General features: G+C 62.4%; 126 protein-coding genes (2 of these 126 only partly in view). 58 read left to right on the plus strand and 68 right to left on the minus strand.

Features of this window, described 5'->3' with window-relative positions; all coding sequences use genetic code 11:
* From H0274_RS08610 to H0274_RS08630, 5 genes are all read right to left on the minus strand, one after another.
* Positions 1–643 carry the start of an efflux RND transporter permease subunit gene (locus H0274_RS08610; RefSeq protein WP_226794601.1) on the minus strand. The gene continues 2,759 nt to the left of window position 1, outside the view, so 643 of the gene's 3,402 nt are visible here — the first part of the coding sequence; its start codon is at positions 641–643; the stop codon falls past the left edge of the window.
* Between the two features lie 12 nt (positions 644–655).
* Entirely contained in the window at positions 656–1,846 is a 1,191-nt protein-coding gene (locus tag H0274_RS08615) for an efflux RND transporter periplasmic adaptor subunit (RefSeq protein ID WP_226794603.1), read from the minus strand.
* 287 nt (positions 1,847–2,133) lie between these two features.
* Complete coding sequence (locus H0274_RS08620) at positions 2,134–2,400, minus strand: GlsB/YeaQ/YmgE family stress response membrane protein (RefSeq protein WP_226794605.1); 267 nt, start codon at positions 2,398–2,400, stop codon at positions 2,134–2,136.
* 177 nt (positions 2,401–2,577) lie between these two features.
* Positions 2,578–2,877, minus strand: a complete 300-nt coding sequence (gene sciP, locus H0274_RS08625; RefSeq protein ID WP_054531292.1) for a CtrA inhibitor SciP — start codon at positions 2,875–2,877, stop codon at positions 2,578–2,580.
* Positions 2,877–3,209, minus strand: a complete 333-nt coding sequence (locus H0274_RS08630) for a hypothetical protein (RefSeq protein ID WP_226794607.1) — start codon at positions 3,207–3,209, stop codon at positions 2,877–2,879. The genes sciP and H0274_RS08630 overlap by 1 nt, the downstream gene beginning before the upstream one ends.
* Before the next feature lie 126 nt (positions 3,210–3,335).
* Between H0274_RS08630 and mnmA the strand changes: the two genes are divergently transcribed.
* Entirely contained in the window at positions 3,336–4,487 is a 1,152-nt protein-coding gene (gene mnmA / locus H0274_RS08635; protein WP_226794609.1) for a tRNA 2-thiouridine(34) synthase MnmA, read from the plus strand.
* A gap of 6 nt (positions 4,488–4,493) precedes the next feature.
* On the opposite strand, the gene H0274_RS08640 is transcribed toward mnmA, so the two are convergent.
* Positions 4,494–4,787: a hypothetical protein gene (locus tag H0274_RS08640; RefSeq protein WP_226794611.1), complete on the minus strand. Its 294-nt coding sequence runs from the start codon at positions 4,785–4,787 to the stop codon at positions 4,494–4,496.
* 98 nt (positions 4,788–4,885) lie between these two features.
* Between H0274_RS08640 and H0274_RS08645 the strand changes: the two genes are divergently transcribed.
* Complete coding sequence (locus H0274_RS08645) at positions 4,886–6,028, plus strand: serine hydrolase domain-containing protein (protein ID WP_226794613.1); 1,143 nt, start codon at positions 4,886–4,888, stop codon at positions 6,026–6,028.
* Positions 6,029–6,040: 12 nt separating this feature from the next.
* Here H0274_RS08645 and H0274_RS08650 read toward each other — a convergent pair whose 3' ends face one another.
* Entirely contained in the window at positions 6,041–6,985 is a 945-nt protein-coding gene (locus H0274_RS08650; protein WP_226794615.1) for a cation diffusion facilitator family transporter, read from the minus strand.
* Positions 6,982–7,596 carry a pyridoxamine 5'-phosphate oxidase gene (gene pdxH / locus H0274_RS08655; RefSeq protein ID WP_226794617.1) on the minus strand — a complete coding sequence of 205 codons (615 nt, stop codon included), beginning with the start codon at positions 7,594–7,596 and terminating at the stop codon, positions 6,982–6,984. Before pdxH ends, H0274_RS08650 begins: the two co-directional genes overlap by 4 nt.
* Positions 7,597–7,787: 191 nt before the next feature.
* On the opposite strand from pdxH, the gene H0274_RS08660 reads away from it, so the two are divergent.
* From H0274_RS08660 to H0274_RS08675, 4 genes are all read left to right on the plus strand, one after another.
* Positions 7,788–8,738, plus strand: coding sequence for a DnaJ C-terminal domain-containing protein (locus H0274_RS08660; RefSeq protein WP_226794619.1), 951 nt, complete (start codon positions 7,788–7,790; stop codon positions 8,736–8,738).
* Positions 8,738–9,685, plus strand: coding sequence for a YihY/virulence factor BrkB family protein (locus tag H0274_RS08665; RefSeq protein WP_226794620.1), 948 nt, complete (start codon positions 8,738–8,740; stop codon positions 9,683–9,685). Before H0274_RS08660 ends, H0274_RS08665 begins: the two co-directional genes overlap by 1 nt.
* 49 nt (positions 9,686–9,734) lie before the next feature.
* On the plus strand, positions 9,735–10,538 hold the full coding sequence (gene fabI, locus H0274_RS08670) for an enoyl-ACP reductase FabI (RefSeq protein WP_226794622.1): 804 nt from the start codon (positions 9,735–9,737) through the stop codon (positions 10,536–10,538).
* 115 nt (positions 10,539–10,653) lie between these two features.
* Complete coding sequence (locus H0274_RS08675; RefSeq protein ID WP_319018214.1) at positions 10,654–11,022, plus strand: GFA family protein; 369 nt, start codon at positions 10,654–10,656, stop codon at positions 11,020–11,022.
* Here the strand turns inward: H0274_RS08675 and wecC are convergent.
* The 11 genes from wecC to H0274_RS08730 form a co-directional block, all read right to left on the minus strand.
* Positions 11,019–12,329 (minus strand): UDP-N-acetyl-D-mannosamine dehydrogenase, encoded by a 1,311-nt coding sequence (wecC, locus tag H0274_RS08680; RefSeq protein ID WP_226794626.1) that lies wholly within the window; start codon positions 12,327–12,329, stop codon positions 11,019–11,021. The two genes, H0274_RS08675 and wecC, sit on opposite strands and share 4 nt — an antisense overlap.
* Before the next feature lie 75 nt (positions 12,330–12,404).
* Positions 12,405–13,532, minus strand: a complete 1,128-nt coding sequence (gene wecB, locus H0274_RS08685) for a non-hydrolyzing UDP-N-acetylglucosamine 2-epimerase (protein ID WP_226794631.1) — start codon at positions 13,530–13,532, stop codon at positions 12,405–12,407.
* 48 nt (positions 13,533–13,580) lie between these two features.
* Positions 13,581–14,162, minus strand: a complete 582-nt coding sequence (locus tag H0274_RS08690) for a hypothetical protein (protein ID WP_226794633.1) — start codon at positions 14,160–14,162, stop codon at positions 13,581–13,583.
* 120 nt (positions 14,163–14,282) lie between these two features.
* Positions 14,283–14,798 (minus strand): demethoxyubiquinone hydroxylase family protein, encoded by a 516-nt coding sequence (locus H0274_RS08695; RefSeq protein ID WP_226794635.1) that lies wholly within the window; start codon positions 14,796–14,798, stop codon positions 14,283–14,285.
* Positions 14,798–15,277 (minus strand): disulfide bond formation protein B, encoded by a 480-nt coding sequence (locus tag H0274_RS08700; RefSeq protein ID WP_226794637.1) that lies wholly within the window; start codon positions 15,275–15,277, stop codon positions 14,798–14,800. The genes H0274_RS08695 and H0274_RS08700 overlap by 1 nt, the downstream gene beginning before the upstream one ends.
* Before the next feature lie 20 nt (positions 15,278–15,297).
* The gene (locus H0274_RS08705; RefSeq protein ID WP_226794640.1) at positions 15,298–16,635 is read right to left on the minus strand and encodes a S41 family peptidase; all 1,338 of its coding nucleotides are present in this window, start codon (positions 16,633–16,635) and stop codon (positions 15,298–15,300) included.
* 120 nt (positions 16,636–16,755) lie between these two features.
* Positions 16,756–17,976 carry a murein hydrolase activator EnvC family protein gene (locus tag H0274_RS08710; protein ID WP_226794643.1) on the minus strand — a complete coding sequence of 407 codons (1,221 nt, stop codon included), beginning with the start codon at positions 17,974–17,976 and terminating at the stop codon, positions 16,756–16,758.
* Positions 17,977–17,980: 4 nt separating this feature from the next.
* The gene (locus H0274_RS08715) at positions 17,981–18,403 is read right to left on the minus strand and encodes a 23S rRNA (pseudouridine(1915)-N(3))-methyltransferase RlmH (protein WP_226794646.1); all 423 of its coding nucleotides are present in this window, start codon (positions 18,401–18,403) and stop codon (positions 17,981–17,983) included.
* Positions 18,404–18,431: 28 nt separating this feature from the next.
* Positions 18,432–18,878 (minus strand): ribosome silencing factor, encoded by a 447-nt coding sequence (gene rsfS, locus H0274_RS08720; RefSeq protein ID WP_226794652.1) that lies wholly within the window; start codon positions 18,876–18,878, stop codon positions 18,432–18,434.
* A 55-nt stretch (positions 18,879–18,933) separates the two neighbouring features.
* On the minus strand, positions 18,934–19,668 hold the full coding sequence (locus H0274_RS08725; RefSeq protein WP_226794655.1) for a nicotinate-nucleotide adenylyltransferase: 735 nt from the start codon (positions 19,666–19,668) through the stop codon (positions 18,934–18,936).
* Positions 19,632–20,906, minus strand: a complete 1,275-nt coding sequence (locus H0274_RS08730) for a glutamate-5-semialdehyde dehydrogenase (protein WP_226794658.1) — start codon at positions 20,904–20,906, stop codon at positions 19,632–19,634. Before H0274_RS08730 ends, H0274_RS08725 begins: the two co-directional genes overlap by 37 nt.
* Before the next feature lie 273 nt (positions 20,907–21,179).
* Between H0274_RS08730 and H0274_RS08735 the strand changes: the two genes are divergently transcribed.
* Complete coding sequence (locus H0274_RS08735) at positions 21,180–22,346, plus strand: peptidoglycan DD-metalloendopeptidase family protein (protein WP_226794661.1); 1,167 nt, start codon at positions 21,180–21,182, stop codon at positions 22,344–22,346.
* Positions 22,347–22,353: 7 nt separating this feature from the next.
* Positions 22,354–22,749, plus strand: a complete 396-nt coding sequence (locus H0274_RS08740; RefSeq protein WP_226794663.1) for a bactofilin family protein — start codon at positions 22,354–22,356, stop codon at positions 22,747–22,749.
* Between the two features lie 24 nt (positions 22,750–22,773).
* Here H0274_RS08740 and H0274_RS08745 read toward each other — a convergent pair whose 3' ends face one another.
* From H0274_RS08745 to H0274_RS08770, 6 genes are all read right to left on the minus strand, one after another.
* Positions 22,774–24,495: a long-chain-fatty-acid--CoA ligase gene (locus H0274_RS08745; RefSeq protein WP_226794666.1), complete on the minus strand. Its 1,722-nt coding sequence runs from the start codon at positions 24,493–24,495 to the stop codon at positions 22,774–22,776.
* A gap of 154 nt (positions 24,496–24,649) precedes the next feature.
* Entirely contained in the window at positions 24,650–25,354 is a 705-nt protein-coding gene (locus H0274_RS08750) for a DUF1013 domain-containing protein (protein WP_226794668.1), read from the minus strand.
* 114 nt (positions 25,355–25,468) lie between these two features.
* Complete coding sequence (locus H0274_RS08755) at positions 25,469–26,530, minus strand: glycosyltransferase family 4 protein (protein WP_226794671.1); 1,062 nt, start codon at positions 26,528–26,530, stop codon at positions 25,469–25,471.
* A 21-nt stretch (positions 26,531–26,551) separates the two neighbouring features.
* Positions 26,552–27,457: a UDP-2,3-diacylglucosamine diphosphatase gene (locus H0274_RS08760; protein ID WP_226794674.1), complete on the minus strand. Its 906-nt coding sequence runs from the start codon at positions 27,455–27,457 to the stop codon at positions 26,552–26,554.
* Between the two features lie 109 nt (positions 27,458–27,566).
* Positions 27,567–28,199: a glutathione S-transferase family protein gene (locus H0274_RS08765; protein ID WP_226794677.1), complete on the minus strand. Its 633-nt coding sequence runs from the start codon at positions 28,197–28,199 to the stop codon at positions 27,567–27,569.
* The gene (locus tag H0274_RS08770) at positions 28,192–29,202 is read right to left on the minus strand and encodes an NAD(P)H-quinone oxidoreductase (RefSeq protein ID WP_226794679.1); all 1,011 of its coding nucleotides are present in this window, start codon (positions 29,200–29,202) and stop codon (positions 28,192–28,194) included. The genes H0274_RS08765 and H0274_RS08770 overlap by 8 nt, the downstream gene beginning before the upstream one ends.
* Positions 29,203–29,298: 96 nt before the next feature.
* On the opposite strand from H0274_RS08770, the gene H0274_RS08775 reads away from it, so the two are divergent.
* The 3 genes from H0274_RS08775 to H0274_RS08785 all read left to right on the plus strand — a co-directional run bounded on the left by H0274_RS08775 (position 29,299) and on the right by H0274_RS08785 (position 32,542).
* Positions 29,299–29,505, plus strand: coding sequence for a DUF1192 domain-containing protein (locus H0274_RS08775; protein ID WP_226794682.1), 207 nt, complete (start codon positions 29,299–29,301; stop codon positions 29,503–29,505).
* 143 nt (positions 29,506–29,648) lie between these two features.
* A complete protein-coding gene (clpA, locus tag H0274_RS08780; protein ID WP_226794685.1) occupies positions 29,649–32,021 on the plus strand; it encodes an ATP-dependent Clp protease ATP-binding subunit ClpA in 2,373 nt (790 codons plus the stop codon).
* Between the two features lie 101 nt (positions 32,022–32,122).
* Positions 32,123–32,542, plus strand: coding sequence for a globin domain-containing protein (locus tag H0274_RS08785; protein WP_226794688.1), 420 nt, complete (start codon positions 32,123–32,125; stop codon positions 32,540–32,542).
* 9 nt (positions 32,543–32,551) lie between these two features.
* Here the strand turns inward: H0274_RS08785 and H0274_RS08790 are convergent, their stop codons facing one another.
* Genes H0274_RS08790 through H0274_RS08810 form a run of 5 tightly spaced genes read right to left on the minus strand, consistent with a single transcriptional unit; the run spans position 32,552 to position 36,598 of the window.
* A complete protein-coding gene (locus tag H0274_RS08790; protein ID WP_226794690.1) occupies positions 32,552–32,830 on the minus strand; it encodes a DUF167 domain-containing protein in 279 nt (92 codons plus the stop codon).
* Entirely contained in the window at positions 32,817–33,380 is a 564-nt protein-coding gene (locus tag H0274_RS08795) for a gamma carbonic anhydrase family protein (protein WP_226794691.1), read from the minus strand. The genes H0274_RS08790 and H0274_RS08795 overlap by 14 nt, the downstream gene beginning before the upstream one ends.
* On the minus strand, positions 33,377–33,937 hold the full coding sequence (locus H0274_RS08800) for a GNAT family N-acetyltransferase (protein WP_226794693.1): 561 nt from the start codon (positions 33,935–33,937) through the stop codon (positions 33,377–33,379). Before H0274_RS08800 ends, H0274_RS08795 begins: the two co-directional genes overlap by 4 nt.
* Positions 33,930–34,928 (minus strand): porphobilinogen synthase, encoded by a 999-nt coding sequence (gene hemB, locus H0274_RS08805; RefSeq protein ID WP_226794694.1) that lies wholly within the window; start codon positions 34,926–34,928, stop codon positions 33,930–33,932. The genes H0274_RS08800 and hemB overlap by 8 nt, the downstream gene beginning before the upstream one ends.
* 47 nt (positions 34,929–34,975) lie before the next feature.
* Positions 34,976–36,598, minus strand: a complete 1,623-nt coding sequence (locus H0274_RS08810; protein WP_226794696.1) for a M23 family metallopeptidase — start codon at positions 36,596–36,598, stop codon at positions 34,976–34,978.
* 170 nt (positions 36,599–36,768) lie between these two features.
* Between H0274_RS08810 and H0274_RS08815 the strand changes: the two genes are divergently transcribed.
* The 6 genes from H0274_RS08815 to H0274_RS08840 all read left to right on the plus strand — a co-directional run bounded on the left by H0274_RS08815 (position 36,769) and on the right by H0274_RS08840 (position 41,886).
* On the plus strand, positions 36,769–39,510 hold the full coding sequence (locus H0274_RS08815; protein WP_264295585.1) for a helicase-related protein: 2,742 nt from the start codon (positions 36,769–36,771) through the stop codon (positions 39,508–39,510).
* 14 nt (positions 39,511–39,524) lie between these two features.
* A complete protein-coding gene (locus tag H0274_RS08820; protein WP_226794701.1) occupies positions 39,525–39,836 on the plus strand; it encodes an RNA-binding S4 domain-containing protein in 312 nt (103 codons plus the stop codon).
* A complete protein-coding gene (gene fdxA / locus H0274_RS08825) occupies positions 39,833–40,171 on the plus strand; it encodes a ferredoxin FdxA (RefSeq protein ID WP_226794703.1) in 339 nt (112 codons plus the stop codon). Before H0274_RS08820 ends, fdxA begins: the two co-directional genes overlap by 4 nt.
* A gap of 174 nt (positions 40,172–40,345) precedes the next feature.
* Entirely contained in the window at positions 40,346–40,561 is a 216-nt protein-coding gene (locus H0274_RS08830; protein WP_226794705.1) for a hypothetical protein, read from the plus strand.
* A gap of 325 nt (positions 40,562–40,886) precedes the next feature.
* A complete protein-coding gene (locus H0274_RS08835; protein ID WP_226794707.1) occupies positions 40,887–41,420 on the plus strand; it encodes a CarD family transcriptional regulator in 534 nt (177 codons plus the stop codon).
* A gap of 136 nt (positions 41,421–41,556) precedes the next feature.
* On the plus strand, positions 41,557–41,886 hold the full coding sequence (locus tag H0274_RS08840) for a hypothetical protein (RefSeq protein ID WP_226794709.1): 330 nt from the start codon (positions 41,557–41,559) through the stop codon (positions 41,884–41,886).
* Positions 41,887–41,904: 18 nt separating this feature from the next.
* On the opposite strand, the gene H0274_RS08845 is transcribed toward H0274_RS08840, so the two are convergent.
* Positions 41,905–42,846 (minus strand): L-threonylcarbamoyladenylate synthase, encoded by a 942-nt coding sequence (locus tag H0274_RS08845; RefSeq protein WP_226794712.1) that lies wholly within the window; start codon positions 42,844–42,846, stop codon positions 41,905–41,907.
* 206 nt (positions 42,847–43,052) lie between these two features.
* Between H0274_RS08845 and H0274_RS08850 the strand changes: the two genes are divergently transcribed.
* Entirely contained in the window at positions 43,053–44,792 is a 1,740-nt protein-coding gene (locus H0274_RS08850) for an acyl-CoA dehydrogenase (protein ID WP_226794714.1), read from the plus strand.
* Between the two features lie 11 nt (positions 44,793–44,803).
* Complete coding sequence (locus H0274_RS08855; RefSeq protein WP_226794716.1) at positions 44,804–45,631, plus strand: DUF815 domain-containing protein; 828 nt, start codon at positions 44,804–44,806, stop codon at positions 45,629–45,631.
* On the opposite strand, the gene H0274_RS08860 is transcribed toward H0274_RS08855, so the two are convergent.
* Positions 45,628–47,076 (minus strand): PQQ-dependent sugar dehydrogenase, encoded by a 1,449-nt coding sequence (locus H0274_RS08860; RefSeq protein WP_226794718.1) that lies wholly within the window; start codon positions 47,074–47,076, stop codon positions 45,628–45,630. The genes H0274_RS08855 and H0274_RS08860 overlap by 4 nt on opposite strands.
* A gap of 64 nt (positions 47,077–47,140) precedes the next feature.
* Between H0274_RS08860 and H0274_RS08865 the strand changes: the two genes are divergently transcribed.
* Both H0274_RS08865 and H0274_RS08870 read left to right on the plus strand, forming a co-directional pair.
* The gene (locus tag H0274_RS08865; protein WP_226794720.1) at positions 47,141–47,623 is read left to right on the plus strand and encodes a GAF domain-containing protein; all 483 of its coding nucleotides are present in this window, start codon (positions 47,141–47,143) and stop codon (positions 47,621–47,623) included.
* 287 nt (positions 47,624–47,910) lie between these two features.
* Complete coding sequence (locus H0274_RS08870; RefSeq protein ID WP_226794723.1) at positions 47,911–48,483, plus strand: glycine zipper 2TM domain-containing protein; 573 nt, start codon at positions 47,911–47,913, stop codon at positions 48,481–48,483.
* A 58-nt stretch (positions 48,484–48,541) separates the two neighbouring features.
* Here the strand turns inward: H0274_RS08870 and H0274_RS08875 are convergent, their stop codons facing one another.
* From H0274_RS08875 to H0274_RS08900, 6 genes are all read right to left on the minus strand, one after another.
* Complete coding sequence (locus H0274_RS08875) at positions 48,542–49,552, minus strand: ParB/RepB/Spo0J family partition protein (RefSeq protein WP_226794725.1); 1,011 nt, start codon at positions 49,550–49,552, stop codon at positions 48,542–48,544.
* Positions 49,549–50,325, minus strand: coding sequence for a ParA family protein (locus H0274_RS08880; protein ID WP_319018215.1), 777 nt, complete (start codon positions 50,323–50,325; stop codon positions 49,549–49,551). The genes H0274_RS08875 and H0274_RS08880 overlap by 4 nt, the downstream gene beginning before the upstream one ends.
* Before the next feature lie 5 nt (positions 50,326–50,330).
* Positions 50,331–51,014 carry a 16S rRNA (guanine(527)-N(7))-methyltransferase RsmG gene (gene rsmG, locus H0274_RS08885; protein ID WP_226794730.1) on the minus strand — a complete coding sequence of 228 codons (684 nt, stop codon included), beginning with the start codon at positions 51,012–51,014 and terminating at the stop codon, positions 50,331–50,333.
* Positions 51,011–52,879 carry a tRNA uridine-5-carboxymethylaminomethyl(34) synthesis enzyme MnmG gene (gene mnmG, locus H0274_RS08890; protein ID WP_226794732.1) on the minus strand — a complete coding sequence of 623 codons (1,869 nt, stop codon included), beginning with the start codon at positions 52,877–52,879 and terminating at the stop codon, positions 51,011–51,013. The genes rsmG and mnmG overlap by 4 nt, the downstream gene beginning before the upstream one ends.
* Before the next feature lie 75 nt (positions 52,880–52,954).
* Positions 52,955–54,229 (minus strand): tRNA uridine-5-carboxymethylaminomethyl(34) synthesis GTPase MnmE, encoded by a 1,275-nt coding sequence (gene mnmE / locus H0274_RS08895; RefSeq protein ID WP_226794734.1) that lies wholly within the window; start codon positions 54,227–54,229, stop codon positions 52,955–52,957.
* Between the two features lie 32 nt (positions 54,230–54,261).
* Positions 54,262–54,528, minus strand: a complete 267-nt coding sequence (locus tag H0274_RS08900) for a DUF6489 family protein (RefSeq protein WP_226795688.1) — start codon at positions 54,526–54,528, stop codon at positions 54,262–54,264.
* Positions 54,529–54,664: 136 nt separating this feature from the next.
* Here H0274_RS08900 and H0274_RS08905 point away from each other — a divergent pair, with 136 nt between their 5' ends.
* Positions 54,665–55,363, plus strand: a complete 699-nt coding sequence (locus H0274_RS08905; protein ID WP_226794735.1) for a dienelactone hydrolase family protein — start codon at positions 54,665–54,667, stop codon at positions 55,361–55,363.
* Here H0274_RS08905 and H0274_RS08910 read toward each other — a convergent pair.
* The 4 genes from H0274_RS08910 to hemE all read right to left on the minus strand — a co-directional run bounded on the left by H0274_RS08910 (position 55,360) and on the right by hemE (position 58,957).
* A complete protein-coding gene (locus H0274_RS08910) occupies positions 55,360–55,902 on the minus strand; it encodes an AAA family ATPase (protein WP_226794737.1) in 543 nt (180 codons plus the stop codon). The genes H0274_RS08905 and H0274_RS08910 overlap by 4 nt on opposite strands.
* 7 nt (positions 55,903–55,909) lie before the next feature.
* Positions 55,910–57,166 (minus strand): transcription termination factor Rho, encoded by a 1,257-nt coding sequence (rho, locus tag H0274_RS08915; protein ID WP_226794738.1) that lies wholly within the window; start codon positions 57,164–57,166, stop codon positions 55,910–55,912.
* Positions 57,167–57,368: 202 nt separating this feature from the next.
* Positions 57,369–57,812: a CopD family protein gene (locus H0274_RS08920; protein WP_226795689.1), complete on the minus strand. Its 444-nt coding sequence runs from the start codon at positions 57,810–57,812 to the stop codon at positions 57,369–57,371.
* A 119-nt stretch (positions 57,813–57,931) separates the two neighbouring features.
* Positions 57,932–58,957, minus strand: coding sequence for a uroporphyrinogen decarboxylase (hemE, locus tag H0274_RS08925; RefSeq protein WP_226795690.1), 1,026 nt, complete (start codon positions 58,955–58,957; stop codon positions 57,932–57,934).
* A 351-nt stretch (positions 58,958–59,308) separates the two neighbouring features.
* Here hemE and H0274_RS08930 point away from each other — a divergent pair, with 351 nt between their 5' ends.
* The 10 genes from H0274_RS08930 (at position 59,309) to H0274_RS08975 (ending at position 65,857) form a co-directional block, all read left to right on the plus strand.
* Positions 59,309–60,148 carry a pyruvate, water dikinase regulatory protein gene (locus H0274_RS08930; RefSeq protein ID WP_226794740.1) on the plus strand — a complete coding sequence of 280 codons (840 nt, stop codon included), beginning with the start codon at positions 59,309–59,311 and terminating at the stop codon, positions 60,146–60,148.
* 10 nt (positions 60,149–60,158) lie between these two features.
* On the plus strand, positions 60,159–60,743 hold the full coding sequence (locus H0274_RS08935; RefSeq protein WP_226794748.1) for a Maf family protein: 585 nt from the start codon (positions 60,159–60,161) through the stop codon (positions 60,741–60,743).
* On the plus strand, positions 60,740–61,609 hold the full coding sequence (locus H0274_RS08940; RefSeq protein WP_226794750.1) for a shikimate dehydrogenase family protein: 870 nt from the start codon (positions 60,740–60,742) through the stop codon (positions 61,607–61,609). The genes H0274_RS08935 and H0274_RS08940 overlap by 4 nt, the downstream gene beginning before the upstream one ends.
* Positions 61,606–62,202: a dephospho-CoA kinase gene (gene coaE, locus H0274_RS08945; protein WP_226794752.1), complete on the plus strand. Its 597-nt coding sequence runs from the start codon at positions 61,606–61,608 to the stop codon at positions 62,200–62,202. Before H0274_RS08940 ends, coaE begins: the two co-directional genes overlap by 4 nt.
* A 42-nt stretch (positions 62,203–62,244) precedes the next feature.
* Entirely contained in the window at positions 62,245–62,931 is a 687-nt protein-coding gene (gene dnaQ / locus H0274_RS08950) for a DNA polymerase III subunit epsilon (protein WP_226794754.1), read from the plus strand.
* 41 nt (positions 62,932–62,972) lie between these two features.
* Positions 62,973–63,542, plus strand: a complete 570-nt coding sequence (gene hpf / locus H0274_RS08955) for a ribosome hibernation-promoting factor, HPF/YfiA family (protein ID WP_226794756.1) — start codon at positions 62,973–62,975, stop codon at positions 63,540–63,542.
* A gap of 145 nt (positions 63,543–63,687) precedes the next feature.
* Complete coding sequence (locus tag H0274_RS08960; RefSeq protein WP_226794758.1) at positions 63,688–64,149, plus strand: PTS sugar transporter subunit IIA; 462 nt, start codon at positions 63,688–63,690, stop codon at positions 64,147–64,149.
* Between the two features lie 10 nt (positions 64,150–64,159).
* Positions 64,160–64,621, plus strand: a complete 462-nt coding sequence (locus H0274_RS08965; RefSeq protein ID WP_226794759.1) for a PaaI family thioesterase — start codon at positions 64,160–64,162, stop codon at positions 64,619–64,621.
* Positions 64,622–64,642: 21 nt separating this feature from the next.
* A complete protein-coding gene (locus H0274_RS08970) occupies positions 64,643–64,984 on the plus strand; it encodes a DUF1491 family protein (protein ID WP_226794761.1) in 342 nt (113 codons plus the stop codon).
* A gap of 141 nt (positions 64,985–65,125) precedes the next feature.
* A complete protein-coding gene (locus H0274_RS08975; protein WP_226794766.1) occupies positions 65,126–65,857 on the plus strand; it encodes a cell wall hydrolase in 732 nt (243 codons plus the stop codon).
* A 67-nt stretch (positions 65,858–65,924) separates the two neighbouring features.
* Here H0274_RS08975 and xth read toward each other — a convergent pair whose 3' ends face one another.
* From xth to H0274_RS08990, 3 genes are read right to left on the minus strand one after another with little or no spacing between them, the layout of a single operon-like run.
* Positions 65,925–66,698 (minus strand): exodeoxyribonuclease III, encoded by a 774-nt coding sequence (xth, locus tag H0274_RS08980; protein WP_226794768.1) that lies wholly within the window; start codon positions 66,696–66,698, stop codon positions 65,925–65,927.
* A 5-nt stretch (positions 66,699–66,703) separates the two neighbouring features.
* Positions 66,704–67,033 carry an iron-sulfur cluster insertion protein ErpA gene (gene erpA, locus H0274_RS08985; RefSeq protein WP_226794771.1) on the minus strand — a complete coding sequence of 110 codons (330 nt, stop codon included), beginning with the start codon at positions 67,031–67,033 and terminating at the stop codon, positions 66,704–66,706.
* A gap of 31 nt (positions 67,034–67,064) precedes the next feature.
* Positions 67,065–67,493: a CBS domain-containing protein gene (locus tag H0274_RS08990; protein ID WP_226794776.1), complete on the minus strand. Its 429-nt coding sequence runs from the start codon at positions 67,491–67,493 to the stop codon at positions 67,065–67,067.
* A 182-nt stretch (positions 67,494–67,675) separates the two neighbouring features.
* Here H0274_RS08990 and H0274_RS08995 point away from each other — a divergent pair, with 182 nt between their 5' ends.
* Positions 67,676–67,975: a hypothetical protein gene (locus H0274_RS08995; protein ID WP_226794778.1), complete on the plus strand. Its 300-nt coding sequence runs from the start codon at positions 67,676–67,678 to the stop codon at positions 67,973–67,975.
* Here the strand turns inward: H0274_RS08995 and H0274_RS09000 are convergent.
* Genes H0274_RS09000 through H0274_RS09015 form a run of 4 tightly spaced genes read right to left on the minus strand, consistent with a single transcriptional unit; the run spans position 67,972 to position 70,879 of the window.
* Positions 67,972–68,340 (minus strand): (2Fe-2S) ferredoxin domain-containing protein, encoded by a 369-nt coding sequence (locus tag H0274_RS09000; RefSeq protein WP_226794780.1) that lies wholly within the window; start codon positions 68,338–68,340, stop codon positions 67,972–67,974. The genes H0274_RS08995 and H0274_RS09000 overlap by 4 nt on opposite strands.
* Before the next feature lie 12 nt (positions 68,341–68,352).
* Positions 68,353–68,793: a DUF2497 domain-containing protein gene (locus H0274_RS09005; protein ID WP_226794782.1), complete on the minus strand. Its 441-nt coding sequence runs from the start codon at positions 68,791–68,793 to the stop codon at positions 68,353–68,355.
* Positions 68,794–68,813: 20 nt separating this feature from the next.
* Positions 68,814–70,253, minus strand: a complete 1,440-nt coding sequence (locus H0274_RS09010; protein WP_226794784.1) for a TolC family outer membrane protein — start codon at positions 70,251–70,253, stop codon at positions 68,814–68,816.
* A gap of 2 nt (positions 70,254–70,255) precedes the next feature.
* Positions 70,256–70,879: a protein-L-isoaspartate O-methyltransferase family protein gene (locus H0274_RS09015; RefSeq protein ID WP_226794786.1), complete on the minus strand. Its 624-nt coding sequence runs from the start codon at positions 70,877–70,879 to the stop codon at positions 70,256–70,258.
* Positions 70,880–71,018: 139 nt separating this feature from the next.
* On the opposite strand from H0274_RS09015, the gene H0274_RS09020 reads away from it, so the two are divergent.
* The 3 genes from H0274_RS09020 to H0274_RS09030 all read left to right on the plus strand — a co-directional run bounded on the left by H0274_RS09020 (position 71,019) and on the right by H0274_RS09030 (position 74,673).
* A complete protein-coding gene (locus tag H0274_RS09020) occupies positions 71,019–72,539 on the plus strand; it encodes a fumarate hydratase (protein WP_226794788.1) in 1,521 nt (506 codons plus the stop codon).
* Positions 72,540–72,665: 126 nt separating this feature from the next.
* A complete protein-coding gene (locus H0274_RS09025; protein WP_226794792.1) occupies positions 72,666–73,943 on the plus strand; it encodes a sensor histidine kinase in 1,278 nt (425 codons plus the stop codon).
* A complete protein-coding gene (locus H0274_RS09030; protein WP_226794793.1) occupies positions 73,936–74,673 on the plus strand; it encodes a LytR/AlgR family response regulator transcription factor in 738 nt (245 codons plus the stop codon). The genes H0274_RS09025 and H0274_RS09030 overlap by 8 nt, the downstream gene beginning before the upstream one ends.
* Positions 74,674–74,778: 105 nt before the next feature.
* Here H0274_RS09030 and H0274_RS09035 read toward each other — a convergent pair whose 3' ends face one another.
* Entirely contained in the window at positions 74,779–75,072 is a 294-nt protein-coding gene (locus tag H0274_RS09035; RefSeq protein WP_226794795.1) for a UrcA family protein, read from the minus strand.
* Positions 75,073–75,274: 202 nt separating this feature from the next.
* On the opposite strand from H0274_RS09035, the gene H0274_RS09040 reads away from it, so the two are divergent.
* From H0274_RS09040 to H0274_RS09055, 4 genes are all read left to right on the plus strand, one after another.
* Positions 75,275–75,541: a hypothetical protein gene (locus tag H0274_RS09040; protein WP_226794797.1), complete on the plus strand. Its 267-nt coding sequence runs from the start codon at positions 75,275–75,277 to the stop codon at positions 75,539–75,541.
* Between the two features lie 13 nt (positions 75,542–75,554).
* Positions 75,555–76,406: a diacylglycerol kinase family protein gene (locus H0274_RS09045; protein ID WP_226794799.1), complete on the plus strand. Its 852-nt coding sequence runs from the start codon at positions 75,555–75,557 to the stop codon at positions 76,404–76,406.
* Positions 76,403–77,146, plus strand: coding sequence for a metallophosphoesterase family protein (locus H0274_RS09050; protein WP_226794801.1), 744 nt, complete (start codon positions 76,403–76,405; stop codon positions 77,144–77,146). Before H0274_RS09045 ends, H0274_RS09050 begins: the two co-directional genes overlap by 4 nt.
* Before the next feature lie 88 nt (positions 77,147–77,234).
* Positions 77,235–77,429, plus strand: a complete 195-nt coding sequence (locus tag H0274_RS09055) for a hypothetical protein (protein WP_226794803.1) — start codon at positions 77,235–77,237, stop codon at positions 77,427–77,429.
* A 64-nt stretch (positions 77,430–77,493) separates the two neighbouring features.
* Here the strand turns inward: H0274_RS09055 and rpsI are convergent, their stop codons facing one another.
* The 4 genes from rpsI to H0274_RS09075 form a co-directional block, all read right to left on the minus strand.
* A complete protein-coding gene (rpsI, locus tag H0274_RS09060) occupies positions 77,494–78,033 on the minus strand; it encodes a 30S ribosomal protein S9 (protein WP_226794805.1) in 540 nt (179 codons plus the stop codon).
* Positions 78,033–78,512: a 50S ribosomal protein L13 gene (gene rplM / locus H0274_RS09065; RefSeq protein WP_226794809.1), complete on the minus strand. Its 480-nt coding sequence runs from the start codon at positions 78,510–78,512 to the stop codon at positions 78,033–78,035. Before rplM ends, rpsI begins: the two co-directional genes overlap by 1 nt.
* A gap of 150 nt (positions 78,513–78,662) precedes the next feature.
* A complete protein-coding gene (gene cutA / locus H0274_RS09070; RefSeq protein ID WP_226794811.1) occupies positions 78,663–78,992 on the minus strand; it encodes a divalent-cation tolerance protein CutA in 330 nt (109 codons plus the stop codon).
* Positions 78,993–78,999: 7 nt separating this feature from the next.
* Positions 79,000–80,064 carry a COX15/CtaA family protein gene (locus H0274_RS09075; RefSeq protein WP_226794816.1) on the minus strand — a complete coding sequence of 355 codons (1,065 nt, stop codon included), beginning with the start codon at positions 80,062–80,064 and terminating at the stop codon, positions 79,000–79,002.
* 183 nt (positions 80,065–80,247) lie between these two features.
* On the opposite strand from H0274_RS09075, the gene H0274_RS09080 reads away from it, so the two are divergent.
* The 4 genes from H0274_RS09080 to H0274_RS09100 all read left to right on the plus strand — a co-directional run bounded on the left by H0274_RS09080 (position 80,248) and on the right by H0274_RS09100 (position 83,046).
* Positions 80,248–80,571 carry a MerC domain-containing protein gene (locus H0274_RS09080; protein ID WP_319018247.1) on the plus strand — a complete coding sequence of 108 codons (324 nt, stop codon included), beginning with the start codon at positions 80,248–80,250 and terminating at the stop codon, positions 80,569–80,571.
* A gap of 118 nt (positions 80,572–80,689) precedes the next feature.
* Positions 80,690–81,670 carry a sulfur carrier protein ThiS gene (gene thiS / locus H0274_RS09090; RefSeq protein ID WP_319018217.1) on the plus strand — a complete coding sequence of 327 codons (981 nt, stop codon included), beginning with the start codon at positions 80,690–80,692 and terminating at the stop codon, positions 81,668–81,670.
* Positions 81,671–81,899: 229 nt separating this feature from the next.
* The gene (locus tag H0274_RS09095) at positions 81,900–82,427 is read left to right on the plus strand and encodes a hypothetical protein (protein ID WP_226794820.1); all 528 of its coding nucleotides are present in this window, start codon (positions 81,900–81,902) and stop codon (positions 82,425–82,427) included.
* An 82-nt stretch (positions 82,428–82,509) separates the two neighbouring features.
* Complete coding sequence (locus H0274_RS09100; protein ID WP_226794822.1) at positions 82,510–83,046, plus strand: TIGR00645 family protein; 537 nt, start codon at positions 82,510–82,512, stop codon at positions 83,044–83,046.
* A gap of 54 nt (positions 83,047–83,100) precedes the next feature.
* Here H0274_RS09100 and H0274_RS09105 read toward each other — a convergent pair whose 3' ends face one another.
* From H0274_RS09105 to H0274_RS09115, 3 genes are all read right to left on the minus strand, one after another.
* Positions 83,101–84,927: an AMP-dependent synthetase/ligase gene (locus H0274_RS09105; protein WP_226794824.1), complete on the minus strand. Its 1,827-nt coding sequence runs from the start codon at positions 84,925–84,927 to the stop codon at positions 83,101–83,103.
* 93 nt (positions 84,928–85,020) lie between these two features.
* Positions 85,021–86,769 carry a gamma-glutamyltransferase gene (gene ggt / locus H0274_RS09110; protein ID WP_226794826.1) on the minus strand — a complete coding sequence of 583 codons (1,749 nt, stop codon included), beginning with the start codon at positions 86,767–86,769 and terminating at the stop codon, positions 85,021–85,023.
* A 10-nt stretch (positions 86,770–86,779) separates the two neighbouring features.
* Positions 86,780–87,823, minus strand: coding sequence for a quinone-dependent dihydroorotate dehydrogenase (locus H0274_RS09115; RefSeq protein WP_226794828.1), 1,044 nt, complete (start codon positions 87,821–87,823; stop codon positions 86,780–86,782).
* Between the two features lie 409 nt (positions 87,824–88,232).
* Here H0274_RS09115 and H0274_RS09120 point away from each other — a divergent pair, with 409 nt between their 5' ends.
* From H0274_RS09120 to H0274_RS09155, 8 genes are read left to right on the plus strand one after another with little or no spacing between them, the layout of a single operon-like run.
* On the plus strand, positions 88,233–88,691 hold the full coding sequence (locus H0274_RS09120; protein WP_226794830.1) for an RrF2 family transcriptional regulator: 459 nt from the start codon (positions 88,233–88,235) through the stop codon (positions 88,689–88,691).
* Entirely contained in the window at positions 88,688–90,169 is a 1,482-nt protein-coding gene (gene sufB / locus H0274_RS09125; RefSeq protein WP_226794832.1) for a Fe-S cluster assembly protein SufB, read from the plus strand. The genes H0274_RS09120 and sufB overlap by 4 nt, the downstream gene beginning before the upstream one ends.
* Positions 90,166–90,642 (plus strand): endonuclease domain-containing protein, encoded by a 477-nt coding sequence (locus H0274_RS09130; protein ID WP_226794833.1) that lies wholly within the window; start codon positions 90,166–90,168, stop codon positions 90,640–90,642. The genes sufB and H0274_RS09130 overlap by 4 nt, the downstream gene beginning before the upstream one ends.
* 7 nt (positions 90,643–90,649) lie before the next feature.
* The gene (gene sufC / locus H0274_RS09135) at positions 90,650–91,390 is read left to right on the plus strand and encodes a Fe-S cluster assembly ATPase SufC (RefSeq protein ID WP_226794835.1); all 741 of its coding nucleotides are present in this window, start codon (positions 90,650–90,652) and stop codon (positions 91,388–91,390) included.
* Entirely contained in the window at positions 91,390–92,130 is a 741-nt protein-coding gene (locus tag H0274_RS09140; RefSeq protein WP_226794837.1) for a SufD family Fe-S cluster assembly protein, read from the plus strand. Before sufC ends, H0274_RS09140 begins: the two co-directional genes overlap by 1 nt.
* On the plus strand, positions 92,127–93,353 hold the full coding sequence (locus H0274_RS09145) for an aminotransferase class V-fold PLP-dependent enzyme (protein ID WP_226794839.1): 1,227 nt from the start codon (positions 92,127–92,129) through the stop codon (positions 93,351–93,353). Before H0274_RS09140 ends, H0274_RS09145 begins: the two co-directional genes overlap by 4 nt.
* A 5-nt stretch (positions 93,354–93,358) precedes the next feature.
* Complete coding sequence (locus H0274_RS09150; protein WP_226795692.1) at positions 93,359–93,868, plus strand: SUF system Fe-S cluster assembly protein; 510 nt, start codon at positions 93,359–93,361, stop codon at positions 93,866–93,868.
* A complete protein-coding gene (locus H0274_RS09155) occupies positions 93,865–94,224 on the plus strand; it encodes a HesB/IscA family protein (RefSeq protein WP_226794841.1) in 360 nt (119 codons plus the stop codon). Before H0274_RS09150 ends, H0274_RS09155 begins: the two co-directional genes overlap by 4 nt.
* A 15-nt stretch (positions 94,225–94,239) precedes the next feature.
* Here H0274_RS09155 and H0274_RS09160 read toward each other — a convergent pair whose 3' ends face one another.
* Both H0274_RS09160 and H0274_RS09165 read right to left on the minus strand, forming a co-directional pair.
* Entirely contained in the window at positions 94,240–94,677 is a 438-nt protein-coding gene (locus H0274_RS09160; RefSeq protein ID WP_226794843.1) for a hypothetical protein, read from the minus strand.
* Between the two features lie 22 nt (positions 94,678–94,699).
* Positions 94,700–95,410 carry an EI24 domain-containing protein gene (locus tag H0274_RS09165; protein WP_226794845.1) on the minus strand — a complete coding sequence of 237 codons (711 nt, stop codon included), beginning with the start codon at positions 95,408–95,410 and terminating at the stop codon, positions 94,700–94,702.
* Positions 95,411–95,522: 112 nt separating this feature from the next.
* Between H0274_RS09165 and H0274_RS09170 the strand changes: the two genes are divergently transcribed.
* On the plus strand, positions 95,523–96,518 hold the full coding sequence (locus tag H0274_RS09170; RefSeq protein ID WP_226794846.1) for an adenosine kinase: 996 nt from the start codon (positions 95,523–95,525) through the stop codon (positions 96,516–96,518).
* An 80-nt stretch (positions 96,519–96,598) separates the two neighbouring features.
* Here H0274_RS09170 and purD read toward each other — a convergent pair whose 3' ends face one another.
* Positions 96,599–97,906 (minus strand): phosphoribosylamine--glycine ligase, encoded by a 1,308-nt coding sequence (purD, locus tag H0274_RS09175; protein WP_226794848.1) that lies wholly within the window; start codon positions 97,904–97,906, stop codon positions 96,599–96,601.
* Here purD and xseA point away from each other — a divergent pair.
* The 4 genes from xseA to H0274_RS09195 all read left to right on the plus strand — a co-directional run bounded on the left by xseA (position 97,905) and on the right by H0274_RS09195 (position 101,462).
* A complete protein-coding gene (gene xseA / locus H0274_RS09180) occupies positions 97,905–99,308 on the plus strand; it encodes an exodeoxyribonuclease VII large subunit (RefSeq protein WP_226794850.1) in 1,404 nt (467 codons plus the stop codon). The genes purD and xseA overlap by 2 nt on opposite strands.
* A 27-nt stretch (positions 99,309–99,335) precedes the next feature.
* Positions 99,336–99,539, plus strand: a complete 204-nt coding sequence (locus tag H0274_RS09185) for a DUF2093 domain-containing protein (protein ID WP_226794852.1) — start codon at positions 99,336–99,338, stop codon at positions 99,537–99,539.
* Between the two features lie 128 nt (positions 99,540–99,667).
* Positions 99,668–100,456, plus strand: coding sequence for a M23 family metallopeptidase (locus H0274_RS09190; protein WP_226794854.1), 789 nt, complete (start codon positions 99,668–99,670; stop codon positions 100,454–100,456).
* Between the two features lie 7 nt (positions 100,457–100,463).
* Entirely contained in the window at positions 100,464–101,462 is a 999-nt protein-coding gene (locus tag H0274_RS09195) for an esterase-like activity of phytase family protein (protein WP_226794856.1), read from the plus strand.
* Positions 101,463–101,565: 103 nt separating this feature from the next.
* On the opposite strand, the gene rpmB is transcribed toward H0274_RS09195, so the two are convergent.
* Positions 101,566–101,853, minus strand: coding sequence for a 50S ribosomal protein L28 (gene rpmB / locus H0274_RS09200; RefSeq protein WP_226794858.1), 288 nt, complete (start codon positions 101,851–101,853; stop codon positions 101,566–101,568).
* A 140-nt stretch (positions 101,854–101,993) separates the two neighbouring features.
* Between rpmB and H0274_RS09205 the strand changes: the two genes are divergently transcribed.
* Positions 101,994–102,449 carry a nucleoside deaminase gene (locus tag H0274_RS09205; protein WP_226794860.1) on the plus strand — a complete coding sequence of 152 codons (456 nt, stop codon included), beginning with the start codon at positions 101,994–101,996 and terminating at the stop codon, positions 102,447–102,449.
* 32 nt (positions 102,450–102,481) lie between these two features.
* On the opposite strand, the gene H0274_RS09210 is transcribed toward H0274_RS09205, so the two are convergent.
* The 7 genes from H0274_RS09210 to H0274_RS09240 form a co-directional block, all read right to left on the minus strand.
* On the minus strand, positions 102,482–103,237 hold the full coding sequence (locus tag H0274_RS09210) for a ribonuclease T2 (RefSeq protein ID WP_226794862.1): 756 nt from the start codon (positions 103,235–103,237) through the stop codon (positions 102,482–102,484).
* Complete coding sequence (locus H0274_RS09215) at positions 103,191–103,613, minus strand: hypothetical protein (RefSeq protein ID WP_226794864.1); 423 nt, start codon at positions 103,611–103,613, stop codon at positions 103,191–103,193. Before H0274_RS09215 ends, H0274_RS09210 begins: the two co-directional genes overlap by 47 nt.
* Complete coding sequence (gene nadC / locus H0274_RS09220; protein ID WP_226794866.1) at positions 103,610–104,473, minus strand: carboxylating nicotinate-nucleotide diphosphorylase; 864 nt, start codon at positions 104,471–104,473, stop codon at positions 103,610–103,612. Before nadC ends, H0274_RS09215 begins: the two co-directional genes overlap by 4 nt.
* A gap of 108 nt (positions 104,474–104,581) precedes the next feature.
* The gene (locus H0274_RS09225) at positions 104,582–105,379 is read right to left on the minus strand and encodes a LytR/AlgR family response regulator transcription factor (RefSeq protein WP_226794868.1); all 798 of its coding nucleotides are present in this window, start codon (positions 105,377–105,379) and stop codon (positions 104,582–104,584) included.
* Entirely contained in the window at positions 105,376–106,614 is a 1,239-nt protein-coding gene (locus tag H0274_RS09230) for a sensor histidine kinase (protein ID WP_226794870.1), read from the minus strand. Before H0274_RS09230 ends, H0274_RS09225 begins: the two co-directional genes overlap by 4 nt.
* 157 nt (positions 106,615–106,771) lie before the next feature.
* Complete coding sequence (locus tag H0274_RS09235) at positions 106,772–107,509, minus strand: DsbA family protein (protein WP_226794872.1); 738 nt, start codon at positions 107,507–107,509, stop codon at positions 106,772–106,774.
* Positions 107,510–107,520: 11 nt separating this feature from the next.
* Positions 107,521–107,925, minus strand: partial view of a M48 family metalloprotease gene (locus H0274_RS09240; protein WP_226794874.1) — the 3' portion only. It continues 963 nt past the right edge of the window; 405 of the gene's 1,368 nt are visible here — the last part of the coding sequence; its start codon lies off the right edge, out of view — the gene reads right to left on this strand; it ends in the stop codon at positions 107,521–107,523.

Genomic DNA, 107,925 nt, shown 5'->3' on the forward strand with positions numbered 1-107,925 from the left:
TCACCTGACGCAGCACCTGGTTGATCTGGCTGGCCGTAACACCCAGCGACTGCATTCGCGCCGGATCGAGCACCACGCGGATTTCGCGGTCCACGCCGCCTGCACGGCTGACAGCGGCCATGCCCGCGATCGACATCAGCTTGCGCGAAACCGTATCGTCGACGAACCAGCTGAGCTGCTCCATCGTCATATCGTCGGCGCTGACGGCATAATAGCCGATCGGGCCATTGCCGCCGACTTCGATCTTGGCAACGCGCGGTTCCAGAATGCCGTCGGGCAGATCGCTACGGATCTGGTCGACCGCGTTCTTGACCTCGTTCACCGCATCGTTCGCGTCGGTACCGATCACGAATTGGACGAAAGTGGAGCTACTGCCTTCCGAAGCAGTGGACTGAATCTCGTCCACGCCGTTGATCGAACGGACCGCAGCCTCCACCTTCTGGGTGATCTGGGTCTCGATTTCCGTAGGCGCGGCACCGGGCTGCGAGATCAGGACGTTGACGCCCGGGAAATCGATGTCCGGGCTGCCGTTGACGTCCATCCGGTTGAACGCCACCACACCCGCCAGAAGCAGGCCGATAAACAGAACGATCGGAACGATGGGGTTCCGGATCGACCAGGCTGACAGGTTGCGCAGGTTCACGGGAAGGCCGCCTTATTTCTTCACGACATGCGGCCTGACCTCGTCACCGGGGGCAAGGAAGCCACCGGCACGCAGGACGACCTTTTCGGAACCGTCGAGCCCTTCGACAATCGCCAGCCCGTTTTCGGTGACCAGGCCGGTCTTGACCGCCCGGCGCTCAACCTTGTTGCCCTTGCCCACGATGTAGACATAGCGGCCCTGACTATCGTTCAGGATCGCGGATTCAGGCAGCATCGGCGCCACTACCGTGCCGCTCTCGATCGTAGCCGTGGCAAAACCGCCGGGGCGCAGCTCGGGTGCGTAGCTGAGCGCGATGCGCGCCGTGCCCTGCCGCGTCTGCTGATCGATCACTGGCGAAACCTGCCAGACCTGGCCGGTGAATGCCTTGTCGGTCCCCACAGGAACTACCTGAGCGGTAACACCGTCAGAAAGCTTGGCCAGCTCCGTCTCGCCCACAAGAGCAAGCAGTTCGAGCTGGCCATCCTTAGCAATGCTGAACAGAGTGCCCGAACCGGGGCTCACGACCTGACCTGGTTCGACACTGCGCTTGAGCAACAGGCCTGCCGCAGGCGCGACGATATTGAGCTGGGCGTTGCGGGCGTTGCGTTCGCCATATTGGGCTTCCGCCACGCGCACGCGCGCCACGGCAGCATCCCGCGTCGCCGTCAGCCGATCAATGTCCGCCTTGGAGATGAAACCCCGCTCCACAAGTTGCAGCGCGCGGTCGAGATTGGCCTGCGCCAGCCGCGCGTCGGCCCGCGTCACTTCGATATTGGCTGCGCTGCTGGCGGCCTGCTGGACCTGCACCGAACGGTCGATCACCGCCAGAACCTGGCCCGCGCGAACCCACTGGCCCGCATCGACCGGCACCGATACGACACGGCCGCCCTCACCCACGACGCCCACGGGCAATTCCCGGCGTGCCGCGAGCGTGCCGGTAGCCTGGATAGTGCCCTGGATTGCCGCCCTGCCCGGTGCGATCACGGAAACGGCAGGGGTCTGGGTGCCCTGTTGCGCGGTCGAATCGCCCTTGCCGCCACGTGTCAGCAGGATCACCGCGATCAGCACGGCAATAATCGCGATTATTGCCAGAATGATCAGCTTCCTGCGGCGCGCGGCCTCCTCCTGCCCGACTGCCAGCAGATGCTCTTCGCCAGAAAGCGGCGCACTGCTGCTGGCATCGACAGTGGTTTCGTAATTCATCTTATCCGCCAAGAGCCCGAAATCCCTGCCTGCAAGGCTCGCGAAAAATCCGCAAACCGGCAAGGTGTGTTACACCCCTATACCACCCAGCACAAGGCGGGCAGTCTTCCCTGGTCGCCATAGACCGGTGCAGGTTCGGTGACAATCGGCCCTCTGCCGAACGCCATATCACGCCCGACGAAGAGCATTTCATGCGGATATGGTCAAAAACCGGGAAAAGGAGCGGCTTTGCTTCCGTCACCCGCTCTTTCAGGCACCCTATGTGCCCGAAAGAACAGGATCGAAATTTATCGCACCCGGCCGCGCTGGACCAGATTGACGATGGCCAGCAGAATCACCGCACCCAGTATGGCGATGAGAAGCCCGGTAAGGGAAAATGCCTGTACCGTGCCCTGCACGCCCAGCAAGGGCCCGGCCACGGCATTGCCGACAACAGAGCCGACACAACCCACAATGATATTCAAGACAACGCCCATCGAGGCATCGCGATTCATCAGCATGCTGGCCAGCCAACCGGCAATGCCACCTACGATCAAAGCAATGATCCAGCCCATAGGAACTCCTCCTGACGTTTTCACGGCCACCCATTGGCGGGCAGCCTGGATATGCAGGCTACACCATTCGTCGCACAAAGGGCATTCAACGGGCTCAGGCTGGCTTGCGTGGCGGGCGGGCGAACGAAAAAGGGCCGGAAAATCCGGCCCTTCCCAGGTTCTTGCTCATTGCAGGAATCAGTACTTCAGCTGACGCTCGTAAAGATCGCGATAGTGCTGGATACGGGTAACCCGCAGGCCCTGCATACCGGAACGGTCCACGGCCCGCTGCCAGGATGCAAATTCCTCCAGCGTCAGGCCATAGCGCTCAAGCACTTCGTCAATGGTCAGCAGGCCGCCATTGACCGCCGCCACGACTTCCGCCTTGCGGCGAACAACCCACCGTTTCGTATCGGGCGGTGGCAGGTCGGCAAGCGACAGCGGCTCTCCAAGTGGGCCGATCACCTGCGCAGGACGGATTTTCTGGTTTTCGATCATTATCTTCCCCGAACGCCGTGCGTCTCTTCGCTCGTAACGGCCAAGTCGATGCCATCGGCGATTTTGCCATTGGCTAAAACAATAGGGTTAACGGTGTGTTTACCTTCTCCCAGCGTTGCGAGGTGACGGGCGGATGTGTCGTTGAAACTGCCGCAAGCGAAATGGTGGCGGCGCGCGGCGAGACGACGGAAATCTTCCGCAGCCGCCAGACGAGAGGCGATTTCGCCCCAACTCAGTGGGCGCAGAGTGCGGCCGCGCTGTTCACCTTCGGGCGATGATGTCTCGCCCACCTCTGTTTGCCTGTCTGCTGGAATGATGCTTGCTTCGTACATGCCCACAATGTGCCGGAAGCTCGTCAAGATCGGGTAAAGCAGCAATTTACCGGGCGTTAGGCTTGTTAAGCGGCCGGTTAAACGCCGTGCTTTGCGTAGCGGCCCTGCGGGTGTATGGGCCCCGCCATGCCCGCAACCCCTGCCCTAGACTTCGGTTTCGACCCGGCCGGCCTGTTCGACCTGCCCCGCCCTGCGGCGCAGTGCCGCATCGTGGTCGCCATGTCCGGCGGCGTGGATTCCTCTGTCGTCGCCGCACTCGCTGCCGCCAGCGGGGCCGAGGTGATCGGGATCACCCTGCAGCTTTACGATTACGGGGCCGCCACGGGGCGCAAGGGCGCCTGCTGCGCCGGGGACGATATTCGCGATGCGCGCCAGGTGGCCGACCGTCTGGGCATCGCCCATTACGTGTTCGACCATGAAAGCTCGTTCCGCGAGGAAGTGGTGGAACGCTTTGCCGATGATTATCTGGCAGGCCGCACCCCCGTGCCGTGCATCCGCTGCAATATGGGGCCAAAATTCACGGATCTGCTGCGTATGGCGCGCGAACTGGGGGCGGATTGCCTGGCGACCGGCCATTACGTTCGGCGTGTGGAAGGCCCGGCAGGCCCGGAACTGCACCGCGCACTCGATCCCGCACGGGACCAGTCCTATTTCCTGTATGGCACCACTGAAGATCAGCTGGCCTTCCTGCGCTTCCCCCTGGGCGGCCTGCCCAAGCAGGATGTGCGCGCCATTGCCGCGCAGGCCGGACTGCTGGTGGCCGACAAGCCGGACAGTCAGGACATTTGCTTCGTCCCCGATGGCGATTACACCAGGATCGTCCGTTCCCTGCGCCCAGAAGGCGCGCGGCCGGGGATGATCGTACATGCCGAAACCGGCGAGGAACTGGGCAGCCACGCCGGGGTGATTCACTTCACCGTGGGCCAGCGCCGGGGGCTGGAGATTGGCGGCCAGCCCGAGCCGCTTTATGTCATCGCGCTGGATGCGGAAAATGCCCGCGTGCTGGTAGGCCCCAAGCGGATGCTGGCGATCGGTGCCGCACGGATCGTGGAAACCAACCGGATCGGCCCTCTCCCCGATTTGCCCCTGACGGCCAAGGTTCGCTCGCTGGCGAAGCCGGTTCCAGTAGTGCTGGAGGGCCCGCTCGGCGGCGGGGAGAGCACCGTGCTGCGCTTCATCCAGCCTGAATTTGGCGTTGCGCCCGGACAGGCGGCGGTGATCTATGCGGGTGACAGGGTGATCGGCGGGGGCTGGATCGACGGAACCGAACCGGCCTGAGGGCCCTTACTCGTCCCACTTTTCCAGAACGCAGCCATAACCTTCGCGATAGGTGGCTGTCTGGCTGGCAAGCAACGGTACACTGGCGGTGACGCTTTTTTCCCCCTCGTCCTCGCTCAGCGAAACGAGTGCCATGCCGGGCTCGAAATCCTTTTCGCAATCCTTCAGGTTCCTGCCGCCGACGAAGCGGCAGGAACAGGCCACACGGGCCCCGTAAGCCGTACCGGCAGTGGCCTGCGCCATCACCGTGTCGCGATAGAACCAAGCAGTAAGCGCCGCGATCAGACCGAGCAGAAGCACGATTCGCGACCAGCCGAATCGGCGGCCCTCGGCCTTGTTTCTGCGGGCTGGTTTTGCGGTTGCCATTGTTTCCCAACTGACCGAGAGAAGCACACGCCATGAAGCGGCCACTCCTCTCTATCGCCTCGCTCGCCCTGCTGCCAGCCCCGCTGCTGGCGCTGGCGGCCTGCGGCGATTCCGCGGCGGAGGAAAAGAGCCCGCCGCCCCTAAGCGAAATGGCACTGGATGCGGTGGTGGCCAAGCCGGGCGCCCCGCGCGAACAACTCGCCCGGCGAATCGATCGCCTCTTCACGGACGAGGAAATGGGCGAGACCCGCGCGGTGATCGTGATGCAGGGCGGGCGAATCGTGGCAGAGCGCTATGGCGAAGGCTATGGCGAGGAAACGCGCTTCGTCAGCTGGTCCATGGCAAAAACCATCACCGCCGTGATGATCGGCATGCTGGTGGCCGACGGCAAGCTGCAGCTGGATGAAACGCCGCCCATCCCCAACTGGCGCCGCCCCGGCGATCCGCGCGGGGACATTACCCTGCGTCAGCTCCTCCAGATGCGCAGCGGGTTGCGCCATACCGAGAGCACCGAGCCGGCCTATGATGCCGATACGGTGAAGATGCTGTTCCTGCAGGGGCGGGACGATATGGCGGCCTGGGCGGAGGCTCAACCGCTGGAAGCCAGGCCCGGCGCCAGGTTCGAATATTCCACCAACACCACGGTGATCCTGGCCGATATTGCCGCGCGGGTGCTGACCGACAGCAGCGATCCCGAAACGCGGCGCAAGGCGGTGGACGATTATCTGAAGGCGCGCATCTTCATGCCGCTGGGCATGTATTCGATGGTGCCGGAATATGACCGGGCGGGCACGCTGATCGGCGGTAGCCTGATCCACGGCACCGCGCGTGACTGGGGCCGCTTCGGCGAGTTCCTGCGCCATCAGGGGGCAGTGAAAGGCGCGCAACTGGTGCCCAAGGGGTGGATCACCTTCATGACCACGCCCAGCCCGCGTTCGCCCGATTACGGAGCGCAGATCTGGCTCAATCACCCCTCTGGGACGGATCGCAACGTATTGTTCGCCGATCGCGGCCCGGCGGATCTTTTCTCGCTGGTGGGCCATCTGGGCCAATACGTCATGGTCTCCCCCCGGCAGGGGCTGACCGTGGTACGTCTGGGCAAGAGCGACGATGCCGCGCGCGATCCCGTGGTGGCCGCGCTAGGCGATGTGGTAGCTCTGTTCCCCCGCAACTAGGCCACCAAGCCGTTACTCTTCCTTGCGCTCGCCCAGATCGGGCAGCAATTCCTGCGCCGCCGTGCCATCCTCGTTCACCAGCCCTTCCGGGTCCGGGTGGATCAGCACCTGGACGCCGGGAAAGGCGCGTTCCAGTTCTTCCTCGATCTCGTCCATGACCCGGTGAGCTTCGGCAACGGTCATCTGCGGATCGACCGAGGCGTGGAACTGGGCGAAATCATGGGCGCCACTGGTGCGGGTGCGCAGATCATGCACCCCTCGCAAGGATGGATGCCGCGCGACGACCGCGAGGAATTCATCGCGTCGCCATTCGGGCCATTCACGATCCATGATCTGGTCGATCGCTTCGGTGGATGCCCGCCAGGCCCCCCAGCCGAGCCATAGCGCGATGCCGATGCCGAACAGTGCGTCCGCCCCCTGCAACCGGGCAAAATGATCGAGCGCCAGCGCGGCGATCACCGCCAGGTTCAGTACCAGATCGGATTTGTAATGGAGGTGATCGGTCGAAATCGCGATACTGCCGGTCTTCCGGATCACATGGCGCTGCCAGGCCAGCAAGGCGAATGTCGCCGCCATGGCCACCAGCGAAACCGCGATCCCTTCTTCCGCCGCTTCGGTACGCGCACCGGCCAGCAGCTGCCCCACGGCGCGAAACAGGATGCCAGCCGCGGAAAGCGCGATCAGCACCACCTGCAGCATGGCCGCCAGCGCCTCTGCCTTGCCATGGCCGAAGCGGTGATCCTCGTCCGCCGGCATGGCCGCGATCCACACCCCGGCCAGCGTGGCGATGCTGGCGATCAGATCCAGCGCGGTATCCGCCAGACTTCCCAGCATGGCGGTGGACCCGGTCTTGGCCGTGGCCCATATCTTGATCACCATCAGCAGCAGCGCCACCGCAATGGAGGCATAGGCGGCGCTGCGGGTGAGTCGCGAATGTTCCTGGCTGTATCCGGTCATGGATAGAGCAGGCTGCTGCCCCAGCCCCCATCCTCGGCGCGGAAGAAGCGCCGGCGCTCGTGAAGGCGATTGGGCCGGTCAATCCAGAATTCGATCGCGCGCGGCTTCAGCAGGAAGCCGGTCCAATGCGGCGGACGCGGAATTTCCTGGCCTTCGGGGTAAACGGCGGAGATTTCCTCCACACGCTTCAGATAGGTTTCGCGCCTGTCGAGCGGGCGCGACTGGTCTGACGCAGCCGATCCGATCTGCGAAACACGCGGGCGGGAATGGAAATAATCGTCCGCCATCTGGCCGCTCACTTCGGTAAGCGGGCCTTCGATACGAATCTGGCGACGCAAGCTCTTCCAGTGGAACAACAGGGCAACCACCGGATTGGCAAGGATTTCCCCACCCTTCCGGCTCTGCGTATTGGTGTAGAACACGAAGCCGCCCAGATCGGCGCCCCAGCCTTTGAGCAGCACCATGCGCACCGAAGGAACGCCATCGGGCGTAGCCGTGGCAAGCGCCATGGCGTTCGAATCATTCAGCTCGCTTTCCCGGGCTTCGGCATACCAGACGTCGAAAAGCGCAAAGGGGTCCGTATCGGGGATGGCATCCTGTTCAGCTTTCACGCTTCATTCCTTGCAGATGTTGCACCTGTTACAGATCCACGGCGCGGCAAATCCACCCTTCCCGGCGCCTGCCGCAAAACTCTACCGCAACGCCCGGAACCTGTCTCCATTCTGCCTGCACTAGGCCGGTAACTCCTAGTAGGAAAGAGTCGCGCTTGCGCGTTCCTGTTGCATTACCTAGCTAATACACCATGGCTGACCCTTATACGACATTGGGCGTTGCGCGCGACGCAAGCGAGAAGGACATCAAGTCCGCCTATCGCAAGCTGGCCAAGGAGCTTCACCCTGACCGGAACAAGGACAATCCCAACGCTGCGGAGCGCTTTTCCGAAGTAACCCGCGCCTATGACCTGCTGTCCGACAAGGACAAGCGGGCCCAGTTCGACCGGGGCGAGATCGATGCCGACGGCAACCCCGCCATGCCCTTCGGGATGGGCGGTATGGGCGGCGGCTTCCGCCCCGGCGGTGGGCGTGGCTATTCAGCGCAGGATTTCCAGGGCTTCGGTGACGAGGGCGTGGATCTGGGCGATATTTTTGAAGGGCTGTTCGGCGGGCGTGGGGGCGGATCGCCCTTCGGCGCGCGCGGCCAGTCCGGCTTTGGCGGCACCCGCCGCCCGCCACCGCGTGGCGGCAATGTGCAATATCGCCTGAAAGTGCCCTTCGTGGATGCCGCTACGGGCAAGGACCAGCGCATCACCTTGGCCGATGGCAAGACGATCGACCTCAAGCTGCCTGCCGGCGTGGAAGACGGCACCCAGATGCGGCTGAAAGGCAAGGGCGAGCAGGGCCCGGGCGGCGCAGGCGATGCCTTGGTGACGATCAGCGTGGAGCCCCATCCCTTCTTCCGGCGGGAGGGCAATGATGTGCGCATTGACCTGCCGATCACGCTGGACGAGGCAGTGAACGGCGCCAAGGTGAAAGTGCCCACGGTGGACGGCGCGGTGATGCTCACGGTCGCGCCGGGCAGCAGCTCGGGCAAGGTGCTGCGCCTCAAGGGCAAGGGTTTCCAGATGAAAACCGGCGGGCGCGGGGACCAGTTGGTGACACTGGAAATCGACATACCCGATCATGATGCGGATCTGGTGAGCCGTCTGGAAGGCTGGCGCGACACGCGCGACGTGCGAGCCAGGCTGAAATCCTGATGACCGGGCACGGGAAGCGGAAGCGGCCGGAAGAACCCGGCCAGCCGGTTCCCGACCTTACGCCCGAGGCGCGCCGCGCGGCGCACAAGCCACTGCTGCAGGGCGAAAGGGGCCATTCGCGCCTCTACATCATCGCCCGCCGCGTGGCTTTGGGCACCTGGAACGACGGTTTCATCCATGCCGGGAATCTCGCTTACCTGACCGTTCTGGCGATCTTCCCCTTCTTCATCCTCGGCGCGGCCGTATTCACTGCCGTGGGCGAGACGGACGACCAGCTTGCCGCATTGCGCGCGCTGCAATCCGCCCTGCCGCCCAGCGTCGCCAATGTGATCGGCCCGGCGGCGAGCGACGCCATCGCCTCGCGCAGCGGGTGGCTGCTCTGGGCGGGCGGGCTGTTCGCCCTGTGGACCGTCGGCAGCCTGATCGAAACGATCCGCGATATTCTGCGCCGCTCCTACGGCACGCAGCACACCAAGGGCTTTTGGCACCACCGGCTGATTTCCACCGGCCTCATCATCGGCGCGGTGGTCCTGCTGCTGGTGGCACTGGTCGCACAGGTCGCGATCGGCACGGTTGAGGAAGCGATCGACGCATGGGCCCCGCAACTGGCCAGCGCGCTGGACGGGCTCGTCTATTCGCGCGCGGCCACCGGGCTGGCGATCTATTTCTCGATCTTCATGCTGTTCATCACGCTCACCCCGGCGTCCTATCGCGGGAAGCGTTACCCCAAATGGCCGGGCGCGCTGCTGGTCACAATATGGTGGGTGGGTGTCACCCTCGCCTTCCCGCCGCTCCTCCGGTCGCTTTTTTCCTACTCGCTCACCTATGGCGGGCTCGCGGGGATCATGATCGCGCTTTTCTTTTTCTGGCTGGTCGGCTTAGGAGTGGTCGCAGGTGCCGAACTCAACGCTGCGCTCGCGCGCACGCCGGAAGAGGAAGGCACATAAGGATTTACGGTGGCCGGCCCATTGGGTCGAGAAGGAAGGACAGGGCCCGATGAGCGGTCTGATGGCAGGAAAACGTGGTCTCATCATGGGGCTCGCCAATGACAAATCCCTGGCTTGGGGCATTGCGCAGAAGCTGCATGAACAGGGCGCTGAATTGGCGTTTTCCTATCAGGGTGAAGCCCTGGAAAAGCGTGTGCGCCCGCTGGCTGAAAGCCTGGGTTCGGATTTCCTGTTCGATTGCGACGTTTCCAGCATGGAAGCGCTCGACGCAGCGTTCGAGACGCTCAAGAACCGCTGGGAAACGATCGACTTCGTCGTCCACGCCATCGGCTTTTCCGACAAGAACGAACTGCGCGGGAAATTCGTCGATACCAGCCTCGACAACTTCCTGATGACAATGAACATCTCGGCCTACAGCCTCGTCGCCGTGTCGCAACGCGCCGCGCGGATGATGCCCCATGGCGGATCGATCCTCACCCTCACCTATTACGGCGCGGAAAAGGTCGTGCCGCATTACAACGTGATGGGCGTGGCCAAATCGGCGCTGGAAACCAGCGTGAAATATCTCGCCAACGATCTCGGGCCGGACAATATCCGGGTGAACGCCATTTCGGCCGGCCCGATCAAGACGCTGGCCGCCAGCGGCATCGGCGATTTCCGCTACATCCTGAAGTGGAATGAATATAACTCGCCGCTGCGCCGCAACGTCACCATCGAGGATGTCGGCGGTGCGGGCCTCTATATGCTGTCGGACCTGTCCTCGGGCGTGACCGGGGAAATCCACCATGTCGATTCGGGCTACAACGTCGTCGGCATGAAGCAGGTGGACGCGCCGGATATCTCGCTCGTCTGAACCTGCCCGCCCCGCCAGCCAGGGCGCAGTGGACTCAATCACTGTTCGTGATATGTTCCATATCGCGAATCGAGGGAGAGACGTCATGCGCCAGGGTGGTTGTCAGTGCGGCAGGGTGAGATACGAAATCGAAGGCGATCCACTGCATCATGCATTATGCCATTGCGCGGATTGCCGCGCATCGGCCGGTGCACCGACGGTGGCGTGGCTGGCCGTGCAGGAAAACCAGCTGCGCGTACTTTCGGGCGAGCTTTCGACCTATGAGGGGAAGAACGGCGCGGTGCGCCAGTTCTGCCCCCATTGCGGCACCGGCCTGTTCTATCGCAACGAAGCCATGCTGCCCGGTCTGGTAGATATCCAGTCCGCCACGCTGGACGATGCGGCGAGCCTGGTTCCGGGCGCCCATATCCAATGCGCCGAACGGCTGCCCTGGATGACGATACTAGGCGAATTGCCCGAGTTTGAACGTTTTCCCGGCGCTTAACCCGCCAGCCGTTCCGCCTCGTCTTTTGTCACTGCAAAGGGATCGGGCTGGTCAAGCCAGATGCCGCGCGTATCGTAGACGCGCTTGCCGATCCGCTTTTCGAGCGGGACGGATTTGAACGCATCGTGATCCACCAGCACGATCAGCACGCCGCAGGTGGCGAGCGCGGTTTCGAGATCGATCTTGCTGGCGCCGGTGCCCTGATACTCGATCGGCAGTTCCGGCGTGTGCGGTTCCACCACATGGATGCGCGAGCCATATTTGCGCGCCAGAGTAGCCGAGACGAGCCGGGCCGGGCTCTCGCGGAAATCGTCGATATTGGCCTTGAAGGCGAGGCCGAGGCAGGCGACCTTCTCACCCGGCGCTGCATCCACCAGCGCGGAAGCGCGGGCAATGACGTGACGGATCTTGCCGTCATTCACGCCGCGCGCCGTCTGGATCAGGGGCGTCTGTTCCGGCGCGCCATGGACAATGAACCAGGGATCGACCGCGATGCAATGCCCGCCCACACCGGGGCCGGGCTGCAGGATGTTCACGCGCGGGTGGCGGTTGGCCAGCCGGATCACTTCCCATACATCCAGTCCCATCGCATCGGCCACGATGGAAAGCTCATTGGCGAAGGCGATGTTCACGTCGCGATAGGCGTTTTCGACCAGCTTGGTCATTTCCGCGCTGCGCGCATCGGTGGTGATGCACTCGCCGCGCACGAAACGCTGGTAGAATCCGGCGGCCTTTTCGGCGCATTCCGGCGTCAGTCCGCCAATCGAACGGTCATTGTGGATCAGCTCGACCAGAATCTTGCCCGGCAGCACCCGCTCCGGACAATAGGCCATGGCGATATCGGCGGGCCCCTGCACAAGGCCGGGCAGTTTCAGATCGGGCCGTTCCGCCGCGATAACATCGCGCATCTGTTCGGTAGTGCCGACCGGCGAGGTGGATTCCAGAATCACCGTGTCGCCCGGCTTCAGCACTCGCGCCACTTCACGGGTGGCTGCCAGCACATAGGAGACATCCGGCGTGTGGTGCCCGTCCTTTTCGAAAGGAGTAGGCACGGCGATCACAAACACATCGGACGGCTCGACCGAAGTGGAAGCGCGCAACATGCCGCCACGCACCACGGCCTGCACCAGCGCGTCGAGATCGACTTCCTCGATATGAATTTCTCCGCGATTGATCGTTTCCACGACCTTCTCGGAAATATCCACGCCCAGCACCTTCATGCCCGACCGTGCAATCACGGCGGCCGTCGGCAGGCCGATATAGCCAAGGCCGACCATGCAGACCGCAGGAGCTTCACTCACACGCATGCAGATTCCCTCATTGATGCCAGATTCCTATGATCTGGAAGGGTAAAGATTGAGGTAATGATACCCGGCGCGGGTTCAGCCGCGCGCGGCCAGCAGATCAACGATCCGCTGTGCGCTGTGGCCATCGCCAAAGGGATTATGCGCGCGGGCCATGGCAGCATAGGCCGCTTCATCGTCCAGCAGGCGGAAGGTTTCCGCCACGATCCGGTCTGCATCGGTGCCTACCAGCCGGGCCGTACCAGCCTCCACCCCTTCGGGCCGTTCAGTCGTTTCGCGCATCACCAGCACGGGTTTGCCGAGCGCGGGCGCCTCTTCCTGGACCCCGCCGCTATCCGTCAGCATGAGATAGGAAAGCCCGATCAGCCGCGCGAAATGCGGGTAATCCAGCGGTTCGATCAGCGCGACATTGTCCAGCCCCGCCAGCTGTTCCTGCATGACGGAACGAACATTGGGATTGAGGTGGACGGGATATATCACCGCCACATCGGGCCGCGCGGCAATCCGGCGAATCGCCTCTGCAATGGCGCGCATCCCTTCGCCGAAATTCTCGCGCCGGTGGCTGGTAACGCCGATGATCCGCCGCCCGGCAAACCGCGTCTCCAGATCGGCAAGGCCGCTCGCCAGTACCGGATCGGCCGCGATTCGGGCCGTGATCCATTGCAGTGCATCGATCACCGTATTGCCGGTGACATGGACTGTGGCCGGATCGACGTTCTCCGCAATCAGCGCCCGGGCCGAAGTCTCGGTCGGCGCGCAATGCAGCGCGGCGAAGCTGCCGATGATCTTGCGGTTCACTTCTTCCGGCCAGGGGTGATGGATGTTGCCGCTACGCAGGCCCGCCTCGACATGGGCGACGGGAATCTTGCGATAATAGGCCGCCAGCGCGCCGCACATGGCTGTGGCCGTATCGCCCTGCACCACCACCCAGTCCGGCTTTTCCTGATCCAGCACCTTGCCAATTCCTGTGAGGAGATTGGCGGTGAGCGTATCAAGCGTCTGGTCCGGCTGCATCAGGTCCAGATCGTGATCCGGCACCACGCCGGAAATCTGGAGCACCTGATCCAGCATTCCACGATGCTGCGCCGTGACGCAGACGCCGGAGACGAAGCGGCTATCCCCCGCAAGGGCGTGAACCAGCGGGAAAAGCTTGATCGCTTCGGGCCGTGTGCCGAAGATAGTGAGAATGCGTTGCGTGCCTTGCATGGCCCGCCCTTTAGCCCCGAATCGTTAAGGCCGGATTTTCCGGAAAGATCACTCCCCGCCTTGCGGCGCGGGCTGTGCGGCAGGCTGCTCACCGGGCAGAGGCGCATCGCGCTCCGCCTTCAGCCGGGCCTCATATTCCTTTTCGATCTGCTCCACCCGGGCCTGTTCCGCCGCGGCATCGGCATCGATCGATTCGAGACGCTTGGCGCGCGCTTCCTCGATCAGCTGGCTGAAACGCACGTCCGAACTGCCATGCTTTTCCTTATAGGCCGCATCGATCAGCTGCGAGGTACAGCCCGTCCACCCGCCATAGCCGGAAGGAGAGCACGACATGGTGCCGAAGGCACCCACGGTCTCATAGGCTTCAACCCGGTTGCTCCAGGCTTCATTGGACGGCGAGCTGCTTTCACGCAGATCCTCGGGAATACGGTAACGCTCGCTCTCCGCCTTGCGGGCGCAGACCACGATTTCATTACCGGCAGAAGCCGGGCAAGGATCGTCACCATAGACGATCAGCTGATTCACCGTTTCGCCCGCGGCCTCGATCGGCCCGACCTGCGCAAAGGCAGGTGCCGAGCCCGCAAGCAGCACGGAAGGAATTGCGAAGGCGGCAAGGCTAAGGCGTTTCATCTGGTTTCTCCGATGCGGCACGCGGCCGCAGGCAAATCGCAATTGCCCCCTTAAAGGGCATCACCGGCGCTGAACATGATCTTAAGCAATAACGGTCGCAAGACCCGCATCCTTCGCCCGTCAGATCCGTTCGGACAAGCGAATGGCCAGCTTGCAGCCCAGCCGGATCGCCCCGGAAAGCAACGGATAGGCAGGCGCGCGTTCGGCCCCCGCAGCAAGGGCGGCATCGCGATGTTCGCGCTCGTCCTCCCGGAAATCCTCGATTACGGCCGCCAGTTCGGGATCGTCGCCATCGCGTGCCAGCTCTTCCAGCTGGCTGGTATAGTGCCGGTCGATCTCTTCCTCCACCGCAGCGGTGCAGGCCATGGCCGCTTCCGGCCCGATCAGCGCAGTTGCCGCACCAAGCGCAAATCCGGCAACGGACCAGAAGGGCTGCAAGGCCGTGGGGCGCACGCCGCGCTGCGCCAGCATGGCGTTGAAGCGCGCCAGATGATCATCTTCCTGCGCGGCCATGGCGCGGATCTCAGTCGCATGGGGGCCGCGTTCGCCCAGCACGGCCAGTTGTCCGGCATAGATGCGCGTGGCGCCATATTCGCCGGCCTGATCTACCCGGATCATGCGCTTCGTATCGACCATCAGGCGGGCTTCCTGCGCAAAAGCACCAGGGCGGCAATCGCTCCAGCGGTTGAGATGAGGAAATTATAGCCTGCCAGCGAGATGCCGAACAGTTCCCACTGGGCCACATCGCAGCGAATGATCGGCGCCGCCATGATCGCCTCCAGCGGATCGCCGCCACCGCTGAAATCGGTGGTGGTGGTGCAAGTGGTGAAACCTTCCCACCAGCCATATTCGACGCCCGCGTGATAGGCACCGATCAGGCCGGAGGCGAGCACAGCCAGCGCGCCTAGCGCCACCCACATGCGCCGGGGCGGCACCACAAACGCCAGCAGGCCAAGCGCAACAGCCGCAAAGTGGGCATAACGCTGCCACCAGCACATTTCGCAGGGATAAAGGCCGAAGCCGTATTCGGAGATATAGGCACCGGCCAGCAGTGCCAGCGGCACCCCCAGCGCCAATGCGTGAGCCTGCTTCAGGGATTTGTCGATCGTCGCCATCCTTCGCCCCTTTTGCGTGTTTACGGCCGCAGGGCCATGGCGCTGGAAGTGGTGCGGCGCAGGGTGGACAGCGCATAATAGAGCTGGAAGTCCTTGATGCCCTGCTTTTCAAGTTCCTCCGGAGTCATCTTGAAGCGCGGATCGACCTGCTTGTCCTGTTCCAGCTGCTTGTCGTCCAGATCCACTTCATTGACGAGGTGCTTGCGCAGATCGGATTCGCGGAGCGCGAATTTGGCGCGCTTGGCGGCATCAGGATCGGAAAGCTGCGGCACGCGAATGTCAGGCTCGATCCCGCCTTCCTGCACCGAACGGCCCGAGGGCGTGTAATAGCGCGCCGTGGTCAGCTTGATCGCACTGTCCCGCGTCAGCGGCATCAGCGTCTGCACGCTACCCTTGCCGAAGCTGCGTTCACCCATGACGAGCGCACGATGCTGGTCCTGCAGCGCACCGGCCACGATTTCCGATGCTGAAGCCGAACCGACGTTGATCAGCACGACAATCGGCATCTTGGGCGCGATATCGCCCGGGAAAACGGTCTCCGCGTCATAAGACACGTTCTCGTTCCTGTTGCGGCCCCGCTGCGAAACGATCTGCCCCTTGCTGAGGAACAGGTCCGACAGGGCCACTGCCTCGTCCAGCGAGCCGCCAGGGTTGGACCGCAGATCGAGCACCAGCCCATTGACCTTGCCGCCGCTTTCCTTGCGCAGGGCGGCAATCGCCCCGCGCACATCCTTGCCGACATCCTTGGAGAATTCATTGACCGAAATAACCCCGATCCCGCCGTCTTCCAGCTTGTAGGTCACCGGTTCCAGTTCGATCACGCCGCGCGTCACGGTAACGTCGAACGGTTCTTCCCGCCCGGTGCGGAAAATGGTCAGGCGCACGCTGGTGTCGGCCGGGCCGCGCATCTGGGCCACTGCCTCGTCCAGGGTCTGGCCGAAGATCAGCTTGCCTTCGATATGGGTGATGTAATCGCCCGCCTTCAACCCCGCCTTTTCGGCCGGGCTGCCCTTCATCGGCGAAATGATCTTCACCGCGCCGTCTTCCATGCCCACGGAAATGCCCAGGCCCTGATAATTGCCGTCAATCAGCGTATCGAGCCGGTTGAGCGCCTCCCCATCGAGATAAGAGGAATGCGGATCGAGCGCGCCCAGCATCCCGTTGATCGCGCCCTTGATCAGCACATCGTCATCCACCGGATCGACATAGGCGCTCTTGATCCGTTGATAGACCGCGAAAAGCTTGCCGAATTCCGGGGCAGCCCGCCCTTCCACCTGCGCCAGTCCGGCAGTGGTGGCCGGAAGCAACGCTACTGCAGTGAGCAGGGCTGCGGAGCGGAGGAGCGGGGCGAATTTCATTCTGGAAACACCTTGAACACGAGTGCGGCAGGCACTTTTCGGCGCGCTTGTATCGCGCCCGGCAGCTTAACGCCAGATGAGGGAGCGTTGGGGGAAAATCCAGCGCACTCAGCCTGAAACTCAGCCCCTGCCAAGAAATTCCACCGGATTGACCGGCACGCCATCGCGCCGCAGTTCCAGAGTGACGAGCGGGCTGACCGGCGCCGCGACACCGAGTGGGGCGCCGCGCACCAATTGCTGGCCCACGGTAACATCCACCCGCGCCATGCCGGTAACCAGCGTGGTCCATCCGCCATCATGCTCGATAATCACGATCCGGCCGTAACCGCGATAGGGCCCGGCAAAGGCCACGCGTCCGGCTGCCGGTGCAACTACCTGCGCCCCCGCGCGGGGAGCCAGCGAAATACCCTGGGAAAGAACCCCTCCCCTGGCAGGCGCGCCAAACCCCGTAACCGTGCGCCCCGCCACCGGGAGCTGGTAACCCGCAGGGGCCCGCTTCATACTCGGCGTCTGACCGCTGGCGGCAAGCACTCGCGATTCGGCCGGGCGTTGCGGCCGGATGATCGGCCCCGGCAAGGCTGCCAGCCGTTCTCTCAGATTTCCCGCCGCATCGAGCTGGGCCACCAGCGAATCGAGATCGCGCGCCTCTTCAGCCAGAGCCAGAGCTCGCTGAGCCTCGCGCGCGGCCTCGCCGCTCGCCCGGCGCGCATCGAGCCGCTGGCGCGTTTCCAGCGCGGCCAGTTCCTTGCGCCGGGTTTCCAGCAAGGTTTCGTTCCCGCGCAGATGGGCCAGCGCGCGCTGCGCCTGCTGCTGCAAGGCCCGGCCGCGCGCCAGTTCTCCCCGCAGCGCGGCAGTGCGGTGCTGCACTTCGGGCACGGTGGAGCCCAGCATCGCCCGCAGATAGACCATTTCCTTCACCGAACCGGGCCGCATTACCGAAAGAGCCAATGGGCGCCGTGAAAAGCGCTGCAATGCGGCGGTCAGGCGGACGACGGGCTTCTGGCGCTCGGCCAGCCGGGCCGCGAGCGCGCGGCGCTGGCGATCGATCAGGGCAAGGTTCGCCTCCGACGCTGCGATCGTCGCTTCCGTTTCCTGTATCCGCGCGGCCAGAGCGGCAGCCTGCCGGGCGGTTTTCCCGACCGCCTCCCCGGCGCGGGCAGCTTCAGCCTCCAGCGATCTGGCGCGGATTTCTGCCGACTGCCGATCTTTCAGGGCGCGGGCCATGGCCTGCCGCGTTTCGTCCACGCTGGAATAGATCCCGCCCTGCTGGGCCGAGGCGCCTGCGCACAGCAGGGCGGCCAGCAACATCGGCGCAAGGATATGGCGCGAGCGCAAGGACATCGCCCTAGCCTGCCCGATGATAGGGATGGCCCGCAAGGATCGAAGTGGCGCGGAAAAGCTGTTCCATCAGCATCGCCCGCGCAAGCAGATGCGGCCAGGTCGCCTTGCCGAAGGCCAGCAGCAGGTCTGCCCCCTGCCGCGCGGCCTCGCCATGCCCATCCGCCGCGCCCAGTACGAAGCGAGCCTCGCGCACGCCATCGTCGCGCCACCGGCCGAGCAGGGCAGCAAATTCCTCAGAGGAAAGCTGCTTGCCGCGCTCGTCCAGCAATACGGTGCGGCAAGGCGTGAGGGGCTCGGCAATGGTGCCGCCCGTTTCCGGAAGCTCGGTGAGCTTCAACGGCCACTGGATGCGCTTTTCATAGCGCGCGACGAGGTCCGCCTCGGGTGAACGCCCGATCTTCCCTCTGGCAATAACGTGCAGGCGCATGGAATCCTCCCGGCGCCCGCCTTACAGGTCAGGCTTGCCCGGCCGCAACCGGCGGCGCGTCGCCAAAGGCCCACATGCGTTCGAGATTGTAGAAACTGCGCACTTCCGGACGGAAGAGATGCACCACCACATCGCCGGCATCGATCAGCACCCAGTCTGCGGCCGGCAGGCCTTCGATCCGGGCGGAACCGAAGCCCGCATGTTTCACGCGTTCACCCAGCTTCTGGGCCATGGCGGCCACCTGGCGGGTCGATCGGCCCGATGCGATCACCATATAGTCAGCAATGCTCGACTTCCCTTCCAGCGGGATCGAGATCACATCCTGCGCCTGATCATCGTCCAGCGACTGGAGGATGAGGGCATGAAGCCGTTCAGCTTCGCTGGCCAGCTTGCCGCCTGTGGCAGGTATCGGGCCAGCCTGGGGGCTGGCCTGGGAGGTGCCGGTACTAGCCGGCGAGGTCTGCGCCTGATTCATCGCAGGTGGTGGTGCTCCATATTGGGGGAAACGAACGCAAAGGGAGGCTGGCGCCTCATGTGCGCTCCTCCCCATGTCCGTCTTGAATGAGACAATGCGTCACCTGATCCCGTGGGGGGGCGCCCTTGAAACGGCGGGCCCAGTCAGGATCTGCGCGGCGTATCTGTGTCGCCGAACGCGGATCAGGATCAAAACGCAATTCTATCAGCGCCGGTGCGCTCCATTCACCCCGGTTTATCAAGCTGGCGGCAGGAACCCGGAAGCGCCTGAGCCAGGCCATCGCGGGGCTCGCGAAGGCAAGTGCATCATAGCCGGGGCGGGCAATTACCGCAATCGGCATTTCCCTCGCTATGCCGCGCCAGTCTTTCCAGCGATGGAACTGGGCAAGATTGTCCGCCCCCATCAGCCAGATGAAGCGGCGACGCGGATAGCGCTGCCGGAGCGCGCGGAGTGTTTCCACCGTAAAGCGCGTACCGCGTTTCTGCGCCAGTTGTCGCTCGATTGCGGTGACCTTGATGCGGGCACCACGTGCCGCCCTCTGCGCGGATTTCACCCGTGCCCCGAGCGGCGCCATGCCTGCCTGGGGCTTCAGGGGATTGCCGGGCGAAACCAGCCACCACAGTTCGTCCAGCCGTAGCGCATCGAGCGCGAACAGGCTGATCCGCCTGTGCCCGCGATGGGCAGGATTGAAACTGCCGCCCAGCAGGCCGGTCAGCGGCCCGGCCCCGGCCCGCCCGCTTTGGCGAAGCGTCCTCAGGGGCGGACCTGGCCCTTGCCCCGCGCCACCCATTTATAGGTGGTCAGCCCCTCCAGCGCGACCGGACCGCGCGCGTGGAGACGCCCGGTGGCAATGCCGATCTCGGCGCCCAGCCCGAATTCGCCGCCATCGGCAAACTGGGTGGAGGCGTTGACCATCACGATGGCGCTGTCGACTTCGTTGAGGAAACGTTCCGCCACGGCCTCATCCGAAGCGATGATCGCATCGGTGTGGCCGGAGGAATGGCGCGCGATATGCTCCAGCGCCGCATCAAGCCCGTCCACCACGGCGACCGAGAGGATCGCATCGAGATATTCGGTGTCCCAATCGTTGGCGCTGGCCATGCCGATACGCGGATCGAGCGCGCGCGCACGCCCGTCTCCCCGCAATTCGCAGCCGGCATCGATCAAGGCTGCAACCACATCGGAACCACCGGGGAAATTCGCGTCGATCAGCAGGGTTTCCATCGCACCGCAAATGCCGGTGCGGCGCATCTTGGCATTGAGTACAATCTTGCGCGCCATCTCCGGATCGGCGGAGGAATGGATATAGGTGTGGCAGATGCCATCGAGATGGGCGAGCACGGGCACGCGCGCTTCAGCCTGCACGCGCTCCACCAGATTCTTGCCGCCGCGAGGCACGATCATGTCGATCAGGCCTGCCGCGCGCAGCATGGCGCCCACCGCCTCACGGTCCTGCGTGGGCAAGAGTTGCACCGCATCGGCGGGAATCCCGCCTTCTTCCAATCCCTTGGCCAGCGCAGCATGGATTGCGCGGTTGGAATGGACTGCCTCGCTGCCGCCGCGCAGCAGAACTGCATTGCCCGCCCGCACGCACAGGGCAGCGGCATCCGCCGTCACATTCGGGCGGCTTTCATAGATAATGCCGATCAGGCCGATGGGAATGCGCACACGCGACAGTTCCAGGCCATTGGCGGGCACCGAACGGTCGATCACCTCGCCAACGGGATCGGGCAAGTCGGCCACGGCTTCCACCGCCGAGGCAATGCCTTCCAGCCGCGCGGGATCGAGCTTCAGGCGATCGAGCATGGCCCCGGTCAGCCCCCGGGCTTCCCCGGCGGCAATGTCACGCGCATTGGCAGCCAGTACATCTGGCCCGGCTGCGCGCAGGGCGGCGGCGGCGAGCTTGAGCGCGGCGGACTTTTCCGCGTTGCTCTTCCTCGCCAGCACGCGCTGAGCGGCGCGGCCTGCGCGGGCAAGGCCCTCCACGAGTTCGGAACACTGGGCGTCGATTTCATGCTGCGTAGCCATGGCGCGGGGCACTATCATTCCCGTTGCAACTTGTCGATCAGGTGCGCTCCGCCGGTGCATGCCGGGTGGGAGACTCGATTCGCACCGAGTCGGAGGAATCGGCAATATGGTAAGCCGCCTGTTTACGATTTTCGCGGCGGATTGTTATGCGCCAAAACGATTCATCGCGTGACTCCACCGGACTGCCCTTCCGTTACAGACTCACGATAGACGCCTATCAACAGCCCTGTAAGCAGCCTCTCCCATACCGAGAACAGGTTTGGGATCGTCAACTTGAGCAGGGCGGATGCCGCGAAACTGCGGGCAAGGCTGCAAGCCTGGTTCCCCGATCGCGAATTTTTTATGCGATCGCAGGGGCAGGTGCGCTTCATCAAGGTGTCTTCGCGGCTGCAAATGGCCGGTGCGGGGACTGTGGCCTTTGTCCTGCTGATCTGGGCCGTCACCATGGTGGGCGTCGCCGTCAGCCAGTTCATCTCGCAGCGTGACAGGCTGGATCTGCTGGAGCGTGAAGCCAAGATCGAATCCGCCGAAAGCCGTGTGGCCACTTATCGCGAGAATCTCGACGAGACGGCCGATGAGCTTAACCGCCGCCAGGAATTCATCGAACAGAGCCTGGATGGCGTGCTCGACGACATAAAGGTCAAGGGCAAGGACACGGTGAGCGACTCCTCCAAGGAAGCCGCGGAAACCGTGAAGAAGGTGAGCCTTGTCATTCCCGAAGCTGCTGGACTTGCGCGGATCGAGGCGCGTCAGCTGGCCTTTGTGGAGAAGCTCACTCGCTATGCCGATCAGCGTTCCGCTCGCGCTGCCGTTGCGATCCGCAAGCTCGGCCTCAATCCCGATGCAATGATGCGCAGTTCGCGCAATGCGCAGGGCGGCCCGCTGGAACTGCTCTCCACCCGGGGCGATGGCGCCATCGATCCGCGCTTCGAGCGCATGGGTCTCAGCATTGCACGCATGGAAGCGCTGGAAGAGAGTCTGCAGGGCATTCCCCAAGTTCTGCCCGCAGCGGAATGGTCGATCTCTTCAGGCTTCGGCTATCGCCGCGATCCCTTCACCGGGCGCGGCGCGATGCATACGGGGCTGGATTTCCGCGCGGGCTATGGCTCGCCCATCCATGCGGCGGCCAAGGGCCGTATTTCCTTCGTCGGCCAGCGGGCCGGTTATGGCAAGGTTGTGGAGATAAGCCACGGCAATGGGCTGATGACGCGGTATGCCCATATGTCCGCCTTCCGCGCCCGGGTAGGCCAAAAGGTCGCTGCGGGTGCCGTGATCGGTGCAATCGGCAGTTCCGGGCGTTCCACCGGGCCGCACCTTCACTTCGAAGTCCGCATCAACGATCGGGCGGTCAATCCCCGCCCATTCCTGGAGGTCGCACCCCATGTTCTCGAAGAAGCGCGCGGAAACCCCGCGGTCCACGCCGCCAAAGCCGCAAAATAAGGCCGCCATGACCAGCAACGCCACCTTTTCGGTGATCGGCCCCGATGTCGTCATCAGGGGCGATATCAGTGCCAACGCCGATCTGCATGTGGATGGGCGCGTGGAAGGCGATATAAGCTGCGCCTCGCTGGTGCAGGGCGAGGCCAGCGTCATCGAAGGATCGATCGAAGCCGAAAGCGCCCGCCTTGCCGGACGGGTGACAGGATCGATCCATGTCCGCGAACTGGTGATGCTGCGCACCGCGCGGGCCGATGGCGATGTTCGCTACGATGCGCTGACCATCGAACAGGGCGCGCAGGTCGTGGGTCGTTTTTCCTATCAGGCGCCCGGCCAGGCACTGGCCAGCATCGATAGTGTCGATGCCGATGAGGACGAAAGCCCCAGGCTGCATCTCGCCGGCTGAATGACCGGGTGAGGAAGCGCCTCCCTACCCTTCCCCAAGGACCTCCCGACGCAGGGCCTTGCGGTCCAGCTTGCCGATCGGCGTCTTCGGCAGGGACTCGCGAATCTCCACACGCTGGAGCCGTTCGTGCTTGCCGAGATGGGTATTGGCCCAGTTGCACAGCTTTTCGCCGTCGGTAGGAGGCGAGCATTCTGCCAGAGTGACAAAGGCCGCCGGACGCTCGCCCAGATAATCGTCAGGCACCGCGATCACCAGCACCTCCTTCACACAAGGATGACGCAGCAGCACTTCTTCCACCTGGCTGGGGAAGACCTTGAAACCGCCCACGGTGATCATGTCTTTCGAGCGATCGACGATGCGGATGTAGAAATCGGGGTCCAGCATGGCGATATCACCGGTCCGCAGCCAGCGTTCGCCATCCCGCATTGCGAAGGCCGCTGCAGCGGCTTCTGGCCGATTCCAATAGCCCTGCATCACCTGGGGGCCGCAGATGGCCAGCTCGCCCGGCTCTCCGGGCGGCGCATCGCGAGTGGGATCTTCCTTGTCGAGCAGGCGAATCCGGGTTTCGGGCAAAGGCTGACCAATGGTTCCGTGACGATTCTCCCCATCATAGGGATTGGTCGAAACCACGCCGGAACTTTCGGTTAGGCCATATCCTTCCACCAACCGTGCGCCGCTGGCTTCCTCGAAACGCTGATGCAGCGGTTCAGGCAGGGGAGCACCACCGGAAATGCACACCAGCAGGCTGGAGAAATCCGTGCTTGCGAGGCGCGGATGATCGAGCAGGGCCTGATACATGGTCGGAACGCCTGGAAAGGCCGTGGCCTCCACCCGTTCCATCGTCTTCAGCGCCTGGCCCGCATCGAAACGCGGCAACATCGCAAGGCAACCGCCCTTCACCACCGTCCGGTTAAGGACACAAGTATTGGCGAAGACGTGGAACAGCGGCAGCACACCCATGATAATGTCCGGCCCGGTGCGGAACGGATCGATAGCGTCAACCTGCCGGGCATTTGCGGTAAGATTCTGATGGCTGAGCATCGCCCCCTTGGGCACGCCTGTAGTCCCACCGGAATATTGCAGCAGGGCAATATCCTTTTCGGCATCGAGCTGAACCGGTTCGGGCATGGCGCGCACCACCATGGAATTCCACGTCAGCACATCCCGGCGGCGCGGCACGGCCATCGTGCTCTTGCGGCCGAACAGCCGAAGCGCTGCGCCCTTGGCCCAGGGCAGCATGTCTGCCAGCCGCCCCACCACCAGCGTCTGGAGCGAGGACTGGTCCAGCACCTTGCAGGCAGTGGGCAGCAAGGCAGGCACATCCAGCGTAACGAGCAGGCGCGTGCCGGAATCCTCCACCTGGGCTTCCAGCTCCTCCACGGTGTAGAGGGGGGAGAAGTTCACCGCGATGGCCCCGGCCATCATCGCCCCGTAATAGGCCGCGACATAAATCGGCGCGTTAGGCAGGAACATGCCCACCCGGTCGCCCTTGCCTATGCCGAGCTTCTGCAGCCCGGCAGCAAAGGCCCGCGCATCGCACAGAACTTCAGCGTATGAGTAATGTCGGCCCATGAACTCCAGCAAATGGGCTGCGGGATGGGCCGCCACCGAACCCTCGAGCATTTCCGGCATGGTCATGGGCGGGAGATCGAGCTCCCATGGCGAGGGATGATTGTAGCATTCCGGCGCCGGTCTGAATTCGGCGTCCGGCCTGCCTGCTTGTGGCCCGGCCTTACTGACATCCATGTTAGTCAGTGTGACTTAAGCAGGCGTTCAAGGCAAGGAAATAGGCGGCTGCACGCAGCCTGCGGACAAAGAAAAACGCCCCCGGAAATGAACCGGAGGCGTTTTCGATTCCCGGCCTGCGCGGGATGTTCGGATGCCGTAGCGTAAGGCCTGATCAGCCCTGCCCTTCAGCAGCTTCAGCCGCGCGCTTGGCTTCCAGCCAGGCTTCCACTTCAGCTTCCTGCGCCGCTTCGATCATGGCCTTGGCGGCAGCTTCACGCTCGGCACGCAATTCGTCGATCAGGGCCTGGCGATCATCCGAAGTCGTGCTTTCAGCCGGAGCGGCAGCATCGATACCCGCCTTCTTGGCCGATTTGGAAACCACCGCATCCAGTTCGCGCTGCGAACACAGGCCCAGCGTCACCGGGTCCTTTGCCTGGATATTCTGGATGTTCCAGTGCGAACGGTCACGAATGGCGGCAATCGTATTGCGCGTCGTGCCGATCAGCTTGGAGATCTGCGCATCCGAGATTTCGGGGTGATTGCGCAGGATCCAGGCAATGCCATCGGGCTTGTCCTGCCGCTTCGACACCGGCGTATAGCGGGGGCCCTTGGTGCGGCTGACCTGCACCGGCGCCTTCTGCATCTTCAGGCGGTAATTGGAATCGGCCTGCCCACGCTCGATCTCCTCATGCGTCAGTTCGCCCGAATGGATCGGGTCGCGCCCGGTATATTTGGAGCTGGCGAGATCATCGGCCATGGCCTGCACTTCCAGGATGTGCAGCCCGCAGAAATCCGCAATCTGGTCAAAACTGAGTGCGGTATTGTCGACGAGCCACGACGCCGTGGCATGCGGCATGAGCGGTTTGGTCTGGGACATGGTCTTCTCTCCGCCCGTATCTTCACGGGCCCAAAATAGAAGGGCCGCCCCTTTCGGAGCGGCCATTACCCACCCTAGATAGGACATTGGCCCCGTTTGGGCAAGCGCATGCGATCAGGCGGCACGGGGAAGCGCGGGCGGCACTGCGCCCGATATAGCTGCCAATGGTGATTCGGCGGGGCGGACCAGTGCATCGAGGAACTGGCGCGCGCTGGCCTCCCAGGTGAAGCCGCGGCCATGCACAAGGCAATCTTCCCGGTCGAGCGTGAGGGCACGCGCGATCGCGGCGCCCAGATCCTCGTCCATCGCGCCGCTTGCCGGGGTGAGAATATCGACCGGCCCGGTAACCGGATAGGCCGCCACGGGCGTGCCACAGGCCAGAGCCTCGATCATCACCAGCCCGAACGTGTCCGTGCGGCTTGGGAAGACAAAAACGTCCGCCCCGGCATAACAGGCCGCCAGTTCCACCCCGACCTGCCGCCCGAGGAAATGGGCTTCCGGAAACTCCTGCCGCAAACGGGCAAGCGCCGGCCCATCGCCCACCACCACCTTGGAGCCAGGGGCGGACGCCTTCAGGAAGGCTTCGATGTTCTTCTCCACCGCTACGCGGCCGACATAAAGCTGGATCGGACGCGGCAGATCCCAATAGAGATCGGGCGGCTCGATATCCGGGCCGAAGGCCTCCAGGTCCACGCCCCGGCTCCATTCGCGCAGATTGGTCAGCCCGTGGGCCCGCAAATCCCGCCTGACGCTTTCGGTGGCCACCATGATTCCCGCTGAAGGGCGATGGAACCAGCGGATATAGGACCAGAACCAGACCGAAGGCAGGCCGGTGCGCTTGGCCACATATTCGGGAAAATGCGTGTGATAGGCCGTTGTGAACGGCAATCCGCGAGTGATGCAATGGCTGCGCCCGGCAAGGCCCAGTGGGCCCTCGGTGGCAATGTGCACCGCATCGGGTGCGAATTGTTCGATCCGTGCGCCCACCGAACGGCCGCTGACAAGCGCCAGGCGAATCTCGGGATAGGAGGGACAGGGAACAGAGCGATATTGATCGGGCGAAATCACCAATACCTCATGCCCCCAGCGGCCGAGCAGTTCGGTGATCGCTTGCAAGGTGCGGACCACGCCGTTCACCTGCGGGCTCCACGCATCCGTGACCAGGGCGATCCTCATAGGCGAAGCCCTTTCCCCCGCTCAGGCCGCTTGAACCAGACGGATGGCCACCGTCTCGCGCTCGGCCTGGGCGGCGTTGCGCCTGGCGATTTCATCGGGCCAGTGGAGAATCTCCATGCGCCCGTCGAAATGTTCCACCAGGGCGTTGCAGCCTTCCACCCAATCGCCATCGTTCCAATATTCGATCCCGTCGAACATGCGGAATTCCGCCGTGTGGATGTGGCCGCATACCACTCCGTCAACGCCGCGCTGGCCAGCGGCGCGCGCCACGATTTCCTCGTAGCGGGAGATGAACTCGACCGCGTTCTTCACCTTGTGCTTGGCCATCTTGGACAGCGACCAGTATGGCAAGCCGAGCCGGGCGCGCACCGCATTGATGCGGCGATTGAGCCCCATCAGCAAGGTGTAGGCGGCATCCCCGACGAAGGCGAGCCAGCGATGGGCGAGCATCACCGCATCGAATTCGTCGCCATGTAGAACCATCAACCGGCGCCCGTCGGCTGTATCGTGGAAAGCGGCGCGGCGAATCTCGACTCCGCCGAAATTCAGCCCGGTGAACTGACGGAACATCTCGTCATGATTGCCCGGGATATAGACGATACGCGTTCCCCGCTTGGCCCGCTTGAGAATCCGCCAGACGATGTCGTTATGAGTGGCCGGCCAGTAGAACTTCTTCTTCAGGCGCCAGCCATCGATGATGTCGCCCACCAGATACATCGTCTCGCTGTCGACATTGTCGAGGAAGTCGATCAGCAATTCAGCATTGCACCCCTTGGTGCCCAGGTGGACATCGGAGATCCAGATGGTGCGATAGTGCTGGCGCCCTTCTTCGGAAGGTTCCGGAACGCTGGGTTCGCTCAGCGTGAAATGAGGAAAAGCCGAAACGGCCCCGCCGCCTTCACCGTAATTGTCTCTTTCGCCAAACATTCGGCAAAGCCCTTGAACAGCCTGATCTTGGCTTTGCGCCTATGAATCCTAATTGTTACAGGCGATTCACAGTTCAGGGACAGTTCCGCGACTCTTTACGATTTAAACGTCACTCCATCGTCACATAACCGGGCAGGTTTCCGACCCGGTCGAGCCACGCGCAGACATTGGCATAACCACCCAGTGCGAAGCCACCCTCTTCCGCAACATGCGTATAGGGATAAAGCGCGACATCCGCGATCGAGGGAGCATTGCCCACGAACCAGTCCTGCCCGGCAAGGTGACGATCCATCAATTCCAGCGCGGCCTCGCCTGCCAGATGTTTGGCGGACAGTTGGGATTGCTGTTGTTCGGACAGGTTCTGCCGCCCGACATAAGTAAGCCAGAAGCGCAGGGTCGCGATATTGGGTTCGTGACTATATTGTTCGAAGAACATCCAGCGCAGCATATCCGCCCGGTCGAAGCGATCTTCGGGGATCAGCCGCGAATCGTCCGCCAGATAGAAACAGGCGGCATTGCTTTCCGGCAGGAAGCGATTGCCGATCTGCAACACCGGGATGCGGCCATTGGCGTTCACTTTTGCAAGAAACTCAGGCGTGCGCGTCTCACCCTTCAGAATGTCATAGCTGCGCCGTTCGAGATCCAGGCCGAGCAAGGCAGCAGTGAGGCGAATCTTGTAGCAATTGCCACTGACGGGATCTTCATGAAGGACCAGCTTCTCGGCCGCCGCTTTCTCAGCCACCACTAACCTCCAGCACGATCTTGCCGACATGCTCGCCCGCTTCCATCCGGGCATGGGCGGGCCCGGCCTCGGACAACGGGAACACCTTGTCCATCACGGGGCGCAGGGCCCCTTCGGCCACCAGCGGCCAGACATTCTCGGCGATTTCCTTTGCCAGCAGCGCCTTGAAGGTGTCCGAACGGGGGCGCAGCGTCGATCCGGTCAGCGTCGCGCGGCGCACCATCAGCGCCGCCATGTTGATCTCCGCCTTCGCGCCGCCCAGCACGGCGATAGTCACATGGCGGCCATCCTCGGCAAGACAGCGCAGGTTGCGCGGCACATAGCTGCCAGCCACCATGTCCAGCACCAGGTTCACGCCCTTGCCCGCAGTGAAGGCCTGAACTTCCTCCACGAAGTCCTTCTCGCGATAATTGATTGCCAGATCGGCGCCGATTGTGCGCGCAGCCTCGCATTTATCGTCGCTGCCGCAGGTGGTTATCACGCTCAGCCCGAACAGCTTGCCGAGCATGATCGCCATCGATCCGATGCCGCTGGTGCCGCCATGGACCAGCAGCGTCTCGCCCTGCGATGCCCAGCCGCGTTCGAAGACATTGTGCCATACGGTGAAGAGCGTTTCGGGCAGTGCGGCAGCCTGTGCCAACGGCAGGCCCGTAGGCACAGGCAGGCAGTGGCTCTGATGCGCAAGGCAATATTCGGCATAGCCTCCGCCCGGCACCAGAGCGCAGACCTTGCGACCCAGCATTTCCGGCTCGACTCCTTCGCCCACGGCCACGATCGTGCCCGCAAGCTCCAGCCCAGGGAGCGGAGAAGCGCCCGGCGGCGGTGGATAATGGCCCTGGCGCTGGATCACGTCAGGCCGGTTGACCCCGGCATAGGCGACCCGGATCAGCACCTGATCCGGACCGGGCACCGGCACTGGCACCGTTTCCGGCCGCAGCACTTCAGGCCCGCCCGGCGCATCGAAACCCATCGCTATCATCGTCTCGGGGAGAGGTGTTGCCATCGTTCCATCCCGGCTCGTGGCCGGCCGGCCACACTCCACATGCCAATCGAGCACCCCATTGACAGAAAGCGCGGACAATTGCGATGCTGCCCTGCAATGGATGAAGACGATCTCCCCAGGCGGCGCGGAGATGCAGCCAGCCAGCTCTCCCGGGAGAGCCTGGACAGCTATTCGCTTGATGAACTGGCGGATCGTATCGCCCTGCTCGAAGCGGAAATCGCGCGTGTGAAATCCCACCGCGACAAAGCCGGCGCACACAGGCTGGCGGCCGAATCGCTCTTCAAGCCCAAGGCGACGACCTGATGCGCCCCGCCCCTCCCAATCCGGCGGGGGCATCCCATATAGGATTCAATCCCCTTGCCCGCAGCCATACATCTGCGGTCAACCTCGCTCCCCCCACCCTTCCCACAACGGAAGGGATTCTCCTGCAACCGAAAGTATGCTGAATGCCCAGTTTCGCCCAGAGCCTCGAAAAGACGCTGCACAACGCGCTCCAGAATGCGAGCGACCGCGCGCATGAATATGCGACGCTGGAGCATTTGCTGCTGGCGCTGGTGGAAGATCCGGACGCCGCCGAAGTGATGACCGCCTGCGGCGTGGACCTGGGCGAGCTGACCGAAGTGGTGAAGCAATATCTCGATCAGGAATATCAGTCCCTGAAGACTCAGGACGAGGCTGATCCCCAGCCCACCGCTGGTTTCCAGCGGGTCATCCAGCGCGCGATCCTGCATGTCCAGTCCTCCGGCAAGGATACGGTTACCGGCGCCAATGTGCTGGTGGCCCTGTTTTCGGAGCGCGACAGCTATGCTGTTTATTTCCTGCAGCAACAGGATATGAGCCGACTCGATGCGGTGAGCTATATCAGCCACGGTATCGGCAAGGGCGGCCGCCAGATGGAAAGCCGCACGCCCAGCGGCGCGGAAGAACCGCAGCAGCAGGCCGAGGAAAAGAGCGACAAGTCCAAGAAGGATTCCGCGCTCGACCAGTTCACCGTGAACCTCAACCAGAAGGCGCTGGACGGCAAGGTCGATCCACTGATCGGCCGCGGCCCCGAAGTGGACCGCACGATCCAGATCCTGTGCCGCCGTTCCAAGAACAACCCGCTCTATGTGGGAGATCCCGGCGTGGGCAAGACGGCGATTGCCGAAGGTCTTGCGCGCAAGATCGTGGAAGGCGACGTGCCCGAAGTGCTGGAAAAGGCCGTAATCTACTCGCTCGACATGGGCGCCCTACTGGCCGGCACCCGTTATCGCGGCGATTTCGAGGAACGGCTGAAGCAGGTTGTCTCCGAGCTCGAGAAAATGCCCGATGCGGTGCTGTTCATTGACGAGATCCACACGGTGATCGGCGCCGGTGCAACCAGCGGCGGAGCGATGGATGCTTCCAATCTGCTCAAGCCCGCGCTTTCGGGCGGCACGATCCGCTGCATCGGTTCGACCACCTACAAGGAGTTCCGCAATCACTTCGAGAAGGACCGCGCCCTGCTGCGCCGGTTCCAGAAGATCGACGTGAACGAACCGACCGTAGAGGATACGATCAAGATCCTGCGCGGCCTGCGCACTGCCTTTGAGGAACATCACAAGGTCAAATACACGCCCGATGCGATCAAGACGGCAGTGGAGCTTTCCGCGCGCTACATCAATGACCGCAAGCTGCCCGACAAGGCAATCGACGTGATCGACGAAGTGGGCGCGATGCAGATGCTGGTGCCGCCTTCCAAGCGGAAGAAGAAGATCACCTCGCGCGAGATCGAGGCAGTGATCGCCACCATGGCGCGCATCCCGCCCAAGACGGTCAGCACGGACGACAAGAAGGCGCTGGAAACGCTTGAGAAGGATCTCAAGCGCGTGGTCTTCGGGCAGGACAAGGCCATCGAGGTGCTGTCCACCGCCATGAAGCTCAGCCGTGCAGGCCTGCGCGATGCCGACAAGCCGATCGGCAGTTTCCTGTTCTCCGGCCCCACCGGCGTCGGCAAGACGGAAGTGGCCAAACAGCTGGCCAGCATCATGGGCATTCCGATGCAGCGTTTCGACATGTCCGAATATATGGAACGCCATTCGGTCAGCCGGCTGATCGGCGCCCCTCCGGGCTATGTCGGTTACGATCAGGGCGGGCTTCTGACCGACGCGGTGGATCAGCAGCCGCACAGCGTGCTGCTGCTCGACGAAATCGAAAAGGCCCACCCGGACCTGTTCAACATCCTGCTGCAGGTGATGGATAATGGCCGCCTGACCGATCATCACGGCAAGACGGTGGACTTCCGCAATGTCGTGCTGATCATGACGACCAATGCCGGCGCTTCCGACATGGCGCGTCAGGGCATCGGCTTTGGTGACGTATCCAAGGAGGATGCGGGTGACGAGGCTGTGAAGAAGATGTTCAGCCCCGAATTCCGCAATCGCCTGGATGCGATCGTGCCCTTTGCCTATCTTGGCCAGGAAACGGTCAGCCGGGTGGTGGACAAGTTCATCCTCCAGCTGGAGCTGCAGCTGGCCGAGCAGAACGTCCACATCCAGTTCGATTCGGATGCACGCCAGTGGCTGGGCAAGCGGGGCTATGACAAGCTCTATGGCGCCCGTCCGATGGCTCGCCTCATTCAGGACAAGGTGAAGCAGCCGCTGGCTGAAGAGCTTCTGTTCGGCAAGCTCGCCCATGGCGGCGAGGTGCATGTGAGCGTGAAGGAGGACCGGCTCAATTTCGAACTGACGCCCGCGCCGCCCAAGGAAGAAAAGCGCAAGCGCCCCTCTGCCAAGAAGGCGGCGCCCAAGAAGAAACCTGCACCGCAGGCCGAAGCTGACGAAAGCACTGGCGAGGACTGATCCTTTCTTGCTTGCGTGTTGAAATTTGAGGCGAGTCAAAGCGCTCGCCTCATTTTCTTTTCATGGTCAGACTGGATCAGACTGACCGAGAAGGAAAACCCATGGCCACCGCACCCGAGGAACCCCGCGTTACAGCCTATGAGCGGCTGGGCGGGATGGATGCGATCCGCCGGATCGTGGAACGCTTCTACGATCTGATGGAAGGCGATGCGGCCTATGCCGAATTGCGCGCGATGCACGCCGGAGACCTCGCCCCGATGCGCCGGTCCCTGACAGGTTTTCTTACTGGATGGAGTGGCGGGCCGCGAGACTGGTTCGAGGCAAATCCGGGCAAATGCATGGTCAGCATGCATTCTGCCTTCCCCATCGCCGCCGATACTGCAGCGCAATGGGCCGAGGCCATGCAACGCGCAATCGCCGATGCGGAATTGCAGGATACGGAAGTGGCAGAACTGCTGGCTGAAAGGCTGGACATGATCGCCCGTGCCATGGGGCGCATGGGGGAAAAGGCCGAGGCCTGACGGGATGAACTAGCTCAGTTGCACCAGTTTTTCGCGAGAAGTTGCGCCGCGCAACAAACTGACGCGGCTGCGGGCGATGCCCAGCGCACCTGCAATCAGTGCGAGGACCGCATCGGTCGCCTCCCCATCCTTGGGCTTGGCGCGCGTTTTCACCACCAGCTTCCCATCGGCGATTTCCAGCATTTCCACCCGCGCGCCCGGCGTAACCTTCACCGCGAGCCGGCCATGGGCATCGGCCAAAGCGAGAATCGCCTCGGCGGGCGGGGCTTCGGTCTTAGGCCGCGCCATCTTTCAGCGCAGCTGCATGATGGCGGGCATTTTCGACATAATGGGCAACGCCCGCGCGCATTTCGGCAATCGCCACATCGGGCAGATCGCGAGCATGGGCAGCCGGGCGGCCAGTCCAGAGCTGGCCTGATGGCATGGACTTGCCCGGTGTGAGCATGGCGCCCGCAGCCAGCATCGCGTCAGATCCGACGCGGCAACCATCCATCACGATTGCGCCAAGGCCAACAAAGGCACGGTCTTCCAGAATGCAGCCATGGACCATCGCGAGATGGCCGATCAGCACGTCCTCACCGATCAGGGTGGGAAAGCCCTCCGGCCGACGAGGGCTGGGGCTTTCGCAATGGATCACCGTGCCATCCTGCACATTGCTGCGCGCACCGATGACGATGCGGTTCACATCCGCACGGATAACGCAATTATACCAGATGCTCACATCCGGCCCGATCTCGACATCGCCGATGATCCTGCACCCGGGCGCAATGAAGGCAGTATCGTGAATCCGCGGGCTCTTGCCGTGAAGCGAGAGAATAGTGACGTCATGGCCGATCATTGCGCGGCCTCCCATTCAGCGCGAGTGATGGAATAGACGATCGTATCGCGAAACGGCGCCTGCTGCCGCTGGTCGATAAAATCGAGATCTTCGCGGCGACGCATACCGAGCCGCTTCATCAGGCCCCAGCTGGGCGCGTTTTCCTGCACTGTGAGCGCAATTATTTCCTGCGCGCCGAATGTTTCGAAGCCAGCAGCCAGCGATATCTGAGCCGCTTCCTTCGCATAACCCCGCCCCCACACATTCTCGCGCAGACGCCAGCCCACTTCCATTTCACCCAGCGATGGGCTGTCCGGTGCATCGGTGCGCTTGAGGCCGCAGAAGCCGAGCACCTCGCCATCCTCTTTCCGCTCGACGAGCCAGAAGCAATGGCCGTTGCGTTCCCGGCAATTCTCCACCCGGCTGCGCTGGGCTACTATCGCTTCCGCCTGCATCACGCCGCCCAGCCAGCGCATGACTTCCGGTGTATTGGTGTGACGGAAAAATGCCTGCCAGTCCTCATCGCCACTCCAGTCGCGCAGAACCAGCCGAGCAGTCTCCCTGCGGAATTCAGCCATGGAGCAGCCGCGCGGCAAGCGGCGCGTGATAGGTGAGCACGCCCGAACATCCGGCGCGCTTGAATGCCAGCAATGTCTCCAGCACCAAATCCTCGCGCTTGCCCGCACCGGCAGCGGATGCTGCCTCGATCATCGCATATTCGCCGCTCACCTGATAGGCGAAGACCGGAACCTCGAAGCGGTCTTTCACCATCCGTACGATGTCGAGATAGGGCAGCCCCGGCTTCACCATCACGCTATCGGCACCCTCGGCAATATCCAAGGCCACTTCGCGCAGAGCCTCTTCCGAATTGGCCGGGTCCATCTGATAGCTCTTCTTGTTGCCCTTCAGCAGGCCGCCAGAGCCGACGGCATCGCGGAAGGGGCCATAGAAGGCGCTGGCATATTTCGCGGCATAGGACATGATCTGGACATTGGCATGGTTCGCTTCTTCCAGCGCGGCACGAATTGACCCAATCCGGCCGTCCATCATGTCGGAAGGAGCGACAATGTCGGCACCGGCCTCAGCCTGGTTGAGCGCCTGGTCCACCAGCACTTCCACCGTAGCGTCGTTGAGGACATAGCCCTGATCGTCGATCAGCCCGTCCTGCCCATGGGTGGTATAGGGATCGAGCGCCACATCCGCGAGAATGCCGATATCCTCCCCGCAGGCATCGCGAATCGTCCGAATCGCGCGGCACATGAGATTATCGGGATTCAGGGCCTCCACGCCCTTCTCGCTGCGCCTTTCCGGCTGTGTATTGGGAAACAGGGCCAGACAGGGAATTCCCAGAGCGACAGCTTCCTTCGCGCGCGCGGCAATCCCGTCCATCGACCAGCGCGATACGCCGGGCAGCGAACCGATCGGTTCTTCCACACCCTGCCCTTCAGTGACGAAGAGTGGCCAGATCAGATCTGCCGGCGTCAGGATGGTTTCGCGGTGGAGCGCGCGGCTCCATGCGCTGGCGCGCGTGCGGCGCAGGCGAGTGGCGGGAAAGGAAGCGCTTTTCATGGCGCGCCTAGTGCCGGAAATCGCGCCGGATCGCAATTATCTGGGCGTCAGCGCAGCATGCGCGGACGATCCACTCTTTCGATTTCACGCCGGGGTGCGTCGACATCGCTCTCAGGCGGCGCCAGGCTGGCAAGCGCCGCGCCGGGCTGCACCTGCAGCAACCTGCCGAGCTGCGCCTTGAAATTCGCCAGATCCTTGCCGGAAAGCGTCGCGCGGGTAACAAATTGCACGCTGGCCGGGTTCACCACCTTGCCGCCGCGATACATCTCATAATGAAGATGCGGACCCGTAGAGAGGCCGGTGGAACCGACATAGCCGATCACTTGCCCCCGGCGCACGCGCTGGCCCGCGTTTACCGCAATGCGGCTCATATGGGCATAGCCCGTGCCCAGTCCGCCACCGTGATTGAGCTTCACGAAATTGCCATGCCCGCCATGACGCCCGGCAAAAGCCACCGTGCCATCGCTCACCGCATAGATCGGCGTGCCGTAACTGGCCTTGAAATCCATACCTGCATGCATGCGAGTATAACCCAGGATCGGATGGCGGCGCATTCCGAAGCTGGAAGTCACTCTGCCGGGGACCGGAGCAAGCAAGCCGCTGCGCTGCTCGCCCACACCGGACGCTTCGAAGAACTGGCCATCCTTGCCCCAGCGCATCAGCTGGGTCTTGGGTTTTCCGTTACGGATCACACCTGCATACAGCAGCTGGCCGGTTTCCACCTCGCCAGTGGCCGCGCGCTTGTAGGAAACGACCATGTCGAATTCGTCATTCGGCCCCAATGCGCTGTCGAGATCATACTGACTGGCCAGCGTGCGCAGATAATCCTGCACGGCCCGGGCAGGCGCGCCCGCCCCGCGTGCGGAACGATAGACGCTGGCCCCCACCTTGCCCCGGATGCGCAGCGGCGTGGAATCCACCCGAATCGGGCGCGGATCGAGCGCCAGCGCGCCGCCGCGCCGCTCCAGCGCCAATTCGAGATCGAAGCGCGCACGGAAAGAAAGCGAATCCAGCGGGCGGGGCTGAGTTGGCGAAACCCGCCGGCCCAGAACCATATCCACCTTGGTTCCCGCGGCGATGTCAGAGAGCGGCATGGCTCCGGAAATAAGCGAAACAACTCTGTTCGCCTCTGACGAACCGACGCCGGCGCGCTGGAGCATACGCGCGAAACTGTCCCCCTGGCCCAAAGTGGCGACGAGTTCGATCTGGGGTCGCTCCGGGGCAGATTGGAGGGGAATGACTGCAGAAGTAGCTGCCATATGGCGGCCGCTATCGCCGCCCAGAGCCAGCGGCATGATCATTTGGCTGCGAAATTCGTCGCGCTGGGCATCATTGACGCTCATCGGTGCGGCGGCTTCGACCGGAGCAAAATCAGGCCAGAAGAGGGCAGCGACTGCAGCAAGCCCGAACATGGTGCCTGCCCCCCGGAACCACCGGACGCTGCCGATATCCTCGGCCAGATCGGGTGCGAAATCGATGCCCGAAAGATGCAGGGAAATACGTTCGCGCCATTGGCCATAACGTTCGGCAAAGGAATTGAAGCGCGCAATGACCAGCTTGCCAGGATCTTCGAGGATCAGCGAATGGGTGAGCTGGGCAGCGGCCCTCGCCGGCCCATTCACACTGCCGGTTTCAATACCGGCCTCCGCCTGGTCACGAGGTTTGAACAAACCCGTCTCCCCTATGGCCCCGTCGGCCATCCCTTCAATGGGACGGCGCGACCCGATCCCGGCCTCCTGTCTGGCGCAATTCCTTGGCCATTCAAAGTTAACAAGCCGTCAATATCGACAGACTGAGTCACGCGAACGGCTGATCGTGCCCTGGCCACGGGTCGTAAAGGATGGTTGCCTGCCGTCGCCCAGCCTGCCACAGTCGGTTCATTGTGACCCGCCGTTCCGCCGATAGCCGCATCAAGGCCGTGCTCGGCCCGACCAACACCGGCAAGACCCATCTCGCGATCGAGAGGCTATGCGCCCATTCGAGCGGCGCGATCGGCTTCCCGCTGCGCCTGCTGGCGCGCGAAGTCTATGACAAGGTCCGTGCGATCAAGGGTGACCGTTCAGTAGCGCTGATCACCGGCGAGGAACGGATTGAACCGCCAGACGCGCGCTGGTTCCTCTGCACTGCCGAAGCCATGCCTGCGGGTCGGCCCGATCGCTCCGCAAAAGGCCTGCTTGCCAAGAGCGATCTCGCCTTCGTCGCACTGGACGAGGCGCAGCTTTCCGCCGATCCAGAACGCGGGCACATCTTTACGGACCGCCTGCTCAACGCTCGCGGGCGGGAAGAAACGATGCTGCTGGGCTCCGCGACCCTCGCCCCGATGGTGAAGGCCCTGATTCCCGAAGCGGAAATCATCGAGCGACCGCGTTTTTCGGTTTTACGGCATTCGGGCAGCGCCAAGCTGTCACGCCTGCCGCCGCGCAGCGCCATTGTCGCCTTCTCGGCAGAGCAGGTCTATGCCGTGGCGGAAATGCTCCGCCGCTTCCGTGGCGGGGCGGCAGTGGTGATGGGTGCGCTCAGCCCGGAAACGCGCAATCGGCAGGTAGAACTCTTCCAGTCGGGCGAAGTGGATTACATCGTTGCGACCGATGCCATCGGCATGGGCCTTAATCTGGATGTCACGCATGTCGCCTTTGCAGGGCTCTCCAAGTTCGACGGTTCGCGGCAAAGGCGCCTCACGCCCGCAGAAATGGCGCAGATTGCCGGGCGCGCGGGGCGTCACCATCAGGACGGCACTTTCGGCACGCTCTCCGGCGGGGGCCGGAACGGGCGCGGCGCGCCTCTGGAATTCACCGACGAAGAAGTCCACGCAATCGAGGAACATCGCTTCGCGCCGCTGACCAAACTGTTCTGGCGCGAATCCGATCCGCGTTTCGACACTGTCGACACCCTGATCGCCGATCTGGAAGCCAAACCGGACCATCCCCAGCTGGCCCCGGCCCCGGAAGCGATCGACCTCAAGGTACTCAAGCGACTTGCCGAAGAACATGGCATTGCCGAAACCCTCACCAATCCCGCAGTGGTCCGCCGTTTCTGGGATGCTTGCTCCCTCCCCGATTTTCGCCAGCAGGGCGCGGAAACGCACGCACGTTTCGTTCAACGCTTGTGGCAGGAACTGAAGGACGGCTATCTGGGCGCGGACTATGCGGCTGCAAAGATTTCCGAACTGGATAATCTTGCGGGCGACATCGACACGCTGCAAGGCCGCATCGCGGCAATCCGCAGTTGGGCCTATATCGCGCAGCGGCCGGATTGGGTGCTCGCAAAAGAAGAAATGTCCGCCCGTGCGCGCGCAGTGGAAAGCCGACTTTCCGACGCGTTGCACCAGCGGCTGACCGAACGTTTTGTCAATCGCCGCACTGCTGTATTGATGAAGACCATGGGTAAGGATGCAGGCCTCTTGAAGGTAGAACTGAACGAAGACGGCGCCGTGCTGGTCGAAGGTGAAGCAATCGGCCATCTGGATGGCTTCCGCTTTGTGGTGGACGCACAGGCTGGCCATGCTGATCGCAAGCTGCTTCTTGCCGCAGCGGAAAAGCATTTGCCGCAGCTTCTAGCGCAAAGAGCGCAGACCATGGTGGCCAGCGAGCTGGGCGAATTGTCGCTGGAAGGCGGCAAGGTGCTACGCGCCGGGCAGGCTGTGGCCGTCCTTCAGCCTGGCAGGGACATTTCCCGCCCGCGTCTGGAACTCGCCAAGGAACTGACCGCGCTTGGCCCCGCCCAGGCGGACCGTCTGGCGGAAGCGCTCAATCACTGGCTGGAAGGGCAACTTGCCCCCCTCGCTCCGTTACGGACACTGGAAGAAGCGACTCGCGATCCCGAGGCGGGGAGCGAATTGCGCGCCCTTCTGCTGCATGTGGTGGCGGGGGCCGGCATGATTGCCCGCGAAAAGGCCGGGCTGGCGCATTTGCCCAAGGAACGGCGCCATCTCCTGCGCAAGCTGGGCGTCACGATTGGCGCACTGGATGTCTTCGCGCCTGCCCTGCTCAAACCTGCACCGCGCCGGCTGCTGCACGCTATCGGCGTGGATAGCCGGCCCGTGCAGGAAAATATGGCAGCCGTGATCGCCGGGACACGCCATCTTCCTTCCGGCTATCGTCACGCGGGCCAGCAGGCGATCCGGCTCGACATGGCTGAAAAGCTGTTTCGCGCTGCCCATGAGGCGCGCGGCGCGGCATCGGGCAAGCGGTTCTTCATCGATCCTGCCCTGCCGACCTCCATGGGCCTGACGGAAGACAGCTATGCCCGACTGATGCGTGATGCGGGTTTTCGCCCGGTCCGCCACCGGGAGCTGCCCGAAGGCGCCTTTGGCCCGCCTGCCCCGCTGATGTGGGATTGGCGCGCACCCCGGACGGACCATCGGGGCGAACTGCGCGAGGATGAACGGCGCACCGGTCGCAACGAAGGTCGCGGCCGCGGGCAACATCGCGGTGATCGGCCGGGCGCCAAGGACAGTGGTCACCGCAAGGAAGGCAGGGGCGGCTCATCCGGCAGCGGAGGGAAACGTCCTGACCCAAGGCCTGCCCCGTCTCGCCCCGCAGAAGGCAATGCCTTTGCCGTGCTGGCCGATCTGCTTCGGTAAGGCTCGGCTTCCCGGTGCGGATCGACCGGCTGCTCTGGTTCCTGCGCTTCGCGAAAAGCAGGGGCCTGGCGCAGAAATGGGTCGGAGAAGGACATATCCGGCGGAACGGCGCCCGCGTTGTCAGGCTGGATCAGGCCATATCCAGCGGCGATGTGCTGACTCTGCCCTTAAGAAGCCGTGTGCTGGTGATAGAAATCCTGTCTTTGCCAGAGCGTCGAGGTCCGCCAGAAGAAGCGCGCACCTGCTATCGGGAACTTGACGCTTCCGGCACAATCGCCATAGCAGGCGGCAAAAGCGAATTGAGCGAAGGACAACCTGACCCATGACCTATGTCGTTACCGATGCCTGCATCCGCTGCAAGTACACGGATTGCGTTGAGGTCTGTCCTGTAGATTGCTTCTACGAAGGCGAGAACATGCTGGTGATCAATCCCAGCGAATGCATCGACTGCGGCGTTTGTGAACCTGAATGCCCGGCTGAAGCGATCCTTCCCGACACGGAAGGCGGCCTTGAGAAGTGGCTGGAACTTAACGCCAAATTCTCTGCCGAATGGCCGAACATCACGGCCCGCAAGGACCCTCCCGCTGATGCGGATGAGCACAAGGGCGAGGAAGGGAAGTTCGACAAGTTCTTCTCCCCCGAACCTGGCGAAGGCGATTGACCCATTTCGGGACAAATGGTTGATTGCGGAGATTGTTGAGACAACAATTCCGAATTATTCTGCTGTTTGCTTCAGTTCGATTCTGGGGGCGGCAGTCTGAGTACTTTTGTCCTAATCCTGAGCTATTGCGCCGTCGCGGCAGTTGCCGCGTCGGTGGGTGTTGTCGTGGGCGGCATGTTAGCTTCTGCCAAGGTAGAAGACCTCTACACGCGGCTCGATCAGGCCGATCTCGCCAACCGTGCCAACGCCCAGTTGCTCCGCGAGCTTTCCGAAGCGATGCGCCTGATCGTCAGCGAAATCGCCGCCGGTCGGGCGAGCCTTGCCAGTGAAGACGGATACATCCGCGCCCAGGCACTTCTGGTGAGGGTCAAGGCCGCGATGGAGGCATAATCCATGGCTCCCCTAAGCGTCGGAAGTTGTTTAACTCTTTTCCTATGCCGGCGCATGCCCGAAAGATGCGGCCAAATAATTTTCGGGTAAGATTTCCTTCTTTAGCCTTGCCTTTACGGCAGGGCTGGAATTTTTGTTGCGAAACTGCTACATAATCCGCCGATGGTCGCAATTATCCACAACCGGCCACAGGAATCACGAAAGGCAGGCCCGGCAGCGCAACAGGGTTGATCGACATTTGGGGTCGCGGCTTCGGCTTGCGGCCCTTGCTACGTCTTTCACCTCTGCAACGCGCAAACGGTCCTGCACTGAGAAAGGACGATTCATGGTAGCCAAGGCTCCCGCCTTTTCCGTCGGCGATTATGTTGTCTATCCCAAGCACGGCGTTGGCCGTGTGATCGAGCTGCAGAACGAAGAAATCGCCGGCATGCAGCTCGAACTTTATGTGCTCCGCTTCGAAAAGGAACGCATGACGCTGCGCGTTCCCGTCAACAAAGTCGAAGCAATCGGCATGCGTAAGCTTTCCAGCGACAAGACGCTGCGCGAGGCACTCGATACGCTCAAGGGCAAGCCCAAGGTGAAGCGCACCATGTGGTCGCGCCGTGCCCAGGAATATGAAGCGAAGATCAATTCGGGCGATCTCGTTTCGATCGCCGAGGTGACTCGCGACCTGTTCCGGGCCGATGACCAGCCGGAACAGAGCTATTCCGAACGTCAGATCTTCGAAGCGGCTTCCAGCCGTCTCGCACGGGAACTGGCCGCAATGGAAAAGACCGACGAGCCGGCCGCCCTGCAGAAGATCCTTGCGATCCTCAACGAGCATGCACCGAAATATTATGAAACCACCGAAACCGCCTGAGCGGACAACTCGGATCGATTTGAAAGGGCCGCCCCACAAAGGCGGCTCTTTTTCGTTTCGGCCTGCCGCTTCTGACTACCCGGGTTCATCCCTTCGCAACTTCCATTCCGGATAATCCGACCGAGAGGAGCAAGAAATGGGCCTGATCCGCTATGTATCGCTGCCACTTGCAGCAATCGCCCTTTCAGGCTGCCTTGCCAAGGCCGCTCTCGATGTCGCCACTGCCCCGGTTAGAGTCGCCGGAAAGGCCGTGGATGCAGCGACGACGAGCCAGTCGGAAGCAGACGAGAAGCGCGGCCGGGAAATGCGCAAACGCGAAGAGCGTCTCGGCAAGCTGGAACGCGAATGGCAAAAACTCGATCGGGCCTGCGCCGGCGGTAATACTGAAGCTTGCGAGCGGCGCGATGCGACCGTTGAAGAAATCGATGAGCTCCAGTCATCAGATGGCGGACGATCACCGCGCTAGAATTCTTCCTGCAAACCTCTAGGCGGCAGCCCGTGCGAGCCTGTCCCTTATGGCAGTCCCGATTCCGTCCATAGGAATCGGCGCGATGGCAATGCGCGGCTGCGAAGCGGATGCTCCAAGATGAAGGCAGGCATAAAGGCGCGCTGCGGCCTCCGCCAGATCACCCGAAGCGGAAAGCGTGCAATCGCCCGCAATATCACCAAAGCCGATCATGAACTCATCCGGTGCCGCCTGCATCGCATCCAGGCGAACAGGCTTGCCTGGGGCATAATGCTGGGCAAGTTGTCCTGGAGCTTCGATTTTCGCCAATGTGACGTCATGAGACGGCCCAAGAATGTCGGAAATCCGGCTTTCCTCAAACGGACCGGGGCGGAGAAGCTGCCAGGTGCCGTCATTGCGCAATGCCACAATTGTCGATTCCAGACCTTGTTCACAAGGGCCGCCGTCCAGCACTGCGTCTATTCTGCCGCCCAAAGATGCAACCACATGACCGGCCTCGGTGGGGCTGATGCCCCCGCTGCGATTGGCCGATGGCGCGGCAAGAGGCAGGCCGGTTTCGATCAGCAGCGCGCGCATTGCCGGATGTGCGGGCATACGCAGGGCAATCGTCGGAAGGCCCGCGGTCACTGCCGGGGCAATGGATACGCCGCCGCGCAAGGGCAGGACCAGCGTCAATGGCCCCGGCCAGAACCGCGCGGCAAGATCATGAGCCCGGCTGTCAAACACGGCCAGTTTTTCCGCTATTTCCAGCTGCGCAACGTGTACGATCAAAGGATTGAAATCGGGCCGTCCCTTGGCGCGATAAATCCCAGCTACCGCCGCATCGGAATCCGCACGAGCAGCCAAGCCATAGACCGTTTCGGTAGGAACCGCGACCAGCCGCCCTTCGCGCAGCAGCGTTGCGGCCCGGGCAATGCCCGGCGCATCCACTGTCAGCAATTCCGTTCCGCTCTTCTGCATCGCAGCACCGTGCTCCCTTAGAGGTTCCTCCATCACCGAATCCCCCGACAGGTCAAGCCAACGGCAGGGAATCGAGCGGAAGAGTCAGGAACTCCCTCCTGTCCACGGCCCTTCCGTAGCGTCCTTGCCGCCCCCGGCGCAGGGGGTTAGGTGATGCGTGGAAAGCGCGCGCAAAGCACCTCAACAAGCGAATAAGGGAGCCGAAGATGCCTTATGCCCCCGCCATCGATGACCAGATCCTGGCAATTTCCGTGAATGCCGGAATTGCGGAGCTGGCCGCCCATCCACGCTTTGCCGCCGCCGAGCCTGACATGGTACAGGCCATCGCGGAAGGCATCGGCGCTCTTGCCGCAGGGGAATGGGCACCGCTCAATCGCATTGGCGATGTGGAGGGGGCGCTGCTTGTGAATGGGACGGTCACCCTGCCCGCCGGATTTGCCGAGGCCTATGCTGCTTATATCGAGCAAGGCTGGAACGCGATTTCCGGCCCAACTGAATATGGCGGGCAAGGCCTGCCCTACACGCTGGCCATCAACGTGATGGAAAATCTCGGCACCGCGAATCTTGCATTCTCCCTACTGCCCATGCTGACCGTCGGGGCGATCGAGGCAATCGAGAAGCACGGCAGCGAGGCCCAGCGCGCGCTGTATCTGCCCAGGCTGGTGAGCGGCGAATGGCCCGGTACGATGAATCTCACAGAACCGCAGGCAGGCAGTGATGTCGGCGCCTTGCGGAGCACGGCCACGCCAATCGAGAACGGGCCCCATGCAGGCAAATATCGCATCGCTGGTCAGAAGATCTTCATCACCTGGGGCGATCACGAGCTTGCTCAGAACATCATTCACCTCGTCCTGGCCCGCCTGCCTGGCGCACCGGAAGGCAGTCGCGGGATCTCGCTGTTCCTGGTGCCCAAATTCCTCGTCAATGAAGATGGCAGCCCCGGCGCGCGCAACGACGTGCGCGTCGTCAGCCTGGAGCACAAGCTGGGCATCCATGCGTCTCCCACCTGCGTGATGTCCTACGGCGACAGGGGCGAATGCATCGGCGAGCTGGTCGGCCGCGAGAACGAAGGGCTGAAAGCCATGTTCACGATGATGAACTCGGCCCGTATCAATGTCGGCAATCAGGGCGTACAAATCGCGGAGCGGGCAACGCAGCAGGCCCTCGCCTATGCCTGGGAGCGCGTGCAATCGCCCCGCGCGGGCGGCGCGAGCCGCGCCCCGGTGCCGATTATCCAGCATCCCGATGTGCGCCGGATGCTCCTGCGTATGAAAGCCCTGACGGAAGGCTCCCGCGCGCTGCTCTACTACACATCCGGCATGGTCGATCGCGGAGCGCTGGGCGATGGCGCAGCGCAGTCCCGCGCGGACCTGCTGGTGCCGCTGATCAAGGCATGGGGCACCGATATCGGCATGGAAGTCGCCAGTCTGGGCATCCAGGTGCATGGCGGCATGGGCTATATCGAGGAAACCGGCGCCGCCCAATATCTGCGCGATGCCCGGATTCCGCCCATCTATGAAGGCACGAATGGCATTCAGGCTGCAGATCTCGTCACACGCAAGCTCGGTTCGGAAAATGGCGGAGTGCTGGTCGCGCTGATGAGGGATATCGCCAAGGATGGCAAAGATGAGCCACAACTGGTGGCTTTGGCGCGGGAATGTGCTTCTATTGGCGAATGGATGCTGCATGACGCCACTCTGGATGACAGACTCGCTGGCAGTGTACCCTTCTGCACCATGTGCGCCGTCGCCACCGCAGGCTGGCAATTGCTATGCCAGTTGCAGGCTGTCGAAAGAGGTGAGGCACCCGCCCTCGCCGCGACGAAGCCAGTCACGGTACGCTTCTTCCTCGACCGGCTTGTGCCGGAGGCCCTGGGGCTCGCGGCATCGGCACGGGCAGGGGCGGAATTGCTCTACGCTCTTGACGCGGAGCTACTGGCAGGCTGAAGCCTGAGCCCATGATCGATCAGGGAGATCCTCTCGCACGGATCGCCGCCGCCCTCGAGCGGATGGCTCCGCCCCCTCGTCCCGCGACTGACTGGCTCGCTTTCCCGGCCTATGTCTGGACCGGCAGCTTCGCCCGCCCGGTAGAACGGCTCGAAGCGCCCCGGCTCGATATGCTGCGCGGGATCGACGCCCAGAAGGAACGAGTAGCGGAAAATGTTCTGCGTCTCGCGCAAGGCCACGCCGCGCATGACATGCTGCTGTGGGGTGCGCGCGGCATGGGCAAGTCCGCCCTGACGCGCGCGTCGATCCTCGCCGCACAGAAGGCTCATCCCGGGCAGATCGCGCTGGTTCAGGCAGGCACCGATGCGCTGGAAGGCATTTCAAGCGTCTTTGCCGAGCTTGGGCGGGTGGAACGCAACTTCCTCGTCTATATTGACGATCTCGGCTTTGCGGAGGGCGATTCCGTGGGGCCCCGCCACTTGCGCAGCTGGCTGGAAGGCGGGGTAGAGGCACGGCCCGGCAATGTCCGCCTGGCAGTTACTTCCAACCGCCGCGCCATCGTGCCGCGTCATTCAGCCGAGCAGGACGATCCGCTGAACCCGCGTGATGCCGTGGACGATAATCTGGCACTGGCGGACCGTTTCGGCCTTTCCCTCGGCTTCCATAGCTGTTCGCAAGATGACTATCTGGCGATCATCGGGGGCTATTGCGGTGAATTTGGACTTTCCTTCGACGAAGGTGATGCGCTGGAATGGTCCAGACGGCGCGGCGCCCGTTCGGGCCGCACCGCCTGGCAATATGTGAACGAGCTGGCAGGGCGCGCAGGCCGCCTGCTTTAATTCGGCACTCCATTTTCCTCGAACGCCGCCGCCGGATCGCCCAGCAGTTCCTTGATCGGCGGCATACGCTTGCCCTTGTTGCGTTGGGGGGCAGGGTTTTCCGGGGCGCCGGGCTTCACCACGCGCCACACGATGTTCCCCGTATCGTCACTCACCAGAAGGGCGCCGGTCTTGTCCCAGGCTACCCAGGTCGGGCGGCCCTTGGTGGTGCCATCCTTGTTGAGGAAGCCCGTCAACACAGGGACCGGCTTGCCGGTGGGATTGCCGCGTGCATCGAAGTTCACGAACACCACGTCATAGCCTGCGGGCGGCTTGCGGTTCCACGAACCGTGCCGTGCCACAAAGGCACCTTGGCCGAATTCCGGCCCCATGCGGTTACCCCCTCCGGTAAAGACAAAGCCCAAGGCGGCAACGTGGGGGCCCATGGCGAATTCGGGCCGGCGGACATAACCCGTCAGGCCGGAGGGCATCGGCGCCTCTACCCGGTCATCAATCACATCACCCCAATAATACCAGGGCCAGCCATATTGGGCACCCACAGGAACATTGGTGAAGTAATCAGGCACCAGATCGGAACCGAGCATGTCACGCTCGTTCACAGTGGTCCATAATTCCCCGGTCCAGGGGTTCCAGCCAAGGCCGTTGGGATTGCGCAGACCGGCCGCGAAGGGACGCGAACGACCCGTGGAGAGATCCAGCTCATGGATCATCGCCCTGCCCTGTTCCGCCTCGATCCCGCCTTCAGCGATATTGGAGGCCGAACCTACCGCGATATACAGCTTGGTGCCGTCGGCATTCAGCACCAGATTACGCATCCAGTGATTGCCTGCGCCAGGCAGATCCATCAGCTTCTTTGGCGCGCCAGTGATTGCCTTTGAACCGAGAACATAGTCAAATTCCACCACTTCATCGTGATTGGCGACGTAAAGCTTGCCATCTTTCCACGCCATGCCCGACGGCGAATCAAGATCGCTGCGGAGCACGGTCTTCCCTTCCGCCACGCCATCGCCATCCGCATCCTGCAGCAACACGATCTTGTTGGGCGAAGGAACGTCTGCCCCCGCCTGGCTGAACAGGATGCCCGCCACAAAATTGGTGATGCTGCCGCCGGCGATCACACGGGCCGGGGCGTTCGATTCGGCAACCAGCACATCCCCATTCGGCAGGGTCAGCATGGTGCGAGGATGCTCGAGCCCTTCCGCGAAACGCGCCACTTTCAGGCCATCTGCCGGAATTGGCGCTTCTCCCGCTTTCCAGCCTACCGGCTTGGCAATCTTCACCGTGGGAATCGTTTGCGGATCAGGATCGGCCAGCTTGGGGTCGGTCCCGGTCACTTCATCAAAGGGAACATCGGCCGCATCCCCGCGAAGGATGAAATAGCCGGCAATCGTGAGAGCCACGACGACCACGAGCAATCCGATAAGGATCTTCTTGAGCAGGTTCATGGAGAGCGGAATAAACTCATGGGCGGCTTGCGGCAACGGGGCAGCACATTACATCTGCCGGGCAATGTATGACTTCGCCCCCGATCCCGCCCTTTCCAAAGCCGAATTGCATGGCGAGTTGCTTGCAGCCGTTGATGCGATCACGACAGGCGAAAGCGATGGCATTGCCAATATGGCCAATGTCGCCGCCTTGATCTGGCAATATCTGCCCGATCTCAACTGGGCGGGCTTCTATCGGGTGATCGGGGAGGAGCTGGTTCTCGGCCCCTTCTGCGGGAAACCGGCCTGTATTCGCATTGGCTGGGGTAAAGGCGTCTGCGGCACGGCGGCAGCCAATGCAGCAACCCAGCTGGTTGAGGATGTCCATGCCTTTCCCGGCCATATTGCCTGCGATGCGGCGAGCCGTTCGGAACTGGTCGTGCCGGTATCACGAGATGGGCAAGTAGTCGCGGTGATCGACCTGGATAGCCCTACCCAGGCCCGCTTCGACCAGGAAGATGCTGCGGCCGTGGAACGGCTTGCGGCAATACTCTCTAACCGGATCTGAACGCCCCGAAACGAGACAGAGGCCACGGGACCTTTCGTTTACCGCGCATTATGATGCTAAATTTCAGGTTAACGCGGTGCACGGCCCTGCATGGCCGTTCGCGCAGTTGACAGGGGATTCAGCCAATGCGCCTTTGCCGTTCTACCATTCTTGCAACCGCCGCTTTCTCCTTTCTTGCGGCGAACCCTGCCATCGCTGGCGATACGCAGGGTTCGCCTCAAGTTGAGGAGGATTACGGAGCAGTTCCGGTACTTCAGGCCGCCCCCTTGATATATTCCGGCCCGGCCATGGCCATGCCTTATGGACAGGCAGGCTTGCCTCCCCAACCGATCACGATGAAGCCCGCCTACAGCCAGGAAGAACGAGAGGCATGGCTGCGCGATTGCCGCCGTCGCTATGGGGACAAGGATAACGGATTAGGCGGCGCTGTAATTGGCGGCGTTCTTGGCGGCGTTGCGGGCAATGTCATTGCCGGTGAAGGCAACCGCACGATCGGCACGGTGGTAGGCGCGACTGTCGGTGCCCTTGCCGGGGCAGCCATCGACAAGGGCGAGGACAAGGCCCGGACGCGCGATTTCTGCGAGGACTACCTCACTCGCTATGAGGGGAATGCCGAGGCCTATGGGGGCCAAGTCTATGGGAGTTACCCCTATGGCGCCTATTCTACCGGGCAGGTGATGTGGATACCCGTCGTAGTGGGTTGGACCTGCAAACCTAAGGAAGAAATCGTTGAGGAATGGCCCGCTCGGCGCATCATTCCCGCGAAACCGTCTTCCGCGAAGACGAAATATATTCCGGTTGGGAATGCTGCGACGAAAACCGTTCCGGTAAAGGTCGAGCCAGCCAAGCCGGTAAAATGAAAAAGCCGCCGGAAGTCGCGCAGCGCGACTTCCAGGCTTGTCCCCGCCCGTGCCGCCCTCAGATTTCCCCGCCCGTCAGCCGTTGGCAAACGAGATCGAGCTGGTCGAGCGTGGAATAACGGATCGTCACTGCGCCTGAACGCGGATCGGCATCGGACGTAATCCGCACTGGAAGGCCGAGAAATTCTTCCAGCTGGTTCTGTACGGCGGCAATATCCGCATCCTCCGCATTAGCCGAGGCTGCAGCCTTGCGGGGTTCGCGTTGCTTGCCGGGTTTGCGAGCCAGCTTCTCCATCTCGCGCACGGAAAGCTTCTTCTCCACTGCCTGTTCAGCAAGGGCTTCGGCATCGTCATGACCCACCAGGGCGCGAGCGTGGCCCATGGTCAGGCGACCGGCCTCGAGATGGGCAATCACGCTTTCCGGCAGCGAGAGCAGGCGCTGGAGATTGGCGACATGGCTGCGGGATTTTTCAACCAGCCGGGCAATTTCCGCCTGGGTCAATCCCTCCAGCTCGGCGAGCCGGCTATAGGCCCGCGCTTCCTCAACCGGATTGAGATCCTCGCGCTGAATATTCTCGATCAGCGCCAGAGCCATTACATCACGATCGGAAAGTTCGCGAATTAGCGCAGGAATCTCATGGAGTTGTGCTTTCTGGGCGGCACGCCAGCGCCGTTCACCAGCGACCAGTTGATAACCCCCACCCACCGGACGCACGATCACCGGCTGAATAACACCCCGCGCCGCGATCGAAGCCGCCAATTCATCCAGTGCCTCTTCGTCGAAATGTCGGCGCGGCTGATCAGGATGCGGCTGAATGGTGGAAACAGGAACGCTGGCCAGCCCGTTGCGTATCAACGAAGTAGCGGCGGGGCGCTCCGACCTTATCGAATCCGAATTTGCCCCGGTTGCCGGGCGGGCCGGAGATGACGTTGCCAACGGCTCTTCCCGCCGAACTTCACCAAGCAAAGCACCCAGTCCGCGGCCGAGCCGGCGCTTGGCCTCAGGCCGCGCCGCATCGCCTCCTCCGGCGACTGCCGCAAGCCGGACCGGTTCATTGCCATCACTCATGCCGCTTTCCTCTTTTCGGGCAGTCGGGAAATCAATTCGCGCGCCAGCGCCATATAGGCCCGGCTTCCTGTGCAGGAGTGATCATAGATCAGCGCAGGCAGGCCGTGGCTCGGCGCTTCCGACAGACGGACGTTCCGGGGAATCACGGAATCGAAAACCAGATTGCCCAGGCATCCGCGCACATCTTCGGAAACCTGATCCGTCAGCCGGTTCCGCCGATCAAACATGGTCAGCGCAACGCCGACAATTCCCAGATCGGGGTTGAACAATTGCTGGACCTTTTCAACCGTCTGCAACAGCTGACTCAGGCCCTCAAGCGCAAAGAATTCACACTGGAGCGGCACCAGCAATGTGTCGGCAGCAGTCAGCGCATTGAGCGTCAACAGGCCAAGCGAAGGTGGGCAATCGATAAAGCACACATCGTGGCCGGTATGCCCCGTGAAGGCCCGGCGCAACTGCCCTGCCCGGTCTTCGAAATCCACCAGTTCGATTTCCGCGCCACTGAGATCTACAGTGGCAGGAATGACATCGAGCCCCGGGATTGAACTCGGCACGGTGGCCTCGACCACACTCGCTTCACCCAAAAGAACATCATAGCTCGAAATCGTCCGGTGACGAGGATCGATCCCCGTGCCAGTAGAGGCATTTCCCTGCGGATCGAGATCCACCAGCAAGGTCTTCCATCCAGTCGCGGCCATGGCTGTGGCCATGTTGATAGCGGTAGTGGTCTTGCCCACTCCACCCTTCTGGTTCGCAATGGCAATTCGGATCATTGGCATTAGCCTCGCTTGCTGCCTGGGCCCGATTCAAGCCCTGTCCCGACTCGTTCAAGCCGACCGACGATAATCCCCGCCTCTGGATCGGTGCAGGACTGTTCCACGTGGAACAGCCTGGACATCGATTCGGGCAGCGATGCCAAATCCTGGGCTGCGGAACGGCCTTTCGGCAACAACCATATAGTCCGATTTGTGGAAAAGCGTGCGGAAAGATCGATGAGTTTCTGCATCGGTGCAAACGCACGTGCGGAAATGACTCCCGCTGGCTGAGACGGCACCACTTCCAACCGGGATGCGACCACACTGCAGTGTTCCAGACCCAGCTCCACACGGACGCGTTCCAACCAGTCAGTGCGCTTACGGCGTGATTCGATCAGACGAACATCCCATTCGGGTCGCAATACGGCGATCACGAGCCCCGGAAACCCTGCGCCCGTGCCAAGATCAAGCCAGGGCCCGTCAAGTGACGTTCCACGTGGAACATGGGCAAGCAGTTGCGCAGAATCCGCAATATGGCGCAACCACGCCGTTGGCAGCGATGCTGCGGCAATGAGATTTTGCCGCTCATTTTCTTCCCGCAACATCGCCGTCAGGCGGTCGAGACGGTCCAGCGCGACCTGATCGCCAAACTGCGCCACATAAGCACGAGCCTCTACCTCGTCCTTGAGAAGCTCATTTTGAGTCATGCGGCCTCACCCATCCGGCGGCGCGCGTGAACAAGCAAGGCCGCCAGCGCCGCCGGAGTAATACCGGGAACTCGTCCTGCGGCAGAGAGCGTCTCAGGCCGCGCAGCATCGAGCCGCTCAACCATTTCACGTGAGAGCCCGGGGACAGAAGCGAAAGGAAATCCCTCCCCAAGGGGTACTGTCTCGCTTGCCCGTAAATCGCGCAGTTCTGCATCCTGCCGTGCGAGATAGGGCGCATAGGCGGCATCCTCTGCCAGTTCCAATGCAATCTCGCTCTCCGGATCGAAACCATCGGAGAACCAGCGCGAGAGATCCTTCAACTCAACACCGCCAAAGCGCAACCATTCCCGCAGAGAGCGCTTGCCACCATCGGGCCTGACCGGAAGGCCCTTGCCGGCAAGCTCGACTGCCCCCAATTCCCGATCCAGAGCCTCGTTCCATTTCACCCGATCTATCTCGCGCTGACGGAACCATTGCATCCGTTCCTCCCCAACACACCCGGCCTCGACCGCCATGGGAGTGAGCCGAGTAGTCGCATTATTCGCTCGCAACCTCAGGCGATACTCCGCCCGCGCAGTAAGCATACGATATGGCTCACTGACACCGTGGAGGGTGAGATCATCAATCATCACAGCCATGTAACTATTGGCACGATCAAGCGAAGGTGTTTCACGTGAAACCACGGCAGCTGCTGCGTTCATTCCCGCGACCAGTCCTTGCGCAGCGGCTTCTTCATACCCCGTGGTTCCGTTGATCTGGCCTGCGCAATAAAGCCCTGGAATTGCGCGGAGTTCCAACGTTGGACGTAATGCACGTGGATCGATATGGTCATATTCAACCGCATAGCCCGGTACTTCCATCGTAACGGTCTCCAGCCCCTCCATCGTACGGAGCATGGCGAGTTGCACATCTGCTGGAAGAGAAGTGCTGATGCCATTGGGATAGACAAGATGCGTACCAAGACCCTCTGGCTCCAGAAATACCTGATGGCCATCCCGATCGGCAAAACGATGAATCTTGTCCTCGATGGAGGGACAGTAGCGCGGCCCCCTCGCGTCGATTGCCCCGGTAAAAAGTGGCGAGCGATGGAGGTTGGCACGAATCACGTCATGGCTACGCTCGTTCGTTCGGGTGATCGCACAGAATATCTGCGGATTCCGGCGAGCAGCGGTGAGCGGTGACATCGTCCAGAAATCCGCATCACTCGGCTGCTCATCCAGCCGCGCCCAATCGATTGTCCGTCCATCAAGCCGAGGCGGGGTGCCGGTCTTGAGTCTTGCCATAGGCAGCTTTGCTTCACGCATCTGCGCGGCCATACGCTGAGCCGAGGCTTCCCCAATACGTCCTCCGGATAGCCTTTCCTCTCCGCGGAAAAGCGTACCACCAAGAAACGTGCCCGTGCAGAGAATGACGGCCTCAGCCAGAATCCTCCTACCGTCCCCGAGAACGATACCAGCCACCCTGCCCTGTTCGAAGATGAGTTCCGCCGCTTCGCCTTCAATACAGGACAGGTTCTCCTGCTTGGCGATCATTTTCTGAACAGCACGCTTGAACAAGCTGCGATCTGCCTGGATGCGCGGCCCCCAAACCGCGCTGCCCTTTGACCGATTGAGCATGCGATAATGAATGGCAGCTGCATCGGCCGCCCGCCCGATCAAGCCGTCAAAGGCATCGACTTCCCGAACCAGATGACCTTTGCCGAGACCGCCAATCGCCGGATTGCAGCTCATCGCGCCAATAGCCCGAAGGTCAAAGCTCACCAGCGCTGTGCGCGCGCCCATCCGTGCGGCAACCGCAGCCGCCTCGCAGCCGGCGTGGCCACCGCCGACAACCACAATGTCGAAGCTATTTCCGGAAGAACTCATCGCAGCGCCGATACTGCCTCTGGTGACTCGGGTCAAAGACCTTGCGATGTTCCACGTGAAACATGCCTCCGGAATTCACTTGCCGATACAGAACCGCCCAAACAAGGCATCCAGCATATCCTCCGTCGCTGAGCGGCCAATCAAACGGTCGAAGGACAGGCGCGCAAGCCGAAGCTGCTCTGCCAACAACAACGGATCGCTTTCCGCTGCCGCGCTGCCCAGAGCAGTAAAGGCATCTCCAAGCAAACTACGCTGCCTGAGGTTCAAAGCAGCCTGGCCGGGCCGCGGCATTGCTACACGTGCAACAGCAACGAGATCTCGTTTCAGACCCATTACTCCCTCGCCCGTCAATCCTGAGACGCGATGGCGCGGGTGCGCCTTGCACGGGTGCCCCGACACATCGATCTGTGTTTCGATCTCCCATGCGCCCACCGGGCCTTCACCCTCAGGACCAAGCCAGAGAACGAGATCCGCCTTTTCCAGCTCTGCTTGGGCTCGCGCGATGCCGATAGCCTCGATCTCCTCTGCTCCTTCCTCTCGCAGGCCTGCCGTATCGATGAAGCAGAAAGGAAGTCCATCCAACGCAACCGGGTGAATCAGAACGTCACGGGTCGTGCCTGCGCTTGGGGAAGTGATTGCCGCCTCGGTCTCAACCAGTGCGTTAAAGAGCGTGGACTTACCCGCATTGGGTGGACCGGCGAGGACCACGCGAAACCCTTCCCGCAATGTCTCAGCGTGAGGCGCATCAAGAGCCTTACCTATTTCCTCGGTAATGCCCTGAATGTCGGCGGTGAAATCCGGAGGGAGGACAGCAACATCATCCTCATCCGCAAAATCGAGCACTGCCTCAACTCGCGCGGAGCAGGTCAGAACACGGTCCCGCCAATCAATAACCTGGCGTGACAGCAAACCACCCGCCATCTCCACTGCCGCCCGCCGCTGAAGCTCTGTCTCTGCCAGCAGAAGATCGGCAAGGCCTTCTGCCTCAGCGAGGTCCATCCGGCCATTGGCGAAAGCGCGGCGAGTGAATTCCCCCGGCTCCGCCCGACGCAGACCACTGAACCGCGCCAATGCTTTCTCCACCCCGGCAATAACCGCCCGGCCCCCGTGGAGATGCAGTTCAGCCAAATCCTCCCCAGTTGCTGTATGCGGTCCCGGAAACCAAAGGACGAGAGCCTGATCGAGCACGCTGCCGTCAACATCCCGCAGCGTCCTGAAACTGGCATGCCGAGGTATGGGCAAAGCGCCTGCAAGATTGCGCAAGGCCTCGCCTGCCTGCGGCCCGCTGATGCGCAGCACCCCGATCGCTGCCGGAGGTTGCCCGCTGGAGAGAGCGAAAATCGTATTCATCCGCACGCGCCTAGCGCAAATGTCCGGGCAGGTCAGCGGCCAGGCTTATCGCCCTTGTTCTTCGCCCCTTCCGTAAAGGCGGCACCGCTTTCCATGAAATTCTGGAACAGCTTCAATCCCAACTGTCCCATCGGAGCGAGATTCTTGGCATATTCCTGAAGCTGATCGACATTGGTCACACCCTGCATCGCCTTGGCAATCGCATCCATGTAGACTTGATTGGCTTTCTCCACGTCAGGTAGACCCATGAAGCGACGCGCCTCTTCCGGGGTACAATCGATCTCGACATGGACCTTCATTATGGAGCCTCCTTGAGCGGAAATGCCTGTAAGACAAACGGCGATCTGGTTTGCAGGCTGCAAGGCTGTCACAGCGTGCTGGCAAAGTCCATCGCCGGGCAATAGCTTGCGCTTCAGGCAGCGAGAGGAGATTCCCATGGCCACCAATCTCAGCATTCCCGCCCTAAACGGCGAAGGTAACATTCCCGCATGGTGTTCACGCCCCGAGGGAACTCCACGAGCAGCCGTGGTCGTAATCCCCGAGATCTTCGGCGTTAATGCCGGCATCACGCAGAAATGCGACGACTGGGCAGCACACGGCTATCTAGCTCTCGCCCCCGATCTGTTCTGGCGTTTTGCGCCGGGAAGCGACCTGAACCCCGATGTCGAAGCAGAGTTCAAGCAGGCGATCGACAATATGATGCAATATTCTGCCGATGATGGGGTGAAAGACATTGAAGCCTGCGTGAAATTCATTCGCGCGGAAATGGGCGTGGCGAAGGTTGGCGCCGTCGGTTTCTGCCTGGGAGGCAGGCTCGCTTATATGGCCGCCGCTCGCACGGATGTGGACGCCAGCGTAGGTTATTACGGTGTAATGATCGATCAGATGCTGGACGAAGCTCATGCCATCGCCCGGCCATTGTTGCTGCACGTCCCCACGGCGGATCATTTCGTAAGTCCGGAAGCTCAGACAGCGATGCACAAGGCGCTCGACCCTCATCCCCGGGTGACGCTTTATGATTATGATGGGCTGGATCACGGCTTTGCCGCGACATCAGGCAAGCGCCGCAATGAGGAAGGCGCACAATTGGCGGATGCTAGGACGCGGGAATTCCTTGCGGAAAACCTCGCTTAAGCCTGATCTAGCTCACCGATTATAAACATCAGCCGTTTTTCTACGGCTGCCAGCGGCAGATCAATCGGATCATATCCATAGTGGCGCCATGCGGCGATAACTGCCGCATCGCTCGCCACCGCAGCTTCCCAGTCCTGAATACGCTCCGCATCCTGGGCGTATATTTCGCGCCAAGGCGGAGCGCGGAACACCGGCCCCTCATAACGCAATTCACGGCAGATTCTGCCCAGTTCTGCTGGCACAGGCAACCCGTCCAACAGGAGAAAGCCTGCAATATCGGGAAATCCGCGATCGAATAGAACTGGCGCGAAGTGATGGCTGCTATTCTTGAATGCAGCCATCTCATGCCACAGCATTGCTTCAGCAAAGCCGACTGGATCATGCTCGCGCAGTTCCATCCCGCCCGGCGCCTGAAGAATCTCCCGCGCCACTTCGGGAGAGACCACCAGGCCAGCAGCGGCAGCTGTATCGAGCAAGGTGGACTTGCCCGCCCCCGGTCCGCCGGTAACCACCGAGCGGAAGGGGAAGCGAGCCGCCATTCGAACCTTACTGGTTCATCGTTGCGAAGAAATCTTCGTTGGTCTTGGAATCCTTCATCTTGTCGAGAAGGAATTCCATCGCATCGACTGTGCCCATCTGCATGAGGATACGACGAAGCACCCACATCTTGCTGAGCTGATCCTTGCCTACGAGCAGTTCTTCCTTGCGGGTACCGCTCTTGCCGACGTCGAGCGCCGGGAAGATGCGCTTGTCCGCAACCTTGCGATCAAGCACGATTTCCGAGTTACCGGTGCCCTTGAATTCCTCGAAGATAACTTCGTCCATACGGCTGCCTGTATCGATCAGTGCGGTGGCAATGATCGAGAGCGAGCCGCCTTCCTCAATGTTACGGGCCGCGCCGAAGAAGCGCTTCGGCCGCTGCAGCGCGTTGGCATCCACACCGCCGGTCAGCACCTTGCCGGAGCTAGGCACCACAGTGTTATAGGCACGGCCAAGGCGCGTGATGGAATCCAAAAGGATCACCACATCCTTCTTGTGCTCGACCAGGCGTTTGGCCTTTTCGATAACCATTTCAGCAACTTGCACGTGACGGGAAGCGGGTTCGTCAAATGTCGAGGAGATCACCTCGCCATTCACCGAGCGTTGCATGTCGGTCACTTCTTCCGGTCGTTCATCCACAAGCAGAACGATCAGGAACACTTCGGGATGATTGTCGGTGATCGCCTTGGCGATGTTCTGCAGCAGCACCGTCTTACCGGTACGCGGCGGTGCCACGATCAGCGCGCGCTGGCCCTTGCCCTGCGGCGCGATCAGATCGATCACGCGGGCGGACTTGTCCTTCACCGTGGGATCAACCGTATCGAGAACCAGGCGCTCATCGGGATAGAGCGGGGTCAGATTGTCGAAATTGGTGCGGTGACGCACCGCGTCCGGGTGATCGAAATTGACGCTGGTAAGCTTGGTCAGCGCGAAATAGCGTTCACCGTCCTTGGGTGCGCGGATTTCGCCTTCCACCGTATCGCCCGTGCGCAGGCCCCATTTCCGGACCTGGTTGGGCGAAACATAGATATCATCCGGACCGGCGAGATAATTCGCTTCCGGGCTGCGCAGGAAGCCGAAACCATCCTGCAGCACTTCGATGGTGCCGACGCCGAGGATTTCCTCCCCGTCTTCGGCCACTTCCTTGAGGATCGCGAACATCAGATCCTGACGGCGCATGGTGGATGCGCCTTCGACCTCATATTCCTCCGCCATGGCAACCAGTTCGGCCGGCGTCCTCTTCTTCAATTCTTTAAGATGCATGTGTTTGTTCCACTCGGGATATTTTCGGGAAGCCGGCAGGTCATCAGGGCTTGGAGAAAGCAGACCCTACCGCCCGGAATGGCGGCTATAGCCGGATTTCCCCGGAAATAGGCGCCACGCGCCCTCGCGTCAATTCGCAATGGAAGCGCAAGTGGCACAGCCTGCCGCAAATTGCGTTCCTGTCCGGGTCAGGCCGAAATATTCAGAAGGGCTTGATGATTACCAGCACCACGATCAGCGCAGCCGCCATCCCCGGGATTTCATTGAGCATGCGCAGTTTCCGGCCTTCCAGCTTACGCTCACCCCTGGCAAGCGCCTTGGCATAGGCTGAAAGCCAGCCATGATAACCTGAAAGGATCAGGACCAGCAGCAGCTTGGCGTGAAACCATCCCTGGCTGAAAGCGCCAATCTGCCATGCCAGCAACAGGCCCAGAACCCACACCACGATGATCGAGGGCAACAGGATGATCTTCAACAGCTTGCGCTCCCGATCGATCCATACGCCGTTTTCCGGGGAATCCGGCGCACATTCCTGATGATACACGAAATAGCGCGGCAGCATGAAGAGCCCGGCCATCCAGAAGATCACAAAAATGATATGGCCGGCCTTGAGCCAGTAATAGAGCATGGAGAGCACTTCCTGCATGCGAGCCATTTACGCCAAAATGGCATAGGATTCACCCGCATATTTTGGCCGGCATGTGGCAGAGCGGACGTGACGGGGTCAAGAGATCGGATAGCCGTGTACGCCCTGCCCGTCGACGCTCAACTGCCCCAGGCGCGAACAACCTCGATCAATCGTTCGACATTGGCGATCGGGGTCGTCTGACCGATTCCATGGCCCAGATTGAATACATGGGGCCGCCCGGCAAAAGCATCGAGCACATGGCGAGCTTGTTGATCCAGTTCCTCGCCGCCCGACAACAGTAACAGCGGATCGAGATTGCCCTGCACCGGCATGCCTTCCGGCAGTGCCTTGGCAGCCCAGAGAGGATCGACGGTTTCGTCCACGCCAATGGCATCGACACCTGTCTCACGGGCATAGGCCGATAGTTTCTCGCCCGATCCTTTCGGGAAACCAATCAGCGGGATCAGGGGATGACGGCGCTTCATCTCCACAGCAATCGCTACATTCGGTGCGATCACCCAGCGCTCATATTGCGCAGGGGAAAGGCTACCTGCCCAGCTGTCAAACAGTTGCAGTGCTTCCGCGCCCGCTTCTACCTGCCCCGAAAGATATTCCACCGTGACCGCTACGATTGCATCCACGATCGCCTGAAACGCTTGAGGATCGCGATAGGCATATTCGCGTGTGACATGTTGATCCCGGCTACCTTCGCCCGCGACCATATAAGTTGCGACCGTCCAGGGACTGCCTGCAAAGCCCAGCATGGTCACCTCTGGCGACAAGTTGGCCTTTACCCGTCTCACCGTCTCGTAAATCGGTGAGAGACGCTCAGGTACGGCTTCCAGCCCCTCCAGAGCGGTATCGATGAGCTTTGGAGAAAGGTGTGGGCCCTCGCCCGCCAGGAATTTGAGATCTTGTCCCAGTGCATAAGGCACGATCAGAATGTCCGAAAACAGGATTGCTCCGTCAAATCCGAAACGCCGCAAGGGCTGAATCGTGATTTCGGCTGCGGCTTCTGAATCATAGACGAGTTCAAGGAAACCGCCCTTTTCGGCCCGCAGCGCACGATATTCGGGGAGGTAGCGGCCGGCCTGGCGCATCAACCAGATCGGGCGTCTTGAAACGTTGGTTCCGCGGAGTGTTTCGAGCAGGGGTCCAGGCATTTCGGCAAGGTCCAATCAAAAAAAGATATTAATTTATATAGGGTTGTGGACTCTGTTGGTCCTGTGGATATCGGGGATTGCAGCGCCTTGCCCGATTTCTCCCGGATTGAACAGCCAATGTGGCTGATCGAATCGTGGAGCTGGGGCGTCAACGAGACTCTTTCCCCGTTGTCCACAGCCTGTCGAAATCACTTTCCACCTGTCCACATCTTGCCCTGTGAAGGACTCGGTCCGGGGGTTGAATCCTTCCCTAAACTTGTCCCGAGGTTAGTCCCGTGGTTTATGCCGGGCATTATCCACAAGACCCCGCCAGCAAAGGCATAGGCGGGATCGGCAAAGGTTTTCCGTGCGATGACCCGGCTCCATCTGCATCTCCTATCGGATTCCACCGGCGAAACGCTGGAGAATATCGCAAAGGCTGCCCTCGCCCAGTTTGAGGGTGCCGATGTGGTGCGCCATTTCTGGCCCATGGTCCGATCCCAGCAACATCTTGAACGGATTCTGAGCGAGCTCAGCGCCAGTCCGGGCCTGGTGCTTTTCACTCTGGTCAATCCCGAGACACGCAGGCGACTGGAAGAACATTGCCTGGCGACCGGCTTGCCGATGGTGGCCGCGCTGGATGCCGTAACCCAGGCACTGGAAAACCAGCTGGGCCAAGAGGCTGTCGGCAGGCCTGGCAGGCAGCATATGATGGACGAGGCCTATTTCGAACGGGTCAACGCCATTCAATTCACTATCGCGCATGACGACGGGGTGTTGTGGGAAGAATGGGAGGAAGCCGATATCCTTCTTGCTGGCGTGTCGCGCACGTCGAAAACGCCCACCAGCATCTATCTTGCCAATCGCGGCTACAAGGTAGCCAATATTCCACTGGTGGTGGAAAGCCCTCCTCCACCCTCGCTCTTCGGCTTGCGCCATCCGTTGGTGGTCGGGCTGACTACTGCGCCCAAGAGGCTGATCGAGATCCGTCGCAACCGGCTTCTGTCGCTCAATGAAGGTACCGAGACTGCTTATGTCGATGAAGAGCGGGTGGAAAAGGAAGTCGCTTTCGCTCGCCGCATGTTTGCCGATAATGGCTGGCCGGTGATCGACGTGACCCGTCGTTCGATCGAGGAAACCGCCGCGGCGATCATCCGCCTTTATAATGAACGCACCAGCGCTGCCCATGAAGGTGGTGCCAAACCGATATGATTGCACACCTATGATCGTACTTGCTTCCCAGAGCAGCTCGCGTCGAGCCATGCTTTCCGATGCCGGAGTTCCGTTTGAAGTGCATCCAGCCCATCTGGACGAGCGCGCCCTGGAAGAACGTCTTGGCGATGCGCCGCCGCGGGAAATTGCACTCGCCCTGGCGGAGGCCAAGGCTCTGGCCGTTTCGCAGGAAATGCCCGGGCGGCTGGTGCTCGGCAGCGACTCTCTGGTGGCGGTGTTCGGGCGACGTTTCGACAAGCCCGCCAGCCGTGAAGATGCCGCAGCTCATCTCCGCTTCTTCTCCGGCAAGCCGCTCCATTTATGCAGTGCCGCTGCCTTGGCTCGGTCCGGCCGGATCGTCTGGAGCCAGGCGGATGAGGCCGTGCTGCATGTGAGGACACTCTCGGAAAGCTTCATCGAGGATTACCTTGCCGCCGAATGGCCTGAGGTGTCCGGTTGTGTCGGTGTCTTCCGGATCGAAGCGCTGGGAGTGCAATTGTTCGAGCGTATCGAAGGGGATCAGTTCACTGTGCTGGGAATGCCGCTTTTGCCGGTTTTGGGCGCTTTGCGGGCGGAAGGGGAGCTAAAGGCATGACCCGACCCTATGCGGAAGTTATCGGGGATCCGATCGTCCAGTCAAAATCCCCCGCAATCCACGGTTACTGGATCGGGCGGCTGGGGCTGGACGCGGATTATCGCGCGGCACACGTAACCTCCAGTGGACTTGAGGATTACTTAAAGTCCCGCCGCAAGGACCCCCAATGGCGGGGTTGCAACATCACCATGCCGCACAAGCAGGCGGTGATCCCCCTGCTTGATCGCCTGGATCCTCTCGCGGCCCGGATTGGTGCCGTAAACACCATCGTGCGGGAGGTTGACGGATCTCTCTCCGGTTACAATACCGATGCCGGCGGGTTCCTTGAACCATTGCGGGATTTGCTGGCCAAGGAGCATCTTTTCCGCATGGCGCGCGTGCTGGGCACAGGTGGCGCGGCGCGGGCGATCATCGCCGCCTTGGCGCAAGAGCATGTAGTGATCGTTCTGGCGGGCCGCGATCCTGAAAAGGCGCGGGCCCTGCTCGATGAGCTGGATCCCAAGGGTGAGCATCATGTTGCTCCCCTCGCGCATTTTGCGGAGCCGACCGATTTCGAGTTTGACGATCGCGCAGGATGTTTCGACCTGGTGGTGAATGCCAGCCCCCTCGGCATGGCTGGCCAGCCTCCGCTTGAGTTCGATTTCAGCCATGTGCCTCCCGGCAGCATCATCTACGACATCGTCACTCACCCGGTGGAAACGCCCTTGCTCAAGGCCGCGCGCGCTGCCGGCTATCGGACGGTGGACGGTCTTTCCATGCTGATCGGACAGGCAGCGGAAGCCTTTGAAAGGTTCTTTGGCAAGGCGCCTCCGCGTGATGACGGGGATGCTGAACTTCGTGTGCGCCTGACCGGCGAGCAGGCGTGAGTCATCCCTTCATCCTCGGCCTGACGGGATCGATCGGGATGGGGAAATCCACGGTCGCCCAGATGTTTGCCGAGTTGGGCGTTCCGGTGTTCGACGCCGATGCGGCAGTTCATCGGCTGCAAGGGCCGCAAGGAAGGTTGCTCGGAGCCATCGAGGCTGCATTTCCCGGAACAACCGGACAGGGCGGTGTGGATCGGGCTGCGCTGGGTGCGCGCGTATTCGGCGATGCCGAAGCTATGGCCCGGCTCGAAGCCATCGTTCACCCGGCTGTTGCCGATGAGCGTGAGGCATTCCTGATCGAACATGCGGGGCAAAAGCTGATCGTATTCGATATTCCCCTCCTGTTCGAAAAGGGCACGCAGGATCGGGTGGACGCTGTGGCAGTGGTCTCGGCCGATTCCGACACCCAGCGGCGGCGGGTTTTTGCCCGGCCGGGAATGACGCCGGAAAAATTCGCCGCCATTCTTGAAAGGCAGATTCCCGATGCGGAAAAGCGCGCCCGTGCAGATTACGTGATCGATACCGGCTGTTCGATCGAGCAAACCCGCGAGGCAGTTCGCGACCTTGTCGGGAAATTGACAAACCCGCGCTGACAGCCCTTGCCAGCACAGGCAAGCAGGCCGATATTGATTGTGATGAGAGAGATCGTCTTCGACACCGAAACCACTGGTTTCGATCCCGCAAAAGGGGATCGGCTGGTGGAAATGGGGTGCATCGAACTGGTCAATCGGGTGGCGACCGGTCGCTCTTTCCACGCATATTACAATCCCGATCGCTCGATGCCGGCGGAGGCCGAGGCTGTTCACGGCCTGTCGGACGCGTTTTTGGCGGACAAGCCGCGTTTCCATGAGAGCGCCGCGGAACTGCTGGAGTTTTTCGGCGATTCGCCGCTGGTCGCCCATAACGCCACGTTCGATTTCGGCTTTCTCAATGCCGAACTGTCCATGTGCGGACTGGAACCTGTCAGTCTTGATCGGATGATCGATACGCTGGCCATCGCCAAGCGCCGTCATCCGGGTGCCAAGCTGTCCCTTGATGCGCTTTGTTCGCGCTATGGCGTGGATCGCAGTCATCGTACGTTCCACGGCGCGCTTCTTGACGCTGAATTGCTGGCGCAGGTCTATGTCGAACTTACCGGCGGTCGGCAGATCGGGCTCGAACTGGCAACGACGGTTACGGAAACCACAATCATCGAATTCAGACGCAGCCCGGCGAAGAAGCGCGAATATCGCGCTCCTCGTCCCCATGAGGCGAGTGAGGAGGAACTCGCACGGCATAAGGAATTTTTGACAACGATCATGTCCCCGCTCTGGGAAACATAGGAAACTATCCGGGCGGCGATAGAAGCAGGAGTAGCGTTACGATGGATATTCGCGTGTCCGGCCACCAGATCGATACCGGCAGTGCCCTGCAGGAGCATGCAGCCGACCGGCTCAATTCGATCATCGACAAATATTTCAGCCGCGCGCTTTCCTCACAGGTCACGTTTGGCAAGGCGCCAACCAGCGCCTTCACCAGTGACATCGTGATGCATGTGATGCAGGGCCTGATTCTCAAGGCGCATGGCGAAGCGCATGACGTCCATGTCGCGTTCGACCAGGCCGCCGACAAGATCGACAAGCAACTGCGTCGTTACAAGCGCCGACTGAAGGATCGGCACGAGCAGGTTGCTTTCGTCGCACGCGAGGAAGAGGCAGCCTATACTGTATTCGCCCCGGCCGTTGAGGAAAGCGAGGATGAGGTAGAAAGCGAGGCACCGCTGGTGATCGCCGAAACCCGCGTCGACATCCCTGAAGCGAGTGTTTCCGATGCGGTGATGATGCTGGATCTCCGGCATACCAATGCCCTGTTCTTCAAAAATGCTGGCACCGGTCGCCATAATATGGTCTACCGCCGGCACGATGGCTCGATCGGCTGGGTCGAACCTTCCTGAAGCGAGCGCGCCCCCAAGGCGCGCCAGGGCCTGCGGCTTCCGGGCAACTCCCTGAATTTGGCGGAAAGCCCGCCATGCTTTTCGGCGTTGTCCGGCCGCACCTTGCCTGAACCCGGGCCGCATGAAGCAGAGCTTTTGAAGAGTGATGACGTCGCTTTTTTCCATTCTCCCCGAATCCGTCACCGTGATCCGGGCCGATGCGAAGCATGAAATCCTGAGCCGTCTGGCCGAGATTTTCGCCGCTTCCTATGAACTCGATCCCGCCGACGTGCTGGAGCGACTGGAAGAGCGTGAAAATCTGGGCAGCACCGGATTTGGCCGCGGGGTGGCGATTCCCCATGCCCGCGTTCCGGGAATCAAGCGCCCGGTGGCGGCGCTTATGAAACTTGAAGACCCGGTGGATTTCGCCGCAGCCGATGGCTTGCCGGTGGAACTGGTGTTCGGCCTGCTGTCGCCTGAAAATGCCGGCGTCACGCATCTGCATGCCCTCGCCGCGATTTCCCGGCTGGTGCGTGACGAACGCACGCATGATGCCTTGATGGAAGCGGAAGGGGAAGAAGCGCTCTACGCGCTGCTTGCCAATGCAACCGACCGCGACGCCGCCTGAGGCGGCCCCAATGATCGAAGATCAAGGCGCAGAGCTTCATTATCGGGCATTGGAAAGCCTTTATGCTTCCGCGCCGATCAATACGCTGTTTCCCTCAAGACTGACGATTCCGTCGCGCGGTACCGCGCGGATAGAATTCGATGTCGATGAGCGGGTCTATCATGCCGCGGGCGCGGCGCATGGCACGATCTATTTCAAGATGCTGGATGATGCGGCTTTCTATGCGGCTAACAGCCTTGTCTCCGATCGTTTCCTGCTGACCACCGGCTTCAACCTCCATTTCACGGCGCCGGTTCGGGGGGGGAGGGTCATCGCCCATGGCCGGTGGATAAGCGGAAAACGGCGGGTCTTTGTGGCGGAAGCGAACCTCACCAATGAAGATGGGGAGGAGATTGGCCGCGGAACGGGAACATTCATGCGGTCGCGTATCGCGCTTTCCAGCCTTCCGGGTTATGGTGTCATTGGCCAGTGATAGGCAGCAAAGGTGGCGCAGATGGATGAGAGGCTTCCTGCCCATCTCGAAATTTCGGGTCTGATCCGTGCGGTTAATGCCGCCGGGGGCTTTGCAACGGTTCTGGCAAAAGGTGAACGCGATGCGGGAACGATTCTTGTCGTTTGTTGCGAGAATGGCGCGAACCTCAGAATATATGAACGGATGCCGCAGCTCGACGGAACCCGGAATTGGACGTTGGTGAAGAGGCAAGATCCTGAAAAACATCAGGAATTTTCGGAATATTGTGATCGGCGTAAGCGACAGGACAACGATCTCTGGATCGTGGAACTGGATGTCGCCAATGGCGAACGTTTCATCGGATTGTCCTTTACAGAAAGTTGACATCGCTCGCTCGGGCGTTATTGGGCCCGCGACCAATGCGCAGGCGGTCCTTCCGGCAAACCGGCCAGGGGGCTAGCACGCAGACGGGGAACGGCCGGCAGGCCACTGATCGCAAGATCGGGAACAGGTTCATCATTCCTGATGAACCATTGCCTGCGACGGGGCGCGTTCACCGCCGATAAAAACAGGATTATGAGTCGCAAAACCCAGCTGGCCGCGGCCTTTGCCGTGGCAGCCATGATGGTCTTTACGATTTCTGGCGCCGCTGCATCCGGTGCCTTCGCGCAAGACCCCGAGACCAAGGCTTTGGCCCGGGAATATACTGCAAGTGATGAAGCGGCTGAAACCCCGCTTTCACCAGCCGGGACAGCTTCCGGCACAGACAGCAGCGCGGTTCGTTTCGTTTCCCGGGAAGTTGTCCAGCCCTTGCCTGCAGGCGCTGACGCCGCGGTGAATGATGCTGAGTCTCTCGAAGAGCTGGTCGCCAGCCTTCCCGCAGCCGGCGACCTTTCACGCGATATGCAGTGCCTTGCTAGCGCGATCTATTTCGAAGCACGAGGCGAGAAACTGGCGGGTCAGTTGGCCGTGGGCCAGGTGATCGTGAATCGCGTGGAATCGGGCAAATTCCCTTCCAGCTATTGCGGGGTGGTGTACCAGCCTTCGCAATTCTCTTTCATCCGGGGTGGGCGGATGCCCAGTATCCGGACTTCTTCGCCCGCCTGGCATCGCGCCAAGGCAATCGCGCGGATTGTTCATGAAGGGCTTTGGGATAGTCCGGTTGGTGAGGCGCTGTATTTTCACGCTTCCTCGGTTCAGCCCAACTGGCGCCATGCTCGCATCGCGCGGGTAGACCGTCACATTTTCTACCGCTGAAGCCAGCGCCGACTGAAGGTCGGAACGAGAGCCCCTCCTTAATGGAGGGGTTTTCTTTTGCTGCCGATCAGTCGCGCAGTTCGATCCAGACCGGGGCGTGATCGCTGGCCTTCTCCCGGCCGCGATATTCCTTGTCCACACCGGCAGAAGCCAGCCGGTCCGCACATTCCGGCGAAAGCAGCAAGTGATCGATGCGAAAGCCGTGGTCCTTTTGCCAGGCACCGGCCTGATAATCCCAATAGGTCCAGACCCCGCCACGCGGATTGAGCGTGTCGATCGCATCCGTCCAGCCATCGTGGAGCAGACGGAAATAGGCATCGCGCGATTCCGGTTGGGTCAGGGCGTCATCCGCCATGGCCCGAACGGAGAACGTGTCCTTGTCCTGGGGAATGACGTTGAAATCGCCGAGTACCACTGCAGCCAGTTCCGCTGCGCGCAATTCCGCCATGCGGGTCCGCAGCCGCTTCATCCAGGCCAGCTTGTAGTCGAACTTCGGCCCCGGCTGGGGGTTGCCGTTGGGAAGGTAGAGATTGCAGATGCGCACTCCAGCGACATCGGCTTCGATATAACGGGATTGTTCGTCCTCGGGATCGCCACCCAGCCCGCGCTGGATTTCCAGCGGTTCCATTCCGTCAGCGAGGATGGCTACGCCATTGAAGCCCTTCTGGCCGTGCCAGATGCCCTTGTAACCGATCTTCTCGAATTCGGCGGCGGGAAAGCTGTCATCCTGGCATTTGATTTCCTGGAGCGCGGCTACGGTGGGCCGGCGCTCCTCGAGCCATTCCAGCAGGCGCGGCAGGCGCGCCTTTATGCCGTTGATGTTGAAGCTGGCGATGCGCACGATCGTCAGATGCCGAAGCTGGAACCGCAGCCGCAGCCGGATGCGGCATTGGGGTTCTCGACGCGAAAAGCTGCGCCGCCCAGCGATTCGACAAAATCGACCGTAGCGCCAGCCACCAGATCGAGGCTTATCGGGTCCACCAGCAGTTTCACCCCCTCGGTTTCGCTCACGCTGTCGTCAGCCTCCTGCGCTTCGGCAAGGTCGAATTTGTACTGGAAGCCGGAACAGCCCCCGCCTTCCACTGAAAGGCGCAGGATTGCTGGTTTAGCCTGACGTTGGGCGATCCATGCCACGCGTTTCGCAGCGGCGGGTGTAAGGGTGAGTGCCTGAGCCATGGCCCCGATGTAGGGAAGCCGAAGGCCGGGCTCAAGCCATGCGAATATATTCGCGCATTTGTTGGGCCTCCGCTTCCACCTGCTCTATCCGGTATTTCACCAGATCGCCGATCGACACGAACCCCGCCATCGCTTTGTCGTGCAGTACAGGCAGGTGGCGGATCCGCCGGCGGGTCATCAGGGAAAGGGCTTCGATGATCCCCGTGTCCGGATTCACCGTTATGGCCGGGGCAGTCATCACTTCCCCTACGCGGCGTGTCAGCACATCCCGGCCTTCGCGTGCGAGCGAATAAAGCAGGTCACGTTCGGAGAAAATCCCGGCAAGCTCGGCCCGATCATAGACCGGCATGGCGCCGATCCGATGGCTGGCCAGCAAGCGTGCGCCTTCCTCGACCGTGGCGCTTACCTGGCAGCTTACAATGGCCTGCTGACGCCCCTCGATTATTTTGGCGATCGTCATATGTCCTCTCCCGTGCTGTGACCGAATTTCGTGATCCTGTTTTGAGCTCTTCTCTGATTTTCCCTTTGGATAGGGGATATCCCTCAGCGATCATGCCACAGCAGGGCGAGTCTGCCAAAATCGCGGATGAATCGCGGCCTGGTGAATTGCCAATGGCCGCATCGCAGGGCATCAGGCGTGGCATGAATCGCCAATCCCCCCTCGACGATCCGGAGACTGCCGCTCACGCTTGGGCTCGTTTCCGACGGATCATGCGTTTCATGATGCTGGCCACGGTGCTGGTGGTGATCCTGGCCCTGGCCGCGCTTTATGCGAAGAATGGCATGGTTTCGATCCACCTCTACATCGCCACGGCGGCGGGGATCAGCTTCACCATGTTGCTGGGATCGGCCCTGATGGGGCTGGTGTTCCTTTCCAGCGGAACCGGCCATGACAAGGCCGTGAACGATCGTCAGGACAAAGGCGGCAAACGCCCCGATTAACGCGTGGGATGGAGTCGGTAATCCTCAACCGGCACTCCGCCGATCAGATGTTCCTGAATGATCCGTTCCAGCACATCCTCGGTGCAGGAATGATACCACACGCCGTCCGGCCAGACGACAGCAACGGGCCCTGCCTCGCAGATTTGCAGGCAGTCCGCCTTGGTCCGTTGGACACCGCCTCTGGGCCCTGCAAGGCCCAGCTCACGCAGGCGCGCTTTGAGATAATTCCAGGCCGCCTCCCCGGTCGCCCGGTCGCAGCATTTGCCCTTTTCCGACATCGCGCAGATGAAAATCTGGCGCTCGATACCCGAGCCGCCAATCTGGTCCAGCGCCTTTCTGGCTCGTTCAATACTGCCCAGAGCCATCAGGGGCTGCCGTCAGTTCCGCTTGCCAGCGATTCGCGCGATCTCGGCGGCGACCATTTTCTCGACCATCGGGGGCAAATTCTTGTCCAGCCAATCGGCCAGCATCGGGCGAAGCATTTCCCGAACCATGCCTTCGAGCGAGGTTTCGCCTGAACGGACGATTTGCGGGGGAACGCCGGGCTCTGCCAGCATCGCCAGGGCCGCAAGTGATTCGCGCATGGAACTGCGTACTTCCCGAGCGAGCAGCCCCTCGCCTTCTTCCGTTCGATCCATGCTGACAAGCTCCGCTTCGGCGCTCAGTTCCAGCACGTCTTCCGGCGCGCGAGCGGCAGGAATCCCACGATTTTCGCGGCGACGGTGCTCTTCCTGAGCAATCTCGCGATTATCGCGTGCGATCACCTTCTTGATAGACGCGAGGATTTCCTCGACGGATGGTTCGCCTTCATGCCGCATGGTTTTAATGCCCCAAAACCCTATTGTTTCGGAATTTCGCCGTCCTGCGTCGGCGTGTCAACGGTTCGGGTGGATTGCGCGACCGGATCGGGATCGAACGACCAGTCCCAGATCTTGCCCTTCACGCGGTCATAATTGACCTGCGGGTCATACAGAACACCCTCGTCACCCAGCCCCAGATCGCGAGCCTCGGCGCGGCCCATTGCGGCCAGCAGAGTGAATCCGGCGACGTAGGCATTGCGTCGGGCTGTGACCAGCTGAACGCGGGCGCTGAGCAGTTCCTGTTCCGCGTTGAGGATTTCCAGAATGGTACGGTTGCCCACCGTGTTTTCCGCGCGAACGCCTTCAAGGCTCAATTCTGCCGCGCTCACGGCGGTTTGAGTCGAAGCGATGATGGAGTTTGCGGCCTCTAGGCTCGAAAAGGCGGCGCGCACCTGCGAGATCACGCTGCGTTCGGCGCCGATTTCCTGTTCCAGCGCAGCGGCGGAACGGGCCTGCGCCTGACGTTCCTGTGCGGCGGGGCGTCCGCCCTGGAACAAGGGGATCGTGGCCCGCACGCCAGCAGAGGCGCCGGTTGCGTTGGTGCCATTGGCGATGGTGCCGAGCGGATCGCTATAGGTGCCGGAAGTGAACACTTCCAGCTTGGGCAGGCGGCCCGCCCCCGCGACCTCAATGTCATATCGCGCGGCGTGCGACGCGTCGCGCGCGGCAATCAGGTCCGGATTATTTTCCAGAGCGATCGATACGGCTTCCTGCGGCGTAGCGGGCAGGCCCGGCAGCGGCGGGGGCGCCTCGAGATTCTCGGGCGGATTGCCGACGATCTGGATATAGCGTTCCTTGGCGGAAGAGAGATTGGCACGCGCGGTCCGCAGATTGCCCTGGGCCAGTGCCAGACGCGATTCGGACTGCGCCACGTCAGTGCGTGTCAGATCGCCGATCTCGAAGCGGTCCTGCGTCGCCTGCAGATTGACGCTGAGAACGTCGACATTATTGGCTGACAGGTTCACGATCGCTTCGTTGAGGATCACGTCCATATAGGCCGTGACGGTCTGGCTGAACACGCTGCTTTCGGTGGCGCGCAAGCTCGCCTGTCCGGCTTTTACGCGCGTTTCGGCCGCGCTGACGGAATTCCGCACCGAACCACCGGAATAGACAGGCACCGAAAGAGTCAGCGATCCGGCAAGGCTGCGATCCGCGAAGAGATCGTTGGGATCGGGCGTCGTTTCCTTGAGCTGCTCGGTATAGGTCGCGGTGCCGCTTACCGAGGGAAGGCCACTGGCGCGGTTGATCGGCACGTTTTCATCCGTCGCGCGCTGATTGGCCCGGGCCGCCTGCAGGGTGGGATTTGTCTGATACGCGCCGAGCAGCGCATCCTTCAGGGTATCTGCCAGCGCGGGTGCGGGCGCCAGAAGTGCTGCAGCACCGGCCAGCAAAGCCAGCTTTCTCCCCCCCGCCGACATGGTCAGAAGCTCCAGCTCTTCGGCGCAGCGAATTCGGGAAGGACGGGAATGCCGATCTCGGCGAGAGGAATCAGCGAGACTTCGCCAGCGATCTTGCGCCCGGACGCAAGGCGGGTGAGGCCGCGCACCACAAGGCCGGAAACAACGCGGCCGCCTTCGGCCAGGCGCTTGGTCAGCGCATCGGGAAGCTGCTCGATCGCGCCATCGATGACGAGCAGAGTGATGTCGCCCTTCTTGCGCGTGGCGGTGCTGGCATCTTCAGGCTTGATCACTTCGAGCGATCCGACCAGCGGACGCAGCAACTCGGCCATATAGCCGCTGCCGCCATCCACCAGAAGCGCGGCATCCTCGCGAGTGGGGCCAGATTCCTCGAGAATTCGACCGTGAACCAGCGGGGCGGCCAGGAAACGGCCGTTCCCCAAAGGCACGGCGCGATCCATATAGGCAATGGCGCGCATATCCTCAGGCACGAATTCCTCGCGCGGGACTGCGCTCATGCGTTCGCGCACAATATCGGTGTTGACCCCGCTTACGCGAAGCTGGCTGTCCACCATGGCCTTGCGGGCCGCAGCAAATCCGGCATGGGCCGGCCGATCCTTCACGACTGTCATTCCTGAACCCTTCATGCGAACTGTATTACACCTGCAATACGCTCGCGCAATCTGCATCGCTTTAGGCGGAACAGCGCCGCCAGCCAAGCTCTTTGACGGTAAAGCGGCCGGGCGATAAGGGGGCCTTCATTCGACAGGCAGGAGGCTACGCTCGATGAGCGACATGGTTACGATCCGCGAAGAAGACCTCATCGAAAGTGTCGCCGACGCGCTGCAATATATCTCTTACTTCCATCCGATGGATTACATCCGGGCTCTGGGCGATGCCTATGAGGCCGAGCAAGGCCCGGCGGCCAAGGATGCCATCGCGCAGATCCTCACCAACAGCCGCATGTGCGCGGAAGGCCACAGGCCGATCTGCCAGGATACCGGCATCGTCAACGTCTTCATCAAATGGGGGCAGGACTGCCGGCTGGAATCGCGCCGTTCGCTGCAGGACGTGGTGGATGAAGGCGTGCGTCGTGCCTATCTCCATCCGGAGAACAAGCTGCGCGCTTCGGTTCTCGCCGATCCGGCCTTCACTCGCCGCAACACGCGCGACAATACTCCCTGTGTGCTGAGCGTGGAAATGGTACCCGGCAGCAAGGTTTCGGTCGATGTCGCGGCCAAGGGCGGCGGCAGCGAGAACAAGTCCAAGTTCAAGATGATGAACCCCAGTGACAATATCGTCGACTGGGTGCTCGAAATGGTCCCCCAGATGGGGGCCGGGTGGTGTCCGCCGGGCATGCTGGGAATCGGCATTGGCGGCACGGCGGAACATTGCGTCAAGCTCGCCAAGCAGAGTCTGATGGAACCCATCGACATGGCCCAGCTCAAGGAGCGCGGTCCGCAAAACGATATCGAGGCGCTGCGGATCGAGATCTTCGACAAGGTCAACGCGCTGGGCATCGGTGCTCAGGGCCTGGGCGGCCTGGCCACGATTCTCGACGTCAAGATTCTAGACTGGCCCTGCCATGCCGCAGGCAAGCCGGTAGCGATGATCCCCAATTGCGCCGCAACCCGCCATGCGCATTTCACGCTGGACGGATCGGGCCCTTCCTTCCTCGAGGCGCCGAACCTCGACGAATGGCCCAAGGTGGATTGGCAGCCCGACAGCGCGGCGATCCGCGTCAATCTCGACGAATTGACGCCGGAAATGGTGCAGGGCTGGAAGCAGGGCGACCGCCTGCTGCTCAACGGCAAGATGCTGACCGGCCGCGATGCCGCTCACAAGCGCATTCAGGACATGCTGGCCGGGGGCGAAGAGCTGCCTGTCGAATTCAAGGGACGCGTGATCTATTACGTCGGCCCGGTCGATCCGGTGGGCGAGGAAATCGTCGGCCCCGCCGGCCCTACTACCGCTACCCGTATGGACAAGTTCACGCGCATGATGCTCGAACAGGGTCTTCTGGCCATGGTCGGCAAGGCAGAACGCGGGCCGATGGCGGTCGACGCGATCCGCGATCACAAGAGTGCCTATCTGATGGCAGTGGGCGGAGCCGCCTATCTGGTCGCCCGCGCGATCAAGGGCAGCAAGGTCGTCGGGTTCGAAGATCTCGGCATGGAAGCGATCTACGAATTCGAGGTGAAGGATTTCCCCGTCACCGTGGCCGTGGATAGCGAAGGCAAGAACGTCCACCAGCTTGCCCCGCTCGTCTGGCGGGAAAAGATCGCCAAGGAAAAGCTGCTCGCCTGAGGGCCCCTGCCGATTCCGCTCGCTTTTCGTCGGGCGGAATCGGGCGCTGGTGGTTCGACCAAGGGCTGATGGCCAACGATAGCCGGGCTGGCAATCGGGCAATCATTCCGGCTATCGCGGCATGGCATGCAGGAGCCCGCACCCGATCTCGCGCGTCCGCGCGTACCCGTAAGCACGGTCCTTGCCTCCATCGTGGGGCTTTGGGCCTGCTATTTCGTGCTGACGACGATCCGGGCCGAGATACTCGATCTCGGTTTCGAGTTCGAACTGTTGTGGCGCCGCCTGCTGGTGGCGTTCATCGGCGTGGTGGTGACTTTCGCCATGTGGCTGATCCTGAGGCTGTTCGATCTCAAGCCGATCTGGGTGAAGGTCGCGGCCGCGCTGGTTATTTCCGCGCCGGTTTCGATTGTATTGGCCCAGGCAAACCGGCTCGTCTTTGCCGATCTGGAAACCCAGATCGCCAAGAGCTTCGGGGAAAAACAGGGCTTCAAGGTCCGCCGGGATGAAAGCGGCAATCTGCTGGTGGATATTCCCGTACCGCGCACGCCTGAACCGCAGATGTCAGCCTCCTCGTCAGGCGGCGGCGCAGATGGCGGTTCCGCCACGCTGGAGGAATTGCCCCAGGCGATCACTATCAACACGCCTTCCCCGCAGGATACCGGCCTTCCGGAAATCGCGCTGGGACGCTATTTCCTGATGCTGGCCTGGTGCGCGCTTTACCTCGCACTGGTGGCGGGCGAGCAGGCGCGTACCGCGGAACGGCGTGAAGGCACGTTCCGTCGCGCAGCCAAGGCGGCGGAACTGCGTTCGCTGCGGTATCAGGTAAATCCGCATTTCCTGTTCAATACGCTCAATTCGCTTTCCGCCCTCGTCCTCACGGGCCGCAATCAGGAGGCGGAGCGGATGATCCAGATGATCTCCACCTTCTATCGCAGCAGCCTGGCGGACGATCCGACGTCGGATGTCTCGCTGAGCGACGAATTCTCGCTCCAGCGGCTCTATCTCGATATTGAAGGGGTCCGTTTTCCGGACCGGCTGGTGGCGGTTTATGAACTGCCCCCTGAACTCGAAAGGGCGAAGGTGCCGGGCATGATCCTGCAGCCCCTGGTGGAAAATTCCGTGAAGCATGCGGTCGCTCCTTCTGCAGGCAAGGTTACCATCACGATCTCTGCACGGGAGGAATATGGCCGCCTCGTCATCGCCGTTTCGGATGACGGCAAGGGCAAGCGTGCGGCGGGCCCCAGGCCGACAAGCGATGGCTATGGCATTGGCCTGCAGAACGTGCGGGAACGGCTGGAGGCTCGCTTCGGGGAACATGCGAGCATAGTTTCCGGAACGACCGGATCGGGCTATGCAACCCATATCCGTATTCCGTTGCAAACCCACAGGATTACCGATGCCTGACGACGGCCCTGCGCCCCTGCGTACCCTTATCGTGGATGACGAGCCGCTCGCGGTGGAACGGATGCAGGTGATATGCGCGGAATTGCGCGATCTGGCGGTGATCGGCACGGCGAGCGATGGCGGAGGCGCCCTGCGGCTGGTCGAGGCGCTTTCGCCCGACCTGCTGCTGCTCGACATGACCATGCCTGAGATGGACGGCCTTCAGGTCGCCCGCGCATTGGCAGCGCGCGATCCACGACCGGCGGTGATCTTCGTCACCGCGCATGATGATTTCGCGGTGGAAGCCTTTGATCTCGATGCAGTGGATTATGTGCTCAAGCCCGTTACGCCGGAGCGGCTGGAACGGGCGATCGGCCGGGCAGTGGCTCGCCGGGGCAATGTCGCGGGGACGGCAAGCGAATGGCTGAGCGAATTCTGGGTGCCGCACCGTTCGGAACTGATCCGTATCGAAGCGTTGCAAGTCGACCGGATCGATGCAGAGCGGGATTACGTCCGGCTGAATGTGGGGAGCAGCAGCTACTTGCTGTTGCAGACCATTGCGGGGCTCGAAGCGCGGCTCAATCCCGCCGAATTCATCCGCATCCACCGCTCGTGCATTTTGCGCAGGGATTGTATCCGCGGGCTGAGACATGAAGGCCTCGGCGTGTGGTCGGTGGAGGTCGATGGCGGGGAGACCTTGCGGATTGGCCGCACCTATCTCGCGAGAGTAAAGGCCATGGCCGGCCGCTGACCGGGCGAAATATTAGCAGACAAGCGCCCGGCATGGGAGCCAGCCATGGCAGTGTCCCGCCGGAAACTGGGACTGGTTTGGCTCCGGCGGGCGAGCGCCTTCCGGTCAGCTGCCGGTGGTCTTGTTGACGGTGAGGGCGGCTAGGCGGTTTTCGAGCTTCTGGCGCGCTTCCTTGTAGCATTTGCGCGCATCCGAGCTGACGATGCGAGTTCCGGTGCGGCCTTCATTCATGCCGCAAACATCCTTGGCGGCATTATCGATCCGGCGGTCGAGTTCCTTGCGGCCCTGTTCCGTCGTCAGATCGAGATCCTTGTAGCTTACGACGGCTGCCTCGGCGAAAGCGGGCTGTGCTGCGAAAATCGTGCTGATTGCCGCAAGGGCGATGGCGGTCTTCTTCATGTCCTCATTCTCCTTCCCAGAGGCGCGTCGCGTCGGAGGCGCCGTGATGAGGAGAGAATAGGGCGAGTATCGAACCGGCTCATGCCGACATCGATAGCCACGCAAGGTCAGCCGACGAGCGAGTCCCGTCCGGACGAAATGCGCGAACTGGCTGACGAACAGCGTTTGGCAATCGACGAAAATGGCTCCATGCATTCATCCAATGGCGATTCTCTTCACATTCCTGTTCGGAATTGGCAATTTTGCGCTCCACAAGGCGGTCCTGGAAAGCCGACATCCGGTGATCGGCCTGTTGCCGCGATTCATGGTGACGTCCGGTGGCAGGGCTAGTCTTGTGGTCGAATTCGCGGTTCTGCTCGCGGTCCTGCTTTTGGTTGCCAATGGCCATCCGGGATGGAGCTGGGGCTATTTCGCTTATACCGTTTCCAATGCCGCAGCCGCATGGCTGATCCTCTCCAATCGCTGGTAAGCCCTTCCTGTCGATGAAAAAATCCGCACCAATCTGGCTGGTCACCAATGCCGCCAGCGGCAGCAATAATCCGGAAGCACTGGCCGGGCTGGAAAAGGCCGCGCAGGAAGCCGGGATTAATATCGAACGGACGATTCACTTCCCCGCCGATGAACTGCCTTCCGCCGCCGAGTTGGATGCAGCGGGGCTGGAGGTAGTGGCGGTGTTCGCTGGCGATGGAACGGTGAACGCGCTCATCCGCTCGCTTTACGGATGGGGCGGCGCGGTGCTCGTTCTCCCCGGGGGAACCAAGAACCTTTTGTTCCACCGGCTTCATGGCCAGCGCGAGCCGAGGGAAATATTCGCTGCTCTGGCGCTGGAAGAGGCAAGGCGGGTGCGGCCCGGCATCATACGCTGCCCGCAGGGCGATGGGCTGGCGGGCCTGATGGCGGGGCCGGGCACCGCTTGGTACGATGTGCGTGAAGCCATGCGCCAGGCCGACCTTGCGGCAATGGCCAGCGGAACGGCGCAGGCGATCGGTGCTACGCTGGCGGCACCGATGATAGCTTGCAGCGATCCCGCGCTGGGGCGGAAGGAGGGCTATCCTCTGATCATGCTTACGCCGCAGAGCGGCGGTTTTGTCGTGGATGCCTATCACGCGGAAACCGTGCAGGATTATCTGGCGCAGGGATTGGCGCTGCTTCGCCGGGAATTCCGCGACGGACCGAGCGATCGGCTGGGGCTGGTCCCTGAAATCGAGCTGGCCAGTGTTTCGGGAGAGCCGCTGGGCCTGCTGATCGATGGCGAGAAAGTGGATTGCGCGGCCCGGGTTCGCTTCAGGCTGGTCCCTTGCGAAGTCGATCTGCTATCGACGGAAACGTCATGACCCTTGCTGCCCGGCTTTTTCATCTGAGCGACATCCATTTCGGGGTCGAAGATCGGGGCGCACTTGCCTGGTTTGAAGAGGCCGTAGCGCGGGAGAGGCCCGACGCGGTGATCTGCACGGGCGATCTCACCCAACGCGCGAAGACGAGCGAATATGCCGCCGCTGCCGAATGGTTCAGGCGGCTCGGCGTGCCCGCGGTGGTCGAGCCGGGCAATCATGACATGCCCTATTTCAATCCGGTAGAACGGTTCCGCACGCCCTTCCGCCGCTTTGGCAAGCTGGCAGGAATGATCGGCAGCGAGCTGGAGCTGGAGCATGTCGCGGTCATCACCCTGCGGACCACCGTGAGCGCGCAATGGCGCTGGCCATGGTCCGACGGGGTGGTTCGCGCCAAGGCGCTGGAAGAGGCGCTGGAGGAGCTTACGCGCCTTAGGGGCGATCGTCGTTTCAAGATCGTCGCCTGCCATCATCCCCTCTCGGGGCCGTCGCTAACCGGGCATAATCCCACAAAGCGTGGTCATTCGGCCCTGCAAGCGCTGGTTGAGGCCGGGGCCGATGCAGTGCTTTCTGGCCATGTCCATGACGCCTTCGACATTACGCACAAGATCGCCGGCCGGCGCGTCAGGATGATTGGCAGCGGCACTATGTCGGAAAGGCTACGAGGGACGCCGCCTTCTTACAATGTGCTGCATTACGATCTCGTCCACGGTCTGAAGGTGGAGAACCGGCAGTTCGGCTGATTTGTCGAAGGTTTGATTCTGGTCAACGCAATTGGCGGATGTTCATGCGATCCGGCATCCTCTGCGGATTCCCCCATGGGAGGATGGTATGCTCAGACTGGCAATGATCCTGCATTTCGTGATTGGGGCAACCCTGATGGGGGTCGGCGTGATCGCCATACTGGTGATGGGGCAAACCACGCCTCTGTCGATCATCCTGGCGGCCTGTGCCGGGTTCGTGCTTGCGATCCCTGTGAGCTGGCTGGTGGCCCGGGCAATCACCCGGGGGACGACGATAAGCTGAGCCCAAACGAAAAAGGGCGACCTGTTGCCAGGCCGCCCCTTTGTAACGGGTTTCCCCGAAAGACTTAGCGCTTCGAGAACTGGAAGCTGCGACGTGCCTTGGCACGGCCATACTTCTTGCGTTCCACCACGCGGCTGTCGCGGGTGAGGAAGCCAGCGGCCTTCACGGCGCTGCGCAGGGCAGGCTCGAACTTGGCCAGAGCTTGGCTGATGCCGTGCTTCACAGCGCCGGCCTGGCCCGAGAGACCGCCACCCTTCACGGTAGCGATCACGTCATACTGGCCTTCACGCTCCGAAATCTGGAACGGCTGGTTGATGACGAGGCGCAGCGTGGGGCGTGCGAAATAGACTTCCTGATCGCGGCCATTGACGGTGACCTTGCCGGTGCCCGGCTTCAGCCACACGCGGGCCACGGCGTCCTTACGGCGGCCGGTGGCATAGGCGCGGCCCAGCGAGTCCACTTCCTGCTCGCGCAGGGGGGCGTTGCTGGCGTGAGTGACTTCGGCGATGCCGGCCGCAGCAGCGGCAGCGTCAGCAGCAGGAGCTTCGCCAGTGATCGACTTCAGATCGGCGAGATCCGTGACGGTGTTGGTTTCGTCGGCCATTAGGAAGCAGCCTTGTTCTTGCGGTTCATCGAAGCGACGTCGAGCGCCACCGGCTGGGTGCCGCCATGCGGGTGTTCGGTGCCCGCATAGAGGTGCAGCGCGCGCATCTGCGCACGGCCGAGCGGGCCACGCGGGATCATGCGTTCCACGGCCTTTTCAAGCACGCGTTCCGGGAAACGGCCGCCCAGCACCTTGGCAGGGCTGGTTTCCTTGATGCCGCCGGGGTGGCCGGTGTGCTTGTAGTAACGCTTGTCCTGCAGCTTGTTGCCGGTGAAGCGCACCTTGTCCGCATTGATGACGACGACATGATCGCCGCAATCGACATGCGGGGTGAAGCTCGGCTTGTGCTTGCCGCGCAGGATGTTGGCGATGATCACTGCGAGGCGGCCGACCACCAGGCCGTCGGCATCGATCAGATGCCAGTTCTTTTCCACCTCGGCCGGCTTGATCGACCGGGTGGTCTTGCTGAGCGCCTTCATGGGCCTGAATTTCCTTATCGTATGTCCATCACCGGACGCGGCTTGGTGCAAAAACACAAGCGCGAGCCCGCGAATGGGGCCGCCTTTGTGCGGAAATCTTCGGCAAGTCAAGCAAAACGGCGGGTTACAGGAGAGGTAAAATAATACCTGTCAGTCTTCGGATGCGCCCAATCCGGCCAGCCAGCCGGCCGTGGCGGCACCGCAAAGGTCCGCTTCCCAGCCGGTAATTGCCGGGGCATCGTAGGGGTGGATTTCCTCCAGACGGGCAATGGCTCGGGCGAGCAATCCCGCCTCGGTCTTGAACAAGACGCCGCATTCGCGCGAATCGCCCCTTTCGCCGAGCCACTGATAAAGCGAGCGCATGGCTGGCATGATGTTGGCGCAGGCAACCAGCCCTTCGTCGAGCAGAACGGTGGCTGCCGCGGCCGCATCATCCTCGCTGGCGAAAGGGCTCCAGATCAGGGCGGCCTTCGCGCTCATCGGAAGATCAGGCCCGCCGCCTGGTGGAATGCGCACCCCATGCCGTTGCCGCCACCAGCAGCGCGCCGACCAGCTGGTGCAGCACCGCGATCCACAGCGAAACGCCGGTCATCACCGTGGCTATGCCCAGGATCACCTGCGTGCCGAAGGCAGAGTGGATCGCCACGGATGCCGGGCGATCGCCCGCGCGGCGGCACAGGCGCGCCAGCACGATCAGGAAGCCCACGGCCACCCAGGCCCACCAGCGATGAACGAAATGCAGCAGGAAGGGATCGTGGGTGAAGGCCCACAGCGCGCCCTTGGACCAGTCCACTTCAGGGAACAGCCGCCCCTGCATCAGGGGCCAGGTATCCGAAGCAAGGCCGGCATTGAGCCCCGCCACCCACGCGCCCAGCAGCAATTGCACGAACAGTACCGCGCCGGTTATCGCGCCGATCCGGCTCAACCGCGCGGGCCGTGCAGCAGGCGATCGGGCCAGTTCGCGCAAATCAAGCGCAGTCCAGACCAGCCCGGCCAGCGTGATTAGCGCGGTCAGCAGGTGGATCGAGAGCCAGAAATGGCTGACATCAGTGACCTTCGTGCTGAGGCCCGAGCTGACCATGAACCAGCCGAACACGGCCTGCAGCCCACCTAGCGCCAGCAGTGCGACGAGGCGGGGTTTGTAGCCCTTGGGAATCGCGCGCCGCACCCAGAACCATGCGAGCGGTAGTGCAAAGGCCAGGCCGATCAGCCGGCCGAGCTGCCTGTGCGACCATTCCCAGAAATAGATGAACTTGTAATCGGCCAGCGTCATGCCGGCCGGGCCGTTGATCTGCTGATACTCGCCGATTTGCTGGTAGGCGGCGAATTCCGCTTCCCACTGCGCGTCGCTCAGCGGGGGCAGGGTACCCGTCACGGGCTTCCATTCAGTGATCGAGAGGCCGGATTCGGTCAGCCGGGTAATCCCGCCTACCATCACCATCACCACCACCAGAAAGGCAACGAACAGCAGCCAGCGGGCAAGGGCCACGGGGCGCAGAGTGCCGCCTGCGGCTGCGCCTTGGCCGGTCTCAACGGGCATAGCGGTAACCATGGGTGCCCTCTGCGCCCGGGGCACGCAAAGCGCAAGGGGAGAGGCACGCCAGGGTCGCGCGAAGCGGGGCGATGATCTGGGCACAGGCGATTCTCCGCAAACCCCTTGCGCTATGTTACATCGTTACATACATGGGCGCCCATGCAATCGCCGTCGAATCGTAGTCGTCTGGACCGGGCAGGAATGCTCCTCTCGGGCTTGTGTGCATTGCATTGCGTATCCGGCATTTTCCTCGTGGCCGTGCTTGGCATGGGTGGCGGCATTCTGCTCGATCCGGTGATTCACCGCGTCGGCCTCGCCGTCGCCGCGCTGATCGCGGCGGTCGCCATCGGCATTGGCGCCTTGCGCCACCGCCGCGCCCTGCCCTTCGTGGTGGCGATGACCGGCCTGTCCTTCATGGGCGGCGCGCTCGCCGTGCCGCACGGCATGGAGGAAGCGGTGCTGACCATCATCGGCGTCAGCCTGGTGGCCGTCGCGCATTTCCTCAACCTGCGCCACAAGCACTGAGCTTGCATCGCCTTTCTTCCGTTCGCTCCCGGTCTGTCCGCTGACGTTCGGGGCTCCTCTCCCAAAAATCCTCACTTACCCCTGTAACCTTGCCCCCTCAGGCGCTATCTGCCCCGGCATGGCTGACCAGATTTCCCTTACCGTCAATGGCGAGACGCGCCGCAGCGCCGCCCGTACTGTCGCTGAACTCGTTGCCGAACTCGGGTTCAAGCCGGAAAAGGTCGCGGTGGAGCGCAATGGCGTTATCGCACCACGTTCCGCCCATGGCGAAACGCCGGTTGCCGATGGGGATGTGCTGGAGATCGTGCATTTCGTGGGCGGCGGCGATCACACCGATAGCTGGAGCGTGGCGGGCCATACTTTCCATTCGCGGCTGATCGTCGGCACCGGCAAATATAAGGACTTTGCCCAGAATGCGGCGGCAGTGGAGGCTTCGGGGGCGGAAATCGTCACTGTGGCGGTACGCCGGGTCAATGTGTCGGACCCGAATGCCCCGATGCTGACCGATTATATTGATCCGAAGAAGATCACCTACCTGCCCAACACTGCGGGTTGTTTCACTGCGGATGAGGCGATCCGCACTCTGCGTCTTGCACGCGAGGCGGGCGGCTGGGAACTGGTGAAGCTGGAAGTGCTGGGCGAAGCCCGCACGCTTTATCCCGACATGCGCGAAACGCTGAAGGCGACCGAGATCCTCGCCAAGGAGGGTTTCAAGCCGATGGTCTATTGCACGGACGATCCGATTGCCGCCAAGCAACTGGAAGAAGCGGGCGCGGTGGCAGTGATGCCGCTGGGTGCGCCGATCGGTTCGGGGCTGGGTATCCAGAACCGGGTGACGATCCGTCTGATCGTGGAAGGGGCCAGCGTTCCCGTGCTGGTCGATGCGGGCGTGGGTACTGCGTCTGACGCGGCGGTCGCCATGGAACTGGGTTGTGACGGCGTTTTGATGAATACCGCCATTGCCGAGGCGAAAGACCCGCTGCGCATGGCCCGGGCGATGAAGCTGGCGGTAGAGGCCGGGCGCGATGCCTATCTGGCCGGGCGCATGGGCACGCGCAAATATGCCGATCCTTCCAGTCCGCTGGCAGGACTGATCTAGGAAGCCGCTTTCTTTCGTCATTGCGAGCGTAGCGAAGCAATCCAGGGCGGTTATATGCGGCGCTAGATTGCTTCGTCGCTTCGCTCCTCGCCATGACGAAACTTGGCGCGAAGCCGGGTGATGGCGGCCGGATGGGGCCGCTCAAATAATCAATCTGTGGTTTACTGGATGCTAACCATGGAGGGCGCATGTCGCGTTTCACGGGCCGATCAGGATGGGCCTGGGGGACATGAATATGCACGACGCCCAGTCGCTGACGATTGCGGAATTGCGCGAATTCGCCAGTTTCGCACCTTGTGAGCAGCGCTACATCAAGCGCAGCCTGGATGTAGGTCTGGGCAGGGCGGACGCCATCAGGCTGTGGGCCCGCGATGCGGAGGAACTTTGCTCCATCCGTCTCCAATATGATGTCTATCAGGATTTACGGCGCTTGCGAGGCATTACGCCTGACGAGATGTCGCTGGACGGGTTGGAGGATTACATGGGCAGGCTGCTGCGCATGACGGCCTTCGATCTTGGACAGGAACGGCTCAACGGCTTTTCTTCCTACCGCTTCCTTTACGAACGCCTGCTGGGCCCGGATATCCGGCCCTGGTTGCCTGCGGCCTTCTGCGGTGCTTCGGCCCTGCCCCAACTGCGCCCCGAACGGCGCAAGCTGCTGCTCCAGTCACTCAGCGAAGCGGCGGCCACGGCGCCGGGCTGGTCCGCCCGCGCCCCAAGCTTCTACCCCGAATTCGTGGAGGCCGAAGCGGCTTGAGCTTGATGGCCCCGAGCTTATTGGCAGGGTCAATATCGGCTTTGCGGATGACAGGGCGGGCATGGCTGGCTAAGCGGCCATCATGCAAGAGGATCCCAACGCGCCCCTTCGCCCGCTGCCCTTCCTGATCTTCGGTTCGCGCTGGCTGCAACTGCCCCTCTATCTGGGGCTGATCGTTGCCCAGTGTGTCTATGTCTATCTGTTCCTGAAGGAACTGTGGCACTTGATCACCCATGCCGCCAATTTCAGCGAGCAGGAGATCATGCTCGTTGTGCTGGGCCTGATCGACGTGGTGATGATTTCCAATCTGCTGATCATGGTGATCGTAGGCGGTTACGAAACTTTCGTTTCCCGCCTCGGCCTGCAGGGCCATCGGGACCAGCCCGAATGGCTGAGCCATGTGAATGCCGGCATCCTCAAGGTTAAGCTGGCCATGGCGATCATAGGCATTTCCTCGATCCATTTGCTGCGCACCTTCATCGAGGCAAATGCAATCGGGACTCCCGGGGCCCGACTGACCGAGGCGGGCGTTATGTGGCAGACGATCATCCACGGGATGTTCATCGTCTCGGCTATCGGCATTGCCTATGTCGACCGGATGACCCAGCACAAGCACTGAAGCCCCTGAACAGGGGCGTCGGCTGACTATGCCGCCGATGCCGAAACCCGAACCTCAAGCCTTGTAGAGGGCGTCCAGCCGCTCGCCATAACGGCCACGGATCATGTGCCGGCGGATCTTGAGGCTGGGCGTCATCTCGCCATTCTCAATCGCAAAGGCTTCATCCGCGAAGGCGAACTGGCGGACCTTCTCCACCACGGAAAGATCCTTGTTCACCCGGTCCACCGCTGCACGGATCGCGCTCTTGAAGGCGGGCAGTTCCTGCAGGGAGTGCAGGTCGAACTTCTCGTCATTCGCGCGCGCCCATTCCAGGGCCCATTCCGCGTCGGGCACGATCAGGCCCACGATATAGGGCCGCTTGTCGCCCACCACCATCGCCTGGGCGATCTCGGGCTGGAGCGTCAGCATCCCCTCGATCTTCTGGGGCGCGACATTGTCGCCCTTGTCGTTGACGATCATGTCCTTCTTGCGATCTGTGATGACGATGCGGCCCTGCGGGTCGAGATGGCCGATATCGCCCGTATGCAGCCAGATCGCGCCGCTGGGATCGATCGGGTTGGGCTGCAGCGCCCGCGCGGTTTCAGCCGGGTTTTGCCAGTATCCCTGCATTACCAGCTCGCCGCGAACGAGGATTTCGCCATCCTCCGCAATGGCCACTTCCACGCCCTTCATCGGGGGGCCGACCGTATCCATCTTCAACCCAACCTTGGGCCGGTTGCAGCTGACCACCGGGGCAGCTTCCGTCTGGCCATAGCCTTGCAGCATGGTCAGCCCCATGGATTGGAAGAAGGTGCCGACATCGGGATTGAGCGGAGCCCCACCCGATACCAGCGCCTTGATCCTGCCGCCGAAGCGCTGGCGGATCTTGGGCCGCAGCGTTTTTTCCAGCAGCAGGTTCATGGGCATGTCGCGCAGGCGGCGGCGCCCGGCGAACGACAGTTCTCCGATGCGCAGGGCGCGGTCCATCAGGAAGTTGGCCACCCTGCCCTGTTTTTCCACCTGCTTCATGATGCGGGTGCGCAGCACTTCGAACAGGCGGGGCACTACCACCATGATGGTGGGGCGCACTTCCTCGATATTGCTCGCCAGCTTGTCGAGCCCCTCGGCGTAATAAATCTGCGCGCCAAGGCCGATGGGCAGGAACTGCCCGCCCGTATGCTCATAGGCATGAGACAGGGGCAGGAAGGAGAGGAACACTTCCTCGTCCCAGCCGAAATCCTCCACCAGCAGGTCGGCCGCACCGCTCACATTGCACAGGATCGCGCCGTGGGACAGCATGACCCCGCGCGGCGCGCCGCCGGTGCCGCTGGTATAGATGATGCAGGCCGTCACATCGCGGCCGATCCCGGCCAGGCGGGAATCCACCGCTGCGCGCGCGGCAACGGGATCGCCCGCCAGCATGTCGGTCCAGGCGTGGAAGTCGAAGGTGCCGGACTGGTGGCGGTTCAGGCTGTCGACGCCGATCACATGCTCGGCCATGCCCGATGTCATCACTGCGGGCAGCAGCGGCTTGGCCAGTTTCTCGTTTGAGACGATCACCACGCGTGCGCCGGAATTGTCCAGCACATGCTGGTGGTCGCGTTCCGTATTGGTAGTGTAGGCGGGCACGGTGATGCAGCCGGCAGCCATGATGGCAAGGTCAGCAATGCACCATTCGGGCCGGTTCTCGGAGACGAGCGCCACCCGGTCCCCTTCCTTCAGGCCAAGCCCGAGCAGGTTCTCCGCCAGCAGGCAAACGGCCTGCGCTACTTCGTTCCAGCTCCGGGAGTGCCAGCCTCCCTCCTGCTTGGCCCACAGGAACGGTCGGTCGCCCAGTTCGTCTGCCCTTTGCAGGAACAGAGTGACCAAATTGTTGGCCGACCCGAAATCGGAAAGCTTCATAGGCAAATCCCCTCGCGCCCCGTAACCCTCCCGGGAGCCTTTTATCGAGATGTAAGCGTGCTTTGAGCGAGCGACAAGCACGCAGAGGGCGCGTTATTCGCCCACCCAGGCGCCCGCGCTGCGCGGATCAGCCGCGCCGGTCCAGCCAGTGGCGGTGCGTTCGGCCGCATTGGCCTTCAGCGGCAGCGCGCGGGCGATGATACTGCGGTGGCCGAATGCTTCCAGCGCGGGCTTCATACCTTCCAGCGCAGTGCCCGGTTCGATGAACAGCGTGTCACCAGGGGAATAGAGCATCGGCAGGGCAATCGCATCCTGAGCGGAGAGATCCCAGTCGATCCAGCCGATCAGTGCCTTGGCCACCTGCACCGGAATGGTCGGGCCGCCCGCCGCACCAATCGCCAGCACCAGCCTGCCGTCCCGGTCATAGACCAGCGTTGGTGCCATGGAGCTGCGCGGGCGCTTGCCCGGCTCCACGCGATTGGCCACCGGTTGCCCGTCCTTTTCAGGCGAGAAGCTGAAATCGGTGAGTTCGTTGTTAAGGTAATACCCACCCACCATCAGGCCCGATCCGAAAGAGCCCTCGATCGTGGAAGTATAGCTGACAGCATCGCCCCAGCGGTCGATGGCCACGAAATGGGAGGTGCCATGTTCCTCCGGCTCGTCGCCATCGGCCCAGCTCAGCTGCGGGCCATCCATCGGCGGGGTTCCGGCGCTGACATTCGCCATGGTCCTCTCGGGCGAAATCAGTGCGCCCCGGCTGGCCAGATAGGCATCGTCCACCAGCCCCTTCACCGGCACCGGTACGAAATCGGCATCGCCCAGATAGAGCTCGCGATCGGCAAAGGCGAGGCGCTGGGATTCGGCGAACAGGTGCCAGGCCACAGGTGAATCCTTGCCCAGAGCATGGAGATCGAACCCTTCCAGCTGTTTGAGGATAGCAAGTACGGTGGTCGCGCCCGAGGAAGGCGGGCCCATGCCGCAGATCTTGTAGCTGCGATATGTGCCACAAATGGCCGGACGCTCTCGCGTGGCATATTGCTCTATATCGCTCGTCACCATGCCATGCAGATGGGGCGTGGCGGCGGCTGTTTCCACGGCGATGGCAACTGCGTTATCGCCCGTATAGAAAGCGTCCGGCCCTTCCCGCGCGATCTTTTCCAGCGTGGCGGCGAGCGCCGGGTTCTTCACCAGCGTGCCCACAGGCAGCGGGTCGCCCGCCGCATCATAGAACAATGCCCGGCCTTCCGGCTGGGCGGCGGCGCGGTTCTTCGCGTTGACCAGGAATTCGTGCAGCCGTTCATTGATGACGAAACCGTCGCGCGCCAGCGTAATGGCGGGCGCGAACAGGGCCTTCCATGCCAGCTTGCCGTGGCGCTCATGCGCATCGGCAACCATGCGCAGATTGCCCGGCACCCCCACGCTGAGGCCGGACATCACAGCTTCCATGAAGGGGCGGGGCTTGCCGTCCCTGTCCAGGAACCAGTCGGGCCCCGCAGCCATTGGCGCGGTTTCCCGCCCATCCAGTGTCTCCACTGTGCCATCCGGATTGCCCAGCACCATGAAGCCGCCGCCGCCAATGCCCGAACTTTGCGGCTCGACCACAGTCAGCGCCAGCATGGTGGCGATGGCTGCATCGGTGGCACTGCCGCCTTGGCGCAGCATCTGTGCCCCGGCCTCCGCCGCGCGCGGATCGGCCGCGCTTACCACCCCTGCCGTCTGGGCCGCTGTGTGGGATGGGGATGGTGTCGGGGGCGTGCTGGCCAGCGCCGCACCGCTATCGCCAGTGCAGGCCCACAGGGCCAGGGGAAGGAGCAGGGCGGCGGAAAGGCGTTTATTCAGCATGAGCCGTGCCCTATTCGCTCCCTACTGCCTCTTCAATGGAGCTGAAGCCATCCCGGCGCATCAGCGCCTCGATCCCGCGCGCAATCCGGCGGGCGATCCCCGGCCCTTCATAGACCATGGCCGAATAGAGCTGCACCAGGCTGGCCCCGGCCCTGATCCGCGCCCAGGCATCTTCCGCCGTGGTAATGCCGCCCACACCCACCAGCGGTATCGTGCCGCCGGTCGCCCTGCGGAAATCGCGCAGGCGCTGCTGGGCCAGATCGCGCAAGGGCGCGCCGGACAGCCCGCCACTTTCTCCGGCATCGCGTGATTTCAAGGGCGGACGCGAAATGGTGGTGTTGGAAACAATCAGTGCGCCCAGCTTCCGGTCGATCGCGATGCGGGCAATCGCATCCACATCAGCGGGTTCCAGATCGGGCGCCACTTTCAGGAATACCGGCGGGGGTTTGCCATGGGTGGCTTCACTCGCCCCATCAATCACTGTGTCGAGCAGCTCCGCCAGCGCCGCTTCGTCCTGCAGCGCCCGCAGGCCGGGCGTATTGGGGCTGGAAACATTCACGGCCAGATAGGTCGCCAGAGGCGCCATGATCCGCGCCATCACTCCATAATCGGAAATGCGATCGGCCGAATCCTTGTTCGCGCCAATATTGATGCCCAATACGCCGGGGTTGCCCGCGCGGGCGGCAAGCCGCTCATGCGCGATTTCCGCTCCCTTGTTGTTGAACCCCATGCGATTGATCACCGCGCGATCCTCCGTGAGGCGGAACAGGCGCGGCCGGGGATTGCCGGCCTGAGGCAGCGGCGTGATCGATCCGACCTCCGCAAAGCCGAAGCCCAGCCCCAGCAGGGCGTCGGGCACTTCGCCATCCTTGTCGAAGCCTGCCGCCATGCCGACGGGATTGGGAAAGCGGATGCCTGCAACTCTGGTGGCCAGCGGTCCATCCAGGGCGGGCGATGCGCCATGAGGCAGCATTTTCAGCGCGCCCAGGGCAAAGCCATGGGCCGTTTCCGGATCGAGGGCGAACAGGGCGGGACGGATCAGGCGGAACAGCATGGTTTTGCCGGTTATGGCAAAGCGCGCGCCCTGTCGATGGGCCTTGCAGGGCGGGCCGAGCCTGTCGCCCAACGATGGTTAACCATTTAACAATAGTTACGATTTCTTTGCGCTGTCACCCAATAGTCACGCCTTCTGTCGCTTTCTTACAATTACTGTTCACCTTTCCTCACTAGAGGGTGAGATGCGACCCGAAGGGCTCGATGCAGCAATGCTATCGAGTTCTCAACTTACCAGGGCGGCTTTCCCTAGCGGGAGGCCGCCCTTTTTTCGTCGGTTTTCCGCGAATTTCAGCGCAGTTCTCGCCCGATCCAGGCATTGCTTGTTGCAATGCGGCGAAGCATCCCTAGATGAAACCGGAACGAATCACTCTGAATTGCAGGGATGACATTTCCGCAAGGGAAGGCAGATGCGACTTTCGAGCATGGCCGATTATGCCGTCGTCACGATGAGCGCCGCCGCGCGCCATTGTGGGTCCACGTCGCTTGTCGACGCGGACGGACGAAAGCGCGCGCGTGTATCGTCCGCGCAGCTGGCCGATGAAACCGGCCTGCCCGTGCCCACGGTGCAGAAGTTGGTCAGCATGCTCAGTGCCGCAGGGCTGCTGCGCTCGGTGCGCGGGGCCCATGGCGGGTTGCAGCTCGCGCGTCCGGCAGCGGCGATCTCCATCGCCGATATAGTGGAAGCAGTGGAAGGGCCTATCGCGCTGACGGCCTGTGTCGATCATGGCAAGCAGGATTGCGCGCTTGAATGTTCCTGCTCGGCCCGCCCGCATTGGAGTGCGGTGAACGCGGCGATGCGCGGTGCGCTGGCGGATGTGCCGCTCAGCCGTTTCGTGGCCCAACCGCCCAAGGAAGCAGTATTGTGACGGACGAAACCACCCTGCGCGATCAGGAAGCCCGCGAAGCCGCGAAGAAGCTCGAAACCTACGAATGGGGTTTTTCGAGCGATATCGAACAGGAATTCGCGCCCAAGGGGCTGGACGAGAATACCGTTCGCTTCATCTCGGCCAAGAAGAACGAGCCGGAATGGATGCTTGAATGGCGCCTCAAGGCCTTCCGCCTGTGGCAGACCATGGAAGAGCCGGACTGGGCCAAGCTCTCCATTCCGCCGATCGATTATCAGGACGCCTATTATTACGCCGCGCCCAAGCAGAAGACCGAGCTGAAATCGCTCGACGAGGTCGATCCCGAGATTCTGCGTGTTTACGAGAAGCTGGGCATTCCGATCGAGGAACAGAAGGTTCTCGCCGGGGTGGAAGGCGCGCGCAAGGTGGCGGTGGATGCCGTGTTCGACAGCGTTAGTGTGGCCACCACCTTCCGGGAAGAGCTGAAGAAGGCCGGCGTCATCTTCCTCTCCATCTCGGAAGCGATCCGCGAATATCCTGAGCTGGTGAAGCGCTGGCTGGGCAAGGTCGTGCCTCAGCATGACAATTATTTTGCTGCGCTTAACTGCGCGGTCTTCTCTGACGGCACCTTCGTCTACATCCCCGAAGGGGTGCGCTGCCCGATGGAGCTTTCCACCTATTTCCGCATCAATGCGGAGAATACGGGGCAGTTCGAACGCACTCTGATCGTGGCCGACAAGGGCAGCTATGTGAGCTACCTTGAAGGCTGCACGGCCCCGCAGCGCGACGAGAACCAGCTCCATGCAGCCGTGGTGGAACTGGTCGCGCTCGACGATGCGGAGATCAAATATTCCACGGTCCAGAACTGGTATCCGGGCGATGCCGAGGGCAAGGGCGGAATCTACAATTTCGTCACCAAGCGGGCCTTGTGTCAGGGCAAGCGTAGCAAGGTCAGCTGGACGCAGGTGGAAACCGGCAGCGCGATCACCTGGAAATATCCCAGCTGCGTGCTGAATGGCGAGGATTCGGTGGGCGAGTTCTACTCCGTCGCCGTCACCAACAATCACCAGCAGGCGGATACCGGGACCAAGATGATCCATAACGGCGCGCGCAGCCGTTCGACCATCGTGTCCAAGGGCATCAGCGCAGGCAAATCGAACAATACCTATCGCGGGTTGGTGCGCGTCGGCGCCAATGCCGATGGCGTGCGCAACTTCACCCAGTGCGACAGCCTGCTGCTGGGCGACAAATGCGGTGCGCATACCGTGCCCTATATCGAGGTGAAGAACCCCTCCGCCCAGATCGAGCATGAGGCGACGACCAGCAAGATCAGCGACGATCAGCTGTTCTACGCCATGCAGCGCGGGCTGGGTCAGGAAGAAGCGGTCGCCCTGATCGTGAACGGCTTTGCCCGCGAAGTGCTGCAGCAATTGCCGATGGAATTCGCCGTGGAAGCGCAGAAGCTGCTCGGCATCAGCCTTGAAGGAAGCGTTGGATGACTGCCGCCCGCTCGAAACTGACTCTCGGTGCCCCGCGAGAAACGGCTCCGGCCGACCGCACCCGCGCCTGGAACGTCTCGCCCGCCCGGGCCGAAAAACTGAAGGAACGTGCGCGCAATATGCGGCTCAATCCCACCCCGGCGCAGGCGCTGCTGTGGGAACGGATCGGCGAAAAGCAGCTGGGGTTCAGCTTCACCCGCGAAGTGGTGATGGGCTCCACCATCGTTGATTTCGCCTGCCGCCCGCGCTGGGTGGTAGTGGAAACCGGCGGTACTGAAGGCCCCGAAGCGACCCTGGCGGAACTGTCCGACCGCAAGCTGACCGAGGTGGGCGTGCGCGTGCTGCGCTTTTCGGAGGAACAGGTGCTGGAAGACATCGAGACGGTACTCGCCGCGATCCGCGAGGAACTGAACAAGCCCTTCGAAAAGCCGAAAACCGCCCGCGCACCCCGCCGCGCCCGTCCGCAATATTGAGAAGACCATGCTGAAGATTGAAAACCTCCACGCCGAAATCGACGGCAAGCAGATCCTCAACGGGCTCACCCTGGAAGTGGGCGCGGGCGAGGTGCATGCGATCATGGGGCCCAACGGCGCGGGCAAGTCCACGCTGGGCTATGTGCTGGGCGGCCGTCCGGGCTATGAAGTGACCCAGGGCTCCGTAACCTTCAAGGGGCAGGATCTGCTGGCACTTGAACCGCATGAGCGGGCCGCTGCCGGCATGTTCCTGGGCTTTCAATATCCGGTAGAGATTCCCGGCGTCAGCTTTGCCCAGTTCCTGCGTGAGGCCGTGAATGCCCAGCACAAGAGCCGCGGGGAAGAGGCGCTTTCGGGCGGCGAGTTCCTGAAGCTGGCCAAGGAAAAGGCCGGGCTGCTGCGCCTCGACATGGATATGCTCAAGCGCCCGGTGAACGTCGGCTTTTCGGGTGGCGAGAAGAAGCGCGCCGAAATGGTCCAGATGGGCATTCTCGACCCGTCCTTTGCCGTGCTGGACGAAACCGACAGCGGCCTCGACATCGATGCCCTGCGCATCGTGGGCGAAGGCATCAATGCGATCATGCGCGCGCCTGACAAGGCTGTGCTGCTGATCACCCACTACCAGCGCCTGCTGGATTACGTGAAGCCTGACGTCGTGCATGTGCTCGCCAAGGGCCGTATCGTGAAGACGGGCGGGCCGGAACTCGCGCTCGAACTCGAAGAGCAGGGTTACGAGGCGGTTGCCTGATGCGCGGCGCGCTCTCCACGCGTGAAGAAGATTGGCGCTATGCCGATCCCGACTGGCTGGCTGCTGCCGATCCGGTGGCGCTCGCTCAATGGCGCGAAGTTGACGTGCCGGCAGGCGCTGCAATCAGCGAAACGCGCGAAGTCGCTGCCGGTGTCGAACGGCTGCGCGTCCATGTCGGGCGCGGGGGCAGTTTCGCCCTGTTCTGCATCAATGCTGCTGGGCCCTATGCCCGCGCCGAAGTGGAAGTGACGCTGGAAGAAGGCGCGCATTTCGAATTCGGCGGCGTGACCCTGGGCGGGGGCGATACCCGGCAGGAATTCGTCACTCGCGTGGTCCATGCTCACCCCTATGCCACCAGCAACCAGACGGTGCGCGCGGTGCAATGGGGCCGCTCCACCGGCAATTTCCTTGGCCGGATCGAAGTGGTGCGCGATGCGCAGAAAACCGATGCGGCCCAGAATTTCCGCGCGATCCTGCTGGAAAAGGGGGCTTCGGCCAACACGAAGCCGGAACTCGAAATCTACGCCGACGATGTGAAATGCGCCCATGGCGCGGCCATCGGCGCGCTGGACCAGACGGCGGCTTTCTACATGGCGGCACGCGGCATCCCGCCTGAAACGGCGCGCAAGCTGCTGATCCGCGCCTTCGTGGCCGATGCCTTCGCGGCCATCGAGGATGGAGACATGCGCGAGCAGATGCTGGAAAAGGCGCTTGCCGCCTTGGGGGAGGAGGCGCTGTGACCACCGAAACCCTTACCCGCAAGGCCGATTTCCCGGGCTTGCTGAACGCGGATGGTGGTGAATGGCACTATCTGGATACGGCGGCTACGGCGCAGAAGCCGCAAGCCGTGATCGAGGCAGTGTCCCGCGCGCTGGGGGAAGATTACGCCACGGTCCATCGCGGCGTTTATTCCCGCTCCGCCGAAATGACGCTCGCTTATGAAGAGGCGCGGCGCAAGGTGGCCCGCTTTATCGGCGGGCAGGAGGACGAGATCGTCTTTACCCGCGGCGCGACCGAGGCGATCAATCTCGTTGCGGCGACCTGGGCAATCGCGAACCTCAAACAGGGCGACCGCATCCTGCTGTCGGTGCTGGAACATCATTCCAACATAGTTCCCTGGCAGTTTGCGGCAGAGCGCACCGGTGCAGTGATCGATGTTTGCCCCTTGACCGAGGATGGCCAGATCGATCTGGACGCGGCGGAAGCCATGCTGACGCCCGCTCACAAGCTGGTAGCCTTCGCGCATGTCTCCAATGTGCTGGGTTCAGAACTCGATGCCGCCCGTGCGGTTAAGCTGGCCCATGCGGTTGGCGCGAAAATCCTGCTCGACGGGTGCCAGGCCGTGCCCCGGCTGAAAGTGGATGTTGAAGCTCTGGGCTGCGATTTCTACGCTTTCTCGGCGCACAAGCTCTATGGCCCCACGGGTATCGGCGCCTTGTGGGCCCGCCGCGCGATTCTGGCGGATATGCCCCCCTATCAGGGCGGCGGCGCGATGATCGAGCGAGTGACGTTCGAGCGGACCACCTATGCCCCTGCCCCTCAGCGTTTCGAGGCTGGCACTCCCGCTATTGCCGAGGCCATCGGTTTCGGCGCGGCGGTGGATTATCTTTCCGCCATCGGGCTTGATGTCGCCGAAGCGCATGAGCGTGAACTCGTGGCGAAATTGCGCGGTGAATTGCGCGCGATGAACAATGTCACCCTGTTCGGGCCGGAGCGTTCGGCCGGGATCGTCAGTTTCATGCTGGATGGCATTCACCCTCATGATCTGGGCACGATTCTGGATGAGGCGCCGAATGGTGGGGGCAGTGTGGCTATCCGGGCCGGGCACCATTGCGCGCAGCCCCTGATGGATCACCTGGGTGTGCCCGCCACGGCGCGGGCCAGCTTCGGGCTCTACAGTGATGAAAGCGATATTGCGGCCCTGCTGGCCGGTATCGAACGGACCAAGAGGATTTTCGCCTGATGTCGATGACCGCACGCGAGGAAGCGGAAAAGGGCTTCACCGTGGAAGAAGTTACCAGCGTGGACACGCCGCCGCGTGCGCGTGTGGATTTGGAAAACACACCCGATGCACCGCCTGCAGAGAGCGCTGTGGACAAGCTCGAGCGCAAGCGCGACTATCTCGAAGGCTTCCTCGCGCAGAAGCCGGAAGGCACCGGCGCGGGTGAGCCCGGCGGCGCCTTGTACGAATCGGTGATCGGCGCGCTGAAGGATATTTACGATCCGGAAATCCCGGTGAACATCTATGATCTCGGCCTGATCTACGGTGTGGATCTGTCGGAAGATGGCGATGCCGTGATCACCATGACGCTCACTACCCCGCATTGCCCGGTGGCCGAAAGCATGCCGGGCGAAGTGGAACTGCGCGTGGGCGCCGTGCCGGGAATTCGCGATGCCGAAGTCAATCTGGTGTGGGATCCGCCATGGGACCCGGCCAAGATGAGCGACGAAGCCAGGCTGGAGCTTGGAATGCTATGACGACCGAGACACCGACCCGCCAACGCCCTGCCGCCGTGCTGCTTACGCCCGGTGCAGAGGCGCGTATCGCCGAACTGATGAAGAACGCGCCCGAAGGCGCGATCGGTGTGAAGCTTTCCACTCCGCGCCGGGGCTGTTCGGGCCTCGCCTATTCGGTCGATTACGTGAACGAGGCCGTCCCGTTCGACGAGCGGATCGAAACGCCCGGCGGCACTTTCTTTATCGACGGTGCCAGCGTGCTCTATCTCGTCGGCTCTACGATGGACTGGAAGGAGGATGATTTCTCCGCCGGTTTCGTGTTCGACAATCCCAATGCCAAGGGTTCCTGCGGCTGCGGGGAGAGCTTTACGGTCTGACCTCCAGGGGTCTTCTTACCGCTTGCGAAGCGCCTCCACGCAGGATGCGCGGTCTACATCCTGCCCGTCGCTTCCGCGCCTTGCGTCCACATGTGTGGCTACCGGATCGCCGCCGCCCCTCGGCGGATAGAGATAGATGTCCAGCACGCAGGCCTTGCCCGAGAATTGCAGCTTGTGGACATCACCCTCGAACAGGTCGAGCCGGGGTTTGCCGAACTGGCGCAGCAACGCGGCGGCATTGGCGCCGATTACGCCTTCCAGCCCCGGAATATGCATGACCTGCGGTTCCGGACGGGGCCGGGGAACCACTTCATACTGAACGGGCGGGCGAGTATCCTTCCCCGGGGCGGGCTGCGGCTTGCTGCGCGGGGTCGGCACGGTGCCGCTACAGGCCGTAAGCAGCAGCGCCAGCATGGAAACCAGCGCGAGCCCGGCAAAACCCTGACGGGACATCTGTCTCTGACGGGGCATTGACCTAAGACCGGACATTGAGCGCTTTCTCCCTGGCGTGAATCAGATGTGCCGCGCTGGCCGCGCCCAGAACCGGGGCAAGGAAATTGACGAAGGGGACGGCCAACAGCGCAGCGGTAACCCCGCCCAGCACGAAACGCTCCGCCGCCGTAAGGGGCGCGGGCGCGCCTTCTGCGTGGCGGTGGCGCAGCCATACCATGTCGGACAATTCCCGGCCCAGCAGCACGCCATTTACGGCCCAGAACAGCAGGGCTGTGCCTACTCCGGTTACCAGCAATGCCAGGGCGAAAGGCAGAACGATCAGATTGGCGATCAGCGCGCGGCCCATCGCGGCAAGACTGGTCGTCAGTTGCTGGTGCAAGGGAAGGTCGCGCGCGCGCAAGGCCGCGTCGGGATAATAGCGAGCTTCCACCGCCAGCACGGCTTCATCGGCGTAGAATGAGATCACGCCCATCGCGATCACCCGCCACAGCAGCCACCCGGCGATCAGGGTTATGGCGAGCGATACTACGCCCCGGACACCTCCGGCCCTGGTGAAGGCGGCATCCTGCAAGCCCGCCCAGGCGAGCAGCCAGTCAAGCGCGATCCAGCCTGCCCAGCCCAGCACGATGAACAGCACAAGGCTGACCGCCGCCGTCTTGGCCAGCAGGCGCAGGATGCGCGGATCGGCGAGTTGGCCCAGCGCGCGCAACATTGCGGAAAGGATGGCTGCCATCGGGCTTGCGATTGCGCGCCCGGCGCGGCAAGTCAACGGCGCCTTTGCCGCCGTCATATTGCTGCGGTGCTTCATTCGGCAGGGCGAGCGCTAATTCGGACAAAGGATTTCCATGACCAAGCCCCGTTATGACGTGATTGCCATCGGTAATGCGATTGTCGATGTGATGTCCCCTTGTGACGAGGAGCTGATCGTCGAACTGGGCATGGCACGTGGCGGCATGACGCTGATCGACGATGATCGCGCGCGCGACCTTTATGCGGCAATGGGCCCCGCGCGGGAGATTTCCGGCGGTTCGGCTGCCAATACGCTGGCAGGGCTTTCCGCGCTGGGGCTGCAATGCGCCTTTATCGGCCAGGTGGCGGACGATCAGCTGGGGGAAGTCTTCGCGCATGACATTCGCGCAGTGGGGATCGATTTCGATGTGCCCGCGCGCCCCGGCAGCCCCTCTACCGGGCGCTGCCTGATTTTCGTCACGCCCGATGGGCAGCGCACGATGAACACCTTCCTTGGGGCGTCGCATTATCTCCCCCGCGAATCGCTGAATGTCGATGCGGTGGCCGATGCGGCGGTTCTCTATCTTGAAGGCTATATGTGGGACCCGGTCGAGCCTCGCGCCGTGATGCGGCAGGCGATCGAGGCGGCAAAGGCTGCCGGCCGCAAGGTGGCCTTCACCCTGTCCGAAGTCTTCGTGATCGATATGCATGGCGCCGATTTCCAGGCGCTGATCGACGACGGGCTGATCGATATCCTGTTCGCCAACCACCACGAACTGGCCGCGCTGACGGGTGAGGACGATCTGGAAGCCGGCATCGCCGCGCTTTCTCCCAAGGTTCCCTTGCTGGTCGTCACGCGCAGCGCCGAAGGCGCGGTGGCTATCGCTGGCGATGAACGCGCGGAAGTGAAGGCAGAGCCGATCGACGAAGTGGTCGACACCACCGGCGCGGGCGATCTGTTCGCGGCGGGCTTCCTGGCCGGGCATGTGCGGGGCGAAAGCCTGACCCGCTCCCTCGAAATGGGCGCGGTCGCTGCTGCGGAAATCATTTCCCATTATGGCGCACGGCCCGAGGCCGATCTGGCCGAGCTGATGCAGAAGCGTTTCGGTTAAATAGGAAGATTTGGTGCCGCGCCTTCGGGCGCGGCATGAATTATCGCCATTGCGAGCATGGGGCCCGCAATGGCGTAAAATCAGCCCAGGCGTTCGCGTGCGGCCTCGCGGGCCACTTCGCGATAGCCGATATCGTGGCGATAGAAGCCGGTGGGGAAATCGATGGCCGTCACCGCGCGATAGGCGGCAGACTGGGCTTCGCTCACCGTATCGCCCAGCGCCGTGACGTTCAGCACGCGCCCGCCATTGGCCACCAGATTGCCCTCGGCGTCCAGTGTGGTGCCTGCATGGAACACTTTCGCGCCGCCGGCTTCTGCTGCCTCGATATTCCGGATGGCTCCGCCCTTTTCGGGTTCCGCCGGATAGCCATTGGCAGCCATCACCACCGTCAGCGCCTTGCGAGGGGAAAGCTTGGCTGGCTCCATTGTGCCCAGGCGATTTTCCGCACAGGCCAGCAGCAGTTCGCCCAGATCCGAATCGAGACGCAGCATCAGCACCTGGCATTCAGGATCGCCGAAGCGGCAATTATACTCGATCAGCTTCGGCCCTTCTGGCGTCAGCATCAGCCCGGCATAAAGCACGCCGGAATAGGGTGTGCCTTCATCCGCCATGGTCTTCACGGTGGGGGCGATGATTCGCGAGATCACTTCGCCGCGCAACGCCGCGTTCAGGACAGGTGCCGGGCTGTAGGCGCCCATGCCGCCCGTATTCGGCCCGGTATCGCCATCGCCCACGCGCTTGTGATCCTGTGCGGAACCGATCGACATGATCGATGCGCCGTCAGTCAGCACGAAGAAGCTCGCTTCCTCGCCGGTCAGGAATTCCTCGATCACCACCTCGGCCCCGGCCTCGCCAAAGGCGCCGCCGAACATATCTGCCAGCGCTTCCTCGGCAGTCGCCAGGTCTTCCGCGATGACCACGCCCTTGCCCGCAGCCAGCCCATCCGCCTTCAGCACATAAGGCGGCTTGAAGCGGCCCAGTGCTTCCAGAGCCTCGGCCAGCGATTTGGTGCGGACATAGCCCGCAGTGGGAATCCCGGCGCGTTCACACAGATCCTTGGTAAAGCCCTTGCTGCCTTCCAGCTGCGCGGCAGCCTTGCTGGGCCCGAATACGGGAATGCCTTCGCCGCGCAGGCTGTCAGCCAGCCCGTCCACCAGCGGAGCCTCAGGGCCGATCACTACCAGTCCGATGCCTTTTTCCGCGCAGAGCGCGATCACGGCGGCATGGTCCGTCACGTCCAAGGACAGCAGCGTGGCATATTGGGCTATGCCGGGATTGCCGGGCGCGGCATAGAGCACGCCCCCTTCCGAAGCGATCAGGCGGGATTGCGCCAGCTTCCAAGCCAGCGCATGTTCGCGTCCGCCCGACCCCAGCAAAAGGATATTCATGTCCGGCCCTTCATTCATTAACGACGATGTTCAGGCCGGTCTCGTAGCGCGCGGCAACCCCGGGGACAACGCCGAGCCGCTCTCCATCACCGAGATTTCGGCCCGATTGAAGCGCGTGGTGGAGGATCGCTTCGGCTTCGTGCGCTTGCGGGGCGAGCTTTCGGGGGTGAAACTGGCGGCTTCGGGCCATCTCTACTGCCGCCTCAAGGATGAGAATGCCCAGATCGATGCCGTGATGTGGCGCGGCAGCGTGCAACGCCTGGCTTTCCGCCCGGAAGACGGGATCGAAGTGGTCGCTTCGGGCAAGCTCACCACCTATGCGGGCCGGTCTTCCTACCAGATCGTGATCGAAAGCATGGAAATCGCGGGCGAAGGCGCGCTGCTGGCCTTGTTGGAGAAAACCAAGGCCCGGCTGGAGGCCGAAGGGCTGTTCCGCCCCGAACGCAAGCGCCCCCTGCCCTTTCTGCCCCGCACTATCGGAGTGGTCACATCGCCCACCGGCGCGGTGATTCGCGATATTCTCCATCGGCTGGCCGATCGCTTCCCCAGCCATGTGCTCGTGTGGCCGGTGCTGGTGCAGGGGCAAGGCTCGGCCGAACAGATCGCGACTGCGATTCGCGGCTTCTCCGCATTGGCGCCTGGTGGCCCCGTTCCCCGGCCCGATCTCGTGATCGTGGCTCGCGGCGGCGGCTCGATCGAGGATTTGTGGAGCTTCAACGAAGAAATCGTGGTGCGGGCCATTGCCGAGTGTTCGATCCCGGTGATCTCGGCAGTGGGGCACGAGACGGACACCACCCTCGCCGATTTCGCGGCTGATCGGCGCGCGCCTACCCCCACTGCCGCTGCCGAGATGGCCGTGCCGGTGCGAGCTGAACTGGCCGCCACGCTGGATGAATTCGCCTTGCGCAAACGCCGTGCGATCCTGCGTCCCGTGTCACTGGGCCGGGAGCGGCTGGAAGCGCGCGTGGCCCGCCTGCCCCGGCCGGAAGTGCTGGCGGCGCAGGCGGCGCAGCGGCTTGACGATCTGGGCGAACGGCTCAGGCGCGGCCTGGCGGACCGGGCGCGGCAGGCAGATGGGCACCTGCAGCTGGCCTCGGTCAGGCTCACCCCCGCCCTGCTCACGCGCCCCATGGCCCAGAGGCAGGACAAGCTCGATGCATTGGATCGCCTGCGCCTGCAGCTGGACCCTCGCGCCCCGTTAAGGCGCGGTTATGTCCTGGTAAGCGATAGTTCTGGCCATGTTGTGAAAACGGCTGCGGATGCCCGGCGGCATGCGCTTCTCACTCTGGAATTCGAGGATGGGAAGCTGGAAGTATCGACAGGCGATACTCCGCCTCCAGCGGCGAAACGCCCGTCAAAATCGGGCAAATCCTCGCCGGGGGAACAGGCGGAATTGTTCTGACGGCCCAGGATTGTTAGAGGCAGGCCCATGTTGATGTCATCGCGCGGAAACCCCGCCACTCTCATTTACGGTCCCAACGGCTTTCGCGTCGCCAAGCCGGGCAAGTTCGTGATCTGCGCCGTTACTGGCGAGGAAATCCCGCTCGAAGCGCTTCGGTACTGGAGCGTGGACCGGCAGGAAGCCTATGCCAGCCCGGAAATCGCCACGCGCCGCCTGCTGGGCCAGGCGTGAAGGCGGGCCGCCGCGCCTCCTTTCTTGCGGCGTTGTTCCTGCTGACCGGTTGCGGAGATGGCGGGCCCCCGCCCCTTGCATCTTCCCTGCCTCCAGCAGTTCCCGCGCCTGAACCCTCGCCCCTGCCGGTGGCATTGCCGGTCGTGCAACCCCTGCCCGCCAGCATCGAATTTGGGGGTGAGCTGACCCAGGGTGGCTGGATGCGGGGCACGCTGCCCGCCAACACGGTGGAAGCGGTTCTGGACGGCAAGCCCTTTCCCTTCGCAGCGGACGGTTCCTTCTTCGCCGCTTTTGACAGGGATGCAGGCACCAGTGCCCGGTTAAGCGTACGCCTTGCCGACGACCGGGTGATCGAGCGGGAGATCGCCATATCCCCGCGCAAGTGGAATATCGAACACGTCAACGTCGCCCGCTCCCCTGGCGGCACGGGCGCCGATTTCATGAAGATCCGCGAGCCCGAACTGGCCCGGATCGCTGCCGCGCGCCAGATACGCTCCGATGCGGAAGGCTGGCGGCAGAGCTTCGTCTGGCCCGCCAAAGGCCGCATTTCCGGGCGTTTCGGTTCCCAGCGCATCTATCGGGGTGAACCGGGCAGCTATCATTCCGGCCTCGATATCTCCACCGGCACCAGCGGCACACCTTTTGTCGCGCCGGCGGATGGGGTGGTGATTCTCGCGGCGCAAACCCCCTTGAGCCTGGAAGGACATCTGCTGATGATCGACCATGGCAATGGCCTGAACAGTGCCTTCCTCCATTGTTCGGAAATCGCGGTGAAAGAGGGTGACCATGTGAAGCAGGGGCAGGTGATCGGGAAGATCGGCATGAGCGGGCGGGCCACCGGGCCACATCTGCACTGGAGCCTCAAATGGCTCGATTCCCGGCTCGATCCGCTGCTGTTCCTCGGCCCGATGCCCTGAGGCATTCATGCGCCGCCCGTCCCGCGTTGTCCTCGCCCTCGCGCTTGCGCTCGGCCTCGCTCCGGGGATCGTGTGGCGCAGTGGGCCCCCACGGTCCGATGACAGCCAGAGCATGGCCTATCTCCGCCTGCCTGTTCCCACGGGTGAGGAAGCGCGGATCGGGGGAAGCGGCAGTCCCGTCATAACCGGCGCCTGGCGGATGGAGAGCCCCAACACCCAGTTCGGCTCCTATTCGGCTCTGCTTGCTACCCATGGCTGGTTCCTTTCCTTCAGCGATCAGGGAGGCTTCCTGCGCGCGCCTTTGCCCGGTCGGCGGGGCAGCGTGGAAATCGGCCGGGCTTTGTCGGGTGCGGGTGATTTCAAGCAGATGCAGGATATCGAATCGGCCACTGCCGACCCAAAAACGGGACGCATCTGGCTGGGCCTGGAAGGGCGCAACGCCATCATTCGCCTGGAAGCGGACTTGTCCGGCGCAAAGGTGGTCCAGCCAGCTGCGATGCGCCATTGGCAGGGGAATGGCGGCCCGGAATCCCTGCTGCGACTGGATGATGGGCGTTTTCTGGTGCTGGCCGAATCGGCGCTTTCATGGAAGGCGAAGGGTAGCCCTGCCCTGCTCTTTCCCGGCGATCCGGTGGAAGGGGCGGTGCCTGAAGAGTTTCTGTTTTCTCCGCCTGAAGGCTATCTGCCCACGGATATGAAGCAATTGCCCGATGGGCGTGTGCTGATCCTGCTGCGCGGGATAGGGCTGCTGCCGCCGCGCTTCACGGCCAAACTGGTGTTGGCCGATCCGGCCCGGATTCGCGCCGGTCAACCATGGCCCTGGCGGGAGGTTGGGACGATCGAGCGGCCTTTCCCGCTCGACAATTATGAAGGGCTGGAAGTGACGGGCGGCGAGGATGGGGCACCGCTGACCTTGTGGATTATCTCTGACGATAATGCAGGCGAATTGCTGCAACATAACGTGTTGCTGCGCCTGTCCTGGCCTGTGCCCTCAAGCGAGACCTAAACGGTCAGATCTTCACACCAGAACAGGAGACGCGAAAAAGCGCGCGGGGATGCCGCGCGCTTTTGCAATGCTCTGGATTGGCTGGCCCCGCAGGGCCGAAGAATCAGGCGGCGACCTGAGTCTTCTTCAGTTCGCGCTTCACCTTGAGGGCGCGCGGGCTGAGCTTTTCGTCCGAGGTCTTGAGCAGCCAGTTGTCGAGGCCGCCATTGTGCTCGACCGAACGCAGACCATGGGTCGACACGCGGAACTTGAAGCTGCGGTCCAGCTTTTCGCTCAGCAGCGTGACGTTCTGCAGGTTAGGCAGGAAGACGCGCTTGGTCTTGTTGTTGGCGTGGCTCACATTGTGGCCAACCTGGCGGCCCTTGCCGGTCAGTTCGCAGATGCGCGACATGGTTCTCTCTCGTTCGAATTGCTGTCGGGATGTCCCGGAAAGCGGCGCGCATAGCGGCCAAGCTCCGAATCGTCAAGCAATCCCGGCCCTTGATCGTGCCCCGGTTGCGATCCCCGACGTTGCGGGGTAGCGATCCGGGCATGACCCGATGGCCGCTTCCAGACCCGATGGCCCGCGCGCTGGCGCTGGCGCGTGAAGGAGCGGCCGCCGGGGAAGTGCCGATCGGGGCGGTGATCGTCAAGGATGGCCGCGTGATTGCTGAGGCGCATAATGCCCCTCGCACGCTGAAAGACCCCACCGCCCATGCCGAACTGCTGGCGATTCGCCGGGCGAGCGAGGCCCTGGGGGCAGAGCGGCTGGAAGGCTGCGAATTGTGGGTCACGCTGGAGCCCTGCCCCATGTGCGCGGGCGCTATCTCCCACGCCCGAATCGCCCGGCTCTATTATGCCGCGCCCGATCCCAAGGGCGGCGCGGTGGAACATGGTGCGCGGGTGTTCGAGCAGAAGCAGTGCCTCCACCGGCCCGATGTTTATTCCGGCATGGGCGAGGATGAGGCGGCAGGGTTGCTGCGGGATTTCTTTGCCGCGCGGCGATAGGCGGCGTTTTACAATCCCCTCTACAATCCCCTCTACAATCCACGCCAGATCTTTGCGGGCACCTGGTTCGCCGGGCCGAATTGCGCCTTGGTGCAGCGGGTTGGGCGAAAGGCCTTGTTGTAGCAAAGGCGGATTTCCTCCAGCCACCCTCCCTTGTTCAGCCGCACGCCGATCTTGTCGGGCGTGAAGGCCGGGGAAGCGTCTGCCAGGGCCTGACGAATCGCCCCGGCAGTCAGGCCGGGCTGTTTCGAGAGGCGATCAAGGTCGGGCAGTGTGAGCGAGGACCATAGGCCACGTGCAGTCTTGAAATAGGCCTCCGGGCGCTTTGCCATGCAGGAGCCATGCTTGGCCCACTCATGGGCGATCAGTGCGGCAGATGGCGTCATGCACAGGTTCTGGCGGGCGATCTGCGGGGTTACCTGAAGCTTGGTGGGGCACCATTGCGGCCAGTTACCGCCCTTTCCTTCCGGCCACAGCCCATGCAGGACGAGGCCGAAACGGCCGTTTCTGCCGCCACACTGGAAATTGTCGGCAGCCTTGGCCTTGCGGGTGCGGCAATATTCGGGGGACCAGCTGAGGGCGAGCGTATAGTGCGTTGGGGCGGCCTGCCTGGCCGGCCCATCGGGCACCGGTTTGGGAATGTTGAAGGCTGCGCCGGGGACGCGGCATTGATAGGCTTGCGCCAGTGCCGCGCCCGGAAGCGCGGCCAAGGCGGCGGCGGCGATGATGAGAACCCCACCCCTAAGCGAGCAGCTTGGCATCGCCAGTCCTTCGGGTAAACCAGCCATGGGCTGAGCGGGTGAAGAGGAGTGCGACTGCCAGCGGCTTCAGCACCATGGCGGCAAGCCAGAGAGGGGACAGCAGTCCCATGGCGGCGGCGGTCGGAATGCTGATGAGGCTTCCCAAGGCCATCAGCGTCACAAGCCAGCGGGCGAATTTGGCGCGCAGGAACCAGATCAGCGAAATCGGGATCAGGGCAATGGAAAGGCGGGCGGACAGGATCACGATCATGGCGTCGTGATCGAGGCGCAATCCGGGGAGCCAGATTTCCAGATAATCTGCCTCGCGATGGAGGTCCCGCATTCCGTCGATAAAGGAACAGCTCGCCTGCACGAGAAACAGCACCGCGAACAGCCGGATCGAGGCCGGGCGCCGCGTTTTCATAAGGGCGTGAAATCGAGCCCGATATCGGCGGCCGGGGCGCTCTGGGTCAAGCGCCCGACCGAGACGTAATCCACCCCGCTGGCCGCGATGGCGCCGATAGTGGCGAGCGTTACGCCGCCGGAAGCTTCCGTTGCGGCCCGTCCGGCGACCATGGCAACGGCTTCGCGCAGGGTTTCGGGGTTCATATTATCGAGCAGCAGATGGCTGGCACCGGCCTGCAGTGCCGGTTCGATCTGGTCGAGCCGGTCAATTTCGCAGATGATGTCCTTTACCCCCGCATCGCGTGCCCGGCGCACCGCTTCTCCCACATCGCCTGCGACGAGGACGTGATTGTCCTTGATCATCGCTGCGTCCCACAGGCCCATGCGATGGTTTTGCGCGCCGCCCATGCGGGTGGCGTATTTTTCCAGATGGCGCAGGCCGGGAATGGTCTTGCGTGTGTCGAGCAGCTTGGCCTTCGCGGTGCCCATGGCGCGGACAAAGTCGCGCGTCATGGTGGCGATGCCGGAAAGGTGCTGTACCGTGTTGAGCGCGCTGCGCTCTGCCGTCAGCATCGCCCGGGCGTTGCCCGAAAGGCGCATGATGTCTGACCCGGCAGGTACTTCTGCGCCTTCTGCGGCAAGGATTTCGATTTCCATTTCCGGGTCGAGCAGGCGGAAGAACGCAGCGGCGATGGGCAGGCCCGCCACTACGATCGGATCGCGGCTGTCCATCACGCCGGAAAAGAGGGCATCGGCGGGAATTACGCTTTCGGCGGTAACGTCATGCCCGCCGCCCGGCAGGCCCACGCCCAGATCCTCATCCAGAGTGGCGCGAACGAAGGATGCGAGGTCGAAGCCGGGAAGTGTGAAACTGGTCATTGGCGACGCTTAGAACGCCATGCCGCCCAAATCCACTTCGTCATTGTGGGGAGTGGAAGCAATCCACGGCGTGAGGCCCTGGATTGCTTCTTTCGGCTCGCAATGCCCTTAATGAACGAAGCGGGCCACCACATCGCGATAGGAGCGGCTGACCTTCACCTGTGCGCCGCTTTCCAGCACAAGGAAGCATTCGCCATTGGTGTGGGGCTTTACCTGCCGCACCTTGTCGAGATTGACGATGGTGGAGCGATGCACGCGCTGGAAAGTGCGCGGGTCCAGCCGGCGTTCGAGATCCTTCATGGTTTCCCGCAGGATCAGCGAATTGTCGCCGGTATAGATACACATATAGTCGCCCGCGGCCTCGATATGCTCGATCGAATCGACGTCCACGCGGAAGATCTGGCCGCGATCCTTGACGTTGATGAGCTTCTCATAACGGGATGCGGCGCCATCATCTTCCTCGACGAGGTTTTCGACCGCATCGGGGGCGACCTCGGCAAGCACTTCCTTGAGCTTCTCAGCCTCTTCGGCGGAGCGCTTCTCGGCCAGACGGGTGCGCACGCGCTCCATCGTGTCGGCCAGCTTGTCCACGTCCACCGGCTTCATCAGATAGTTCACCGCATTCGCCTCGAAGGCGCGGATCGCATGTTCCTGAAAGGCGGTCACGAAGACGAACAGCGGCGGCTCGATCTCCATCACGCCCTTCACCACGGAAAATCCGTCAAAGCCGGGCATCTGGATGTCGAGGAAGACCAGATCGGGCTTCTCGGTCTTGATCTTGCGGATGGCCTCGCGCCCATTGGCGCAAGTGTCGATCACTTCGACGTCGGTGAATTCCTGGAGCCGCAATTGCAGGCCCTGGATGGCGAGTTTCTCGTCATCAACGATGATTGTGCGGATGCTCATGCGCCAAGCCCCATTTCGCGTTGGACGGGTTGCTGGCCCTGATTGGATTGGGCGCCTTGCGGTGTGTATCCGGCCTGTGCCGGCTTGCTCTGCGGTTTCGGCAGGGTAGTTGTCTCCTCTTGCTCGGCCGCTTCATATGGGATCTCGATCACCACAGTGAAACCGCCTTGCGCCGGTGTACGGGTCTCGAAGACGTGATCGTCACCATAAGCCTGGGCCAGCCGATCCCTGATGTTGGTCAGCCCAACCCCGGTAGAAGACATCACGCCCGCGCTACCCGGGCTGTTGCCGGAGAAGTTCGCCCCCATGCGCGCGCTTTGCAATCCCGGGCCGGTGTCGGCCACGGTGACGCGAAGCCTTTGCCCGATGAGCCGCGCCGAAATGCTGATCTCCGCCCCTTCCTCCTGCGGAGAGACGGCATATTTGATCGCATTTTCAACCAGCGGCTGCAGCAGCAGCGACGGCAGCAAGGCATTGCGGGTTGCATCGTCGATGCGAAATTCGGTGCGCAGCCGCTCCTCGAAGCGCATCCGCTCGATGTCGAGATAGAGCTTCAGGGTCTCCACTTCCTCTTCCACGGTCACCATGCTGCCCGGTTCGTTCACCAGAGTGTGGCGCAGGAAGGCTGAAAGGCGAGTCAGCATCGCATTGGCGGGCTCGGTCTGCTTGAGCAGCACCAGCGTGGAGATGGAGTTGAGCGTGTTGAACAGGAAATGCGGATTGAGCTGATAGCGCAGCATCGCCAGCTGGGCGGTGGTTGCCTGCAGCTGCATCTGGGCGAGCTGATCGGCATTCTCTTCCGCCTGCAGGAAGTAATTGATGGCATAATACAGTGCCGACCATGCGCCCAGCAGGGTCATGTCGATATAGAACACGCCCAGGAACAATTGGGCAAAGCTGGCGTCGCTGGTAGGCCGATAGAGCCCGATTACCCAGGCATCGATGAAGCAATAGAGACACACTGCCACACCCAGCGCCAGCGGGCTGAAGGTCCAGGTGATGACCGGCCGCCGATGGATCAGCTGGCGATAGACTACAGACAGCAACAGGCTGATCGAGAAGCCCGTGATCGCTGCGATCAGGATGATGACCAGGAAGCTGAGCGGCTGGGAATTCGCCAGCGCGGAGACCGAGCGGAATACGAAAATACCGCCCCAGCCGGCGAACTGGAGATGCCAGAAAGCCCGGCTCTTGTTCGCGAAGAACGGGGTCGGTTGTGAAGGCAGCACGGCCATGGTGATGTTCTAGCCCAAAATTCGCCTGAGCGTCAGAATGTTTTGCGTTGCCTCGTGCAAGGAGTCCCCTGGATTGTGGGGAAATTGCCCGGTCGGTCCCAAACGCTGGCGTGGCTTGCCCGGTCAGCCCGGGCCATGCCGATTGCGGGAATGGAGTTTATTTGCCGGCACTTGCCCGCGCGATGGCTGCTGCCAGCGCATCGCGCGACTGGGCGCCTGAAAGTGCTTCGTTCCCGATTACCCATGAAGGAGTTCCGGTGAAACCGATCGCTTCGGCAATGCGCTGGTTGTTCTGGATTTCGACCTCATATTTGCCGCTGGCGATGTCGGCTTTGGCTTTTGCCAGATCGAGCCCGGCTTCACTGGCGGCTGCATCGATAGTGGCCGGCACGACCTGGTCCTTGGCGAACATCGCCTTGTGGAAGGCGGCGTAGCGCCCCTGATCGGCAGCGGCCAGCGCCATGCGCGCGGCATCGTCGCTATCGGGGGAGATCACCGCCTCTTCCCGGACTACGACCTTCAGATCCTTGTTCGCGGCGATCAGAGCTTCCACTTCCGGAACGCTGAGGCGGCAATAGGGGCAGGCATAGTCGGAAAATTCGACCAACACGATCTTGCCGTTGGGATTGCCCAGCACCGCGCCTGGATAGGGGTTTTCGATCGCCCCGCGCAGCGGCGCCAGCCGAGCCTGCATCTCGCGCTGCTGCAGGCGTTGCATAGCCTCGGGCAGGATTTCGGGATGATCCAGAATATAGTCACGCACGATGGTTTCGGTCGCCCCGCGCCCCGCGCCGGTGGCTTGCCACGCCCAGCCGCCGGCAAAGCCGAGCAGTGCGGAACCGAAGACGATTGCCACGATGGGCAGGATGCCGCCGAAGCGTGATGAAGAAGCCATGGGGCAGAGCGCTACTTGCGCTTCTTCTGCCGTTCAAGCTCCGCTTTCGCGGCCATCGCAATATCCTGCGCGCGCAGCCAGTCGGGCGAGCCAGTGGGCAGGCCCCTTTCAGCAGCTTCCGCGCTGGTGAGGGCCATGGCCATCTGGCCGCTCATCGATTGCTGTTCCGCACTGGCCAGCCTTGCGCGCGGCATATCTCCGCGCGCCGCATAGACCACCCCCAGCTGATACCAGGCGAAGGGATTGTAGCGGTCCTTGGTCACGGCGGCTTTCAGCACCTGTTCGGCTTCTTCGAAATTGGACTGGTTCTCGGTAGCGATCAGGGCATGGCCGAAGGTCGTGGCGATCAGTGGCGTGTTACCGGTGAGGCGCGTTGCCTCGCGCAGTGGCTCCAGCGCGTCACGCGGGCGACCGGA

It is taken from the genome of Fulverythrobacter ferritrahens (assembly GCF_020539485.1).
Classification (GTDB): domain Bacteria; phylum Pseudomonadota; class Alphaproteobacteria; order Sphingomonadales; family Sphingomonadaceae; genus Andeanibacterium; species Andeanibacterium ferritrahens.

What these genes read in the sequence shown, in the direction of transcription:
- H0274_RS08615 (WP_226794603.1), bottom strand. Translation starts at nt 1,846, where the DNA reads ATGAATTACGAAACCACTGTCGATGCCAGCAGCAGTGCGCCGCTTTCT.
- H0274_RS08620 (WP_226794605.1), bottom strand. Translation starts at nt 2,400, where the DNA reads ATGGGCTGGATCATTGCTTTGATCGTAGGTGGCATTGCCGGTTGGCTG.
- sciP (WP_054531292.1), bottom strand. Translation starts at nt 2,877, where the DNA reads ATGATCGAAAACCAGAAAATCCGTCCTGCGCAGGTGATCGGCCCACTT.
- H0274_RS08630 (WP_226794607.1), bottom strand. Translation starts at nt 3,209, where the DNA reads ATGTACGAAGCAAGCATCATTCCAGCAGACAGGCAAACAGAGGTGGGC.
- mnmA (WP_226794609.1), top strand. Translation starts at nt 3,336, where the DNA reads ATGCCCGCAACCCCTGCCCTAGACTTCGGTTTCGACCCGGCCGGCCTG.
- H0274_RS08645 (WP_226794613.1), top strand. Translation starts at nt 4,886, where the DNA reads ATGAAGCGGCCACTCCTCTCTATCGCCTCGCTCGCCCTGCTGCCAGCC.
- H0274_RS08650 (WP_226794615.1), bottom strand. Translation starts at nt 6,985, where the DNA reads ATGACCGGATACAGCCAGGAACATTCGCGACTCACCCGCAGCGCCGCC.
- H0274_RS08660 (WP_226794619.1), top strand. Translation starts at nt 7,788, where the DNA reads ATGGCTGACCCTTATACGACATTGGGCGTTGCGCGCGACGCAAGCGAG.
- H0274_RS08665 (WP_226794620.1), top strand. Translation starts at nt 8,738, where the DNA reads ATGACCGGGCACGGGAAGCGGAAGCGGCCGGAAGAACCCGGCCAGCCG.
- fabI (WP_226794622.1), top strand. Translation starts at nt 9,735, where the DNA reads ATGAGCGGTCTGATGGCAGGAAAACGTGGTCTCATCATGGGGCTCGCC.
- wecC (WP_226794626.1), bottom strand. Translation starts at nt 12,329, where the DNA reads ATGCGTGTGAGTGAAGCTCCTGCGGTCTGCATGGTCGGCCTTGGCTAT.
- wecB (WP_226794631.1), bottom strand. Translation starts at nt 13,532, where the DNA reads ATGCAAGGCACGCAACGCATTCTCACTATCTTCGGCACACGGCCCGAA.
- H0274_RS08690 (WP_226794633.1), bottom strand. Translation starts at nt 14,162, where the DNA reads ATGAAACGCCTTAGCCTTGCCGCCTTCGCAATTCCTTCCGTGCTGCTT.
- H0274_RS08695 (WP_226794635.1), bottom strand. Translation starts at nt 14,798, where the DNA reads ATGGTCGATACGAAGCGCATGATCCGGGTAGATCAGGCCGGCGAATAT.
- H0274_RS08700 (WP_226794637.1), bottom strand. Translation starts at nt 15,277, where the DNA reads ATGGCGACGATCGACAAATCCCTGAAGCAGGCTCACGCATTGGCGCTG.
- H0274_RS08705 (WP_226794640.1), bottom strand. Translation starts at nt 16,635, where the DNA reads ATGAAATTCGCCCCGCTCCTCCGCTCCGCAGCCCTGCTCACTGCAGTA.
- H0274_RS08710 (WP_226794643.1), bottom strand. Translation starts at nt 17,976, where the DNA reads ATGTCCTTGCGCTCGCGCCATATCCTTGCGCCGATGTTGCTGGCCGCC.
- H0274_RS08715 (WP_226794646.1), bottom strand. Translation starts at nt 18,403, where the DNA reads ATGCGCCTGCACGTTATTGCCAGAGGGAAGATCGGGCGTTCACCCGAG.
- rsfS (WP_226794652.1), bottom strand. Translation starts at nt 18,878, where the DNA reads ATGAATCAGGCGCAGACCTCGCCGGCTAGTACCGGCACCTCCCAGGCC.
- H0274_RS08725 (WP_226794655.1), bottom strand. Translation starts at nt 19,668, where the DNA reads ATGGGTGGCGCGGGGCAAGGGCCAGGTCCGCCCCTGAGGACGCTTCGC.
- H0274_RS08730 (WP_226794658.1), bottom strand. Translation starts at nt 20,906, where the DNA reads ATGGCTACGCAGCATGAAATCGACGCCCAGTGTTCCGAACTCGTGGAG.
- H0274_RS08740 (WP_226794663.1), top strand. Translation starts at nt 22,354, where the DNA reads ATGACCAGCAACGCCACCTTTTCGGTGATCGGCCCCGATGTCGTCATC.
- H0274_RS08745 (WP_226794666.1), bottom strand. Translation starts at nt 24,495, where the DNA reads ATGGATGTCAGTAAGGCCGGGCCACAAGCAGGCAGGCCGGACGCCGAA.
- H0274_RS08750 (WP_226794668.1), bottom strand. Translation starts at nt 25,354, where the DNA reads ATGTCCCAGACCAAACCGCTCATGCCGCATGCCACGGCGTCGTGGCTC.
- H0274_RS08755 (WP_226794671.1), bottom strand. Translation starts at nt 26,530, where the DNA reads ATGAGGATCGCCCTGGTCACGGATGCGTGGAGCCCGCAGGTGAACGGC.
- H0274_RS08760 (WP_226794674.1), bottom strand. Translation starts at nt 27,457, where the DNA reads ATGTTTGGCGAAAGAGACAATTACGGTGAAGGCGGCGGGGCCGTTTCG.
- H0274_RS08770 (WP_226794679.1), bottom strand. Translation starts at nt 29,202, where the DNA reads ATGGCAACACCTCTCCCCGAGACGATGATAGCGATGGGTTTCGATGCG.
- H0274_RS08775 (WP_226794682.1), top strand. Translation starts at nt 29,299, where the DNA reads ATGGATGAAGACGATCTCCCCAGGCGGCGCGGAGATGCAGCCAGCCAG.
- clpA (WP_226794685.1), top strand. Translation starts at nt 29,649, where the DNA reads ATGCCCAGTTTCGCCCAGAGCCTCGAAAAGACGCTGCACAACGCGCTC.
- H0274_RS08785 (WP_226794688.1), top strand. Translation starts at nt 32,123, where the DNA reads ATGGCCACCGCACCCGAGGAACCCCGCGTTACAGCCTATGAGCGGCTG.
- H0274_RS08790 (WP_226794690.1), bottom strand. Translation starts at nt 32,830, where the DNA reads ATGGCGCGGCCTAAGACCGAAGCCCCGCCCGCCGAGGCGATTCTCGCT.
- H0274_RS08795 (WP_226794691.1), bottom strand. Translation starts at nt 33,380, where the DNA reads ATGATCGGCCATGACGTCACTATTCTCTCGCTTCACGGCAAGAGCCCG.
- H0274_RS08800 (WP_226794693.1), bottom strand. Translation starts at nt 33,937, where the DNA reads ATGGCTGAATTCCGCAGGGAGACTGCTCGGCTGGTTCTGCGCGACTGG.
- hemB (WP_226794694.1), bottom strand. Translation starts at nt 34,928, where the DNA reads ATGAAAAGCGCTTCCTTTCCCGCCACTCGCCTGCGCCGCACGCGCGCC.
- H0274_RS08815 (WP_264295585.1), top strand. Translation starts at nt 36,769, where the DNA reads ATGGTTGCCTGCCGTCGCCCAGCCTGCCACAGTCGGTTCATTGTGACC.
- fdxA (WP_226794703.1), top strand. Translation starts at nt 39,833, where the DNA reads ATGACCTATGTCGTTACCGATGCCTGCATCCGCTGCAAGTACACGGAT.
- H0274_RS08830 (WP_226794705.1), top strand. Translation starts at nt 40,346, where the DNA reads ATGTTAGCTTCTGCCAAGGTAGAAGACCTCTACACGCGGCTCGATCAG.
- H0274_RS08835 (WP_226794707.1), top strand. Translation starts at nt 40,887, where the DNA reads ATGGTAGCCAAGGCTCCCGCCTTTTCCGTCGGCGATTATGTTGTCTAT.
- H0274_RS08840 (WP_226794709.1), top strand. Translation starts at nt 41,557, where the DNA reads ATGGGCCTGATCCGCTATGTATCGCTGCCACTTGCAGCAATCGCCCTT.
- H0274_RS08845 (WP_226794712.1), bottom strand. Translation starts at nt 42,846, where the DNA reads ATGCAGAAGAGCGGAACGGAATTGCTGACAGTGGATGCGCCGGGCATT.
- H0274_RS08850 (WP_226794714.1), top strand. Translation starts at nt 43,053, where the DNA reads ATGCCTTATGCCCCCGCCATCGATGACCAGATCCTGGCAATTTCCGTG.
- H0274_RS08855 (WP_226794716.1), top strand. Translation starts at nt 44,804, where the DNA reads ATGATCGATCAGGGAGATCCTCTCGCACGGATCGCCGCCGCCCTCGAG.
- H0274_RS08860 (WP_226794718.1), bottom strand. Translation starts at nt 47,076, where the DNA reads ATGAACCTGCTCAAGAAGATCCTTATCGGATTGCTCGTGGTCGTCGTG.
- H0274_RS08865 (WP_226794720.1), top strand. Translation starts at nt 47,141, where the DNA reads ATGTATGACTTCGCCCCCGATCCCGCCCTTTCCAAAGCCGAATTGCAT.
- H0274_RS08870 (WP_226794723.1), top strand. Translation starts at nt 47,911, where the DNA reads ATGGCCATGCCTTATGGACAGGCAGGCTTGCCTCCCCAACCGATCACG.
- H0274_RS08875 (WP_226794725.1), bottom strand. Translation starts at nt 49,552, where the DNA reads ATGAGTGATGGCAATGAACCGGTCCGGCTTGCGGCAGTCGCCGGAGGA.
- H0274_RS08880 (WP_319018215.1), bottom strand. Translation starts at nt 50,325, where the DNA reads ATGATCCGAATTGCCATTGCGAACCAGAAGGGTGGAGTGGGCAAGACC.
- rsmG (WP_226794730.1), bottom strand. Translation starts at nt 51,014, where the DNA reads ATGACTCAAAATGAGCTTCTCAAGGACGAGGTAGAGGCTCGTGCTTAT.
- mnmG (WP_226794732.1), bottom strand. Translation starts at nt 52,879, where the DNA reads ATGAGTTCTTCCGGAAATAGCTTCGACATTGTGGTTGTCGGCGGTGGC.
- mnmE (WP_226794734.1), bottom strand. Translation starts at nt 54,229, where the DNA reads ATGAATACGATTTTCGCTCTCTCCAGCGGGCAACCTCCGGCAGCGATC.
- H0274_RS08900 (WP_226795688.1), bottom strand. Translation starts at nt 54,528, where the DNA reads ATGAAGGTCCATGTCGAGATCGATTGTACCCCGGAAGAGGCGCGTCGC.
- H0274_RS08905 (WP_226794735.1), top strand. Translation starts at nt 54,665, where the DNA reads ATGGCCACCAATCTCAGCATTCCCGCCCTAAACGGCGAAGGTAACATT.
- H0274_RS08910 (WP_226794737.1), bottom strand. Translation starts at nt 55,902, where the DNA reads ATGGCGGCTCGCTTCCCCTTCCGCTCGGTGGTTACCGGCGGACCGGGG.
- rho (WP_226794738.1), bottom strand. Translation starts at nt 57,166, where the DNA reads ATGCATCTTAAAGAATTGAAGAAGAGGACGCCGGCCGAACTGGTTGCC.
- H0274_RS08920 (WP_226795689.1), bottom strand. Translation starts at nt 57,812, where the DNA reads ATGCAGGAAGTGCTCTCCATGCTCTATTACTGGCTCAAGGCCGGCCAT.
- hemE (WP_226795690.1), bottom strand. Translation starts at nt 58,957, where the DNA reads ATGCCTGGACCCCTGCTCGAAACACTCCGCGGAACCAACGTTTCAAGA.
- H0274_RS08930 (WP_226794740.1), top strand. Translation starts at nt 59,309, where the DNA reads ATGACCCGGCTCCATCTGCATCTCCTATCGGATTCCACCGGCGAAACG.
- H0274_RS08935 (WP_226794748.1), top strand. Translation starts at nt 60,159, where the DNA reads ATGATCGTACTTGCTTCCCAGAGCAGCTCGCGTCGAGCCATGCTTTCC.
- H0274_RS08940 (WP_226794750.1), top strand. Translation starts at nt 60,740, where the DNA reads ATGACCCGACCCTATGCGGAAGTTATCGGGGATCCGATCGTCCAGTCA.
- dnaQ (WP_226794754.1), top strand. Translation starts at nt 62,245, where the DNA reads ATGAGAGAGATCGTCTTCGACACCGAAACCACTGGTTTCGATCCCGCA.
- hpf (WP_226794756.1), top strand. Translation starts at nt 62,973, where the DNA reads ATGGATATTCGCGTGTCCGGCCACCAGATCGATACCGGCAGTGCCCTG.
- H0274_RS08960 (WP_226794758.1), top strand. Translation starts at nt 63,688, where the DNA reads ATGACGTCGCTTTTTTCCATTCTCCCCGAATCCGTCACCGTGATCCGG.
- H0274_RS08965 (WP_226794759.1), top strand. Translation starts at nt 64,160, where the DNA reads ATGATCGAAGATCAAGGCGCAGAGCTTCATTATCGGGCATTGGAAAGC.
- H0274_RS08970 (WP_226794761.1), top strand. Translation starts at nt 64,643, where the DNA reads ATGGATGAGAGGCTTCCTGCCCATCTCGAAATTTCGGGTCTGATCCGT.
- H0274_RS08975 (WP_226794766.1), top strand. Translation starts at nt 65,126, where the DNA reads ATGAACCATTGCCTGCGACGGGGCGCGTTCACCGCCGATAAAAACAGG.
- erpA (WP_226794771.1), bottom strand. Translation starts at nt 67,033, where the DNA reads ATGGCTCAGGCACTCACCCTTACACCCGCCGCTGCGAAACGCGTGGCA.
- H0274_RS08990 (WP_226794776.1), bottom strand. Translation starts at nt 67,493, where the DNA reads ATGACGATCGCCAAAATAATCGAGGGGCGTCAGCAGGCCATTGTAAGC.
- H0274_RS08995 (WP_226794778.1), top strand. Translation starts at nt 67,676, where the DNA reads ATGAATCGCCAATCCCCCCTCGACGATCCGGAGACTGCCGCTCACGCT.
- H0274_RS09000 (WP_226794780.1), bottom strand. Translation starts at nt 68,340, where the DNA reads ATGGCTCTGGGCAGTATTGAACGAGCCAGAAAGGCGCTGGACCAGATT.
- H0274_RS09005 (WP_226794782.1), bottom strand. Translation starts at nt 68,793, where the DNA reads ATGCGGCATGAAGGCGAACCATCCGTCGAGGAAATCCTCGCGTCTATC.
- H0274_RS09010 (WP_226794784.1), bottom strand. Translation starts at nt 70,253, where the DNA reads ATGTCGGCGGGGGGGAGAAAGCTGGCTTTGCTGGCCGGTGCTGCAGCA.
- H0274_RS09015 (WP_226794786.1), bottom strand. Translation starts at nt 70,879, where the DNA reads ATGAAGGGTTCAGGAATGACAGTCGTGAAGGATCGGCCGGCCCATGCC.
- H0274_RS09020 (WP_226794788.1), top strand. Translation starts at nt 71,019, where the DNA reads ATGAGCGACATGGTTACGATCCGCGAAGAAGACCTCATCGAAAGTGTC.
- H0274_RS09025 (WP_226794792.1), top strand. Translation starts at nt 72,666, where the DNA reads ATGCAGGAGCCCGCACCCGATCTCGCGCGTCCGCGCGTACCCGTAAGC.
- H0274_RS09030 (WP_226794793.1), top strand. Translation starts at nt 73,936, where the DNA reads ATGCCTGACGACGGCCCTGCGCCCCTGCGTACCCTTATCGTGGATGAC.
- H0274_RS09035 (WP_226794795.1), bottom strand. Translation starts at nt 75,072, where the DNA reads ATGAAGAAGACCGCCATCGCCCTTGCGGCAATCAGCACGATTTTCGCA.
- H0274_RS09040 (WP_226794797.1), top strand. Translation starts at nt 75,275, where the DNA reads ATGGCGATTCTCTTCACATTCCTGTTCGGAATTGGCAATTTTGCGCTC.
- H0274_RS09045 (WP_226794799.1), top strand. Translation starts at nt 75,555, where the DNA reads ATGAAAAAATCCGCACCAATCTGGCTGGTCACCAATGCCGCCAGCGGC.
- H0274_RS09050 (WP_226794801.1), top strand. Translation starts at nt 76,403, where the DNA reads ATGACCCTTGCTGCCCGGCTTTTTCATCTGAGCGACATCCATTTCGGG.
- H0274_RS09055 (WP_226794803.1), top strand. Translation starts at nt 77,235, where the DNA reads ATGCTCAGACTGGCAATGATCCTGCATTTCGTGATTGGGGCAACCCTG.
- rpsI (WP_226794805.1), bottom strand. Translation starts at nt 78,033, where the DNA reads ATGGCCGACGAAACCAACACCGTCACGGATCTCGCCGATCTGAAGTCG.
- rplM (WP_226794809.1), bottom strand. Translation starts at nt 78,512, where the DNA reads ATGAAGGCGCTCAGCAAGACCACCCGGTCGATCAAGCCGGCCGAGGTG.
- cutA (WP_226794811.1), bottom strand. Translation starts at nt 78,992, where the DNA reads ATGAGCGCGAAGGCCGCCCTGATCTGGAGCCCTTTCGCCAGCGAGGAT.
- H0274_RS09075 (WP_226794816.1), bottom strand. Translation starts at nt 80,064, where the DNA reads ATGGTTACCGCTATGCCCGTTGAGACCGGCCAAGGCGCAGCCGCAGGC.
- H0274_RS09080 (WP_319018247.1), top strand. Translation starts at nt 80,248, where the DNA reads ATGCTCCTCTCGGGCTTGTGTGCATTGCATTGCGTATCCGGCATTTTC.
- thiS (WP_319018217.1), top strand. Translation starts at nt 80,690, where the DNA reads ATGGCTGACCAGATTTCCCTTACCGTCAATGGCGAGACGCGCCGCAGC.
- H0274_RS09095 (WP_226794820.1), top strand. Translation starts at nt 81,900, where the DNA reads ATGAATATGCACGACGCCCAGTCGCTGACGATTGCGGAATTGCGCGAA.
- H0274_RS09100 (WP_226794822.1), top strand. Translation starts at nt 82,510, where the DNA reads ATGCAAGAGGATCCCAACGCGCCCCTTCGCCCGCTGCCCTTCCTGATC.
- H0274_RS09105 (WP_226794824.1), bottom strand. Translation starts at nt 84,927, where the DNA reads ATGAAGCTTTCCGATTTCGGGTCGGCCAACAATTTGGTCACTCTGTTC.
- ggt (WP_226794826.1), bottom strand. Translation starts at nt 86,769, where the DNA reads ATGCTGAATAAACGCCTTTCCGCCGCCCTGCTCCTTCCCCTGGCCCTG.
- H0274_RS09115 (WP_226794828.1), bottom strand. Translation starts at nt 87,823, where the DNA reads ATGCTGTTCCGCCTGATCCGTCCCGCCCTGTTCGCCCTCGATCCGGAA.
- H0274_RS09120 (WP_226794830.1), top strand. Translation starts at nt 88,233, where the DNA reads ATGCGACTTTCGAGCATGGCCGATTATGCCGTCGTCACGATGAGCGCC.
- H0274_RS09130 (WP_226794833.1), top strand. Translation starts at nt 90,166, where the DNA reads ATGACTGCCGCCCGCTCGAAACTGACTCTCGGTGCCCCGCGAGAAACG.
- sufC (WP_226794835.1), top strand. Translation starts at nt 90,650, where the DNA reads ATGCTGAAGATTGAAAACCTCCACGCCGAAATCGACGGCAAGCAGATC.
- H0274_RS09140 (WP_226794837.1), top strand. Translation starts at nt 91,390, where the DNA reads ATGCGCGGCGCGCTCTCCACGCGTGAAGAAGATTGGCGCTATGCCGAT.
- H0274_RS09150 (WP_226795692.1), top strand. Translation starts at nt 93,359, where the DNA reads ATGACCGCACGCGAGGAAGCGGAAAAGGGCTTCACCGTGGAAGAAGTT.
- H0274_RS09155 (WP_226794841.1), top strand. Translation starts at nt 93,865, where the DNA reads ATGACGACCGAGACACCGACCCGCCAACGCCCTGCCGCCGTGCTGCTT.
- H0274_RS09160 (WP_226794843.1), bottom strand. Translation starts at nt 94,677, where the DNA reads ATGTCCCGTCAGGGTTTTGCCGGGCTCGCGCTGGTTTCCATGCTGGCG.
- H0274_RS09165 (WP_226794845.1), bottom strand. Translation starts at nt 95,410, where the DNA reads ATGGCAGCCATCCTTTCCGCAATGTTGCGCGCGCTGGGCCAACTCGCC.
- H0274_RS09170 (WP_226794846.1), top strand. Translation starts at nt 95,523, where the DNA reads ATGACCAAGCCCCGTTATGACGTGATTGCCATCGGTAATGCGATTGTC.
- xseA (WP_226794850.1), top strand. Translation starts at nt 97,905, where the DNA reads ATGTCCGGCCCTTCATTCATTAACGACGATGTTCAGGCCGGTCTCGTA.
- purD (WP_226794848.1), bottom strand. Translation starts at nt 97,906, where the DNA reads ATGAATATCCTTTTGCTGGGGTCGGGCGGACGCGAACATGCGCTGGCT.
- H0274_RS09185 (WP_226794852.1), top strand. Translation starts at nt 99,336, where the DNA reads ATGTTGATGTCATCGCGCGGAAACCCCGCCACTCTCATTTACGGTCCC.
- H0274_RS09195 (WP_226794856.1), top strand. Translation starts at nt 100,464, where the DNA reads ATGCGCCGCCCGTCCCGCGTTGTCCTCGCCCTCGCGCTTGCGCTCGGC.
- rpmB (WP_226794858.1), bottom strand. Translation starts at nt 101,853, where the DNA reads ATGTCGCGCATCTGCGAACTGACCGGCAAGGGCCGCCAGGTTGGCCAC.
- H0274_RS09205 (WP_226794860.1), top strand. Translation starts at nt 101,994, where the DNA reads ATGACCCGATGGCCGCTTCCAGACCCGATGGCCCGCGCGCTGGCGCTG.
- H0274_RS09210 (WP_226794862.1), bottom strand. Translation starts at nt 103,237, where the DNA reads ATGGCTGGTTTACCCGAAGGACTGGCGATGCCAAGCTGCTCGCTTAGG.
- H0274_RS09215 (WP_226794864.1), bottom strand. Translation starts at nt 103,613, where the DNA reads ATGAAAACGCGGCGCCCGGCCTCGATCCGGCTGTTCGCGGTGCTGTTT.
- nadC (WP_226794866.1), bottom strand. Translation starts at nt 104,473, where the DNA reads ATGACCAGTTTCACACTTCCCGGCTTCGACCTCGCATCCTTCGTTCGC.
- H0274_RS09225 (WP_226794868.1), bottom strand. Translation starts at nt 105,379, where the DNA reads ATGAGCATCCGCACAATCATCGTTGATGACGAGAAACTCGCCATCCAG.
- H0274_RS09230 (WP_226794870.1), bottom strand. Translation starts at nt 106,614, where the DNA reads ATGGCCGTGCTGCCTTCACAACCGACCCCGTTCTTCGCGAACAAGAGC.
- H0274_RS09235 (WP_226794872.1), bottom strand. Translation starts at nt 107,509, where the DNA reads ATGGCTTCTTCATCACGCTTCGGCGGCATCCTGCCCATCGTGGCAATC.